Origin of the sequence: Rufibacter glacialis, assembly GCF_008271745.1 — a bacterium.
Classification (GTDB): domain Bacteria; phylum Bacteroidota; class Bacteroidia; order Cytophagales; family Hymenobacteraceae; genus Nibribacter; species Nibribacter glacialis.
The window spans coordinates 1-115,343 of record NZ_VKKZ01000019.1 but is presented as its reverse complement, the minus strand read 5'-3'; the positions used below and the strand labels follow the sequence as shown (position 1 = coordinate 115,343).

The window sequence follows — 115,343 nt, the reverse complement described above, 5'->3', positions numbered from 1 at the left end:
TTGTGGTAGACAATCTGGAGGACTTCAACGTGCTCAAGACCTACATCAACGGCCAGCTGGTGGCAGAGCATGGGCAAAGTAAGATCGCCTTCATCCCCAGTGAAGTTATCAACAACTTCCATGCGGAACCCAAGACCGTGGCGCAGTTTCAACTACCGGCCCAGGACACGGTGAAACTGCGGGTGATTGAACCTTATGACGGGCAGTTGATCACCGGTATGCTGCTGCTGGACCCTAAAATCAAGGACGGCTTTATTGTGAGCGATGTGGCCCAGGATGTGCTGAAGATGACGGTAGTGAACCGCTACCAGAACGCAGAACCGGCCCTGGCCTTCATCAAGAACTTCGGATTGAAATGTGGGGCCATTGCCTCCAGCGTGGGCCATGACTCGCACAACATCATTGCCGTAGGCTGCGACGACGAGAGCCTCTGCCGGGCCGTGAACCTGCTCATCCAGGCCAAAGGCGGGATCTGCGCGGTAGACGGCGACCGGGAAGAGGTCCTGCCCTTGCCCGTGGCCGGCATCATGTCACCGGAAGACGGATACTGGGTAGCCGAGCAGTACGCCAAACTGGACAAAGCCGCCAAAGACCTGGGCAGCCCCCTTACCTCGCCCTTCATGACCCTGTCATTCATGGCCCTTTTAGTGATTCCGGCCCTGAAACTGAGCGACAAGGGCCTGTTTGACGGCCAGCACTTCCAGTTCGTGGACGCCACCATCACCAAGGAATAATCCAAGGATCCGCCTGTTCTCCTACTATTGGGCCTGATTTGGTATTTCGTCTTTACAATCTCTCTTCCAGCTAGTGAAGCCCGGTGAAAATACTGGGTTTCACCTCCGGCAGCAACCATTCCTGAGCCCAGCAGTAAGAAGTAAAGAAGCGGTATTATTTTCTGCCACAGATTCATTTTTTTAAGCCGGAAACGGGCCTTGCGCACAAGGCAGACCAGCCGCAGAGTCATGTGGTTTGACAGTGGCAATCACTTCTATTTCCAGTACCTTGGCACCTAGCACCAGCGCGGCTTGATAACAGAGATACTCCTTTTCTTGGCGGGGATTGTGGTCAGCACTTTCGGAACCCTCATTGGCTTTGGGGGCGGGGTGTTCATGGTACCTATCCTGATCATCTTCTTCCAATTTCCCATCGAATTAGCCATCGGCACGGCCATGTCAGCCTTGCTGCCGGCCTCTCTGGTGGCCTCTATCTTTAACTTCCGGGAGAAAAGCATTGACTACGTGGTGGCCTCTCTGCTCCAGTTCCCCGCCATGATGGGCACCGTGATGGGGGCTTTTCTGGTGGCGTTCATGCCGGTGCTGCAAATGCAGGTGCTGTTCTCTGTTTTTGTGACAGCGGTGGGGGTGTACATGCTGGCGACGTATAAGCAAAAGCAGAGGCAAAAGCGCGGCATGGTGTACCGGCTCAACCGCATGCCCACCTCCTTTATCAGGAAGAACCACCCCCGGCACCTGGCCTACCGGCTCAACGGAGGCCTGATGGCTTTCTTTGGGTTGTTCACCGGCACGGTGGCGGGCCTCTTTGGCATAGGCGGAGGCTTCCTGCAAACGCCCATCATGATCAGGGTCTTCAAGATCCCGTCGCAGATTGCCATCTCTACGTCCCTATTCATTCTCATCATCACCAGCATCACCGGCATATCCTCGCACTACTGGCTGGGCCACATTGACTGGACCAAAAGCCTGCCGCTCATGCTGGCCTTTGCCGTGGGCGCCTTGCTGGGGAAAGCCGTGAAAGGACAGAGTTCGCCTACCCAGCAGTCTTCTGAGCGCCTCATTGGCATTGGCCTTATGCTGGCGGGCGTAAGCGTGATGGTGCACATCTTCCTGAAATACCAGCTCTAAGCCTTCCGTTTCACAAAAAAGGGGAACCAGCATTCTCAGGGCAGATCCTAGAATCTGCCCTGAGAATGCTGGTTCCCCTTTTAATCACTTTTCCTGAATCACCGGAAGGCGCCCTGACCAGATGGGTTAACCCTCGGTTTCCGGCACATGCCGCTCCAGCAGTTCCTGTACTTTCTCGGCGGTGAGCGGTTTGATGAGGTACGGGATACCGCTGGCGGCGGCACGCTCCGTGTCTTGGCCGTGCTCAGAGGTAGTGAGTAGCGCCAGCACCACATCTTCCAGGAATTTTGCGTCTAATTTCTCAAACAGGGCCAGAAACTCAAAGCCGTCCATCACGGGCATGTTGATGTCCAGGAGAATGAGGGAAGGCTTGAAATACTCTGGGTTAGACAGGTCTACGTGCCCTTCACTGATGTTGTAGAGGTAGTCAAAGGCCTGCTTGCCGTTGCGGAATTCCTTGATGCGGTCCGTGATCTGCATCCGGTTCAGCAGGCGGTGGTTCAGGAAGTTGTTGGTGTCGTCGTCGTCAATGAGCAAAATGCCCCTAAGTTTTTTCATACCCGTGCTCCGGTGTCTTGGTCATGGTTCAAAAAATACAGCAGGAACGTGGTGCCTTCGCCCAGCACACTCTGCACCTCCACTTTCCCGCGGTTGTTGTCCATGATGCGTTTAATGATATAAAGCCCTACTCCGCTGCCCTCTACGTGGTCATGGAACCGCCTGAACAAGGAGAACAGGTGGTTCCCGTATTGCTCCAGGTCTATGCCCATGCCGTTGTCCTGCACTTCCAGTACCAGGTAAGGATCCTGCAACCGGGTGGTGAGGGTAATGCGCAAAGGCCGCTCAGAATCGCGGTATTTAATGGAATTTGAAAGCAGGTTGGTGAGCAGGCTGAGCAGGTTGTCTCTGGAGAAGAAGACCTCCGGCGCCGCCGAGAAATCAGCCTTCACCTCTGCGCCTGCTATTTTCAGGGGTTCTGGCATGCGCTCCTGCACCATGGCCAGCGCCGTGGCGAAGGAGACCATCTCCAGTTGGTCCGCTTCCAGGGGTTTCTGGATCCGGCTCACCTCGGTGAGGTTGTTCAGCTTGCGGTGGATGCTGGACACCGAATCATCCAGGCGGGCGAACAACTGGGCCAGCTCCTGGTTATTCGTGGGCAATTCCTCCCGGATGGCCTCTACCAGCCCAGACACGTTCAGCACCGGGGCTTTCAGGTCACGGGAGGCGTAATAGACAAAGTCATCCAGGTCCGCGTTTTTCTTGATTAGCTCGTAGTTTTTGGAAATCAGCTGCTTTTCAGCGCTCTTGCGGTTTTCTATCTCGCGTTCCAGTTCCCGGTTGGCCATAATGGCCTGGGCACTGCGCTTCTGCACGCGGTCCTCCAGTTCTATCTGGGTTTCCCGCAAGGCGGCCTCTGCCCGCTCCCGTTCCTGTATCTGCCCCCTTAGTTCCTGGTTTGTTTTCTGGAGCTGCCGCTGGCTTGGGATGGCCAGGAGCCCCGGAATTGCCCTGAACAGGAGAAAAGCCGCCCCTATGGCCAGCAGGCCAAACACCAGCCGAAGGCCCAGGATGAGTTCATTGCGGGTGGAGAAACCCCAGAAATTGAGCAGGTGTACCGCTCCACCCATGAGCGCCACCACCCCGAACAGCACCAGCACCAGCTTGCGCTCGCGTTCATCGCGCTTCAGGGCCAGGTAGAACAAGATGCCCGCCACCGCCAGATAGGCCGTGACTACCAGCAACTCACTCACCAGAAACAAGCCGCCTGGGCCTGAAGGCGCCGCCGGTATTCCAGCATTTAAAAGGAAAGAGATCTGGTGGAGAAGCAAAGCACTGGTCTTGAGAAGTTAATTAGCATTAAAACGGCCCCTTGGCCTACAATGTTACTACGTTTAGCGCCGTTTCCTTCCTAGTTTCCCACAAAATTATACACAAGGCTAAAACTGAACGGCCACCTGCTCAGAAAGACAGGTGGCCGTTTAGGGTCTGTTTCAGGAAAACCACCTCTAAAACGAAGTGTTTAGTCAAGGTAGCCTTGGGCGCGCATCCAGTCATCATTGTAGATCTTGCCCAGGTAGCGGGTTCCGTGGTCTGGCAACACCACCACCAGCGTATCCTTCTCCGTGAGGTGCTCACGGGCGTATTCCAGGGCGCCGTGTACCGCAGATCCGCAGGACCAGCCCACAAACAAGCCTTCCTCTTTGGCCAGGCGGCGGGTCATGAGGGCCCCGTCTTTATCGGTTACTTTGATGAAAGTGTCTATCAAATCAAAGTTCACGTTCTTAGGCAGGATGTCTTCGCCAATGCCCTCTGTGGCATACGGATAGATCTCTTCCTCGTCAAAGACGCCGGTCTCTTTGTATTTCTTGAACACCGAACCGTAGGTGTCAATGCCCACTACTTTCAGGTCTGCCTTCTGCTCTTTGAGGTATTTGGAGATGCCGCAGATGGTACCGCCGGTGCCTACGCCAGAGGCGAAGCAGGTGATCTTCCCGTCGGTCTGTTTCCAGATCTCAGGGCCGCTGGTGTCATAGTGGGCGGCGGTGTTGGAAAGGTTGTCGTACTGGTTGGGGTAGAACGAGTTGGGGATCTCCTGGTTCAGGCGCTTGGCAACTGAATAGTAGGAATCCGGGTGCTCCGGAGCCACGTTGGTGGGGCAAACCACCACTTCGGCGCCTACCGCCTTCAATATGTTGATCTTCTCCGGGCTCTGCTTGTCAGACATGGTGAAGATGCACTTGTAGCCTTTGGCGATGGCGGCCAGGGCCAGCCCCATGCCGGTATTGCCGGAGGTTCCCTCAATGATGGTACCGCCCGGCTTCAGGATGCCCGCTTTCTCGGCGTCTTCCACCATGCGCAGGGCCATGCGGTCTTTAACCGAGTTGCCGGGGTTGAAATACTCTACCTTGGCTAGTACCGTGGCCTTTACGCCGTCTGTGACGCTGTTCAGCTTCACCAGGGGCGTGTTGCCAATGGCTTCAATGATATTGTTGAAATACATACTTCGTGTCTTGGTTATTGACTCTTAGAATCAGGCGCAAAGGTAACTAAAATTTTAAGACCGAGGGAGAAAGGCCGGCCCCTTACCAGCGCGGATCAAAGAAACTGGTGGTATCTCTGAAGAAACGGTTATAGCGCAGGCGCGCCTGCCGCACAGAGTCTTGCCGGATCATGATCCGCTCCAGTTCTTTCTGGCGCTCACGCTCTTCCATGAGCTTAGACACCCGGGTGCGCTGCCGGCCTTCTTTGGAGAACTGCTCATACAGAAAGGTCAAGGGGCTGGTGATGATGTCTGGCGGCGCGGGCGGCCCCGGCGGAATAAGGATGCGCGGCACGGTCACGTTCATGCGGGGTTTGGGCGGAGCCGGTCGGGGCTTCATGTTGCGCAGCACCCGGTCTACTTTCTCCGGTGACATGGGTGACACCTTCACCTCGCGCAGCTGCACGCTTTCCTCCTGCAGCAGAATATTGATCCGCAACTCGGTGACGCTGCGCAGCGAGGGCACGTACTCTTTCTGCCTGAACCCCAGCGCCCGGAACACGAGCGTGTCTGAGGAAGCCATCTGGATTCTGAAGGCGCCCTGCGCGTTGGTGGCCAGCCCCTGCCCGCTGCTTTTCAGGTACACTGACACCCCGGCAATGGGCGCTTTGGTATCTTCCCGCAGTACCTGGCCGCTGACCCAGATACTGTGCCCAGAAGTCTGGGCGATGGCCCTGGGTACCCCCAGCAGACCTGACAAGAAAAAGATCAAAAAGCAGAAACGCTTACCCATAGATGACAAATGGCCGAACATGCAAAGAAAAAGGCTTGCCTTTCTAACGGGCAAGCCTTTCAAAGATACTGAGAGAACGGTTAGTTCTCCAGTTTTATTTTAGTGTCTCCAGACTTGTATTTAACCTCGCCTTTCTCACGTTTCAACTTGGTGTCATCGGTCTTGATCTTAGACTCACCTGGTTCTTTCTTCACTTTTATGTTATCGGTCTTGAGCTTGGTCTCATCACCGTCCCTTTTCACTTTGGTGTCACCGGATTTCAGCTTGGCCTCATCCCCTTCCACCTTCAGCTTAGAACCGTCCTGGGCTTTGTATTTGGCTTCGCCGCTGTAGTATTTCTGGCGGTTGGCCTCATACATCCTAAACTGCTCCGGCGTTAAAAAACCTTTCACTTCCAGGTCTACGTTAGAGTTGATGGTCTCCAGCTCACTGTAGTATTGAGTAGGATAGTCTTCGGGGTAACCCGTCACTTTCATGGCAGGGCTTTGCACGGCCATGCTGCTGTCCATCATGGTATCGTCTTCTACCAGCAGGTCTTCGCTCATGGTGCTTTGGCTGTCAGCGGCCATCCCGGCGCTCCGGTTGGTGCTGCTGTAGCGGGTTTCCAGCTCGTTCATCATGCGGGCCCGGTTGTACATCACCGTACTGATGCGCGCCTTGGTTGCCTCGTCCAGCTTCAGGTCCTGCGAGATCTGGGAAGACATGCGGTTGGCTCTTTCCCGAGATTCCTGCTCATAGTTATAAACGGTGGAAGAATCATTGGTTTCCCCGGCGGCGTTGTCTGGGGTGCTGCTATCGTTTTCCTGCGTTTCAGTGGAGGTGCCGGCGTCTTCGCGGCAAGCGGTAAAAGCCAAGGCTCCGGCCGCCATGATCATCAACATCTGCTTTTTCATAGTAGTCTTCTTTCTTAGTGGAACAACTGGCGCCAAGGAACTTAGCGTGTTCCTGCCTTTGTACGGCACCCAGGAAACCAGGTTTCCCACTGATTGCACATAACCAAGACCGACTATCTACCCTCCATTTCCATAATTCAGCCCTAAAACCAAAAAATTCCTGATTACAGCCCGTTTTAAGCAAAACAAGCTATAATCAGGAATTGTACTCCACCCAAAAACAGGGCCAAAAATAATTTCGGTCCTGCTAAAAGGTTTTATCCTCTCTTGAACTCAATGACGGTGATCTCTGGCAGGAACCCCACCCGGCCGTGGTAGCCCAAGAACCCCAGGCCTACGTTCACATACAGGTACTGCTTTCCTTTCCGGTAAAGACCCGCCCACTGCTTGTACACATACTGCACGGGGCTCCATTTCCAGCCGGGTATGTTCACGCCAAACTGCATGCCGTGGGTGTGGCCAGACAAGGTAAGGTCGATGTCTGGGTATTGGGTGTTCACCTCGCCGTCCCAGTGCGAAGGGTCATGCGAGAGCAGAATCTTGACCGGGTATTTCTCCGTACCGGCGTAGGCCTTGGACAAGATGCCGTACTTGGGGAAGTTCATGCGGTGCCCCCAGTTCTCTACCCCCAGCAAGGCGATCTGCTGCCCATCGCGCTCCAGCACACGGTGTTCGTTCAGGAGCAGGTCCCAGCCGGCGCGGCGGTGGTGGTCTTTCAGGGTGTCCAGGTTCCGGTTGCGGGCCTCGCGGCTCTCCCAGGCCACGTAATCGCCGTAGTCATGGTTGCCCAAAATGGAGAACACGCCGTGCCGGGCCTTGATCTTGGCCAGTGTAGGAACGTACGGCTCTACCTCAGAGGCCACGTTGTTCACAATGTCACCGGTGAAGACCACCACATCAGCGGCTTGTTTGTTGATGATGGCCACCGCTTTCTCCAGCGGCTCCCCGGAGTGGAAACTGCCTGAGTGCATGTCGGTGATCTGCAACAGCCGGAACCCGTCAAAGGCTGGCGGCAGGTTAGGGAACTTGAGGGTCACTTTCTTCACCTGGTAATCATAGGCCCCTTTCACCATGCCCCAGATAAGGGCCGTGAACGGCAAAGCTCCCATAAATAGCGCCAACTGGCTCATGAACCGGTGCCGTGACGCGTCAAACTTAGGGTTCTGGGGCCCGCGCAGGGTATTGGATGCCCATTGCACCAGGCGTACCAGGTCATCCAGGAACAGGAACAGCACTACTACCAGTTTGGAGACGAACAAGATGAAAAGCACGTTGGCCACCTGCATGCGCGCCGGGTTGGGTGCCGACCCTCTGGTGAGCAAGGCCAGCAGCAGCGTACCCAGCGTGAACAGGCTAATGGCCCAGTAAATAACATAGGTGGCTTTTCTGGCCCCCGGGGCAAAAGAAGCCGCCACGGTACGCACGGCCTGGAAAACATAGATATCTATAAGAAGAACTATTAGTAAGGTGATGAGGAGTCTGGTCATATGTCTTTAAAGAGAATTCAGGGAAGCAAAGCTAATTTTCCATAACGCAGGATGTACGTGTAATTGTAAGCAGCCGGTGAACTATTTCTGAGACATAGCACTTGTACAAGAAATTTTTATCCTAAATCTTATAAAATACTTTATCACGTATGTCTACCGCCTACGCCACCGCTCCGCTTTCCATCAAATCTTGGGCCGAAGAAGACCGCCCGCGGGAGAAACTCCTGCTCAAAGGCCGCGCCGCCCTTTCAGATGCCGAACTGATCGGAATTTTAATTGGGTCCGGAACGCCCAGTCTCAGCGCCGTTGACGTGGCCAAACTTATTTTGAACGCCGTGGACCATGACCTGAACGCCTTGGCGCGGCTCACGGTGAAGGAACTGCAGAAGCACAAAGGCATCGGTGAAGCCAAGGCCATCTCCATTGTGAGTGCTCTGGAACTGGGCCGCCGCCGCAAAGAGGCCGCCCCCGCCGTGAAAACCCGCATCACCTGCTCCACGGATATCTACGACTACATGCGGCCGCACCTCCTAGACCTGCCCCACGAAGAGTTCTGGATCATCCTGCTCAACCGGGCCAATACTATCATGAAGAAGATCCAGATCAGCAGCGGCGGCGTGGCCGGCACCGTGGCAGACCCCAAGCTTATCTTCAAGCACGCCCTGGAGAACCTGGCCAGCGCTATTATATTGGTGCACAACCACCCCTCGGGCCAACTTAAACCCAGTGCCGCCGACATCTCGCTGACGAAGAAACTACAGGAAGCCGGAAAAGTTTTAGACCTGCCCATCCTGGACCACCTCATCTTCACCGACAGCAGTTACTACAGCTTCGCCGACGAGGACTTGCTTTAATTGTTGATTGCCGGTTGTTGATTGTTTTTTCTGTGAGGAGAGCCGCTGCAGCAAAGTGGCTATCCTCCTTGTTTTGGGCTTGTTTTCTGTAAAAGGGCCCGGAAGCCGTAGCGGCGTTACACTGTAACGCCGTGGCTCCACACAGCAACGCACGGCCAAAAATACCATGGAACCAAAATTCGCGGGTTAAAAAACTTACCTGCCTAGAGGAGACGCCTTCGTTTCATAGAACCACGGCGTTACCGTGTAACGCCGCTACGGGGGCATTTTCAAGCTGTTTCTTGAAAAAGAGGTCTAAAACGGTTCCTTTGTCTATCGTATCAAATTCTTTCCGAACTTCGCGGCTTCAAAGCTTTGGTTCATGAAAGGATTCAAATACATTATTGTTGTTGGCGTGCTGCTCATTGTGGGCTATCTGGTAAAAGACCTGTTTTTCAACGATGAGAGTTACAACCAGGCCGTCCTGAAGTTCCGCGAGAGCAAAGACCTCACCTTTAGAAGCGTGACCCGGTCTCCGCTGCCGGATTCTCTGCGGCGCGCCTTCAACAAACTCACCTATTACGCCCCCACCCGTGACTATGAGGTAAGCGCTGATTTCACGCCCATAGAGAGCGCGGAACCCGTAGCCATCCCCATGACCACCGGTACCAAGGAACCCTACTTCGTGAAAGGGAAAGCCTCTTTTGACCTGGATGGCCAGACGCACACGCTCACCCTATTCCAGAAAGCGGGCTCGGTGTCAGACACCCTTTTCATCCCCTTCACCGACCAGACCAATGGTTTTGAGACCTACGGCGGTGGCCGCTACCTAGACGCCATCCCCAACGGAAAGACCATTCTCCTGGACTTCAACAAGGCCTACAACCCCTTCTGCGCCTACAACCCAGAGTTCGCCTGCCCCATGCCCCCCGCCGAGAACCGCCTCAAAGTGAAGATACCGGCTGGAGAGCAAGAATTTGCCAAGAGGGACTAGTTGCTAGTGTTTAGTTGTCAGTATTTAGTTACTAGCGATTCGCATCTGGTTTTTCTACCCTGGCACTGCTGACGTTCCAAGGTTGCAGGAACTATAGTTTTGGCCTGATTTCCCAAAAGCAGCCTCCAAATGCATTACTGGGGTTCCTTCTCCCCCAGGGAGAAGGCTAGGATGAGGGGGAAAAGCCCCTAACGGCGAAGGCCCTTACTATAAAACAAATGTACGGACAGGTCGCGACCTGTCCTATGCGGTTCCGGCCGTAGAGAAGCCTCTACCTAGAAACCACCGCCCCCCTCACCCTAGCCCTCTCCCAGAGGTAGAGGGAAAACCGCTTTATCCACCGCCTATACCGCTCCCTCCAAAGACCTCGTAGCGTCCGGAGGACCTGCGAGCGTCTGCGCCAGTACCGTTTCAGCCCCGTTTTTCCAAACCTGCCTGAAAAACGGGACCGGCAGAAAACTGCCTTTCCTTCCCATTAACATTCCAGAACCGCCACCCCCACCCCACAAAAAATCACTCCTTTACACCCATGTTTACCAGTTTTTGGTAATTTTGAAAATTGTAGCCCTAAAACGGCTTCGGGGGCGGCGTGGCTGCACCTATCCTTTTACAGAGAAAGTAATACCATGCGCATATCACTGGATTGGCTCAAGACTTTAATCAACATAGATAAACCTGCCCCGGAAGTGGGTCAGCTCCTCACAGATGCCGGTCTGGAAGTGGAAGGCATTGACACTGTTGACGTGGTGCCCGGCGGCTTGCAGGGCCTGGTCATTGGCGAGGTGCTTACCTGTGCCAAACACCCAGACGCCGACAAACTGAGCGTGACCACCGTGGACACCGGCGACGGCGAGCCCAAGCACATCGTGTGCGGCGCGGCCAACGTGGCTGCCGGCCAGAAAGTGATTATTGCTACCGTAGGGGCCACCTTGTACCCGGCCGGCGGCGAGCCTTTCCAGATCAAGAAATCCAAGATAAGAGGGGCCGTGTCTGAGGGCATGATCTGCGCCGAGGACGAGATCGGGCTGGGCACGGACCACTCCGGCATCATGGTGTTGGATACCGATCTACCCAACGGCACCCCGGCGGCCCAGTTCTTCGGGATGGCCTCTGACGAAGTGTTTGAGATTGGTCTGACGCCTAACCGCGCCGATGCCGCCTCACACCTGGGCGTGGCCCGTGACTTACAAGCGCTGCTTAAGACCCCTTACCAATTGCCAGACCTGAGCGGTTTTCAGGTAGCCAATACCAGTCTGCCTATCTCCGTGGAGATTGAGAACCTGGAAGCCTGTCCGCGTTACGCCGGCGTGAGCATCTCAGGCGTGACCGTGCAGGAGTCGCCGAAATGGTTGCAGCAGCGGTTAAGAGCCATTGGGTTGTCACCTATCAATAACGTGGTAGACGTGACCAACTACGTGTTGCACGAGTTGGGTCAGCCCATGCACGCCTTTGACGCCGCCAAGATCAAAGGAGGCAAGATCATTGTGAAAAACGCCACAGAAGGAGCCAAGTTCACCACCCTGGACAGCGTGGAACGCACCCTTCGGGCAGAGGACCTGACCATCAGCAACGCCGAGGAACCCATGGTACTGGCCGGCGTGTTCGGGGGCTTGCAAGCCGGTGTGACCGAAGCCACGCAGAACATCTTCCTGGAAAGCGCTTACTTCGCCCCGGCCGGTATAAGAAAAACATCTCAGACGCACGGCCTCAAGACCGATTCCTCGTTCCGCTATGAGCGCGGCACGGATCCCAATATGGTCATCACCGCTCTGAAAAGAGCCGCCCTGTTGATTCAGGAAGTAGCGGGTGGCGAAGTTTCGTCTGAGATCGTGGACGTATACCCTACCCCGGTACAACCTACCCAAATCAGAGTGAGTTACGCGCGGGTAAACCAGCTCATCGGGCAGCCCATCGGCGAAGCCAGAATCAAAGAGATCTTAACAGACCTGGGCATTGGCATTGAGGAAGAAACTGCGGAAGATTTGCTCTTGTCTATTCCGCCGCACAAGGTAGACGTGACCCGTGAGGCCGACGTAGTGGAAGAGGTGCTGCGGATCTACGGCTACAATAACATCCAGCTGAGCGAGAACCTGGCTTCCAGCTTCCTGGCTAAATTCCCGAACCCCGATCCGGAGGTCATCACCAAGCGCATCGCGGATGCCTTGGCTGCTAACGGCTATCTGGAAACCATTACCAACTCGCTCACCAACTCTAACTACTACAAAGACGCTGAGGGCAATACCCCGGCTGAACTGGTGCCTATCCTGAACTACAACTCAGAGGACCTGGACGCCATGCGCCTGACGCTCGTGTACTCGGGGCTAGAGGTGCTGCGCCACAACATCAACCGCCGCCAGCGTGACCTGAAGGTGTTTGAGATGGGGAAGGTTTACCGCAAAGACGGCGAGAAATACAAAGAGAACAACTACCTGGCCTTGTTCATGACCGGCAACCGCGCCGCAGAAAGCTGGCAACAAGCCACCGCCAAGGCCTCTTTCCATGATTTGGCCGCGCAGGTACAACAGGTACTCACGCTGTGCCGCCAACCCAACTATAGCACGCAGCCCACGCAGCACCCGTACCTGGCTGGGGGTGTAACCTACCAGAAAGGCGATGTGACCTTGGGCCATCTTGGTTTGCTGAAGGAAAGTGTGTGCAAGCAGGTAGACGTGAAAGAGCAAGTGTGGTACGCAGAGCTGAATTGGGATTATTTATTGCGCAACTACAAAGACAAGCTAGTGTTCGCGGAGTTGTCTAAATTCCCGGAGGTACGCCGCGACCTGTCATTAGTGGTGGAAAAATCCGTATCTTTTGACCAAATCCGGCAAGTGGCCCAGCGCGTGGAGCGCAAGCTGCTGCAGGAGGTGAACGTGTTTGACGTGTATGAGGGGGACAAGATTGAGGCCGGCAAAAAAGCCATTGCCATCAGCTTCACCCTACAGGACCAGAACCAGACGCTCACTGACAAAGTCATTGATTCTACCATGAACCGCCTGATGCAACAGTTTGAGCACCAGTTAGGAGCCGTAATCCGGAAGTAAGATGCCCAACCAATCCACCCTTCAGCAGATACAGTCCATAGAGGGCAAAGTGCGCCAGTTGGTACAGCAGTACCAGGCGGGCCAGGAGCGGCTACAGGCGGCCCATCAGGAAATAGCGCGCCTGCAGCAAGTGATCCAGGAAAAGGACGCGGAGATAAAAAATTTTCAGAATCAAGATAATATTAGTAAAATTGTACAAACCATAGCAGTAGACACTACCAATTCAACGGAGTTGAAGCTAAAAATAAACGAGTACTTGCGCGAGATTGACAAGTGCATTGCTTATTTAAGAGATTAGGGAAACGGGCTGTCTGGTGGCGATTATTGTTTGTTCTCTCTTTAGGCGTGCGTGCACGCTGATACACCAATTAGAACCTTAGGCTTGACATGCGGAACCTTTACCTTTTTACCACCTCGCAGGGCAACCTTTCAACAAACAAGCGCGCCACGGCAGCACTTAACAGCATCTGGACATGAGTGAGTTATCTATACGCATCAAGATAGCCGACCGCGAATATCCAATGCGGGTAAACGAGGACGAGGAAGAAAGGCTGCGGCAAGCCGGGAAATACCTGAATGAGCGCCTGAGAATGTTCAGGGAGCAGTTCGGGATCCATGACAAGCAGGATCTGCTGGCCATGATCGCGCTGGAAACCGCCGCTGATAAAATCAAGACGGAAGACGCCGCCGTAGAAACCCAACTGACGTTGGAGGAAAAACTCTCTTCTTTAAACCAACTGCTCTCCTCTCTGCAGCTCGGATAACACACCTTCCGCTCCAGTTCCATTGGCTCAGTGTCATTGCTGTACTTTAACCCTTTAAAGTTATAGTCATGACTATTTATATCATTTTAGCAGCCCTGGTGGGCGCGGGCATCGGCTTCTACGCCGGGCGCGTCTTGCTGCTCAAGCTCTTCAAAGAGCAGGAAGAACAGGCCACTGAACGCGCCAAACTCATCATCCGCGAGGCGGAGGTGAAAGCCGAGACCCAGAAGAAAGACAAGATGCTGGAAGCCAAGGAGCATTTCCTGAAACTGAAAGCCGAGCACGAGGAAGAAGCCAACCGCAAGAAGAACATCATCATCCAGAATGAGAACAAGGTAAAGCAGCGTGAGCAGTTCCTTACCAAGCAGCAGGAAGACCTGAAGAAGAAAGAGCAGGAAACCGATGTTCTCAAAGAGAAACTGAACCAGCAGCTGGAAGGCTTCAACAAGCGCAAAGAAGACCTGGAAGCCCAATACCGTGACAAGCAAGCCAAGGTAGAGCAGGACCACCATGAGATCCTGAGCCGCCTGGAGCGCATCGCCAACCTGTCTGCCGACGAAGCCCGTGAGCAACTGGTGGAAAACCTCAAGTCTGAGGCCTCTACCCGCGCTTCTTCCTACATCAAAGACATTGTGGCCGAGGCCAAGCTCACCGCTACCAAAGAAGCCAAAAAGGTAGTGATTGAGACCATCCAGCGTACCGCCGCCGAGCACGCCATTGAGAACTGCGTCTCTATCTTCAACATTGAGTCAGACGACATCAAAGGCAAGATCATCGGTCGGGAAGGTCGTAACATCCGGGCCCTGGAAGCCGCTACCGGCGTGGAGATCATTGTAGATGACACCCCGGAAGCCATCATCATCTCTGGTTTTGATCCGGTAAGACGTGAGATTGCCCGTCTTTCTTTGCACCGCCTCGTAGCCGATGGTCGTATTCACCCGGCCCGTATTGAGGAAGTGGTGTCTAAGACGAAGAAAAGCATTGAAGAGGAGATTGTGGAGATCGGTGAGCGTACTGCAATAGATTTAGGTATCCACGGTCTGCACCCGGAACTGATCAAGATGGTAGGCCGCATGCGCTTCCGTTCCTCTTACGGTCAGAACTTGCTGCAGCACTCAAGAGAAGTAGCCAACCTTTGCGCCACCATGGCCGCTGAATTAGGTTTGAACGTAAAGCACGCCAAACGTGCCGGTCTGCTACACGACATCGGGAAAGTAACGACTGAGGAGCCGGAATTGCCGCACGCGATCATTGGCATGCAGCTGGCCCAGCAGTACAAAGAGCACCCAGACGTGTGCAACGCCATTGGTGCCCACCACGATGAGATTGAGATGACGGCCATGATCTCGCCTATCATCCAGTCCTGTGACGCCATCTCCGGCTCCCGCCCTGGTGCCCGCCGCGAGATCATGGAGTCGTACATCAAACGTCTGAAAGAACTGGAAGAGACCGCCCACTCGTTTGAGGGCGTGAACCAGTGCTACGCCATCCAGGCCGGCCGTGAGCTGCGCGTGATGGTAGACGCTGACAATGTAACCGATGAGCGCGCCGCCCAGCTTTCTTTTGACATCTCGCAGAAGATTGAGAAAGAGATGCAGTACCCCGGCCAGATCAAAATCACCGTGATCCGGGAAATGCGCTCTGTTTCCTACGCGAAGTAGTGATTAGTTTTTAGTTGTTAGCTTCCTATATAAAGGCTGATTTCTGAAAAACCCATAGAAAACGCCCGTTGCTGCCAAGCGACGGGCATTTTCATTTACCCGCAGGGGCAATCCCTTGTGGTTGCCCTTGCCCCAAACCTGAGAAGGGTAACCACAAGGGATTAACCCTACGTGATCGGGTATCGTGGAGATCGGGTATCGTGGAGACAAGGCATGCCTTGTCTCTACAGGATGAATATAGCCCACCTGGTGGAACATTTGTAGAGACAAGGCACTGCCTTGTCTCCACGCATTGCCGATCCACGTATTGTAACGCCAAAACAGGTAACCATAAAAAAAACCGCAATAGAGCTTACCCTACCGCGGTTTCTTGACCCACTGCCCTTTGACGGGCCAGCGGGGTATATTATGTATTAGTTGAAGGAGAAACTATCGGATGACCTTGCTCACGCCTACCACTACGGCGGCAATACGCACGGCATCAAAGATTCGTTGCTCTGAGGCGCCTAATTTGCGCACGCTTTCCTCATGCGAGGTCACGCAGCGCTCACAGCCGTTGATGGCCGAGATGGCCAGGCTCACCAGCTCAAAGAACTCTTTGCCGGTCACGGGGTTCATCATGATGTTCATTTTCACCTTAGGGGCAGCAGCCTCATAAAAATCGGTGTGCATGAAGTGCTTGAAGCGGTACAGGATGTTGTTGGTGCTCAGCAGGGAGGTGACCGCGACGGCCTCGGCCAGTTCAGCATCAGTGGCGCCGTGAGAGGCCGCCAACGTACGGAAAGACTCGGTCAAGGTGTTGTTCTCCTCGTTCACGGCCGCCGACAGGGCCAGCAGGTAGGCTTCTTTGGAAGTTACATTCTCTGACTGCAGCGCGGTTTTGAGGTTGATGCGCAAGTCTCTGAGGTACTTGGAGTCACCGGTGACTAATTGGTCCAGACGTGCGAAAGACTGGTCAGAAAGACCCAGGTCTTTCAGGAAATCTTGTTGGGTTTCTTGTATGACGGAAAGCATGGCTTTTATAGTTAATAGTGATCCGTTGAAAGTGATTAGGGCAATTGCCTAGAGCGTTACTTGACAACTTTTGTCCAACGCTATTTGTAGGAATGGTTGCTCTATCTTGCGTGAGGGATAGCAGCGGAAAGCCCACAGGGCGAGGCACGAAGCCCGAGGACTTGCAGCGCATAGCCCGACCCGCAGGGGCACGCCCAAAAAGAATTCTGAGTTCTGAGTCGTGTTCAGGAATTCAGGACTTGGCTCCTTTCAAGGCTGTTTGGGAGCTGTTTTTTTTGGAAACAGGTGAGAAAGGAAGGCCCCGCGTTGGGCAGGTCAGGCCATTCCTTTCGCCTGAAATTAACAACTAAACAAGCGGTGTTATATAAACCGGCAACAGGTGGGTAGACAGGGACAGACATTTCCTCCTACCCCTACAGGTGCCGGCGGAGTAGGTTTAAACAGCTAACGTGGCTTCGCCTTTTTTCCAGTTACACGGGCAAAGCTCATCGGTCTGGAGGGCGTCTAGCACGCGCAGCACCTCGGCTACGTTACGACCCACGCTCAACCCGTTCACGCTCACCCACTGGATAATGCCCTGCGGATCTACAATGAAGGTAACGCGGTAGGCTACTTTCTCCTCGGCGTCCAGAATGCCTAGCTCCTCGGCCAGGGATTTGGAGGTGTCGGCCAGCATAGGGAACCGGAGACCGCGCAGATCGTCGTGGTCACGGCGCCAGGCGGCGTGCACGAACTCAGAGTCAGTGGAGGCGCCAATCAATTGGCAGTCGCGGTCGCGGAATTCGTCATAGTTCTTGTTGAACTCGGCAATCTCCGTAGGGCACACGAACGTGAAGTCTTTGGGCCACCAGAACATTACCAGCCATTGGCCATTGTCGCGGTGCTCCTGGTGGGTGATGGTTCTAAACTCTTGGTCTCTCTCTAAAGAAACAACAGCTTTTTTGGAAAAGGCAGGGAATTCTGCCCCAACAGATAAAACTCGGTTTTGGTACATGGTATATAAAGGTTAAAAGGAAATAAAGGGTTTAGCGCGAGGTGGGTTAGGAGGCCTGGAAGGCGTTCAGCATCCAGAGCGTTTTCTCCAGGGTGTTCAGGTCATCTGAGATAAGCCCCTGGGTTCCCTCATCGTCCAGTTCTGAGGCCAGGGCCAGCACTTCGCGCTCTAATTGGATGATCTGCCCTATGTTCTCCACGGTGGCGCCCACGGTGTCTACATCTGAGGTAAGGCCTTTTCTTTCCTGCACGGAAGAGGTAGCCAGGAAATCAGAGAAACTGTGCAGAGGCACGTGGCGCAGGGTCAGGATCCGTTCAGCGATCTCGTCAATGGTTTCAAAGGCGGCCGTGTATAACTCCTCAAACTTGGCGTGCAGCGCGAAGAAGTTCCCGCCCTTGATGTTCCAGTGGAAGGCCCGCAGGTTTTGGTAGTACACGTGGTAGTTGGCCAGTAATTCATTCAATTTAACCGCCAAATCTTTGGTGTCTCTGCGTTCCAATCCTAATTCGTTGTGTGATTCCATAGTAATGTGAATGGTTAGAAATTCATGTTGTTCTGACTAACCATACGGCAAAGGTGCCCCAAACGATTTTATAGAACAAATTGATAGTATTTATACTATTATAGAACAAAACTATTACCTTTGCCTATCACCTGTAACCGGCGCTTTTAGCCTGCTTTATAAAAAACCGGCTGGAAACCATTCCACCCCCCTTTTGCCTCATGACCCTTACCCAACTGGAATACCTGCTTTCGGTAGACACTTACCGCCACTTTGCCACCGCCGCCGAGAAATGCTTTGTCACGCAACCTACCCTGAGCATGCAGTTGCAGAAACTGGAGGAAGAACTGGGCGTGCAGGTGTTTGACCGCAGCCGCGTGCCGGTGCGCCCCACCGAGTTAGGCAAAGAGGTCATTGCGCAAGCCCGGGTGGCCGTAGCCGAATTCAAAAAGATAGAGGAATTGGTGAAGGTGCAGCGCGACGGCATCAGTGGGGAACTGCGCATTGGCATCATCCCTACCCTGGCGCCGTACCTGGTGCCGCTGTTCATCACCGCATTCATCCAGAAGTACCCGCAGGTGCACGTGTCTATCCAGGAAATGGTTACCAGCTCTATTGTGGAAAAGCTTCGGCTGGAATTGCTGGACGTGGGCCTGCTGGTCACCCCGCTGCACGACAAGACCATTCTGGAGGTCCCGCTGTTCTACGAGGCCTTTGTGGGCTACCTGCACCCCTCGCACCCGCTGTCAGCGCAGCAAGAGATCACCGCTGAAGAAATTGACCCCGCTGATCTGTGGCTCCTGAACGAAGGCCACTGTTTCCGGAGTCAGGTGCTGCAGCTCTGCAACCGCGCCAAAGACACCCGCAACGTGCAGCTGGACTATGAGAGCGGCTCGCTGGAGACCCTGAAGCGGATTGTGGAAACCCAGAGCGGCATGACCCTGCTACCGGAACTCTCAGTGCAGGAACTGTCAGCGGAAAAACGCGCCATGGTCAGGCCTTTTGTGGAACCGCAGCCGTTGCGGGAGGTAAGCCTGGTGGTGCACCGCAGCTTCCTGAAGAAGAAGATGATTGAATCGCTCAGAGATGAGATCCTGGCGCACGTGCCTACTGGCCTTAAGGAACGGAACCCGGTGCGGGTGGTGAAGATCAAGTAATCCGTTTCAGGCTTGTTTTCAGGAAATAGGCTTGAAACGGTTTCCAGCTTTACCCTCAAGGGCCGGTTCTTTCACGCAACTGGCTTTCACGGGCAACTTGCAATCTATCGGTGCCAGAAGTCTACTGCAAGGCGAAAAGTTCTGGGGTTCCCGTTGTGAATTTCACTAAGCATAAGTCAACGGCGAACAGAACACCATAGCCCCCACCCGGGATTTCCGGCCCGTATTTCACAAAGCATAAGAAAAGTGCAGGATGAGGCTTTTTCTGGGCAAAGGCTCTTTAGGGTCTGTTTCTGTGAAAACAGGGGTAAAACGGGCGCAGGTTACACAATGGTGACTTTCACGCCCATGCCTTGCAGGGTGTTGAGCGTGTGCTCAGAAATACCTTTGTCGGTGATGATATGGTCAATATCCTCAAACCCGCCAATGCGCCCAAAACCACGTTTCCCAAACTTGGAGGAGTCCGCGAGCACAATGGTTTTCTGCGAGATATTGATCATGTGCCGGTTCAGGCGCGCCTCCATCACGTTGGTGGTGGTCAGCCCGAAGTCCAGGTCAATGCCGTCTACGCCCAGAAACAGCTTGCTGCAGGAAAAGTCAGCCAAGATGCTCTCGGCGTAAGGCCCCGTCACGGAAGAGGAACTGCGCCGCAGGATTCCGCCCAATTGCATCACCTCCACCTCAGGGTGCCGCAGCAATTCCAGGGCCACGTTCAGCGCCGAGGTAATGACCATCAGGTTCTTGAGGGTATTGGGCTGAATGCTCTTGGCCAACGCCATGACGGTGGTTCCGGAAGCAATCAGGATAGAGTCATTGGGCTCTATCAGTTTGGCAGCTGCCTGCCCTATGCGGCTTTTCTCATTGATCTGGATGTGCTCTTTCTCATTGACCGGGCGGTCAATGGTATAAGGGTTGTTCTGAGTGGCGCCGCCGTGGGTACGGAACAGCAGGCCTTTGTCCTCTAGCAGTTTCAGATCCTTTCTAATGGTCACCGAAGACACACTCAGCTCCTCACACAATCCTAAAACCGTCACCTGGCCCTCCTGCTGCAGTTTTCCAAGTATATGTTGATGCCTTTCGGTTATATTTACCATTCGTACCAGAATCAAAATGAAAGCAAAAGAAACAATTTTAGGTTTCTGTTCCAAGACTACCAGAACCATTCCTCTTTACCAGCGCAAAGATTTCTCCTCTCTTTTGGTGAAACCAGCCCCTAAACAGAGGCTTGCCTACCGGCAGCCCCCTCCCGCACCTCTTGCCAAGCCAGCCAACCCCCTTTCCAGCCCTGTTCCGCCGGGGCGAGTTGTTATCCCTCTAAGGTAAAACAAAGGGTACTATTTTGGCCATCAGGCTAAAAGGGCAGAAACCACCTTGCGGCACGGACTTGTAAAGCACCCCCGGGGTTTCCAAGCCCTTTTTAGAAAGCCAGCCACTAAACAACTTCTACCCTTACCTAGGGTACATGGCAACTCTTACTCCGGGTGCATTATGAATTCCTCAAAAAGGGAAGAAGTCTACATTATAATTTTATTTAATTTCATTTGCTTTTCATAAATGGGAAACATAATTTTAAAACGAAAGAAAAAGTAAGTGATATTTTAGTAATCAAAAGCCGCGTGAAAGAAAACGAACCTAATAGCCAGTTTTTCAAAAGAGAGCTATTCCTGGAGGAGGTAAAAAACCATGCTGCTGCATGGGATATGATTGTGATTGGGGGCGGCGCTACTGGTTTAGGAGTTGCCCTTGATGCCGCATCACGTGGATTCAAAACGCTTTTGCTGGAACAGGCCGACTTTGCCAAGGGAACCTCCAGCAGAAGCACCAAACTAGTGCACGGTGGGGTACGGTATCTGGCGCAGGGAGATATAAAATTGGTATATGAAGCGCTTTATGAGCGCGGGCTCCTGTTGCAGAATGCCCCTCACCTAGTCAATATCCAATCTTTTGTGATCCCGAACTACACCTGGTGGAACGAGATGCTGTACGGCGTAGGCCTCACGGTATATGACTTGATGGCCGGGCGCTACCGCTTCAACAAAACCTCGCTTTTGTCTGGGAAGAAAGTAGCCAGGCTGTTGCCCAATATCCAGGCTAGGGGTCTGAAAGGCGGCGTCCAGTATTTTGACGGGCAGTTTGATGATGCCCGTCTGGCCTTGAACCTGGCCCAGACCTGCGCTGAGCAGGGCGGCGTGCTGCTGAATTACATGCCGGTGGTCAGCCTACTGAAAGACAGCAACGGCAAGGTAGCGGGCGTGAAAGCCAAAGACCTGGAATCTGGGCAGGAGTACCAGATAAAAGCCAAAACGGTGGTCAACGCCACGGGGGTTTTCGTGAATGAGGTATTGGAGATGAATGCCCCGGCCCAGCCCCCCCTGGTACGCCCCAGCCAAGGCGTACACGTGGTGCTGGACAGTTCCTTCCTGGCCGGCGACAATGCCTTGATGATCCCGAAAACCCCAGACGGACGGGTGCTGTTTGTGGTTCCCTGGCACAAACACCTGCTGGTGGGCACCACTGACACGCCTCTTGACCAGAATAGCCTGGAACCAAGGGCCCTGGAGCAGGAAATAGATTTCATTCTGGAAACGGCCGGCCAATACCTGGTCCGCAAACCTTCCAGAAAAGACGTATTGAGCGTTTTTGCCGGATTACGGCCATTGGCGGCCCCCACCAAGAACACCAACAGCACCAAAGAGATCTCCAGAAGCCACAAGTTACTGGTAGCCCCCTCTAACCTGATCACCATCACGGGTGGTAAATGGACCACCTACCGGAGGATGGCCCAGGACACGGTAGACCAGGCCATAGCCTTGGGCATTCTGCCCCAGAAGCCCTGCGTCACCGCTACCCTCAAAGTCCACGGGTTTGCCGCGCCCCAGACCAAATCTGAGCACCTCTCCATCTATGGGGCAGATAGAACCTTTATCCAGGCGTTGGTCAAGCGGTTCCCTGAACTGGGCCAGCCTTTGCACGAGCGGTTCCCCAACCTTGCCGCTGAGGTAGTCTGGGCCACCCGCAATGAGATGGCCAGAACCGTGGAAGACGTGTTGGCCAGAAGAATGCGCATCCTGTTCCTGGACGCCCGGGCCGCCATGGACATGGCCCCTGAAGTAGCCAGGTTAATGGCCGAAGAGCTAGGGCACGGAGAGGATTGGCAACACCAGCAACTGGAAGATTTCATGGCCCTGGCCGCAAATTACCTGTTGGAGCCCTACACCCCCGCCCGTAAGGCGTCTACCCCTTTGCTCAGCTATAAAAACTAATGAAGATGGCAAAACATATACTGTCTTTTGACCAGGGCACCACCAGTTCCCGGGCCATTGTCTTCAACCAGCAGGGGAAGATCGTTTCCCTGGCTCAGAAAGAGTTTACCCAGATTTTCCCCCAACCCGGTTGGGTAGAGCATGACGCCAGTGAGATCTGGTCTACCCAGGTCGGCGTAGCCGCCGAAGCCATGTCAAAAGCCGGTTTACGGGCAGAGGACATCGCCGCCATTGGCATCACCAACCAGCGGGAAACCACCGTGGTATGGGACCGGCGCACCGGCGCCGCCGTCTGTAACGCCATTGTCTGGCAAGACCGTCGCACCGCCGCCTACTGTGACTACCTCAAGGAACAGGGGCTGGAAGAAATGATCCGCCAGAAAACCGGCTTGGTCATAGATGCCTATTTCTCCGCCACCAAAGTAAGATGGATCCTGGACACCATTCCAGAGGCCCGCGAAGAGGCTGAAGCCGGGCACCTCGCCTTTGGTACCATTGACTCTTGGCTTATCTGGAACCTGACGGGCGGCAAAACCCACGTCACCGATGTCACCAACGCCTCGCGCACGCTGCTTTTCAACATCCATACTTTAGACTGGGACCAGGAACTGCTGGACCTGTTTGAGATCCCGGCCAACATGCTGCCCAAGGTTACCTCTTCCAGCGAGGTAGTGGGTGAAACGTCTGCCTCACTCTTTGCCGCGCGTATTCCCATTGCTGGTATTGCCGGAGATCAGCAGGCGGCCTTGTTCGGGCAAATGTGCCTCAAACCGGGCATGGTGAAAAACACCTACGGCACCGGCTGCTTCATGCTCATGAACATTGGCGAAAAGCCCATTCTGTCCAGTCACAAACTGGTGACTACGGTAGCCTGGAAAATCAAAGACCAGGTGCACTATGCGCTGGAAGGAAGCATTTTCATAGCGGGAGCGGTAGTGCAGTGGCTCCGTGACGGGCTAGGCATCATCTCCAACTCCGCAGAAGTAGAGGCCTTGGCCCAGAAGGTTTCCAGCAGCGAAGGCGTGTACCTGGTACCGGCCTTCGCCGGATTGGGGGCCCCGCACTGGGACCAACACTCCCGCGGCACCATGGTGGGCATGACGCGGGGCACCACCTCAGCGCACATTGCCCGCGCTGCCCTGGAGAGCATCGCCTTCCAGACCATGGAAGTGCTGCGGGCCATGGAAGCCGATGCCGGCATTGAAATCAAGGAACTGCGGGTAGACGGAGGCGCCACTGAAAACAACCTGCTCATGCAATTCCAGGCCGACATCCTGAATGCACGGGTGGTGCAGCCCGCCATCACGGAAGTGACCGCCATTGGGGCAGCCTACCTGGCAGGTCTGGCCACGGGTTTCTGGACCAGCGTGGAGGAAATCCAGGAACAATGGGAAGTTAAGAAGAGCTATGAGGCAACCCCAGACATGCCCACGGAAGCCTTGACTGAAGGTTGGGACCGCGCGGTACGGGCAGCCAAAGCCTGGGCCCAGGATAGCCAGCCAGAACAAATCACTACCTTAACCTAACGCTCCATGTCAGCATTTACAGCAGAATTGATTGGGACCATGTTCCTGATTTTATTGGGCGGGGGCGTGGTGGCCAATGTGGTTCTGAAAGGAACCAAAGGCAACAACAGCGGCTGGATGGTGATCACCACCGGTTGGGCCCTTTCCGTTTTTGCGGGAGTGGTGATTGCCGGGCCTTACAGCGGTGCCCACCTGAACCCGGCGGTGACCCTCGCTCTGGCCATTGTAGGCAAGTTCGCTTGGAGCCAGGTGGGAGTCTATGTGGCGGCCCAACTGTTGGGCGCCATGGCCGGGGCCTTTCTGGTATGGCTTATCTACATGCCCCACTTTAATTCTACTGAAGACCCTTTGGCCCAATTGGCGGTATTCAGCACTGGCCCTGCCATCCGCCACCCTTATGCGAATCTGTTCAGTGAGGCGGTGGGCACGTTCGTGCTCCTTTTTGTGATCCTCTACATCACAGAGCCACAGATGGGCGAACAGAAAACCCCTATCGGCATGGGTTCGCTGGGAGCATTGCCTGTCACGTTCCTGGTATGGGCCATTGGCCTCTCCTTGGGCGGCACCACCGGCTATGCCATCAACCCGGCCCGCGACCTGGGCCCCCGAATTGTGCACAGCCTTCTTCCATTGAAGAACAAGTGCCACAGTGACTGGCGCTACGCCTGGGTTCCGGTGATAGGTCCGCTGGCCGGAGCCAGTTCTGCGGCCCTTCTCTATTTGCTTTTACAATGACCTGTTCCTTTCTAAAAGCTTGCCCAGGAGCAAGGCAGGGCACATTAAGCTTTTGTTAAGTTCAGCCACCTGCCCTGTTATCAGAAAAAACCAGGGTAGCTTTGGATAAGATTTGATAAGAACAAAGAGGACCAACCCTTCTGGGTTGGCCTTCCCTACCAGACAGACAAACTATTACCTTGAAAACAATAGACAACACTTCTACATCCTCGGGTACCTCTCCTAAAAAAGGGCTTTTCGCGCCGGCGGCCCACATTGCCCCGTTGCCACTGGACCGGGTTGACCCTGAATACAAAAAGCTCCGGCTGCAGGTCTTCATGGGCATCTTCCTGGGGTACGCCGGTTATTACCTGGTGCGCAAGAACTTCTCCCTGGTCATGCCCGACCTGATTGCCCAAGGGTATTCCAAGGCGGACCTAGGCTTCGCCCTTTCCGGGGTTTCCATTGCGTATGGCTTGAGTAAGTTCCTGATGGGCAACGTCTCTGACCGCAGCAATGCCCGAACCTTCCTGAGCGTGGGCCTTCTGCTCTCTGCCCTGACCATGATCTTCATGGGGGTTTCCTCCTTTGCCACCAGCTCCATCACCATCATGTTCCTTCTGCTTTTCCTGAACGGATGGTTCCAGGGAATGGGATGGCCAGCTAGTGGCCGGGTGATGGTGCATTGGTTCTCCACCAAGGAGCGCGGCACCAAAATGTCTATTTGGAACGTGGCCCACAACATTGGCGGCGGCCTGGTAGGTCCTATCGCCATAGCGGCCATTGCTATCTTCGGTACCTGGGAGAGTAAGTTCTATTTCCCGGGCATGGTGGCCTTGGTAGTTGCCTTTATCGCTTACCTGCTCATCAGAGACACCCCGCAGTCTTGCGGCCTGCCCACCATTGAGGCCTACAAGAACGATTATCCGGCTAATTATTCAGAATCACTGGAAAAGGAGCTCACGGCCAGGCAAATCTTCTTTGAATATGTCTTCAACAACCGGGTGCTCTGGTACATCGCCTTTGCGAACGCCTTTGTTTATTTGGTGCGCTATGGCATCTTAGACTGGGCTCCTACCTATCTGGAAGAGGCCAAAGGATTTTCTGTGAAAGAGACCGGTTGGGCCTACTTCGCCTATGAGTACGCGGGCATCCCGGGCACCCTGCTTTGCGGCTGGATCAGTGACAAGGTCTTCAAAGGCCGTCGGGCTCCGGCTACCATCATCTACATGGCCTTGGTGCTGGTAGCGGTAGTGGTGTACTGGAAAAACCCGGCCGGTAACCTCTGGGTGGACAACCTAGCGCTTATTTCCATTGGGTTCCTGATTTACGGACCGGTGATGCTGATTGGGGTGCAGGCCCTGGATCTGGTTCCTAAGAAAGCCGCCGGAACAGCGGCGGGCCTAACCGGACTGTTTGGGTACCTGGGAGGCGCCTTGTTCGCCAATATCGCCATGGGCTTCATTGTAGACAAATGGGGCTGGGACGGAGGCTTCATTATGCTGGTGCTAGCCTGTATTCTCTCTATTGTCTTTACGGCCTTTACCTGGCAACGGGAGAAACGCCATCTCAACCTGGTATAAGCCTGCTTTCTGTTATTCTACATCATAAACTAAACCTATTTCTATATGAAGACATTTTTACAACCACCGCCTCCCCGCAGCTTTAGCTGGCGGAAGGGCATTTTCTTCGGGTGCTGTCTGCTGTTGACCGGCACGCAGGCACTTGCCACCCCTCCTGCGTTTATAGGGTCTTTCCAGCAAACCGCCCAGAATACGAAGGTTCCGGTAAAAGGAAAGGTAGTAGACCAGACGGATGGCTCGGCTATGCCAGGGGTAACGGTCTTTGTGAACGACCAAGCGGTGGGTATGACCAATGCAGATGGTACGTTCCAAGTAAGCGTGGAAACGGGTGCTACCCTGTCGTTCACCTTTATTGGGTATCAACAGTACAAAATGGTGATCTCCAAGGCAGAAGAGAACTTATCTATCAGAATGTCCGCAGACGCCACCCAATTAAATGAGGTAGTGGTCACTGCCCTGGGCATTACCCGTGAAGAGAAAGCTCTGGGATTTGCCACCACCACGGTACAGGGTGAAAGCCTGACGGAGGCCATGCCTAACAACTGGACCGATGCCCTCACCGGGCGGGTGGCCGGTTTGAACATGGTGAAGTCGGGTGGTGGTCCCACAGGCTCAAACAAGATTATCCTGCGGGGTGAGAATGACCTGGGGGGCGGCAGCGAAGCCCTCATTGTGGTAGACGGCGTTGTCATCAACAGCGGGAGCGGTAGGGCTACTGGCAATGGAAGCACCGCTTACCTGCAAGGGGAAAGCCCTGTTGACTTTGGTACTAACCTCAATGACATCAACCCAGAAGACATTGAAAGTGTGACGGTTCTGAAGGGCCCGGGCGCCACTGCCTTGTATGGATCAAGGGGAGCAAACGGTGCCATCATTATCACCACCAAAGAAGGGAAACCCAGAGCAAAAGGCTTGGGAGTTTCTTTTAACTCCAACTTCTCCATTGAAACCATCAACCGGTGGCCAGATTACCAGTACGAGTACGGGCAAGGCGATGAGGGCGTAAATTACTACTCCTTTAATACAACCCTTGATGGTACCAGTACCCGAAGCACCAGTTCTGCCTGGGGAGCGAAGTTTGATGGTCAGACGTTCTTCCAATATGATCCTAGCACTAGAACAACCGGTACCGAGCGTACACCGTGGGTACCCTACAAAGACAGCCGTAAAGACTTCTTCGAAGCTGGCAAGACTTTCACCAACTCTGTTACCCTAGACGGTGGTACCTCCAAGACAGCCGTACGCTTCTCCTTGACCAATGTATCTAATAACTGGATTATTCCTAACACAGGATACAACAGAAACACGGTAGCTTTTTCAGCAAACCAGAATATTTCTGACAAGTTGAAGATCTCCACCAAAATCAACTACACCAACAAGTATAGTGACAACCTGCCTTCCACCGGGTATAACAACCAGTCCATCATGTACTGGAATATCCTGCAGGTTCCTAACGGAAACCTGGATTGGTATAGAGACTACTGGCAGCCGGGCAAGGAAGGGATTGCCCAGAACTACCCCTTCAGTAGCTTGATTGACAACCCATTCCTGATTGCCTATGAGATGTTAAACAAGTCAAACAGGCACTCGGTGACCGGGAACATACAGGCAAGCTACAATTTCACCAAAGACCTGAGCCTGATGGTGCGCACGTCTATGGACTTAGCCTATGAGCAGCGTTCGCAACGCAGACCCAAAGACACTGAGAAATTCAAAGAAGGGATGTACCGGGAGCAGAACATCTTCTCGCAAGAACTCAACTATGATTTCCTGTTAAGATACGGCCGTAACCTGGGAGAAAGATTTGAGATCTCCACCTCTCTGGGAGGAAGCAGAACCAAGAACCGGTATGTAAGAGATGAGCTGAGAGCTGAAAGATTGATCTACCCGCAAGTATTCAACTTTGCCAATAGCCGCGATGTACCTTTGAATTACCCATGGCGCCAAGACATTGAACTTAATGGTCTATATGGCTTGATGACTGTTGGGTTTGATGATTGGGTATTCTTGGATTTAACCCTGCGGAAAGACTGGGCAAGCACGTTAGCCGCCTCAACGGGCGTGAAACCCATTGAGCCTTACCCCTCTGTCAGTTTGAGCACCGTCCTTTCTGAGGTCATTCCCATGCCGGCGTCTGTTTCCTTCCTGAAACTTCGCGGCTCCTGGGCAGAAGTTGGAAGCGGCGGCATGAAACCTTACTTGACTAACTTCTCCTACACCATTGCCACAGGTTTCCCATCTGGCTTGTCTAACCCTAGTGCAGTAGCAAACGGAAGTCTTTTACCCTTAAGAACAGAGAGCGTTGAATTCGGCATAGATGCCCGCTTCCTGAAGAGTAGAATTGGGCTTGACATTGCCGTCTACAGAAACAATACAAGAGACCAAATCCTTTCTGTACCCATTGACAGGTCTTCTGGTGCTAACTACCAGATCCTAAATGCCGGTATGGTGAGAAACCAAGGTATTGAAATCCAGGCCAACGGTTCACCACTCAAAAGCAAAAAGGGATTGAACTGGAATATCTTCGCTACTTATTCAGCTAACAGAAACAAAGTAATAGAACTGGCAGACAGCCTTACCACTTACCAATTGCAAAGAGGACCTGGCGGGCGTGGCTCAGTAGAGGCTACCATTGGCGGAACCATGGGAGACATCTACGGCAGAGGTTATTTACGGTCTCCAGAAGGGCAGATTATCTATGAGAACGGATACCCTTTGCTGACCAATGACATCATGTATCTGGCCAAGGCGGTTCCAAAGTGGAAAGGAAGCATTGGCAATGAATTCAGGTACAAGCAATTCCGCATGAATGTCCTTTTTGACGGCTCCTTTGGAGCAAAGGCTTACTCGTTAACTCATGCCACCCTGGCTGAACAAGGGAAGACCAAGAACACGTTACCAGGCCGTTACAACGGAATCATTGGCAACGGAGTGATTGCTAACGGAGACGGCAGCTTTAGGCCTAATGATGTAGTTGCGGAAAACATCTGGACCTATTACACCGCCCATTTCGGCCGCGACAACGTGGAAGGGAACCTGTTCAGCACTGACTACATCAAATTAAGGGAAGTACGCTTTGACTATACCCTTCCCACTAACCTGGTTAAAAAACTGAGACTGGAGAAAGCAACAATCGGCATCTACGGTAGAAACCTATGGGTTATCTCTAACTGGCCTGCCTTTGACCCAGAATTCGGGACCCTGAATGACGGCACCATTGACGCCGGGTATGAGTTGGGCCAGTTCCCATCTACCAGAACAACAGGCATTAACCTGAACCTTAGCTTCTAAAGATTAGACAAGAATGAAAAAGATAAGATTAATTGCTTTGTCCCTCCTTACAGTGGTAGGTATGACTACCCTTAACTCCTGTGATGAGGGGTTTGAGGAGCTGAACACCAACCCCAACACCAGTCCCTTTGCCATGCCAGAGTCCTTGTTGGCTCCTGCCTTGACAGATCTGGTGCAACGTAACCTTGACCGGGCCATGCGCCTCAATAACGAGTTGATGCAGGTGCACGTGGCGCGGTCTGACAACGACGAAATCCACCGCTATGTCATTCGTACGGCAGAAGCAGATTACATGTGGAACAACTGGTACACCCAGATCACAGATTTTAAAGACATCTATGCAAGTGCCAAGGTTTTGTCCACCACCTACCCTACCCAACAATACCACAAAACCTTTATGGGGATTGGGCTTATCTGTGAAGCTTGGGCTTTTTCGCTGCTAACAGATACGTATGGAGATGTACCTTACTTCAATGCCAACAAAGTGCGAGAAGGCATCTTAATGCCTAAGTTTGACAAACAAGAGGCGATCTATGCCGACCTGTTCCAGAAACTGGAAGAAGCCAATACCCTCTTAACGCCAGCGTCGTCCGCCGCGGCCGACGTTGAAGCAAGGGATTTCCCTTCTGGCCTGAAGCAATTGGATCCTTTGTACAACGGTGTGGCGGCCAACTGGCGTAAATTCGGGAACTCTTTGTATCTGCGCCTCTTGCTACGGGTTTCCGGGAAACCAGACAAGATTGTGAACAAAGAGATGAGTGCTGCAGAGAAGATAGGAAACATGGTGAACATCAATGCCGCTACCTATCCTCTCATCTCTACCAATGCTGAGTCCGCTATTCTGCGCTTCACCGGTACCGCCCCCTACCAGTCTCCTTTCCAGAACACCCGTGATGCTGACTGGAACACTGCCCAAAACATGGCAGAGTTCTTTATCAACAACCTGAATCAGTGGGGCGATCCCCGTGTCACGGTGTGGGCCACCCTACGGGAAGGGCGCTATGCCGGCATCCAGAGCGGGTATGAAACCGGAAAAATACCCGCCGCTGAGTCTTCCTACCTCCCAGCCCTCAGAACCAATCCGCTCCTAGGCAACATCCTCAATTACCCTGAGGTGCAGTTCATCTTGGCAGAGGCCGCCTTAAAAGGATACACTTCAGGCAGCCCCAAGACTTATTATGAGACTGGGGCTACCAACGGCATTACTCTGTGGGGTCTAACGGTACCCACCGGCTATTTTGCCAATGAAGAAGTCAAATGGGAGGACACGTATGATTTCGGCAGAAAGATGGACCTGATCCACCAGCAGAAGTATTACGCCTTGTTTTTCACGGACTTTCAGCAATGGTTTGAGTACCGCAGAACCGGCTATCCTATCCTGCCCATTGGCCCAGGGGTGAAGAACAATGGCAGAATGCCTGCCCGCATCAACTATCCACTCTACGTGCAAAGCCTGAACCGTGACAACTATCTGGCGGCCGTGGCAGACCAAGGCCCAGATGATATCAACACGAAAGTTTGGTGGCAAGAATAAAGTGATAGGCAAATCAAGTTGAGGAGTTCGCAGTACAACTCACCCTACAAATAAAAAATACCATGAAATATAAACTGTTACAGCTTTTTGCTTTCGCCTTTGGAGCAATAGCCTTCACATCTTGTATAGAAGAAGATGTGAACGAAGCAATAGGGCAAGATAGCCCATACATGTCACTCGCAGACGTAAGGGCGCTGTATAGGGGAGAAGAAGTGACCCTCACCAGAGAGAAAATGGCAGGGGCGCACCAGGTAGTAGGAGTAGTCATCTCAGACCCTTCTTCCGGAAATTTCCCTAGCAACCAGGTAATCATCCAGAATACCCGGAGAAAACTCACCAGAGGAATCGTTCTCCAGTTTGGAACCCCCAGCAGCACACCGCTAGTGGTAGGTGACTCTGTGGTAGTGGAGACCGAAGGAGCCGCGCTCAAGAGTATCAATGGAGCCTTGCACATTACCGGCTTGCAGCCTTCGGCGGTCACCAAAGTAAAATCTGGAATCACCGTTAACCCCAGAACGGTCTCCCTTGAGGCACTGGTGAATAAACCAGGTGACTATGAGGGTACCTTGGTGAAGATTGTGGCAGGAAACATCACCCCAACGCCTACCCGTACCTCCACCTACAGCGGAGACAAACAGATGACGGACGGGAACGGGAACAACATTATTCTGCACACCCAATCCACAGCCACCTTCGCCCAGGAGAGGCTGTGGCCAAGCGCCACCTATACCGGCGTGCCTTTGGCAGGGGTAAATCCGCAGGCCCAAACACCCACCCTCCTGCTGTCGTTGCGGTCCATCAATGATGTGGAAGACCAAAGCGGGCCGCTTTACCCAGGTTTCCCAGAGACGTTTGACAACCCTAGTTTGGTTAAAGACAGCTACAACATGAACCCTTTACGGGGAGTAGTGGACAATACGATCGACTTCAGCACGGGCTCCTGGAAACTTTTCTACTCCATTGTGGGGCAAACGCCTGGTCGGGACAGGTTCACCGGCACGTGGGGCATTAGAATGCAAGATGGCCGGCCCGCCAATCAGAGCCCGTACGTTCAGATGAACTTTGACCTTCCCAACGGGGCATCTAAGGTTACTTATATCTACGGCGCCTACTACACAGACGCCTCCAGCACCTGGTGGATTGAATATTCCCAGGACAAAGGCAAGACCTGGAAGAAAGTGGGCCCTACTATGACCGAGGCCGGCAATTGGACCAGAACAGCCACCGTTTTGATGGACATCAGCGGCCCGGTACGCTTCAGGCTGTTCAAGCAAGGTCTTGGCGCTAATAATCCTCCGGCGGTGTTCAACGGGCGCTTTGCCTTTGACAACTTCGCAGTTTACGCCGGCGTGGAATAGGTTACCTCCCAAAGAAGTGCGCTTCTGTTCTTAAACCAACAAGCGCACTTCTTTTTACCTCATAAAGACACCAGGAAAGGAAAAGTACCAAAGAATAACTCCTGGTAAACCTTGGCTCGGCTTGTCAACCTCTCATTTCTATCCTAAAGAAACCATAGACGTATCTTCATGAACAAACTAAAGCTTGCCTTTATCTTCCTTCTGCTGGGCCTGTCTGCCTGCAAAGATGAGAGCGAGGAATCCATGGCAAAAGAGGATTCAGCTATTGCGTTAACAGCCAAAGTCCCAGACGTTGTTTTCACCAGGCTAGACCAGGTGGGCAGTGGCCTCTCTTCAACTGCCATCATGGATAGGCTAGTTTCCATGGTCAATGCGGCTCCTGCCAAAAGTTCGGTTCACCTGTGCATCTTTGGATTTAGCCATCCTGAGCTGATCTCTGCTTTACGGAAAGCCTCTGACAGAGGAGTAAACCTGCACCTTATGGTGGACATGAGCAGAGAGGAAACCAAAATAGAGAACCCGCCTGCCGTCAATGAGATACGTGCTTTCCTGAAGCCTAACTCAGAAATGGTAGTAGTCACCAGTGATGCCGGCAATAGCTCTATCAACCACAACAAATTCGTTTTGTTTTCCAAGCTCTCCACCGCCTCTGGTGAAATGGGAAAAGTGGTATTCCAAACCTCGCACAACTTCTCGGTGGCAGATTCAAAGAAAATACAAGACGCTGTCATTCTCTCTAACCAAGGTCTATACAATGCTTACAAAGGGTATTGGGAAGATATGAAGGCCAAAGCCGCCAGCGGCATGAAAAACTTTGAATACCGTGAATTTGAGGATCCGGCGGCTGGAATCTCAGCTCTTTTCTTTCCCAAACGAAAAAGCGGGAAAAACTACGGGGCAGATTCCATCATAGAGATCCTGAACCAGATCACAGACCCTTCCTCTGCCCTTATCAGAATAGGGATGTCAGACTGGACGGCTGCCCGCCTGAATGTCATTACCAAACTTGAAGAGCTCCTGAACAAGGGCGCCACTGTAGAGGTCATTGCCAAAAGCAAGGCGGATGATGAAATCTTGGCTGGTCTGGAAAACCTCAAAAGGAAAGGAGCCTATGTAAAAATATACAACCTAACCGCCTCTAACCAGCTTAAAATTAATATCCATGCCAAGTTCATGCTCATCAAAGGAGTATGGAAAGGGGAGCAGACCAATCTGGTGGTAACCGGCACCCATAATTATACAGGCAACACGGTTTACTATAACAACGAGGTCATTCTCCTGCTCAAAAACAACCCCCAATTCTTTGATGCCTATATGGCTTACTATAACGAGATGAAAAAATTACCGGGCTTAGTCCGCTAATAGCTTTATCACCAGAAGGGCTTCCGCAGGAAGGCAAACCAATTCTCTTTCACCAGCCATACCCAAAAGCTGGCTTTTTAAAGTAACCTATTTCTTACTAATAATCCGATATCATGAACCGCCGGAAATTATTAAAATCATTAGGCTTGAGCATTGGCGCCGCCGTCATCAGCACCGAGGCTTTGGCCAAACTGGGAGACAACACCTACTCCTACACCATTCCCCCCAACCCAGAGCACAAACCGCTCAACAAAGCCATCACCGCCATCACCATTGGCGCCGGTAGCCGCGGAACGGTATACGGCAACTATGCGTCCAAATTCCCTGATCAGATAGACATTGTGGGGGTGGCCGAACCCAACCAGTTCCGGAACGAGAAGTATGCCACCCAACACAAGATAGCCGCTGAGAACCGCTTCAACACCTGGGAAGACGTGTTCAAACGCCCCAAGTTCGCTGATGCGGTCATTATCTCCACGCCAGACAACCTGCACTATGCCCCCTGCATGAAGGCCCTGGCTATGGGTTATGACATCTTGCTGGAGAAACCCATTGCCCCCACCGAGAAGGAATGCCGTGACATCCTCAAGCTGGCCAAGAAAAACAACCGCATCGTGGCGGTGTGCCACGTATTGCGCTACGCCCCATATTTCGTGAAGATGCGTGAGCTGATCCAGCAAGGCGCCATTGGTGACATTGTGAGCGTGCAGCATTTTGAGCCTATCGAGCATTTGCACATGGCCCACTCGTACGTGCGCGGCAACTGGCACAACTCCAAGGAAACCACGCCCATCATCCTGGCCAAGTCCTGCCATGACCTGGACATCATCCGGTGGGTGGTAGGCAAACCCAGCCAACGCATTGCCGCCATGGGTGACCTGAAACTGTTCCGCAAGGAGAACGCCCCCCAAGGCAGCACTCCCCGCTGCACCGACGGCTGCAAGGTAGAGCGCGAGTGCCCGTACTCGGCCATCAAGCATTACTATGAAGACCGCCGTCGCCTGGCCGTGTTAGACCTGCCCGCTGACAAAGCCAAGCACCCCGAGGTGATCATGGAACGGCTAAAGACTACCAACTACGGCCGCTGCGTGTACCGCATGGAGAACGACCAGCCCGACCATTACGTGGCCAGCATCCAGTTCGCTGACAGCGTGACGGCCAGTTTCTCCATGGAGGCCTTCACCTCGTACCATGGCCGCCGCACCCGCATCATGGGCACCATGGGCGACATGGTAGGCGACATGACCGAGCTGGTGGTGAATGACTTCAGAACCCGCAAAGAATTGAAATTAGTCCCCAAAGCTGAGGACGTGGACGGCTACAAAAACAGCGGCCACGGCGGCGGCGACTGGCTACTCGTGAAAGACTTCGTGCAGGCGGTGGCGCACCAGAACCCCAAGCTGCTCACTTCTACCATTGACGAGTCCATTGAGGCGCACCTTATGGGCTTCATGGCCGAGGAGAGCCGCAAGAAAGGCAAGATCATGTCCATCAACATGAATGCCTAATCCGCAGATTAGTATTTCCCAAACCCCTTTCCCTGGCAAAGTTTTCGGCCTTGTTTTTGTAAAACGGAGGTAAAACAGAGCCAGGGGAAGGCGCGGGAGAAACTTACACCGAATAGCTTAGGCGAGGTAGTGGCATTGTCTCTTTCCTCGTTCTGGGCCCAATACGTACCTTAACGCCCCCATGCTGCACCGGAAGGGTTTCAGGCCTCTTTCCTGAAAAGCAGGCCTGAAACCAACCTTTCTATCACAAACCAAAAAACAAAACCACAGCCCCCACTCCTACCCATGAAAAGAAGAACCTTTCTCCAGACCCTGGCCTTTTTCTCGGGCGGCCTGGTTTTAACTGGCCCCAGTGTTTTCGCCAGAAATAAAAAAAAGACCACCCTTAGCGGAACGGTACGCGCCAAAGGGAAGAAACTGGCCAATGTCTCGGTGTCAGACGGGTTCACGGTGGTGCAGACAAACAAGCGCGGGCAATTTGAGCTGCCGGTGAATGAGCGGGCAAGATTTGTGTTCCTGTCCATCCCGGCCGGGTACGCGTTCCCCCAAGAGAAAGGCCTGGCGCGCCATTACCAACCCATCACCGGCGGCAAAAAGGATAAATACGACTTTGAGCTGGAGCCGCTGGGCAAAGACGATGCGCAGCACTCGTTCATTGTGTGGGCAGACCCGCAGGTGAAAAACAAGGAAGACGTGGCCATGATGATGCAGGACTCCGTGCCCGATGCCCGCCAACTGGTGCAGAGCCTGGGCAAAGACGCGCTGGTGCACGGCATAGGCGTGGGTGACCTGGTCTGGGACAACCACAAGCTCTTCGCCGATTACAGCAAGGCAGTAGGCGCCATTGGCGTGCCGTTTTTCCAAGCACTGGGCAACCATGACATGGACTACCGCCTGGGCGGCGATGAAACCTCAGACGCTACCTTCCAGAAGCACTTCGGGCCTACGTACTACTCGTTCAACCGCGGCAAGGCCCACTACATTGTGCTGGACGATGTGCGTTACCTGGGCACGGAACGCGACTACGATGGTTATATCTCTGAGCAACAGCTGGCCTGGCTTAAGCAAGACCTCAGCTTTGTGCCCAAAGACCATCTGGTCATCCTCAACGCGCACATTCCCATCTCCAGCCACGTGAAAAACCGAGAGGATTTGTTTGCCCTGCTGCAAGGCTACCAGGTACACATCATGACCGGCCACACACACACCAACTACAACTTGATACGCGAGGGCATCTATGAGCATGTGCACGGCACCGTGTGCGGCGCCTGGTGGTCTGGGCCCATCTGCACCGACGGTACCCCCAACGGCTACGGCGTGTACGAGGTGAACGGCAACCAACTGAGCTGGTACTACAAATCCACGGGCCAGGACAAGAACTACCAAATCAGCCTGGACATTGAGCACCTGACAGCCCAGAAACGCTTCATTGCCAACGTCTGGAACTGGGACCCTGCCTGGAAGGTGGAATGGTTTTCTGATGGCAAGGCCATGGGAGCACTGTCCAACACCAAAGGCTTTGACCCGGCCACCGTGCGCACCATGAAAGGCGATAAACTGCCCGCCCGCCGCGCCTTCGCGGAGCCCGCTCGCACCGAGCACCTCTTCATGGCACACTTTGGCCCGGAGGTGAAACAGGTGAAAGTGGTGGCCACAGACCGGTTCGGAAACAAGTACGAGGCGGTTTCTGCCACGGCTTAGCCTTTGTCTCTGTTGAGGTATGCACTGCTGATTTGTGACGATCTATCCGCAAAAACAGCCCATCCCTGCCTTTCTTTGGACGGCAGGGATGGGTAAATGGCCATGGGCTTTGGCAAAGCGTAACTTACACCCTTTCTTATTAGGGAACTTTGACTCTAATTAGCCATTAAAAGACAACACCTGCTCTTACAAATATGAAAAAAACCGTTTCCGCCCTTCTTTTCAGCGCTGCCCTGGTAGTTGGCTGCAAAAGCGCCCAGTCCCTGACCCAGCAGCTTCCGCCGTTGCCCGCCTTTGGCACCGAAGGCCACCGCGGGGCCCGCGGCCTCATGCCCGAGAATTCCATCCCGGCCATGCGCAAGGCCATTGACCTGGGCGTGACTACCCTGGAGATGGACTGCCACGTGACCAGAGACGGCCAGGTGGTGGTAACGCATGACCCGCACATCAACCCCTTGTACGCCCGCACTCCAGACGGCAAAGACATCCCCACCGAGGACGCCAAAAAACACATCGTCTACCAGATGGATTATGCCCAGGTGAAGGCTTTTGAGCTGGGCACCAAGCGCTACAGCGCTTATCCGGAGCAGCAACTGGTCAAAACCTACATCCCGCGCCTGGCAGACCTGATTGATTCGGTGCAGACGTATCTCAAGACCACCGGCAAGCCGCAGGTGTTCTACAACATTGAGGTGAAATCTAAGGTAGCCGGCGACAATAAACTGCACCCCGCCTCAGAGGAATTCGTGAAGGCCATGATGCAGGTGATTGAGAAGAAAGGCATTGCCCCGTACGTGGTCATCCAGTCGTTTGACGTGCGCCCGCTGCAGGTGCTGCACAAGAAATACCCGCACGTACGCACCTCGTTTCTGGTAGACAACAAAAAGACCGTAGCCGAGAACCTGACGGAATTGGGCTTCACGCCGGTCATCTACAGCCCCGCCCATAAAATGGTAACTGCTGAACTGGTGAAAGCCTGCCATGACCGCGGCATCAAAGTGATTCCCTGGACGGTGAACACCGCCGAGCTGATGACCAAGCTGAAGGCCCTGGGCGTGGACGGCATCATCTCAGATTACCCCAACCTGTTCGCCCAGCAATAAGCTAAGCGTTTAAGGCCTGATTCTCAGAAAACGGGTTCTAAACAGGCTTGAAAACTATATCCTCACCCCAACCAGAATTCCAACCCCATGAAACTTGTAAGAGGTGCCCTCGTGGCCGCAACGTTCGCTTTCTTTTCCCAGGCCCAGGCGCAGGCTCCCGCTCAGCCGGCCAAATGGGACAGCACCTACCGCCCAGGCAGCTTTGATTTAAAGGTGCAGCAGTTCCAGTCTTACCCTAACTCTTCCAAAGACATCATCTTCCTGGGCAATAGCCTTACCGCCAACACCGACTGGGCCGAGCTCCTGGGCATGCCCCAGGCGAAGAACCGCGGCATCTCCGGTGATATCACTTTTGGGGTGCTGGAGCGGCTCCACGAGGTCATTGAAGGCAAACCGGCCAAAGTGTTCATCCTCATCGGAATCAATGACATCTCCCGCAACGTGCCGGACCAGGTCATTTTGGCCAACTACCAGAAGATGATTTCGCGCATCAAGGCTGGCTCGCCCAAGACAAAGATTTACTTCCAGACCCTGCTGCCCACCAATGAGTCGTTTGGCAAGTTCAAGAACCACTACCACAAAGAAGAGCACATCCTGTGGGTGAACAACGCCCTGAAAGACCTGGCCAAGAAAGAGAAGATTGAGGTGGTTGACCTCTACCCGCATTTCCTGGACCAGAACAAGAAACTGGTCAGCGAATACACCCATGACGGGCTGCACCTCACCGTGGCCGGCTACCAGAAATGGGTGGAGGTGTTGAAAAAAGGCAACTATCTGAAATAACCTATAACCCCCTTCCATCATGCTAACAAACTTACTCCCCAGGCGCCTGCTCCTGCTAACCGGGTTTTTCCTGCTTAGCCTGGCCACCCAGGCCCAAGACGCCGCCCGCTACGCCATCATCCCCAAGCCCGTGAAACTGACGCCTGCCAAAGGCGAGTTCCAACTGGGCCCCAAGACGCAGGTGCTGCTGGGAAGCAACGCCCCTGACCTGAAAACCGCCACTGATTTCCTGGTGGACCTGGTAGAGACCTCCGCCGGGTACAAGCTGGGCTACGGCACCAAAGACAAGAAGAACACCATCTCCTTCCGGTTAGACCCCAGCATTGCCAATGAGGAAGGCTACCAACTGGAGGTGACCCCCAAGAAAGTGACCGTGACGGCGAAGACCGCCAAGGGAGCGTTCCTGGCCATCCAGACCCTGCGCCAGCTCATGCCCGCCGCCATTGAAACCAAGAACTCCGGCCAAAAGAGCTTCAAGATACCAGCCGTCAGCATTGAGGATGCCCCGCGCTTCGCGTACCGCGGCCTGATGCTGGACGTGGCCCGCCATTTCCAGCCCATCAGCTTTGTCAAGAAATACATTGACCTGCTGGCCTTCTACAAAATCAACACCCTGCACTTCCACCTCACGGAAGACCAGGGCTGGCGCATTGAAATCAAGAAATACCCCAAGCTGCAGGAGATTTCCGCGTGGCGCAAGGAAACCAAGGTGGGCCACCGCCGCGACACGGATAAAGGATTTGACGGCAAACCGCACGGCGGCTATTACACCCAGGAAGAACTGAAAGACCTGGTGGCCTATGCCCAGGCCCGTTTCATCACCGTGATTCCGGAGATTGAGATGCCGGGCCATTCGTTGGCGGCGCTGGCGGCCTACCCTGAGCTGGGCTGCAAAGACTCCACCTACCAGGTATCGGGTACCTGGGGCGTTTTCAAAGACATCTATTGCCCCAACGAGGTCACCTTTAAGTTCCTGGAAGACGTGCTCACCGAGGTAATGGCCATCTTCCCCAGCAAGTACATCCACATAGGCGGCGACGAGGCGCCCAAGGATGTCTGGAAGAAATCTGCCAAGGCACAGGAGGTCATCAAGCGCGAAGGCCTCAAAGACGAGCACGAGTTGCAGAGCTATTTCATCCAGCGCATGGAAAAGTTCCTGAACTCCAAAGGCCGCGCCATCATTGGCTGGGATGAGATTCTGGAAGGCGGTCTGGCCCCCAATGCCACCGTGATGAGTTGGCGCGGCGAGAAAGGCGGGATTGCGGCGGCCAAGCAGAAGCACGACGTGATTATGACCCCCAATACGCACCTGTATTTTGACCATTACCAGACCAAAGAGAACCTAAAAGTAGAGCCCCAGGCCATTGGCGGCTTCCTGCCCCTGGAGAAGGTGTACTCCTACAATCCCGTTCCGGCCGTTCTCACCCCTGAGGAGGCCAAGCATGTGCTGGGCGTCCAGGCCAATCTCTGGACGGAGTACATCCCTACCCAGGAGCACGCCGAAAGCATGACCTTCCCGCGCGCCTGCGCCTTAGCTGAAGTTGCCTGGACCCCGCTAACCCAGAAAGACTACGCAGATTTCAGGTTGCGCCTGGAGCAAAACCTCAAGCACCTGGACAACCTGAAAGTGAACTACTCCAGATACCACGAGAAAGCCCCCGCCGCCACGCCGGCCGTGGGTGGCAGGTAACGTTTATTGGCTTGCCTGCTACCAAGGGCCTTCCAGCCATAGGAGCCTGTAAGCAAAACCAACTCTTGATTTGCCCCTGCTGCTTTCGGGCTGGTTTTAGAAAACCAGCCCGAAAGCAGCAGGGGCATTTTCTTTCAGCAAATGGTGCCACAGGCAAACAATTAAGGCTACTAAATAGAATTCCAAACTAGGAGACCGTCTGAAAACCCGGAACCTGCCATACCCTGAAAATAAAAAGGCGGCCCTTTGCGGGGCCGCCTTTTTCATATCAAATAAGAGGAGGAACCTATGCGTTGGTTGTCTCGCCTTGCAGTACTCTTACCATGGTCTCGCCAATTTCAGCGGGAGAGTCTACCACGTGGATGCCGTTCTCGCGCATGATGCGCATTTTTGCGGCGGCAGTATCATCGGCTCCGCCGATGATGGCACCGGCGTGACCCATTCTACGGCCGGCCGGAGCCGTCTGACCGGCAATGAAGCCCACTACTGGCTTCTTGTTGCCCGTGGCCCGGATATACTCCGCGGCTACCGCCTCGTAGTTACCGCCAATCTCACCAATCATCACAATAGCATCAGTTTCTGGGTCTTCCATCAACAGTTCCACGGCGTTTTTGGTAGGCGTGCCAATGATGGGGTCCCCTCCAATACCAATGGCGGTAGAGATACCCAAACCGGCTTTCACAATCTGGTCAGCGGCCTCATAGGTCAAGGTACCAGACTTAGACACAATCCCGATTCTACCTGGCTTGAATACGAAACCAGGCATGATGCCTACTTTCGCCTCGCCTGGGGTGATCACACCCGGGCAGTTTGGCCCAATCAGGGTCACGGCTCTGTTCTTGATGTAGTTCTTAGCGGCAACCATGTCTTTCACCGGAATACCCTCGGTGATGCACACAATCACTTCTATCCCGGCATCGGCGGCTTCCATGATGGCATCGGCGGCAAACGCCGGCGGCACAAAAATGATAGACACGTTGGCACCGGCTTTCTCTACGGCCTCGGCCACGGTGTTGAACACCGGACGATCCAGGTGCGTGGAACCGCCTTTGCCCGGGGTTACACCGCCTACCACGTTGGTGCCATATTCAATCATCTGCTGTGCGTGGAAAGAACCCTCTGAGCCGGTGAAGCCCTGCACAATCACTTTGGAATCTTTATTTACTAAAACACTCATGTGTAGTGGATTATGTGAAAGATGTACGCTCTCGTTAAACTGTACGCAAAATTAGGCTTTTTTGCCACCCATCCAAACGAAGAATCTGCATTAAACCCAATCCCCTCTTGGTTCTATTTACCGGCCATTTTCTGGGAATCTGCCAAGAAACAGCCTCCGGGACGCGAGCCGAACATAGTAAAATACTGCTTTTTCACTATATTAAGACAAAAACAGCCTTCATGCCTCTGCTCCCCTGCCAACGCACGCGTCTCCTCTTTCTGTTCTATATAGGGTATCTGCTGCTCCCCCTCAATGCCTTTGCCCAGCGGGATTTGGCCAACGCCCGCACCACCAGTTACTACACTTACCTCTATAAACTTTCTGATGGCGAGGCCAGACAGTTGTATGAAAAAGGGATGCAGACTGTCCGGCAGAGCTTCTTCCATACTAAGGTAGATTCCTTCCCTACCCATCAGCCTTACGCAAAGCGGTTGCCGCAGGGGCATTACCTGTACACCCACACCTCCGGGCCAGACTTGGAGTACTCGCTCACCAGCGTAGTCCACACCCAGTTGCAGTTGCTCAAGAACCACGTAGACCTGGCAGTGGTGTTGTATGATACGTTAGGCAATAATATACCTGATGCCCAGGTGAAAATAAGGAACCGGAAAATCCCGTTTGATGCCGCCTCCCAAAGCTACCGGTTGGCCGGCCACAAGAGAAGCGGCCTGCTTTCGGTGACGCAGGCAGGGTTCACCTTCTATGTGCCCCTTGACCCTGAAAATAAAAAACTCACCTATGCCCTGCCGCTCTGGGAAAAGGTTTTGTTCCGCAGGCCTGTTTCCTACCTGTGGAGCCCGTTCAGGGATGTGGTGCAAACTCTTAAGTACCATGAACCACAGGGCTGGATAAGGTCTGCTTTTTCTATTTTTGAGGAAGATTACCGCCCTTATGACTGGGAAGACAAGAGGCAGCAGCGCGGTTATCTAGCCCTCAACAAGCCCCTGTACCGGCCCAATGACACCGTGCACTACAAGACGTTTGTGGTGAAGAGAAACGGCCAGCCGTATAAAAAGCCTCTCACCGCTAAAATCTACGTCAATTACAAGCCTAAAAAAATAGGGCAATTGCAGCCCTACCGGCCCGGCGCCTATGAAGGTTTCCTGGTTCTGCACGATTCCCTTAAAATCAGGCTGGATACCCAGGTAAGCCTGGACCTGGTGCGGGAAAAGAAATCTGATGACAAGGAAATCATCTCCACCTCTTTCCGCTACGAAGACTATGAACTGAAGGAAAACACCTATACCCTGCGGCTGGAGCGCGAAGAGCACTTCCTGGGCACTACCAACCAGGTAATATTGCGCGGTGCCGATGCCAACGGTCTCACCTTACCTGATGCCCGGGTGGAACTAACCGTGCTCACCAAGCAGGTAAGCCAGAGCCAGAATGCCGTTCAATTTATACCGGACACCTTGTGGGTGCACCGGCAGGCGTTGGAGAACACCGGCGAGACCATCATCCCACTACCGGCTTCCATCTTCCCCAAGGCGCGGGTTGACTACCAAGTGAAGGCGGTGTTCCTGAACTCCAGCAATGAACGGGCAGAGAAGCAGGTAAGGGGCAGTTATTCTTTTGAGGAGGGCCACTTCCAGCTCACGCTCAAAAACGACAGCGTGCTGGCGCAGTACCTGGAGGGCGAGCAATCCAAGCCGCAGCAGGCTACCTTGGTTCTTTATAATGGCAAAAACGAGAAATTCCAGACGCAGCAGGTACAGCTTCCGGCGCTACTTCCCTTACAGCCATACGCCAGAACCTATGAACTCAGCAACGGGAAACGGAGCGCCTCCTTATCCTTGCCCCAGGAAAGCGCCAACCTGCAGTTCTTCTCAGAACGCACCGCAGACTCTCTTTTCCTCAGCCTGCAGAACCCCCGCCGTCTGCCGTTCTGGTATTTCATCTACAGGAACAACCAGCTGGTGGAGCGGGGGCAAGACACGACCGCTCTATGGAGCTATTCCCGCCGGGTTCCTCCTGGGGAACCGTATTATGCCTCGGTTCAGTACATATGGGGCGGGCAGGTAAAGAGCGAGGAATACAATATACCTTTCCGGAAAAGTGAGCTGGCTATTGCCGTGCAGGCCCCGGCCACGGTGTACCCGGGGCAGCAGACCAACCTCACCTTGGAAGTGAAAGACGCTAAAGGCAAACCCGCCGCCAACGTAGACCTCACCGCGTACGCGCTTACCTCCAAGTTCAAGAACGCCGCTGCGCCCTCAGTGCCCTCCTTTGGGCTGTACCGAAGCCGAAAAAGCAATCGCACCTTTAAAGTAGCGAATGGCCCAGACAAGGGCCGCCAATTGCTGCAGTGGAACAGTTGGCGGCAAGCCATGGGCCTGGACAGCCTGGCTTACTATCAGTTGCTGTACCCCCAGAAAGGCCTGTTCGCCAATTACGCGCCGGCGGCAGATAGCCTTACCCAGATTGCCCCTTTCGTGGTAGACTCGGGGAGGGTGGTGCCGGTGCACCTTATCTACCTCAACGAGGTACCGGTATATTTCTCCGGGACCGATGTGGTGCCGCCTTACTCCTTCCCCACCGACAGCGGATACCATCACCTGAAACTCCGTACGGCCAGGCACCTTATCATTTTAGACAGCGTGTACCTGAAGCAGGGGCAGAAGCTTATCCTGAGCGTTGACCAGAACCAAATGCCGCACCTGCTCAAAGAGGCCGCCAAAGGGCATTTCTCAGAGGCTGAGCAAGGCAACCTGGCGCAGTACCTGGTACCCGTGGAACAGAGCTTCACCCAGGGGCTCTCCTACCTCAGACAAGGCCCGGTGGTGCAGGCCTTACCCAATGCCCGGCAGGCCCGGCCTTCTTTTGACAACACCCGTCATGACGAGGTCTTGGCGGGCCCCTTCCGCCCTAGTCTTATGGAATTTGTTTCACTGGGGAGTTTCCGTATCTCCTTTACCCCAGAGGCCCATTTCACCCACCATTTTTCGCCTGGTTTGCTAAAAATGCGCGAAAAACAGACGTTCAAGGGGAAGTACTCTCTCTTTGACAAAGCTACCCCTTACGTGCTCTCCAACAGCACCCTGGCTGCCACCGCCCTCACGGAGGCCAGCCTGCTTACCCAATGGAAAGACACCCAGTACCAGTATTGGCTCACCCGGGTACTGAACCAGCCGGAACCCCGCACAGAGCCCGGCTTCGGCCGACTCCAGTGGCACCTGGACACCACTATTCAGAAGAGCCCGCAGTTTGTTTTCCTGTATCCGCCCAAGGCGGCTACCCAACAGGTGCTCATGTACCGCGGCAGCCAGACCCTGCTTCACCAGATAGCCCCCGGCCAGTATAAATTAGTCCTTTTGTTTGCTGACCACAGCCATCTTAGCACGTTGGTTACCATGAAACCCAATGGAGTGCTGCGCCTCTATCTTTCCAAAGCCCAACTGCAACAAGCCTCTTCAGAGACCCGGGCGTTAGAGAAGTATCTGCAGAACAGCGTAGAGCGGCTCCTCCGCAATGACCCCAACGCCGTGTCCTTCCTGAATCCAGCACCTTCCAGTGGCAACTCATCCCCCTCTGTTTCTTACGGGGGCTCTGCCAACTTCCATAACCATGTGCGGGGCAGGGTGCTGGACAAAGGAACCGACGAGGCCTTACCCGCAGTAACCGTGCAGGTAAAAGGAACCAACGTAGCTGTCGCCACAGACGTGGAGGGGTATTTCGCCATTGATGCCCCCGCCAACGGCATCCTGGTCTTCTCCTTCATAGGGTATGTGCACCAAGAGGTTCCCGTGAGAGGCAGCAGTCGCCTGGAAGTAAAGTTACCGGCAGATGCCAGGCAATTACAGGAAGTGGTGGTGACCGGATTTGGCACTCAATCCAGAAGTAACCTTACGGGTGCCGTGGCAACAGTACTGCAGGGTAAAGTAGCCGGGGTTAGAATCAGGGGAGCCTCTTCTATTCAGGGCAACACGCAGCCGCTTATCATCGTGGATGGTATGCCGTTCAGCGGGAATCTAGCCGACCTGGAGGCGAATGCCATTGCCTCTTCCACCACCTTGAAAGCAGCAGAGGCAACCGCCCTCTACGGAGCCGCCGCCGCCAACGGAGTGGTTATTATCACCACCAAGAAAGGGCAAGCCGAAGCGGCCCAGCAACCGCTGCTGGCCGGAGCAGAAACAGACGCCGCCGCCTCTATCCGGAGTTACTTTTCTGATTACGCCTTCTGGCAACCCAGATTAGTCACCGATAAGCAGGGCAAAGTGACGTTCCCGGTCACCTTCCCAGGCGATGTGACCAGCTGGAAAGCGCACGTGTTGGCCATGGACGGAAACAGACGCAGTGGCCAGGCCAGCACCGAAATCCGCTCCTTCAAAGCCATGATGGCCACCCTCAGCGGCCCGAGGTTCCTCATTGAAGGCGACCAAACCCAGATTATCGGCAAGGCCGTGAACTACCTGCCCGATACTGCCTCCGTACAGACCCGGTTTGCATTCAACGGCAAAGCGCTCAGGGAGCAGAACCTGAAACTGGGCCGCGTCTACACAGATACGGTCCTGGTGCAGGCCCCGACCGTAGCGCCGGACTCGGTGGAACTGCTCTTCAGCCTGCGGCAGGGCAGCGGCTTCTCCGACGGGGAGCGGCGGCACATTTGCGTCTACAAAAAAGGCGTCCTGGAGCGCAAAGGCCAGTTTCTTTCCCTGCCCGTGGACACCACTTTCACGCTTACGTTTGACCCGGCCAAAGGCCCCGTGCGTTTCTACGCCCAGAGCGATTTACTGCAGGTCATGCTGGACGAAATCAAGGCCTTGCACCGCTACGAGTACTGGTGCAACGAACAGGCCGCCTCCAAACTGAAAGGCCTGCTATGGGAGAAGCGCATCCAGGCCGTGCTGGGCAAGCCTTTTGAGCACGACAGAATGGTGCGGCGCCTGGTAAGGCACCTGGAGAAAACCCAGAAGCAGGACGGTACCTGGAGCTGGTGGGAAAACGGCCCTGCTTACCTCTGGATTACCCACCACGTCACCGAGGCCCTGGTCATGGCCCGGCAGGAAGGCTACAGCACCAGCTTCAAGAAAGAGCCGCTCATTGCGTTCCTCACCTTCCACGTAGAAAAGAAAGACACCCCAGACAAAATCAGGGCGCTGGAGATTCTGCAGAAACTGGAGGCCAACGTGGATTTTCCGGCGTACATGGCCAAGCTAGAGAAACAGCCCAACCCTGCACTGGAAGACCAGCTCCGCCTCACCAGGCTCCGCCAGAAACTGCAGTTGCCTGCTCCCCTGGATACCCTCCAGCACTACCGCCGCACCACTACCCTGGGCGGGTTGCATTGGGGCGAAGACAAATTCAGCCTGTTTGACAACCACATCTCCAACACGTTACTGGCTTATGAAATCCTGAAGGCTTCGGGCGGTCACGAACGCGACCTGGTTAAAATCCAGGCTTTCCTGCTAAACGAGCGCCGCACCGGCTACTGGCGAAACACCTATGAATCGGCGAGAATCCTGGAGACGCTACTCCCGGACTTGGTCAAAGAGAAAGGCCAGACAGCCGAGAACCGGCTTTTCCTAACAGCTGGTGGGGTGAACACTACGCTGAAGAAATTCCCGGTAGACACCACCTTCACGTCCACCCAGCCGCTCACTATCCAAAAGCAGGGGTCTCTGGCACTGTACCTCACGGCCTACCAGAACGAGTGGATTGCCCAACCGGCGCGGGTAGACAAGGACTTTGTGGTGCGCACCTCTTTCGCCCATACCAAACAAGCCAAAGCCACCCTAACCGCAGGCAAGCCGGTAGAAATGGAAGTGGAGATAGAAGTGAAAGCCGATGCCTCTTACGTGATGATAGAAGTACCCATTCCAGCCGGTTGCACCTATGACACCAAAGCCAGCTGGGGCCGCCATGAGGCGCACCGCGAGTACTTCCGCCACAAGGTGTCCATCTTCTCCAACCACCTGAGCAAAGGCAAATACACGTTCACCATCCAACTGCTACCCCGCTACAAAGGCACTTACACCCTTAATCCGGCCAAGGCCGAACTGATGTATTTCCCCACGTTCTTCGGGCGGGAAGGGGTGAAAGAAGTGGATGTGAAGTAGCGGCCTAGCGTTTTCCGGCTGTTCTGGCAAAAGAAGGCTCTAAACGCAATACCGGGGTTCCTTCTCCCCCAGGGAGAAGGCTAGGATGAGGGGGAAAGTTGCCAATTGGAATGGCCTTTGCCCAGGAACCACCGCTGCCCCCTCACCCTAACCCTCTCCCTCAGGGAGAGGGAATACCGGTTGTTGCGTACTCTTCCTAGCCTACCTAACCTTTGCCGCGAATGCGGTTAGGATTCAGTCTGTTTCCCTTAAAACGCCCTCAAAACAGGTACTGGCTTTACAGAAGTCAGAAGCTCAAAGAACCCCATTCCCGCCCTGCCGTTTACTTATCCATAAACTTCTGCGTGGGGCAGCGGTTTACAGTTCCAAACCTTCTGAACCATGAAAATAGGATACCCTTGCGTGAATGAATCGTTGGACTGCAGTTCCTCTACCACTTTCCGGTTGGCTTCTTACTCAGAGGCCCGCCTCCTTGAAAACGTGGAGAAGAACCTGGCCTGCCTGCGCCGCATTCTGGAATACAACCTGGAGCACGGGTTCCTGTTCTTCCGAATGAGCTCGGGGTTGGTGCCCTTTGCCAGCCATGAAATCAACACCTACAACTGGCAGCAGCATTTCCAGCTGACGTTCAAACGCCTGGGCGATTTCATCAAGAAGCACGGCATGCGCATCTCCATGCACCCAGACCAGTTTGTGGTGTTGAACTCCCCGGATGAGCGCATCGTGCGCAACAGCATCGCGGAGCTGGTCTACCAGGGCAGTGTCATGGATTTGATGGGCCTGGACTCCACGGCCAAGCTGCAGATCCACGCCGGTGGCGTGTACGGCGACAAACCGGCCGCCCTCAAACGGTTCATCCACACCTACCACACCATGCTGCCCCAGGAAGTGAAGGCCCGCCTGGTGGTGGAGAACGACGACCGCCTCTACAGCCTGCGCGACTGCCTGGAACTGCACGGCGAGACCGGCATCCCCATCCTCTTCGACAATTTCCACCACGAGTGCCTGAACCACGGCGAGCCCATGCAGGAGGCCCTGCACCTGGCGGCGGGTACCTGGCACCCAGAGCAGGACGGCGTGCTCATGATGGATTACAGTTCCCAGGCGCACGGCGAGCGCAAGGGCAAGCACACCACCAGCCTTGAAACGGACCTGTTCCGGGAGTTCCTCACCCACCTGAACGGGCTGGATGTAGACATCATGCTGGAGATCAAAGACAAGGAAGCCAGCTGCCTGCGGGCCCGGCAGGTGCTGGAAGAACTGGCCTTGGTATAAGGCCGTTTCAGCTTTCCTTGCAGAAAACCGATCAAAAACAGACCCTCCTCGTACACCTGTGAAAGCCTCCAGGTCTTGAAAGTCAGCCGTTGTGGCGAAGACTGGGAAAAGAGAGTAAAAATGAAAACGTTCGTTCGCCTAATCCGCTATTGCCTCTTCATGTCCGTTACCGCTTTTTCCGCCGGCTGCCACTCCTCAGATTCCGCTGCAACCCAGCCCAAGGCCGTCATCAGCCAAAAGGTGCCGTTGCCAGACATCCCTTCGGCCTCGGGCATAGAGTGGGTGGGAGACCATTATTACGTGATCGGGGATGACTCGCCGTACCTGTTTTGCCTCAACGCAGAATTCAAGGTAGTGCAGAAAGTGCCGCTGCTGGAAGCGGATTCCCTGGTGGAAGGAAGAATCCCCAAAACGGTGAAACCGGATTTGGAAGCCATCACCTCGCTTACCCTGGACGGCCAACCCTACGTCTTCATCATAGGATCCGGCTCTACCACCGCCCGCCACAACGGGTATCTGGTACCCCTTTCCAGGCAAGGCGCGGGCAAACCTGTGCTGATCCCGCTGCAACCGCTCTATGACCAATTGCGCCACGACAAGTCCATCATTGGCGAGGCCACCCTCAACATTGAGGGCCTGGCGGCCGATGAAGAATACCTGTACCTGCTGCAGCGCTTCGCCCCGGGCGGCAACAACGTGCTCATCACCTATACCCTGTCCGCGATAGAGCCTTATCTTTCGGGGAAAGGGCCGGCGCCCAAACCCAACTCAGTGCAGACCTGGGCCCTGCCCGAAATGGAGCAGATCAAAACCGGCTTCTCTGGCCTGGCCCAGGCCCTGGGCGGGCGGCTCCTGTTCACGGCCTCAGCCGAGGAAACCCCCAATGCCGTGCTGGACGGGGAGATCTACGGCAGCCTGGTAGGCTGGCTCAAAGCCCATACGGCAGACGAGGCCGGGCACCTGGCCAAACCCCAGGTGGTGGTGCCTATCACCGAGGCCAACGGCACGCCCTACAAAAGCAAGGTGGAATCTATCTGTATCATTGAAGAAGACCGCCACCACCTGCAGGCCGTGGCCGTGTCTGACAATGACAACGGGGCCTCAGAATTAATCAAACTCACGTTCTCCTGGTAGGCTTCTCGATTCTTTTATAGCAGCAAGGCCTGCGGTGACACGTTCACCGCAGGCCTTGCTGCTATATTGAGGGATTGTTGATTACTTCAGCCGAACGCGCATTTTCTTCCAGTACACGGTGGTAGGGGTTTTCACCTCTACCAGATAGGTTCCGGTTCTCAGTTTGCCTATGTTCATAGGAGGAGCCAGGGTATGGTCACCGGCTGGCACAGGTTTGGTGTACAGGACTTTCCCGGCGTAGTTGGTCAGTTCCAGAACCCCGTTCTCGGTCATGTCTTGCTGAAAAGAAAGCAGGAAAACATCGGCTTTGGGGTCTTGCGGGAAAAGGTCAATGCCAGACAAGGTCTCGCGGCGGACCGGGGCTTCTTTGCCGGGGGTGGCCATGGCCAGGACAGAGCCTTTCTGCGGAGTTTGGGGTTTGTTCTGCGCTAGCGAAGGAGCCCCGGCCAGAGCCAAAATACCCGCTACCAACAAGCCACTAAGTGCGTTCAATTTCATTTCCATACGGGATACTGTGAGAGTTAAAGATAGGCCGCCGCGGCGGTAAAATCCCCTATACATATACCGTTCCAAAAAAGAGCGCTATATAAAAATTTAGTAGGGCAGCTTTTTCTTCGCTTCGGGAAGTGCCATCTGCGCCCAGCGCTGGTGCATGAAGCCGCTATAGTGCAACCCATCCGGGGCCAGGTACGAAGGGGTTTCCTTCACCAACAAGGACACTTCGTACACGTCAATGACCGTGATACCGGCGGCGGCCGCTTCAGCTTTGATGACCTCGTTGAACTTCTTGATCTGCGAACTGACATATGCCTGGTCCCTGCTTGAACCAAACGGCGTACCGCCCCAGTCTGGGATAGTCAGCACGAACACATTGGTCGGGTCTTTCAGCGCGATGGCGGTGCTTAACGAGAGCAACTCCCGGAACTGCGTCCTGAACTCTTCCAGACTACGGCCCTGGTACTGGTTGTTCACCCCAATCATAAGCGACACCAGCTCATAGCCCCTGTCAAACTTCTCAGACTTTACGCGCTGGAGAAGATCAGCGGTGGTCCAGCCGGTTTGGGCAATGATGCGGGGCTCTCCCACCTTCACTCCCTCACCAGACAAATAATTAGCCAAATGCACCGGCCACCGCTCTGTGGCGGCAACCCCTTGCCCAATCGTGTAAGAATCTCCCAAGGCGAGGTATGAACCTGAGGTGCCGGGCGAAGGAGGAATGGTGGGGGAAGGAGTAACTTCTTCCTCGGTGTCTAGGGAACTACAGGCAGACAGGAAGAAGAGGCTGGTAACGAAAATCAGTATTCTGGGGATTGGACGCATTTCTTTGAAATCAAGCTGAAAGCAGAACATCCTGCCCTTGTTCCTATGTACGACACAGGTCCTCCAGACGGATTGTTCCTTCACCCGCCGGCCAGGATTCAAAGAAAATTATTTGCGCAGGCAAACAGGGCAAGGCGGTGCCGGGGCGCTACCTGATTCAGAACATGACGGGAGGGGAACCTTCCTCTTCCGTTTTCTCACAAGGGGATCACACTACACCTGCTTCGTTTCGGGGCTGTTTTCTGGGGAAGCGGCCAGAAACTCGGCGCGGGCCTGCTCCAGGGTAGCCATCAGGCGCGTGCGTTGCTCCAGCAGGTTGTGCAGCACGGTAGAACGCTTGGAGAAAAGAGAGAAGAAAATCCAGTTGCGGCGCGCCACCTGCACGCGGTGCCAGTAGTGCAGCACGAAGAACCCAGTTACAGGCAAAGCCACTAGGTATCCTACCAAAGCCCAGCCGCTCAACCCAAACCAGGCGTGCACCGCCCACCCAACAAGCGCATAAAAGATAGGGAAGGTGAACATGCCAATGGTCATCATGATGGGGGCGTAGAATTCAATGTCTTTGGTGAGGCTGCGGGCCACCTTGGCCGGCAGCAGGTACGGCAGGTAATTATGGATAACCCCGAAGAGGTACACCGGAAACCCCAGCACCAGGTATAAAATGGTCTGTACCGTACCCCAGGCTACTTCGCTGCGCCTGGGAATCCGCTTGAAGGCGTCTGGCACCAGGCCTACCCGCTCCAGGTGCTCCAGGTAGTCCTGGAGTTCGGCCCGCAGAAAATGGATACGCTCCGGCTCACGGGCCTCAAAATACTTGATGCTCTGCAGAATGCCTTTGGTGATCAGGAAACGTTCTTCGGGCTCAGAGGGGGCCAGGTCCAGTTCCTTCACCAGCTTGTCCTGGTAGACGGCCTCCACCTGGCGGGCCAGGGCGTCTACCTCGTCAGACTCGGTGTGGATGACCAGGTCCTCCAGGCGCTCCTTGAGGTGGTCAGTGAGGGCGTGGGCGGCTTTGAAGGGATCTTCGGCGTACGCCGCCGCAAAGTCTTTGACAAGGATAGGCTCCCCCACGTTCACGAACACCTCGCTGCGGAACCGGGAGGGGTCTGAGTAGTTCAGCCCCACCGGAATGATGCGCAAGCCCAGGTTAAACCCATGCTGGGCCTCGGCCCCCAGGCTGATGCGGGCGGTACCGGTTTTGAGGGGCCTGATGCGGCGCTGCATGAAACTGTTGCCCTCTGGAAACACCATGAGCGTACCGCCTTTGCCCAGGAACTCGTAGCATTTGGAGAAAGTGGCATCATTCTGGGCGGTGCCGCCGTCGCCCACGTCTTCGCGGCGGTACACGGGAATCATGAACAGGCGGTGGAAAAGCCAGCCTTGGAGGCCGGGCTTGAAGAAACTGCTCTTGGCCAGGAAATAGATGTTCTGCTTCATGAGCGAGGCCGTGACCAAGGGATCCATGAGTGTGTTGGGGTGGTTAGACACCACGATGAGCGGTCCCTCAGAAAACAGCAGGTGCCGGTTGTTCACCGTGAACCGCCGGAAGAACACGCGCAACGCAATCTGAAAGATGGTCTTAAGCAGGAAATACAACATAGAGGCTCAGCATTAGGGGAGGAAGCTACGCATTTTCAGGGTGATTTCAGAAAAACGGCCGTTAAAGGTGGTTATGCCTCCCACGGTAGGAAAGGTACAGATTCTTTTGGGCCTGTTTTATAGAAAACGCCTCCTAAACCGCGGCAACTTCACTTAGAAGATTAGCCGGGCAGCAGGTCACAGAACCAGAATCCGGTGTCATATGGGGCAGGAATCTCCGCAAAGCAATCGTCCTCTTTGTCGGCCGCGGCCGGGGCGTAGCTTTTGAACACCACCTCCCCTACCCGCACCGGCACCGGCCGCCTGAAGTTGGGGCCGTCATAGACGAAGGAATGGTACTCGCCGTTCTCGCCACAGGGGTCAACGTGAGCGGGCAGGTCGTTGATAAAGGCTTCGTCCAGCTCGCGGCCCGCAAAGGAGGCCTCTAAATGCTTTCCGCTCACGCACACCACCTTGGCCTTGAACCCGGCGCTCCAGAACTCCGCCAGCAGGCGGGAAGGGTCTTCGCCCCACAACGGGAAATGCGCCTGTACCTGCACCGTGGCCAGCTGTTCCTCGCGGTACCGGCGCAGGTCTTCCAGATAGATATCCCCAAAGATGCCTTGTGTTACCCCAGCGGCTTTGAATTCTTCCCAGGCCTGGGCCATCAAGGCATTATAGACCGGTAAGCTGGCATTTTCTGGCAGGAAGAGCGGGTGCCAGGACAATCCTAGCGCCTGGGCCTGCGCCCGCATGAGGTCTTCGCGCACCCCGTGCATGGTGACCCGCTGGTACGTTTGGCTAAGGGTGGTGCACAAGGCGTGCACCTCTACCTGCTGTTGCTGCTGCACGCGGAGCAAAGCCAGCGCGGAGTCTTTGCCGCCGCTCCAATGAAAGATAGCCAAAGGGTTCATGCCGGAAAGGTAGGGGTTCTTACGGGTAGTGGAAGGAGTTTTTTAAGGCATGGGTTCCAAAAACAGACGGTAAGCAAGCAATCCCGTGGAATTCTCTTCCATTCAAGTGCCTCCCGCGGAAGTACAGCTCTTCCTTCGCCTTTGCTTTTACCTCCTCATAATCAACCACTTCTCCCAACCCTAAGAATTAACAATAGATTGATAAGTAAATGATTGGTTTTAAATTTTCCTCTAAATTTTAATAACATTTTTAACATTTTAATTTTATTTAATAATTAAGTTATTTATATTTACCATTATTACAAAGGTTCTTAGTTCCCTGACAAGCTTCCGCTCTTCCGTTGCGATTGTCAAAACTAATTTTGTTGCCAGTAGGCGTTTCTGTTCGTTTCCCTGCTATTGGCTAAGCCGCTTCCAGCGTTCGCGCTTTTACATATAAGTACCCGTTGTACCTTTTCTTTCGCTTTCTGCAGACGCAACCGCTACAGGAAGCCTGGTTTAGAATAGTGATTGTACCCTGTAACCTTTTCTATTTGACAGAACATTTCTTTCATTGCTTATGAAAAAAACTCTACACTCTTTTAGGTTAACATTATTGCTTTGTTCTGTAGGATATTCTGAGGCCTGGGGCTCGACGACGACGGAAGCATATTCCGTGGGCACTCATCCCCTAGCCATCATGGCTCCACAGACACCCCGCCCTATCCAGGCGGCCAAAGAACTGACCGGTAGGGTTACCTCTGCCTCTGGCGAGGTGCTGCCCGGGGTAACAGTGATGCTAAAAGGAACCCCTATCGCCACCACCACCAATGAAGAAGGCATCTTTTCCTTGTCTGTTCCTGAAGCAAAAGGAACCTTGGTATTCAGCTACATCGGGTACATCACCCAGGAACTTCCCATCACCAAGGCTACGGTCTATAATATCAAGATGGCAGAAGACGCTCAACTTATCAAGGAAGTAGAGGTAGTGAACATTGGGTACGGGGAGGCAAGACGTGCAGACGTAACCGGCGCAATTGGTTCTGTCAATATGCAGGACCTCTATAAGGCACCCGTTAAATCTTTTGATGAAGCCCTGGCCGGCAGAGTAGCAGGAGTGCAGGTCACCTCCTCTGAAGGGCAGCCCGGCTCGCCTATCAATATTATCATTAGAGGAGCGAACTCTCTCACCCAGGAAAACTCTCCTTTGTATGTGATAGATGGATTCCCTAGCGAAGACGCCTTTGCAAATGCCCTCAACCCTGATGACATAGAGACCATTGACGTCTTAAAAGATGCCTCTGCCACTGCTATATATGGTGCCAGGGGAGCAAACGGGGTCGTGTTGATCACTACTAAACGCGGCCGCATAGGAGAGCCAGTCATCACCTATAACGGGTACTACGGTATTCAGGAAAGCCGCAAAAGAATGGAGGTACTTAGCCCTTATGAATTTGTAAAGCTACAGTACGAGTTGTCCCCCTCCCGAACCACCAGCCTTTTCTTACAGGGCCGGGGAGCAAAGGGCGAAGATTTGACCCTTGAAGATTACCGAAACCGGACTGGGCTGAACTGGGAAGACCAGGTCATGCAAACGGCGCCAATCCAGAACCATTCCCTGGCGTTACGGGGCGGTACCAAAAAAACCTTATACAGTGTCTCGCTCTCCTATATGGACCAGGAAGGGATTATGATCAAGTCTGGGTTTAACCGGTTCCAGTCCAGGTTAACCCTTGACCAGGAGATTTCTGACAAACTTAAGGCAGGGGTGAATGCCTCCTACTCCACACATAATATCTATGGCACTCCTTCTTCTGCCAACGCAGGATCTGCCCAGTCTAATCTCCTCTATAACGTCTGGTCTTTTAGACCGGTAGCCGGGGACCCTACCATCAACTTACTTGATCTTCTGGAAAACGCAGAAACGGAGGCCGAACTCAGCGACAACCATACTTTTAACCCTGTCTTATCTGTCAAGAATGAAATAAGGGATAATACTACTGAAACGCTTATTGGAAATGCCTACTTAGAGTACAAGGTGCTAAAGGACCTAAAACTGAAAATAACCGGTGGGGTAACCCGCAGCACCAGGCAATCAGATTATTTTAATGGTCCTAACACTAGAAGCGCCCAGTTCAATAATAAAGTCAATGGCGGGACCACCATCTTCAATACCAACACGTGGGTAAATGAGAATACGCTTACGTACACAAAGCGGGTTGCTAAAAATCATTTACTCAACCTAGTAGGTGGCTATACCATGCAAGGCAGCGAAAGCGTTGGTTTTGGGGCCTCTGCCATTCAATTGCCTAATGACAATCTAGAACTTAGCGGCCTTGATGAAGGAGTACCAAATTCTATCACTGCAACCTCATCAGAATGGACACTGGCTTCATTTCTGGGCCGTTTCAATTACAACTACAAGTCTAAATACTTCTTCACAGCTTCTTTTAGAGCAGATGGATCTTCTAAGTTCAGCCAAACCAACAAATGGAGCCACTTTCCATCAATGGCCGTTTCCTGGAGACTGGAAAATGAAAAGTTTGTAAAAGACCTTAAATTCATTTCTACCGCAAAACTGAGGGCAAGTTGGGGAATTACCGGTAACAACAGAATAGGTGACTTTGCCTACTTACCTAAAATTACTTTACCTCAAAATGCTGCCTACTACTTTAATAACTCCCCTAATACTGGAAGCTTTGTAAGTGACTTGGGTAACTCAGACCTTAAATGGGAAAGCACTGAAGCCTCAGACCTTGGACTGGATCTTGCCTTCTTCAACCACCGCGTTTCGGTTTCAGCTGACCTTTACCAGAAAACCACCCATGACCTGCTTCTCTTTGCCAACCTCCCTACTTCTATGGGATATAACAGAGGGCTGAAAAATGTAGGCAAAACCAGAAACCAGGGGCTTGAAATTACCATAGGGCTTGAACCCATAAGAGGCAAAGAATTTACCTGGACCACAGACTTCAATATCTCTTTCAACAGAAGCAAGGTACTTGCCCTTGCCCAAAATGAAGAAAGGATTTTCTCCATGGTGAACTTTGACTATGCCTGGCCAGACATTCCGGCTTATGTGGCTAAGATCAATGAACCAGTAGCCCAGATCTATGGCCTTATATGGGATGGAGTCTATAACTATGAAGACTTTGATGTTAGCCCATCAGGAATTTATACCTTGAAAGAGACTGTACCTACCAATGGGGCACCCCGGGAGAGTATCAAACCCGGTGATATCAAATACAAAGACATAAATGGTGATGGCATTATCAGCATCACTGACAAGACTGTCATTGGTGACCCTAATCCAGTTCATTATGGGGGATTATCCAATAATTTCTCCTACAAGGGCTTTGATCTACATGTGTTCTTTCAATGGTCTTACGGCAATGACATCATCAATGCCAACAGAGTATATCTGGAGTCAGGCAGGCGTTTTGGCATGAACCAATTTGCCTCCTTTGCAAACAGATGGACCCCAGAGAACCCTACCTCCAACATACCAAGAGCCAGTGGCCAAATAGGTAGTATTACCAGCTATTCTTCCCTCATTGTAGAAGATGGATCATTCATAAGGTTTAAGACGGTGCAGTTATCTTATACCATTCCTAAGCATATAGTTGACCGCGTCAAGATCAAAAACATGAAAGTTTATGCCGCTGCCCAGAACCTGTTTACCTGGACTAACTATAGTGGATATGACCCAGAAGTTTCTGTAAGACCTGGAGCGCTTACTCCTGGCTTTGATTACTCTGCCTACCCAAGAGCCAGAACAACTACCTTAGGTGTAAACGTTACGTTTTAAATTATTCCAGAAAATCATGAAGAAGTTTGTTTATAGAACCTTGTTCTTTCTCTCGGCAGGCATGTTTTCCTGCCAAGACTTCCTTGACACCACCCCAAAAGACTTTATATCTCCGGTTAATTACTTCAGAAATGAACAGGACATCAATACTATCCTGAATGGGGTATATGACCCCCTGGGCAGGCTGTACTCCAGACTCCTTTGGTTTGAAGCAGATGTAGCAGACCAAATGTTTGATAACCGTTCATGGGTGCAGGTAGATTTATCTTTCAACAGCTTTGATGCCTCAGACACAAAAGTCACCAGTTTATGGGACAACCTGTATGATGGCATAAACAGAGCCAATGTACTACTTGCCAATCTAGACAAGGCAGACATGAGCGCCGAGAAAAAGAAGGTGGTGCGTGGCGAGGCAAAGTTCTTGCGGGCCTACTACTATTTTCTCTTGGTAACCCACTGGGGTGACGTTCCATTCAAGACAGAACCCAGTGCGTCAGTGGTTGAGGTGAATATACCTCGCACACCTTCTAAAGTTATCTATGACTTCATTGCCAAAGAAATGGAAGAGGCAGAAGGTATGGTTAACCCCATTACCGCATACACCTACAACAGCCGGGTAACAAAATCTGTAGTACAGGGCATTTTGGCACGGGTATATTTAAAAATGGCGGGGGCACCACTTAAAGATGTCTCTAAGTATGCAGATGCCTTGAAATGGGCTTTGAAAGTGAGAGACAACGGGGCCGGCCACAGCTTAAACCCCAGCTATGCTAACGTTTTTGTTAATCATGCCAGAGACATCTATGATTTAAGAGAAGGGATATGGGAAGTAGAGTTCAACAAAGGTTCTTCTGGCCGGGTAGATGAAGAAGGGAACCTTGGCAACACCAACGGTCTTGGTACTACAAACGAAGCCATAGGGTACAGCTATTCAAGTATCAATGTATTGAAGAGCCACTTTGACCTTTACCAGCCTGCTTTGCAAGTTGACAGCATAAATGCCAATGGCACCATCAACGCGTTTAAGATCTTATACTCCCCAGATACACGCCGTGACTGGAATATTGCACCATATACGTATGTAAACAATTCCGGCACCGCCAAGAGACGCTATACAACTGCCCAGATCTACAATAGAAAGAATGCAAAGTGGAGAAGGGAGTATGAAACAGCCTTGCCAAAATCAGTAAACACTACTTCCATCAATTTTCCCATCCTGCGGTATGCAGATGTATTATTGATGATTGCCGAGGCAGAAAATGAAGTGAATGGCCCCACCAGCCTGGCCCATGAGGCCATAAACCTGGTAAGGCGCAGAGCTTACGGAAAACTAGCCCCCAATGCCTCAAAACCGGAAGAATATGATCTTAAAGGCCTTGATAAAACAGATATGAAATTAGCCATTAAAGATGAGCGCTCTAAAGAGCTCTTCTCTGAGGGGCTTAGAAAATTTGATCTTGTTCGCTGGGGCGACTATTTAGTACGTATGCGAAGCTTAGCATCTGAGGTAGCGGCTGATAATACAGATGCCACAACCAAGGCATCTGCAATTAAAACTGCCAACAATACTTCTGAAAGGAATCTACTGCTACCTATTCCGCTACGGGAAATGAGCTTGAACAGCAGTATCACCCAGAATAACCCAGGCTGGTAATCTTCTAAGTTAGTGTTATCTCATTTCTTTATGAAAGCTACAAAGATGAAAATAAAACACCTTTATCTCCTGCTTCTATTAAGTGCGCTAAGTTCTTGTATAGATAATGAAGTTACTCCTCCCAAATTTGATGTAAAGGTCAATAATGAAAAAGCCAAAGCAGGGGACTCTATCCGCTTTACCTTTTCTGGAGACCCAGATATCATCACTTTTTATTCTGGTGAAGACGGCAATGAATACAAGAACCGTGAAAGGACAGAATTGACTGGCGGAAAATTAGAACTTGAGTTTGTGACGCAGGTACTTTACGGTACCCAGAATAACAACCTGCGGCTATTTGCCTCAACTGACTTCTCAGGAATTTATACTTCTGAAGAAGTATCCAAAGCCAGTTGGGTAGATCTAACCGACCGGTTTACCTGGAGTACAGGCGCTGGCGTTGGTCCTAGTGTTCCGTCTGGCAAAAAAGACATAACAGACCTGTTGGCGAGTGGAAAACCTATCTTTTTAGCCTTCAAATATGTTGGCCAAAAACCTACAGGCACCACACCTACCCAACGCACCTGGAGGGTACATGGATTTGATGTGACCAATACCTTTCAAAATGGCACAACTTCTAACGTTGCCACTTTAGCTACAGCCGGATGGACAAGTGTTGAATTCACCAATCCTGCCAGTAAGTGGGTTTTCACATCTACCCTAGTGTACTTCACCACAGGATCAACTCTGGAAGCTTCTGAGGAATGGGCAATTTCAAAACCCTTGAACCCCAATAAAGTTAGCCCAGACAGAGGCACTCCTATCAAAGAATATACGCTGAGCAAACTGTTCCACAACCATGTCTATAAAGAACCAGGCACCTACAAAGCTACTTTTGTGGCCTCAAATGTGACCATTGATGGTCAACAGAGTGTGGTGAAAGAGGTAGATGTAACTGTTTTACCCTAACTAAGCATTGCTGTAAGTACAAAGCAGGAGTATATCATTGAAAGCAGAAGGGCAGGTTGAGATTCTCAACCTGCCCTTCTGCTTTTTTGGGTGCTGTGCCAAAGGCTGTTTTTGACCCTTCTTTGCAATACAGGCCCAAAAACAAGAAGGTTAAAGCTTGCCTTTTACCTCTTCCCTACAATGTCAATCTTCTCGCCGCCCACTTTCGCGTTGGCCGTGGTAGTGACCACAATGTGCTGGGCGTTGTCGCAGCGCATATCCGTGAAGCGGCCGGGGTGCATAGGCACCTGCAGGTCGCCGCGGTGCAGGGTGGTGTAAAGCCACTCTGAGCCTTTCACGTGCGCGGTGGTGGGCTGCACCGGCTTGCCTTCATTGCGCACCTGGTCAATGGCGTTCACGCGCTTGAACTGGCGCGGGGCCTCTTGAGTGAACCCTTCGGCCGCAAAATCTACCTCGAAGCGTTTCTTGGGGTGTTTCCCGGCATCGGCAATGACCATGCGCAGTTTCTGAGGCGCCACCATCACCACCGACATCTGGATGGTATCTCCCGGGTGCCAGGTGTACTGCTCCACGTTGGGGGGGTTGTTCCAGACGGTGGTACGCCAGAAGGGGCGCCAGGCAATGCGCTGGGCGCTGGTCTTGCCGGTGGCTTTGTCTACGGAGAAGGTCCAGGTCATGCCCGCGTCTACCTCATAATGCTCACCGGCGTTGCCGCCCATGTAGATGGAGAAGTTGTCCAGCGGCAGGTTGTTTCTGCGGTCATCCAAGCGGTTGGGGTCGGTGGTGGGGTGGCCCAAGACCACTACGCCGGTGATGCCGGTCCAGGTGTCAAAGCTGCTTACCACCTTACGGTAATAAGCCCCTGGAAAACAAGGAATAGACGCGGCAGGCGGCACTTCGCCGACAATCTTCTGGTCCGTTACACCGCCGTTGGAAGCCGTGGAGGAAGCCGTGCTTTTACAGCCCCAAGCAGAAAGGAAGGCTAGGCCTAAGGCCATCTCCCTAAGAGATAAAAAACGCATACTCATGGAATTATAAGGTTAGGTAATGGATAATACAGACAATGCCCCCCAAGTCCCGGGCAGATGCAGTAGACGCAGAGACGGCAATCAGTTTCGGGTCAATTTTTGTAAAACCAGGCCTTAAACAGAAAGCCATCTCTATTTCCGGACCCGCTTCTCCACCTCGGTAAGAGGAAGGTTGATTTCGCGGCCCACGGGTTTGCCATGCCGGTAACTGATGGCCCTGATGTGGTGCGCCCCTTTGGGCACGTCCAGCGGTTTTCCCTGGTATTTGGGGTAGAACTTGTCTGGGTTAGAGTCATCAAAGGTGTAATACATATCTACCCCCTTTATTTCAGAAGACAATACCACTTTCATGACGCCGGCGCTGTCTTTCACCGCTGAGATAATGGGCTCGTAGAAATGGGTGGCGTAGTTCACGTGGGCGGCCTCTAGCCGGGGCAGGTGCGCCTCCAGGCGCGGCACGAAGGCGTCCCACTGGCGCTTGGCCTGGGGAGTCCAGAAGACCTCGGCCAGGGAAAGACCGCGGGGCCAGGTCATGAACTGAAGCTTGCGCTCATGAGCCACCTGCTCCGTCCACAGGCTCCCCTGCCCGCCCAGCACATTGCTTGGGTTGGCTTCCTGGGGCAAAGGGTCAAAATTGTACGTGGACGAAAGGCGGGTCACTGTGAAAGGACCATTCTCCAGGAAAGGGTCGCCCTGGTAGAAGTCCAGGTAGGTGTGGAAGGCGGGGGTCATGACCACCTTGTGGCCCAGGTTAGAGGCGGCAATGCCACCTTTCATGTCTTTCCAGCTCATCACCGCCATGTTAGGGGCCAGGCCGCCCTCAAGTTTCTCGTACCAGCCCATCACTTTCTTGCCCTTGCTTTCAATAATGCGGGCCATCCGCTTCAGGAAATAGGTCTGCAGTTCCTCTGAATTCTTGAGGCCTTCGGCTTTGATACGCTTCTGGCATTTGGCGCATTTGTCCCAGTAGGTGCGGGTCACCTCATCGCCGCCCATGTGCAGGTACTCGCCGGGGAACAGCTGGGCCAGCTCCGTGAACACCTTTTCCAGCTCAGTGAAGGTAGAGTCGTTCCCGATGCAGAGTACGTTGGTGCGCTTGGGGTTCCAGGGGTCGCCGGCCAGCACCTGCTGAGGCGTCTGGGTACAGGACAGGTTGGGGTACGAGGCGATAAGCGCGAGGCTGTGGCCCGGCACGTCCACCTCCGGCACAATGGTCACGAACCGCTCGGCGGCGTAGGCAATGATTTCCTTGATGTCTTCCTGCGAGTAAAAGCCGCCGTCGGTGGCGGCTTCGCCGGGCTCCGGGGCGGTGAAGCCTTTCCAGTAGCCGGTGCGGGGCACCCGCCAGGCGCCTACCTCGGTGAGTTTGGGCAGGCTTTTGATTTCCACGCGCCAGCCCTGGTTATCGGTGAGGTGCCAATGGAAGGTGTTGAGCTTGTACCGGGCCATCTGGTCCAGGTAGGACTTGATGACCTCTTTGGGGAAGAAATGGCGGCTTACGTCCACCATCAGGCCCCGCCAGGCAAACCGCGGGTAATCCTCCACGCTTATCGCCGGCACGGCCCAGGCGGTGCCCGTCACTTTCTTCACGCTCTCCGCGGCGGGGGGCAGCAGCTGCATGAACGTCTGGATGGCGTAGAACCACCCGGCGGGGGCATTAGCGGTGATGAGTACCTGCTGCGGACTTACTTCCAGGGTGTATCCTTCCTGGCCCAGCCGGGCCACGGGGGTAGCGTTCAAAGCCAACCGGATGGCGCCGACGTTGCCTTTCGTTTTCACCACTGGCACGGGGTAACCGGTAGGCACCCGCAGGCGCTGGGCCAGCAGCCGGGCCACGCCCAGGTGGGCGGCATCACGGGCGGCCACTTCAATCACGGTCTTGGAAGTTATCCTGAAGCTGCCCGGTTTGGCCTGCCAGGACACAGGCTCCGGGATAAGCGCGATAGGGGGCCTGGCATTCTCCTGGGCCGCCAACGGCAGCCAGAGCACCAACCAAAAACAGACTACAAACAAGGACCTTTTCATACGCAGGGGAATGGAGCAGGCCTTCAAATGAGACCCGACAGGGAAGAATGGACGGCGGAAAATATAAGATAGGCAGCCGCTCCGTTTCAGGGCCGTTTCCGGAAAAACAGGCCCGGAACGGGAAACAGCGACCCAAATTTTCTTATTTGACCAGTTGCGCCACGGGGGTCCGTTTGCCTTTGGCCACCCTCACCAGCGTAAAGACCAGCAGCGCCAGCGCCACCGAGAAACCTATCGCATAGGCCACTTCAATGGGCAACTGGAAACCCTCCGGGGCCACCAGAATATAGGAAGTAGCCACGGCTGTCATGAACACGGCCGGCACCAGGGTTACCCAGTACTGCTTTTTCTCCTGGATGAGGTAGGCCGTCACCACCCACAGCACCACCGTGGCCAAAGACTGGTTCGTCCAGGCGAAATAGCGCCACACCACCCCAAAATCTACCAGGGTAAGGGCGTAACCGGCCGCAAAAAGCGGGATACTGATGAGGATGCGGTTCTTAAAGGGTCCCTGGTCAGACTTCAGGAAATCCGCCACAATGAGGCGGGCGCTCCTAAAAGCGGTGTCGCCAGAGGTAATGGGCGCCGCCACCACGCCCAGCAATGCCAGCACGCCACCTACTTCGCCCAGGAGGGAATTAGAAATCTTACTCACCACCCAGGCCGCGTTGCCGTTCTGCAGCGCCATGGTCTCGTTCAGCTCGCGTACGCCGCCAAAGAAACTCATACTGATGGCGGCCCAGATTAAGGCCACCACACCCTCGGTAATCATGGCCCCGAAGAAGATGCTCCGCCCCTGCCGTTCATTGGTCATGCAGCGCGCCATCAACGGCGACTGCGAGGCATGGAAGCCCGAGATGGCCCCGCAGGCTACCGTCACGAACAGCATAGGGAACAGCGGGAATTTCTCTGGGCTACTGTGCTGGTTGTAGAGGCTGTCAAAGGTGACCTCCGGTACGTGCAGGCCTTCGGTGAACATCACCGCCGAAATACCCACTGCCATGAACAGCATGGCCACGCCAAACAAGGGGTAGAGGCGGCCAATCAACTGGTCAATGGGCAGGATGGTAGACAGGAAATAGTAGAGGAAGATAATCCAGACCCACATTGTCACCCCACCACCGGCCCCGCCTGAGATATCGTCTAGGATTTTGGCGGGCCCCATGATGAACACCGCGCCCAGCATGACCATGAGGATGATGGTGAACACTCGCATGAACTGCTTCATGTTGTTGCCCAAATACCGGCCCGTGGTCTCGGTGATGCTCTCGCCGCCGTGCCGCAAAGACAGCATGCCGGAGAAATAGTCATGCACGCCTCCGGCGAAGATGGAGCCCAGCACAATCCAGACGAATGCGGCGGGGCCCCACATGGCCCCGGCTACCGCCCCGAAGATGGGCCCCAGGCCGGCGATGTTGAGGAACTGGATGAGGAAGATTTTCCATTGCGGCAGGGCCACGTAGTCTACCCCGTCTTCCATGGTGATGGCGGGCGTAGGCCGGCCTGGGTCCATGCCGAAGATACGCTCCACTACTTTGGAGTACAGCCAGTACCCTACAATCAGGGCCAGCACAGAGACGAAAAACGATATCATAGGTTTGTTGGTTAGGTTTGGAGGGAAGGGGCGCGGGTGGTGGCTGCTTTAGGCCTGTTTTGGCCAAAACGGCCTAAAAACAGAAAGCGGGCAAAAGAAATGCTGGCGCCCGCCCCACTGGAAGGGGAACTGGCGCCGGGTTATTCCCTATCGGGAAGAGAGGGTAATTTCCGGGGTTACTGCCGGTACGTTCTCCAGCGTTTTGTAGACCTGGTAGAGGCCGCGCGGAATATGGAAACAGCCTTTCCACTTGCCGCCTTTAAGAGACAGCAGGACTTCGTTACGGCGGTTCAGGTACCCGAACCACTCGCCGTACTGCTCATCTCTAAAGCTGTTCCAGGTGTAGTCATGCAGTTTGTCAAACCACTTCTGGCAACGCTCATCGCCGGTGGCGGCGTAAGCCTTGGCCATGCACACCAACGCCTCTACGTGCGGCCACCACAGTTTCTGGTCCCACTCCAGCTGCTGCAGCGGGTGCCCTTTGATGTCTTTGAAATAGAACAGACCGCCAAACTCCTTGTCCCAGCCGTAGTCCAGGGCGTTGAGAGCAATCTCAATGGTCTTGTCCACCAGCGCCTTATCGCCCAGGCGCAAGGCCAGGTCCATGATGAACCACATGGCCTCAATGATGTGGCCCGGGTTAATGACACGCCCCTCGTAGCAATCAGCGAAGGAGCCGTCCTGGTAGACGTTCTCCAGGATAAGGCCGCTCTCCTCATGGTAGAACACGTTCATCACCTCATGCATGATTTCCTGCATGAGGGTATCTACCTGGCTTTTGTCCAACAGGTGCTCCATCTCCAGAGAGAGGTTGCTCAGAATCATGGGCAGGGAGAAGTTGCGCAGGCTGCGAGTACCGGGGTACGCCTTGCTGTACTTGCCTTTGGGGTTTTCCCGCCGGGCCAGAATGTTCTGGAAGGTCTTGCGGGCAATGTCGGCGTACTCGTCCTCGGGCTTTACCTTGTAGAGGGCCCCAAAGCCCATGGCGGCAAAGCAGTCTGAGAAGATATTGTACGGCTGCACCAGCGGCTGGCCACTCTGGGTCAGGGAGAAATAGAAGTTTCCCTCGGCGTCACGGCCGTGTTTCTTGAGGAAATCAGCGCCGTGCACGGCCATGTCCAGCCACTCCTGCTTCTGCTCTACCTTGTCATACAACATGGAGAACATCCAGGTCTCGCGGCCCTGTAGCCAAATGAATTTATCTGTGTCGTATACTTTCCCGAATTGGTCTAAACACGTAAAGAAACCCCCATGTTTCTCGTCCTTAGAATGTTTTATCCAGAAAGGAACAACGTTCTCCAACAACTCCTGTTTGTACAGCGCAGAATAATGATGCATATAATATTTGATTAGCGTAGACTCTGTAGGTACTCTTTGTATCTATTGTATAAGTGGCCCGCCTGCAGGTAGGCGCTCTGCGGGCTCATGAAATGGGAGAACTCAAAGGTGATGGCCTTGTCATAGCCGGCCTTGCGGGCGGCCTCTAATTTCAGGCGCAGTTTCTCAAACTTGATGGGCAGGAACTTGATGGGCATGTCGCGGTCAAAGCTCTCGGCGTTGGTCCAGCACTGCAGGCCAAACGTGTCAGCCATTTTCTTGTTGATGGCGAAGAAGTCCTCCAGTTCATGGTAATCAATGTGCCCGTCCTGAAAGGCCACGGCGTCTACTGAACCCTGCAAGCCAGAAAAGATTTCGCTCCACTCCTCCTCGTGCTGGCGCAGGGAAACCGCGTCTTCTTTTGACAATTGCGCCGTGGCCGCCATCACCGCTTTCTTGCCGTCTATCCAAGGCGAGATGAAGGTGGGCAGGCCGCCGCTCACGTCTTTGCACTGCTGCCCCAGCGTCCGGAAGGCCTCGGTGGCGCCTTTGGTCTTGCGGCTGATTTCCATGCTCAGGTACCAGCCGCCAAAGCTCTTGAAGTGGCCGTACTGTTTCCAGACCTCGTCAATGACGTAGCGGTTGGCATCAATTTCTGACTGCAGGTTGCCGGTGTCCCAGTAATGCCCGCTGTCATACAACCCGAAGTAGAACTTGAGGCTGTGTTTCTCGGCCAGTTCCAGGAACATCTGCACCAGATCCACGGGCGGCTCATAGCAGCCGTAGTGCTGCTGCAGGTAGGGGGATGGGTAGGTGATGAATCGGCGGTAGCCGCTTCTGATCATGATGACCGTGTCAATGCCCACGGCTTTCATGTACCCGAAATCGCAGTCCCACTCCTCGCGGCCCCAGTTCTGGTGCGGGATGTCGTGGGAGATTTCGTCTATAAAGGTTCCGGTAATCTTCATGCGTGTGTATTCAAAATGAGGTAACTGACCAGCGAAGCTTTCTGAGTTTCCGTCTCCGAGCAAGCTTGGAAGCGGCCTTCTGCCGACACTGTCGATTACCATATGTAACAGTTAATTTATTACAGGTATAGTAGCTCAATCGTAATGAGAAACTCCTCTGTTGTACATCGTTATCACCTTATCTGGAGTGCTGATGATCTGGACTTCAAATTGCCCTTTTCTGTCTCTCCAATAGTTATTCCCAATCCTGTCATATTGTTTATCTGCAGACTTTACAGCTGAATCAAGGGTTTCTTTTAAGGAATAGTACTGGGCCATGTAGCACTTTCCAGCAAAGAAGGTACAGATGAGTTCTACCTCATTCTTGTTGTTTCTAAAAATGAGAAACGGTACAAACTCATGTTCAGAAGAGTCTCTAGTGACAGAATGGTAAGCTTTTACTTTCTGCCTTACCTGTTTTTCTGTTAGGTTCAGAAGCTCATGGTGTTGTCCTGTGGCACCAAAACTGACACAGAATAGAAATGCCATTATTGTTATAACTCTCTTCCTGGTGATAGCATCAAAATTGTATTTCTGTATCTGAAACATCATTTAATTTTAAATTTTTGATGACTATATGTCTTAACATTGGATAGCTACAGGTATTTCTTTTCTTTCAGGTACTGCACCCACACCGGGTAGGCCCCGTCTGTGACGTGGATACCGTCTAGTGAGTATTCCTTTTTGAGTTGGCCATTGGCATCGGCAAAAACCGGGTGCAGGTTGATGTAGGTGAGCTTGTGCTTTTTTGTGAAAGTTTGTAGCTGTGTATTGAGGCTGGTCACTGCTGGGTTTAGGCCTTTGAGGTAGTCTGGCTTTAGCATTTCATCGCGTAGCGGCAACACGCTCTGCACGTACAGCCTAGTTTTGGGCGACTGCTGTTTCACGCGCCGTACCAGCCGCTCATAGTTCTGCAGGATAACCGCCTCCGGAAACCGGCGCGACAAGTCATTGATGCCGATGAGCAGGAAAATCTTGCTGGGCTTGGCGGCCAGAATACTGTCTAGTCGGGCCAACACGCCGTGGGTGATGTCACCGCCAATTCCGCGGTTAGCCACAGGCACGCCCGGCAGCAACTGCGCCCAGTTTCCCCGCGCCGTGATGCTGTTGCCCAGGAACACGACGGCATTCCTGGAAATGGCCTGGGTCCGGAACTCCTTTTGGCGCAGCTCATAATGCGGGTTCACGTAGTTGCTGTCCAACTGGGCCGTTTGGGCAAAAGCGTTCCATGATGAGAGAAAGCAAAACATCGCTGCCCCTACCCTCCGCAAAACTTGAAATAACAAGGTGTCTGTTCCCATCTTTTTTCCGTTTCCCTTTTGCATTTGTTTTCCCCAAAACAGGCCTTAAACACTTTTTTGATTCGAAGCCCGGCTACTGGAAGATTTTCCTCCTTTGCTACTCTTTCAAAGCCTACCCCTCAAATTCTGTTATGGTGCCGTTTTCTGAAAAACGGCACCATAACAGCTACAGAGCTTTTGCCTTCTTCAGTTGCTCCACCCATTTGGTGTAGGCCACCAGTTTCAGGTGCAGTCCATCGGTGCTCAAATCCCTATCTAGTTGGCCGGTGGCGTCTACCAGGGCCGGGTGGATATTGACGTAGGTGTAGCGGAATTCTTTGGCCAGGGCCTGCAGCTGCGTGTTCAGATCATGGATGCGGGCGTTGGTGATGTTCTTGTAGATGGCGGCCAGCATGCCCTCGTTGACCGGAAGCACGCTTTGCACGTACACTTCGGTCTTGGGGCTCTCCTTCCTGATGCGCTGCAGAATGCGGCGGTAAGCCCCGGCAATGGCCGCCGTAGGCACGCCCCGCTTGATGTCGTTCACGCCAATGGCGAGGAAGATTTTAGCCGGCTTGGAAGCCACTACCTCATCCAGGCGGGCCAGCACGCCCCAGACCACATCGCCGCTGATGCCCCGGTTCACCACCGGCCGGCCCGGAAGCAGCTCCTGCCACTCCCCCACCTCGGTGATGCTGTTGCCCAGGAACACGATCTCATTCTTCTGGTTGGGCATGCTGCGGTAAAAATCCAGGCGCATGTTGTAATGGCCGCCGCCGTAGCTGCTATCAATCTTGGCTGGCTCCTGCTGGGCCAAGGCCGGGGTAGAGAAAAGCCCAGCCGCTAAAAGCAGGCCCATTGCTGTTATCTTCCGCATCTGCCTAGCCAACCTTTACCAGTTCCTTCTCTTCCATGGGCTTGTTCACGAAATCCTCATCGGCTTCCTTGAGTTTGTCCCACCAGTTCTTCTTCAGGAACACAGAGGTGATAATGAGCACTACCACCCAGGCGGCCATGTAGTAGTTCTCCTTAATCATGAAGTAGATAGGAATGAGCACCTGCGACATCTGCCAGACAATACCTACCAGAATGTTCATGGCATCGCGGCTGCCTTCTTTGTTGGGCACAAAAGAAGGATCTTCAGCCATCACCTCGCGCTTGATTGGTCCCCAGAAACCCCATGGGCGCGTCTCGCGGTAGTAGTTCTTCACGGCCTCGCGGTTAGGCAGCGGCGACATGTAGGTACCCACCAGACAGCCAATCAAAGAGAACAGTAAAATGATAGGGAACACGTAGATGTCCACAATCTCAGGGAACACGAACAGCTTGATGGTGGAGGCAATAAGGCCGAACAGCATGCCGTAGAAGTAGCCGTAGCCGGTGAAGCGCCACCATACCCACTTGAGCACGTTGGCTGCCACGTAGCCCCCGTACAGCGCTGAGGTAATCCAGAGCGTGAGTTTATTCAGAGAGCCGGCGTTGAAGCCGAACACGATGCCCACCATCACCAGCACAATAGAGGAGATGATGCTCAGGCGCACGTACTTCTTGTCGCTGGCGTTGGGGTTGATGTATTTGCGGTAGATGTCGTTGACAATATAGGCCGGGGCCGAGTTCACGAACGCCGAGAACGTACCCATGAAGGCCGCCAGCAAACCGGCCAGCAACAGGCCCCTGAATCCGTCGGGCACAAACTTGTTGATGGCGAAGGGCAGGATCTTCTCAAAGTCCATGTTGGCGCCCATGCTGTTGAGTTCAGGCCCCAGGTATACCAGCGCCAGCACCGCAAAACCGGCCACCATCAGATAGCGTGGAATGTACATGACCCAGATGGTGGTGAAGCTCATCTTGGCCGCCTCTGAAGGCGTGCGCGCCGAAAGCACCCGCTGCATGTCATACGAAGGCACCGGACCGGCAATGGAAGCGAAGATTCCTTTGAACAGCATCATCATGAACAGCAGCCCGAAGAGGTCAAAGCCATCGGTTTCCAGTTTCTGGTTCACGGCCGGGAACGGCGTGTTGCTCCAGTCCAGGTCCAGGTTCCAGCCAAAGGTGAGGTCTTTCCAACCCTCCGGAATGACGGCGTTGATTTGCTCCGCACTCACAGAAGTATAGGCCACGTAGCCAATCACGAAGCAGGAAATAGTCATGATGATGAACTGCAGAATCTCGGTGGCCACCACGCTGTACATACCGCCTTTCACGGTGTAGAGGGTTGTAATGGCGCAGATGATCAGGGCATACGACCGCTCAGAAGACACCAGCCAATCGCCTAGCATAAAACTCATGTCCCAGGGCAGGATGATGACACACAGTTTACCTATCCCTTCAAAAAAGTAGGCGATAAACCCGAGCACGCTGATCACGGCAAAGGCCACGATGATGATGTGCGACAGCTTGGCTCCTCTCCCATCCCCGAAGCGGAAGGTGATCCACTGCGCCCCGGTCATGACCTTGGAGCGGCGCATCCAGATGGCCAAGAACACGAACACGAATACCTGGTTCCACACGGGCCAGAGCCACGGAATCCAGGCGCTCTTGAGGCCGTACACAAACAGGATCATCACCGTCCACATGGTCCCTGACACGTCAAACATGCCAGAGGCGTTACTGAGGCCCAGGTAATACCACTTCATGGTGTTGCCTCCCAGAAAGTAACTCTGCATGTCAGTAGAGGCTTTCTTGGAGATGTAAAACCCGATGCCCAAAATGCCCACGATGTAAGCAAAGATGATGGCAATATCTAAGGTGCTTAAGTTCATTCTCTTTAAATTATGGGGCGGTTTTTATTGTGTTTGTTGTTTAGTACTCAAATAATTCTAGGTGCGCCAGAACCAGCCTTTGCGGGTGGTGAAAGCCGTGACAGCCACCACGGCCCCGGTAATGACAAAGGTCTTCACCACGCCCAGGTACACGTTGGCCTCGCGCAGCGCCTCCAGCCCCTCAGCCAGGTGGGTGAGCGCCAGCAGCGGAGACACCAGAAACGCCGTGGCCACGTACGCCACCATGGGGTTCTGGCCCGACTGGATGATGGATTTCCAGAATAGGTTCTGGGAGAGTCTCTGCGAGAGCAACTCGCAGAGGATGTAAGCGAAAAAGGCCAGTCCGCTGGTCAGGAACCAGAAGCTGTAAGAAGATGGGTCTTTCTTGATGCCCCCTTCATAGGGTTCAAACGTGAGCCCCAGGAACAAAAAGAACACGCCCCAGCCAAAGAGCTTCTGGAACAGCTGCTCCTGCGTGGCAACGGGTTTTCTCAGGAGCCACAGGCCCGCCCCGCTCAGCACCGCATCCAGGGCCAGCGTGAGCCCAATCTGGCGGGTGTAAAGGCCGTACAGGTTCCCCACCACCAACGCAAAGCAAAGGAGCGACAGCAAACCCTTGGAGACACCCGCCCCCTGGCCGGCAGCAGGGCTACGGAATTTCACCAGCAAATCACCCAGCACCGAGCCAGGTAGCACAATGCACAGGTATTTCAGGAACATGAACTGGTACATCCACTTCACGGAAGGGTGGAAATCCCAAATGGCGCTGGTCCAGCTGCCTTCTATATCATGCGTAAGCCTAATTGCGGCAAAGAATGCCAGCGTGCCCATGCGCAGCAGCAGGTTGTGGCGGGTGAGTATATAGATAAGGGAACCGAACACAGCCATGTTGGCCAGCACCATAATAATGATGTCGTTGCGGTTGTGGTCAAACGTGAACTCCGTAAAGGTGACGTGCGCCCACAGCAGTGCCGCAATGATGCCAAAGCCCGCCAGCTTCAACCCGGTCGCCTTGCCGCTGCTCACCTGCGGAAACCGCATGAACACCAGGAAAAAGCACCCAAACGTGAGCAAGGAGGTAAGTTGGTTGACCCATCCGGGCCCCTGCAGGCCAAACCAGTTCAGGTGCCGGAGAATGATGGCGAAAAACAGCAGCAGCGCGCCCCGCTTGAACACGTTCAAGAGCACCTCAGAGAACTGCCCCTGCTCTAGTTTTCTACCCATGGCCAGCGGGAACGCTGCGCCCATGGCAAACAAGAAGAACGGGAACACCAGGTCTACCCACGTAATACCCGGCACCTGGGGCGTATAAGTAAAATCAGGCGGACCTACCTGGGCATGGAACATCCAGCCCGACCACGGCGCCTCGTGCGGAAATACCCCGGAGAACACCATGCCTATGATGGCCAGGCCGCGCAGGGCATCAATCCCCAACGCGCGCGCACTAGCGGGCACAGCGGGTTTGGTGGCTTCAGCCGCTGGGGCATTCTCTACAACTGGTTTGGCAAGAACTGACATAGCCTGTTATCGTTAGCTGATGGTTGGGTGTAGTACTCCTCCTCTCTTGCCGCTTTCTCTTTCGGCGGCAGCCGCTCTCCTGTTCTTTCTAGTTGATTAATGAGGTTTGTTTTAGGCCTGTTTTTGGGAAAATAGGCCTAAAACGGTAGGGGTAATCGTATTATCGGGGGTTATTCGGTTAGACCTCGCTTCAGTTCAGCCCACCAGCCTTCGTTGATCACGTGCACAATGTCAAACACCATGGCGCCGTCAGATTTGGCACGGCACATTTTCAGAGCCTTCACAAACTGCTCCGGGTGGCCTTTGTACTGTTCCACATACAGCCCCGCGTACACGGGCACTTTGCCTTTGGTGATTTTCATGGCCATCTCGGCAGAACCCTCCACGGTGTACCAGTCTTCAGTACCCCGTGTCTGGCCTGCCTCTGAGCGGTTCACGGTGTTCACGTCAATGTTGGCGGCTTCTTTCTTATCTACCTCAAAGTAGTAACTGCCGGTGGTGTACAGGTCCAGCGCCTCGGCGTAGCCGAAATTCTTGTAGTTTGGCGTTGCCCAGCTATAGGTCTGCGACGGGTCATACTCCTTGCTGGCCCAGTTCACGCCTACCTCGTAGTAAGTGGGGTACCAGGCGCCAGTGTAATCCCCGAAGATAAGCTTGGGATTGATTTTCTTGAGTTCAGCGCGGGCTTCGTAGATAAAATCATGGATCACCTTGGCACGCCACTCAATCCATAGCTTGAAAAGGGGGCCCGGCACCCGCACCGGCTTGCCATCTTCGGACTTTCTGTCTTTGGAGTAGGTGTAGATATCTGCCGGGAAGTTGGCTACTTGCTTTCCTATGTACTGCTCAAACATCTTTCTGGAAGCGTCAGAAAAATCAGCCTCAATGCCGTCGTAGCGCACGCGGTCCAGCACCACCCCATCCAGTTTAGGGTACTTGCTCACCAATTCTCTCAAGACAGAAAGCTCGTATTTCTGCACCTCGGGCAAAGCTGGGTTTACCATGGCCGAGTATTTGTGCTTGAGGGTGGTAATCGGCTTCATGCCTTCAGCCGTGTAGTTCAAAGACTGCCAGTCTTTCTTGGCGGGATCATTGTACACAGGTCCGCGGTCAAAGTAGTTGTGCCCGGCCACAAAGATGTTGGTGGAGGCGTGCACGGTCATGCCCAGTTTATGCGCCTCTTCAATAAAGGCGGAGAGCAGGTCGAACTTCTCGGTTTTGGTAAACCCACCCCACTCCTTCATGACCGGCGCAATTTTACTGGGATACAGCACCTCACCGGAAATCGGCTTCACGTCCACGATCACGTCGGTCACGCCGGCGTCTTTTGACTTGGCCAGGTAGTACTTGATTGAGTCCTGGAACGAAAACCGCTTGAAGTTGGCGGTGGCGTCAAAGTACAGCAGGTTGCGGCCTTTGGTATTTCCCATAGGGTTGGTATTGGCTTGCGCCGAGGGGGCAACGAAAGAGGTAGCCTGTGGTTTGGAGCACATGCTCAGCACCAACACTGTAAGAAGTGCGGTTACAGAAGTGGTAAACTTATTCATGAAATTTCTAAAGTGAAGATTTTGCCTATAGAGGCTATTCTATTTTTTACCGATACCGGCTTTTATCTCTTCCCACAATGGCTCCTTGAACTGATTCCACTGTGGAGCATATACATGGCATACATCAAAGAGCATGACCCCATCTGAATTCTTAATAATATGCTGGATGGCGCGGGTGATGTCTTCTTTCTTATCCCATTGTACATTGCCCATGTCTATACTGCCCAAAAGAGGTACTTTCCCCTTGGTCACGTATTTGCCGGCATTGAGTGACCCTTCCACGCTCCACCAGTGGTATTGATTGGTGGCACCGGGCACATCTGTCAGGTTCACGTACTTGAAGTAGTTACCCGTCATGAGCAGGTCCATCTCCTCTGCGTAGCCATATTCATTGTAACCAGGATATGCCCAGTCAAAACGGATGGTTGGATCGTTGAAGGGATCATAGGTTTTGCTGGCCCAGTTCACCCCAACCTGATAATAGCTCGTGTACCAGGATCCCACATAGGCACCAAACTTTATGTTGGGCTTGATCTTCTTGACCTCCTGTCTGGTACTCTTCACAAAGTCATAGATGGTCTTGGCCCTGAACATGAGCCAGCGCTTATAGTACTTGCCTGTGGTAGCTGGGAGCACCTGCCCGTTGCTGGTGCGCCAGCTGGTCACAATATCGGCCGGAAAATTCATGGCTTTGGCGCTGTTGTCTTGGTATTTCTCTTCCAGGTACTTAATGAATTTCTGCTTGCTATAATCTGAGAAATCGCCGTTGATGTCATTATACCGGCAGTAGTCCAGCATAATGCCATCTATGTTGTACTTGGTCACCACTTCTTTGATAATGCTCTGCTCGTACGCCTGCACTTCCGGATGTGCAGGGTTCACAAAACCGTTGGCACCCGTTGAGGTGATCGGAACACGCTGTCCGCTTTCCGTCATGACTATATTCTGGTATTCATCTCTGAACTTCGGATCATCGAACACTTTCCCAATCTTCCGGAAGCTATCTCCTTCTACAAACACTCCCACTGAAGCGTAAACCTTTAATTGACGCTTATGTCCTTCCTCTATCAAGAAATTCACATAGTCCACGCCTTGCGGCAGGGAGCGTCCCTCCAAAGTAGTAAGCTGACGCGCGATGGAACTGGGATAAACGGTAAACCCGTTGATTCCTTTTACATCCACCACAAAACCCGTTACGCCTACACTCTTGAGAGAGTCAAGCACTACTTTTATCTGTTCCGTGTCATTGAACTTACCATGGGTGCCAAAAATATTGGCTCTTGCCTCAACCCATACCAGTACCTCCTTATCCTTTGGATTTACAGGCGCGGTGGGTTCTGGCGTGGGGGTAGGTTCGTCCTCGTTTGAGGAGTCTTTGCAGGCTGCCAACAACAGGCAGCCCGCAAAGATGATATACTTCAGTTTATTTAAAAACATGCTAAAGAACCTTAGAGTGTGGCTTAGTTAGGATCATAATTGGTCAACTCATAACCAATGATTCCACCATTGGTGAGCAGCAGGTAGGCCCAAGCTTTTTCACCGTCTGGCGATACCACCACCTCAATATCAGCGGTTCCATTCGGGTTTGCGGCTCCAGAAATCTGATCTGATGTAAAGATTTTTGTCGCCATTGACGCACCATTGATCTTGGAAGGATCTGTTACATCGAAAATTGCTATTCTTGCTTTGTCAAGTGAGATAGCCAGATATTCTACTATTCCAACGTACTTTGCATTATTAAACTCAAAGTAGTCTATTGGCGTGTGGAAGGCTCCAACCAGTGCAGGGGTATTTGGCATAGCCGAAATACGTTTACCCGTGGTTCCGCTTACTAAAGCGATTTCGCTGACGTAGTTCAAGAAGAAATCTGTATTTGGAGATGAAGAAATGGGCTGCGCATCTGAAATAAATGTCCACGCACCAATCGGATCACCATAAGTGATCTTTTCAGGCGTTTGACTTACCAGTTTCCCACCTGAAACCACCCATTTTAGAATAACCTGATTTCTTGACTCTGTTGCCATTATCACGGCATTGGTGTTCAGGTTTCCGTACACGCTCAACCTTCTGCCTAATGCCCCGTCTGTTGTTGAGCTTGACTCATTTTTGTAAGTAATAAGCAACTCAGGGGTTTGATCCATGGCATTATCCCATTTGTAGATAAGGAAATTTGAGCCCTTAGGAGTGAAAGAAGAGCCTATGATATGGCCAGCCTCGTCACTCACCATAGAGAAAGAACGGAAAGAGGCACTTGGCATAGTCATATTCCCTACAAGGGCCCCGGTTATTCTGTTAAGAATCCGGTATCTTGAAGGAGTTGTGTTAGTTCCAACTATTACATAGTCTCCGCTAACAGACAAGCTTGTTTCTGTATGGGCACCAAAGCCACCTACTTCAGAACCTGCTTTTACAAATAGCTTTCTTGTGATACCAATTCCGTAGTTCAGCTTTTGAGGAGGAACCGCCACAAGAGTATAGGTCTTGTTTGTGCCGTCTACCCCTGTGATTTTTACCGGCACTGGATTTGTCAGGTTGATTTGGGAACCGGAAGGGATAGAAGAGGTTGAATGCCGGCTGATACCTATATTCAGAGTAGCATTAGAGACATCTACGCCGGGCACCACATAGAATACCAGTTCACCGTTGCGCTCAAATCCCGTTATTTCCTGCCCATCCACCATGATGCTTACTGTTCTTACAGAAAGGTCGGCTACTTTCTTAACTTCAATCCAGTAAGACTTTACCGCTCCAGTACCTGAGGCGACGTCAATTTTTACAGGTTGTGTTAAATCCATTGGGTTGCCCAGAGCAGGGGTTATTCTGGCATCAACAGGGATATTGGCTCTAAGAACCAAATTCTTCAAATCCACCCCGTTATCAGATTCAGCAGGGAAAAAGTGAGGTATCTCAAAAGTGATGGTCTCCCCAGTGGCACTATATTTACCATTAAAGCGGGCGTCTTTCTGCCCGGGTATGGTGAGCCAGATATCAGACAGTTGATTGTTTTCACTGTTCTCGAAGGGCTCTGGTGTCTCACAGCCGGTCAAGAACAGCAGGCTTAGCAGAAACACGGTACAGCTATAGAAATATCTTTTCATTTCAAGTGATTTAAATGTTACCAACCTTGTATTTGTCTCAATGCCTTGTTATTCGCAATTTCTTGCTGCGGCAGAGGGATATAATACATCTGAGATAAGAATCTCCGGTCCTGCTTGTCAGCATCTACACGCTCAAACTGTAGGTTTCCTGCCGCATTCTTAGTGATTTTATCACCATGTACTCGCTTGTTATTAAGCACTATATGGGCTTTTCTCCAGCGGCGTAAATCCCAGTAGCGGTGTCCTTCAAAGGCCAGCTCAACAATACGCTCATGCTCTATGGCTTTCATCATTTCTGCTGCCGTCTGGGCCTGAGTATTCGGAAGATTTGCTCTTCCTCTCACCTCATTAAGTGCATTCTTTGCCGCAGGCAGGTTACCTAACTTCGTTTGAGCCTCTGCATAAATAAGCAGTACCTCCGCGTAGCGAATCAACATCCAGGACTGAGCCGATTTATTTTGAACAAAATTGGTGTTGGTAGGGTCTAGGTATTTACGGACATAATAGCCGGTAACAGTATTGCTAGGGTTAGCATCAGTACCATATTCTATAAAACCTACATTCCCCCCCACAAAGGTTTCCAGGGTTCTACCTTGCCAAACTGCGCCGTTGTAAAGAACAGTACCATAAAACCTTGGGTCACGGTTGGCGTAGGGGGCAGCGGCATGAGCAGGATTTGACCAAGAGAACTTTTCGCCATTGGCCATCTCAAACTCTTCTACCAATTCAGCGGTTGGGACGCCTTCAGCACGGTTGCTGGCCGCAGCTACCGGTGGTGAGAATCTACTATCATACGTATGGGTCACACCAGGCCGCTGGTAGTCCACCGTGAAAATAGCCTCAGCATTATTAGAGGTGGTAAAAAGGGCGGTAAAGTCTTTAGGCAGGCTGTAGCCTAATTTCATCACCTCTGCGGCTGCATTGGCTGCCCTTTGGTAAAACTCACCTTGCTTGGCAGAAGGGATTCCAGTTAATGGATCACTATTGAATTGCTTATTATCATACTCTGCAATTGAACCTGCATAAAGCGCGGCCCTTGCTAGCAGTGAGTATGCGGCATCCTTTGTGGCGCGTCCTCTCCAAGTAGCTCCCGCTTCAGCCTTGGTAGGCAGGTGCTCAGCTGCAAAAGCGAAATCTGCCAAGACAAAATTCCAACTCTCCTCTTCACTAGACCTAGGATTGTTAGACTCTGAGGTGAGTTGGGGTAATAGCACAACGCTGCCGTGCAGTTTAACCAACCAAAAGTATACGTACCCTCTAATGAACCTTGCTTCTGCTTCATATAATGTTTTCTGCTCTGCGGAGAGCCCTTCAGCATACGTATTGACACCATGCATCAATTCATTTATTCTACGTATGCGGTTAAAGCCTGCACTCCAATAGTTAAAATTTGGACTTGTAGCGCTCACCCGCTGAGGCTCAAAAGCCAAACGATTCACAGTTCCGTTCCCCTCTGCCGAGGAGGTGTATTTCATGATATCTGTTAAACCATCTGTGGCATTATCATACCCTATGGGGAATTGCCCAAACTTGAAAGTATGGAATTCATTGTACATGCCTGCCATGTACAAATCAATGCTCTCCGGATTTTTATAAACAGTTAAATCCGTATATCTGTCATCTAGCTCCAAATCTATCTCACAACCTTGAGATGCTAACAGAAGCCCTCCTACAAGCAGACATTTTAAAGATGAATATATTCTTTTCATGATGTTTGTCTAGAAAGTTAAGTTGGTACCTACGGTGATCACCCTTTGCTGCGGATAGAAGCCATTGCTCACGTTTGGCATCTCCGGATCAAGGTACTTTAAGCGGTCATCTGAGAGAGTAAAAATATTAGAGCCGGATACATAGAAGCGCCACCGCTCCACTTTTACCCGCTTCAGGAACTCTGGGCTAATGCTATAGCCCAGTTGGATCGACTTGAGGCGCAAGTAAGAACCGTCCACTACAAAGTGGGAGTTAGGGTGACCATTATGATTAGGTGCACCACTTCTGTTGGCCTGCAGCCTTGGGTAATAGGCATTCGGGTTCTCTGGTGTCCAGGAATCTTCCACCAGGTAATAAGGAGAGTTACCAAGATTATAGAAAGACCGGGTAAATGGCGTGTTGTCTGCTACACCGGATACCCCAGCTGCCCCTTCGTATGTTCCTCCCAAAGCAACATCTCTTCTGGCAGCACCTTGGAACAGGGCCGAGAAGTCAAATGGGCCATATTGAGCATCCAAGTTTAGGCCATACATGATTTCCGGCACATTGCTTAATCCAATATAGGTCTGATCACTGGCATTAATCTGCCCGTCTCCGTTTATATCTCTGTATTTGATAAATCCTGGAGCCGCCTGTCCACTTGGTGAGCTTGCCCAGTTGTTAACTTCCTCCCACGATTGGAACAGCCCCTCAGAGATGAAGCCATACTTCCCGCCCATGCTTCTTCCAATTTGATTTTGCCACTCAGCAATACTAGCTGCCTGGTCATATTTAAGAATTCTGTTCTTGGCATAGTTGAAGTTACCGGTAATCCCATAGCTGAATTTATTGATAGAGTTGCGGTGTCTGATCTGTAGATCTACCCCTCTGTTATCAACTACAGCTGAATTGTTTGTACTCGGGAAAAAGCCTCCTATGGATGGGGGGTAGATACCAGATACCCCTTGTAAGATATCACGGGTTACTTTATAGAAGAAGTCTGCTTCCACATCTAACAATCCATCCCAGAAAGAAGTCTCCATCCCAATATTAGTGATGGAAGTAGTCTCCCATGTAAGATTTAAGTTTGCAGGACTACCAGTATATAGGGCCGCAATGGGCCTACCCCCAATAACTACTACCGGGGCATCAGTAAGTGAAAAAGTATTCAGGTAGGCGAAAGTATTTGAAGCTCTATCATTCCCCACTTCTCCATAAGAACCTCTTAGCTTAAGGAAACTGATTGGTGATGAGAAGTTCTTAAAGAAAGGCTCATTGCTCACGACCCAGCCAGCTGATACAGCCGGGAAGAAACCGGCTCTGTTATGTTTGGGGAAATTGCTGGATTCATCATACCGGGCAGAGAATTCAATCAAATATTTCTCTTTAAACCCATAATTCAACCTAGTTACATAACCCCCTCTAGACGTTAGTGAAGAAACACCTCCTGGCCGTATGAAGTCTTCTGTTGCCGTTCCACCAAAATTCAACTCCGGTATATCTCTCAGCGGGAAGTTTCTTGCCCCTGCCGTCAGATTCTTGTTTTCAAACTTGCTGAATTCGTACAATAGCAAAGCTGAGACAGAGTGATCATCTCCAATAGAAGTATTGTAATTAATACTTGGCTGGAACATGGTATGACTTCTCTGGGTATATCCTTGGGAAAGTACAGTAGTGGTGGCAGTGGGGGCCAAACTCCTGTTCCACACGAAGCCTGTATTTGTTTGTTGTCTAGTAGATAAGTAATAGGGAGTGAGCCAATTTTTGGACTCCGTCAGAACTTTATCATAGGCCCCCTGCAACTTCATTTCTAACCCCTTTACCCCTGGCACTTTGAACAAAAAGGAGAGGTTGGTTTGAAAGACATCTGTCACAGATCTCTGGAAACCTGAATTGTCAACCGCAGCAATAGGGTTTACCCCTCCACCACTTCTCCAGGCAGCAGCTGGAAGGCCATTATGGGTTGCTGGAATATTAGGCAATGCCCTGACAGCTTGGTAAAAAGGGCTCATCCAAACGGAATTATCCGCCACTACCCCTGGGTTCTTTCTATCCTCCCGACGCGCTCCTATGGTCATGCTGGAAGAGAGATAGTCATTAAAGATAACATCCAGATTAGTTCTAAGATTATAGCGAGTGAAGTTGGTGTTCTTCACCACCCCATTCTGGTCAAAATACCCTAGACTGGTAAAATATTTCATTTTATCAGTCCCTCCACCAATAGACACGTTATGATATTGAGAAGTGGACGTATTATCTACCAAGTCACCCACCCAGTCAGTATTCCCAAAATCGGCGGTGTGGGTGCCATTTCTCAGAGCCTGAATCTGATCTTCTGTGTACGTCAGGGGGAGAGGATCGCCACCGGTATTCATCAGGTAGTCATTATCCATTTCCTCCCCTCTTTTGATCCAATGCATGTAGTCAGGACCATTTAGGAATTTAGGAAATCTAGTGTTTGAATTCAGGCCAAACATAGTATTGTAAGTGACAGAAGGTTTGCCCGTCTTTCCTCGCTTGGTAGTGATCAGGATCACCCCGTTAGAGGCTTGCACCCCATATACCGCAGCCGAAGCATCTTTCAGAATAGAGATTGTCTCAATTTCACTTGGGTCCAGGTTCTGGAAGTTTTCCCTTGGAACCCCATCCACAATAACCAAAGGCCCCTGCGCAGCGCCATTAGTGGTACTCAAACCCCTGATCAACAAGGCTGAGTTATCAGCCCCCGGTCTACCTGAGTTCTGCACTGCTACCAAACCAGGCAAACGTCCAGCCAAAACATTAGAAATGTTCATTGGGGGTGCTTGGGTAAGCTCTTTGTTCCCTATTTGAGCAACAGATCCCGTCAAGGTAGATCTCTTTTGAGTACCGTACCCTACCACTACTACTTCGTCCAAAGCGCTGGCAGACTCTTGCAAGACTACTTTGATATCCGACCCGGCCTGAGCGCTTACTTCTTTGCTCTCATATCCTATATAACTGAAAACCAAAGTAGTGCTACCGCTTGCCTGTACCGCAATCTGGAAGCCACCCTCCACGTCTGTTGATGCACCCACAGTTGTTCCTTTTACCACCACTGAAACGCCTGGCAAAGCCTCACCTGCCTTGTCTGTGACCTTTCCTGTGATGGTTTGCGTTTGGGCCATTACCTCGTTTTGCCAGCACAATAGCATGACCAAAATCATAACCAGTGTAGGCAGCCGTAGTTTTTGTCTAGCTGCAAGTATAAGTTCTGTCATTGTTTATTTAGTTGGGTTTGGTATATGTGAAGATTCAATAAATTTCAGCTTTTCTGCCGTTGCACCTGGCCATTAAAATCTACCGGGATGGCAAATGGATTCAGAAAATGGTCTATGATCACAGCAGCCTCTCTACGGTTCAGCTCTTTATCCGGGCTTGGCGCCTGGCCAAGGTTCAGCTTATTCCAGTCTGCGGCAATCTTGTCGTAGGAAAGTGCAGGGTTCACCGCAGTCAGCACCTCGGCCAGGTATTTGAGGGTCAACCTGGCGCCGGAAGCCTGCGTAGCCTTCAGTTCTTCGTAATAGGTTTTCAGGCCAGACACCACCTCGTGTTCGCTGGTTGGGTATTCAGGATAGAACCAGGTTTGGTTAGCCCATTTGTAGGCCACGCCTGTACCTTTCAGAATGCCGGTGGCACCCACCCGCTGAAGCGCAGCGAAATGCGGATCCTGGGGCTTCACGTCAATGAAAGGCATGATGTACGCTTTTGAATCAAGGAGGGCTTTCTGCACTTCCCGGATGCTTACCTGCCGGGGCTGTAGGTTGTTGCGGAGACTCACGGCCGCCAAAGCACCGGCTGCTTGCCCTAACCCAAGCACCACAGGCTGTAAGCGGGTGGCCCCATTCACGATGTTGGTGACGCTGATGCTCTTCTCGGCCACAACAAGGCCGTCTACCTGCCGGGGAATCAATGACCCGAGCGGCACGTTGTAAGAAGGCACCTTGATCTTCACAAAATCAATGGCCGGCGCATTAGGGTTCTTCAGGTGGTGATGGTCAATGGTGTAGTCGCCCACGGCAATACCCGTCCGGTAATATGCCTCCTTCTGATCATAGGGCTTAGCCACATGCTGCAGCGCGAATCTAGCCAATCCGTCCAGCCTCCTGGATTCGCGGTGATAGGCAATCATTGGCAGCTTGTCAGCGGTTGGGAACTCATTGTCGGCAATGCCCAGATTCTTGAACCCTAACTCAGTTTGTAGGTAATACAGGAACCGCAGCGTGTGCAGTTTGGCTTCTCTCAAGGCCATCTCGCGTTCTGCCGGGCTTTTCTCAATAATGTTCAGGTAGATATCATTGCCGCACTTGGGCCAGTTGATCATATACTTGTTGTTGGGCAACTTGCCGTAACCCATCATCTGCAGGCAATCGTTGTTCGGGCCACCGTCAGCGGCTGGGTCAGATACGTCGCAGGCGCAGTCAAACTCCTTGGAATTATAGCCCTCAGGTTTCTTGATGGTTTTATCGGCCCCTTTGCCATAGTCTTTCAGCACCACCACATAGGTCAGGTCCTGGATGATGTCATTGGCTTGCTCAGGGGCATACTCTTCCCCGGTTACGTGCTTGCTGTCCATGCCAATGTCATACTTGGCCCCAACTTTGGCCATGACATCACCTAGTTCAGTGGCATCTAACAGAAGCTTGGCTTCAATCACCCGGGTTTTCTTCCCGGTCTTCACAGTCACCCGCCAGGTAGAGCCCTGCTTCTTGATATCTTGCCACTGGGTTTTATACCAGATGGTCAGGTTCTTTTCTTTTGCCAGTTCCTTCAACAGTTTGTTCCCAACTGAGGGCTCAAACAACGTATTGCTCACCCAACCTGTCTCTACGGCCGCCGGCCCGCCATAATAGTTGTAGAGTTTCTGCCGAAACTCCCCCCAAAGCCCTGACGGCATGTTGTGGTTGCCATCAATGGCCGAAACACCGGCGGAGGTAAGCATCCCCCCCAGCCATTCTGTTTCTTCTATAATCAGGGTTTTGGTTCCCATTCGGGCCGCTTGCACACCAGCCGTAGTTCCGCTAGCCCCTCCTCCAATAATCAAAAGGTCTGTTTTTTCCTGCGCATGCCCGCCGTACCCTGAAAAGAGAAAGCTAAGGACTAATAACAAGGAATGTAGTTTGTATTGGTGCATAAAAGTAAAGGTTTACCACTAAGGTAAGATTATTTTTTACAAACTACCTATTCATTAATAAAATAATTTAATAAGTTATTTACCTGTAAAATATACACTTTCTAATTCTATTTCGGATAAAATAAGTAGATTGGATGCTATTACTTGTCAGGAATTGGATAATTTTGGCGTACCCAATTTGACCACAAGTGATTTTCATACGTAGACTTTAACAGCGAAATTACTGAGAAATGACAAAGACTTTCTTTGAGGAAATTAATAGTGAGAACCCTACAGGGGTGGCATTTAAGAATGTGAACCTAAAAAAGAAAGTTTTATCCTATTTTGCAAATACAGGTAACGCCACCATTGCGGAGTTAGGAAAAGAATTAAACCTGAGCGTTCCCAAGATTACCAGCCTTATCAATGATTTGATTAATGACGGATTGGTACAGGACCATGGCAAGGTAGATTCTACTGGAGGAAGAAAACCGAATGTATATGGCTTGGCTCCTGATTCCGGTTTCTTTCTGGGAATAGACGTAAAGACGCATCACATCAACATTGGCCTCACTGATTTCCAGAAGAAACTAATCAGCAGTGTTGAAAAGTATCCTTACAAGCTCACCAACAACCAAGAGTCGCTGGAAGAGCTTTGCCAGATCATTAACAATTTCATTAGTGAATGCCCTATTCCTAAAGAGAAGATCCTGGGTATTGGCATCAACCTCTCTGGCCGCATCAACTACGCCAAAGGCTACAGCTACAGCTTCTTCCATTTCCATGAAGACCCTTTGAGTAAGATCATTGAGTCACACGTAGGCATCAAGGTATTTCTGGAAAATGACTCCCGCGCCATGGCCTACGGCGAGTTCTGCTCCGGCGTGGTGAATCAGGAGAAAGACGTTCTGTTCCTGAACCTGGACTACGGTATTGGTATGGGTATCATGATCAACAGCCAGCTGTACTATGGTAAGTCTGGGTATTCCGGTGAGTTTGGCCATATCCCGGTGTTCCGAAACGAGATTATCTGCAAGTGCGGCAAAAAAGGCTGCCTGGAGACGGAAGCAGCCGGCTGGGCATTGGTGGAAATGTTCAAGGAACGCCTGAATGAAGGTGCTTCTACCCTGATAACGCGGGAAAACATTGCCCCTGAAAACCTGCTTCTGGAGGACATCATCAATGCTGCCCATAATGATGACGTGCTGGCAATTGAGTTGATTGCCAAGATAGGAGAGAAGATTGGGAAGGGAATCGCTCTGCTGATCAACATCTTTAACCCTGAACTAGTGATACTAGGAGGCAGCCTTTCCTCAACCGAAGAGTATATTCTCCTGCCTATCAAGAGCGCGATCAACAAATACTCCCTGAGCCTAGTTAACAATGACACCCAACTGAAAGTCTCAAAATTAGGGGAGCAGGCGGGTGTCATTGGGGCTTGCTTACTTGTTCGAAACAAGCTTTTGGCTTTGGAACATATTTAATCAACCTCTGACAGCCACACTCAAGGAAGTCTATTTAAAGCTTAGTTTAATGAAAGCAGGCTTTAAACAGACTTCGTGTTGCTTTCCTTAGGGTACTATTAAGCTCCCTTTTACCTCTTCCTCTGAAGTACTTCCTTCCTCTGAGGCTATTGAAGGAAAAGTTACTATGCACCTGTTTTAAGACTTTGGCAATGGCAAGCAGACTGCGAGATTAACTCCAGTAGTAATAGGATTTAATCCAGAGCCCTAAAAACGGAAGAGATAGAAGGCAAATAGGGGATTTCTATTTAAACGAATTTACTACTTCATAGATAGATAATAAATTAGTTTAATAACTGCCAATATAGAATTAACTTGCCTAATGAAACCCTCTTATAGCCGTAGTAGAGATCTCCCCTCTCATAAGCTTTCTTATTGAACCACTAGTTTAGCGGTACTGAGGCCATCACTTTGTTCTACTACCACCTGGTATACCCCAAATGGAAAGCCGGTGACATCTATTTGTACTATCTGGCCAGCTCTGAACAGCGGTCTGTTTATCTGATACACGGTTACCCCCTGCAAGCTCACCACTTTAATACTATAAACCAGACCTGTGGACCCAGGCAGTTGAAGGCTGAGGATTTTACTGGCAGGGTTAGGGTAAATCCGCAACAAACGCTTCCCGCCGTCCTCCTCCTTTACCCCCAACGGAGCCGGTACGGGGCTATCATCCAGGCGTCGGTTACGGACAATCATCACGGCGTCCGCGCTGAGAAATTTACCCGCTTCCAGGTTATCATCCACCAACTTAATTACCCGCTTCCGACCTTGGGTCAGGTAATAATCCCCCAGCTTCACCCAGCCGCTGTTCTGCACCAAGGTCTGGTTGACGGGTACCGATGTCTTCATCTCCCGAAAATCATACACCTCGTATTCAGCCTGGGCGCTTCGGTTAGAGGCCGGAATGGTATACACATACACCTCATAGAAAGCATCAGCGGGCACGTTCAGGTGATAGTCCAGCGAGACGCGACCTCCGGAGCCGCCGTAAATACTTTTGCCCTTGTAGCCGTCAAATCCGCTGGCTGCCCAGGTTCCGGTTCTCACCGCATCAGAAAGGTTATCAACGGTAGTGATGGCTCTGTGCTCGCGCCAGTCAGCGGTGGCGTAGGGCGGATGCACGGGGGAGGCAAAGCGGGTCTTGCGCAGGTAGTGGAAGTTGCCCACCAGGTCATCATAAAACCAAAGTGCCGCCCCCTTGAACCCCAAAGAGGTATTCACGTCCAGGTATTCCACTATCTGCGGTCCGGTCAACGTGGTGGTATTGGGCTTTACCGCAAAAGACGGGTAAATCCGCTCAAAGTTGCTGACCGAGTTCTTGGTGTAGGTGTTCCAGTTGCGGTAGGTGGTAAGGCTGGAAGAGTAGCTCTGCATCTGGAGGTTGTCCACCTTGTTGTTGGTGATCCACCATTTCCAGTCCTGCAGCAGGTTTTCATAGGCGGTATAGGTAGTGGTTCCCATCTGGCTGGGCGCGCTGGACACATTCACCTTCGGATTGACTGACTTCACGCTGTCATAGAGCAGCGCCACGAACTGGTTGATTTTATCGGCTCGCCAGCGCATCCAGCCTGCATCATTGGGATCCTGCGGAGGCTCTGCCCCGTTATGCTCGCTCTTATAGAGTTGGGTGGTATAGGCATCGTAGCCGTACTCCTTGCTGGAGTAGCGGATGCGGTCCATCTCAATGCCGTCCACATCGTATTTCCGGATGATTTCCGTGGCCAGGCTGATCAGGAACTGCTGCGCCTCGGGGTGGCTCTGCACCATCCAATAAAAGTTGCTGCCGTCTTTTTCTATCCCCGCTCGGGTGCGGGCCACCCAATCCGGGTGCGCCTCAAAAATGGGCCCTTTGGAAGTGACACCCGACGGCGCGTACCCTGCCACGAACCCGTACTCAAACCAGGCCTCTACGTGCAGTCCTACCCGGTGCCCCTCCGCAATGGCTTCGGCCAGAATATCCCGGCCCGCATAAGTGGGGTCAATGGCGACGCCAGTGTGCTTCTTGAACACCTCACTCTGCCATAGCGGATAGCCCCGGCTCCAGACGTTGACGTACACCACGTTGAAATTCGCGGCGGCCAGGCTGTCCATCTGCGAGGCCAGCTTGGCCTTGCTGGTAAAAGAGGTTCGGGCCAACCATGTACCGCGCAGCTCCTGCGCCTTGAGCTCCGTGAGCAGCGGCAACAGGAGCAGTAAGAAGACAAGCGTAAACGTCTTTTTCATAGGCAAAACGGATATAAAACCTGGAAAATCTAACTCCTTGGACTAACCTTGCACTGAAAGCAACTACCGGCACCATGGGCAAAGGGTTCCTGGCTAGGCTGTGTCTGAAAAATACTTCCGAGGCATTCCCCCCGGTTGTCCTGGGCAATTCTCCGGCTCCAGCGCCTGCGTTTTAGGGCTACTCTCCCGAAAGTAACCCTAAAACGTGCACCCTAGGGCGGTGCCTAGCTATTTTTCAGACACAGCCTAGGCTGTATCTGAAAAATGCTCCCGGAGCTTTCTTATCTTGTTACCTTGGCTATTCTCTGCCGCCAGCGGATATATTAGGCCCGCGTTTTAGGGCTGTTTCCCCAAAAGTAGCTCCAAAACGACTGTGCCCGCCATTTTTCATACACAGCCTAGCATACTATTTCCATAACATCGCACCGCCTTATTATAATAACCCTACGGGGATCAGCGCACAATCAACTCATCGGCCATCAGGAAAGCAGCGCCCCCGGCTCCCGGGTGCCAGGGCGGACACACGCCCACGTTCCTGGCGCGCACCCGCAGGTAGCGAGTCTTGGTAGGGGGCAGTTGTTGGGTAAACTCTTTCCGCACCGGCCCTTCCTCTTTGAGCGGAATAGCGTGCTTCAGCACCGCCAGCGTTTTGAAGCTGTTTTTGTCATTTGAGGAAGAAAACGTCACCTGGGTGGGCAGGAAAATCCAGGAGTTGGTATCCTGCAGAAAGCTGATGCTCACCTCCCGCACCTCTTTTTCCGCACCCAGATCAATGATGGCCTCCAGGTCTTCTTTCTCGAAGCCCTGCCAAAAGCCCTTGCGGTAGTCATTATCGGCCAATATGCCATCGGTTAAGGCGGCACCCCCCCCGGCGGCATAGGCCGTGTGGAACGGATGCGCCAACGCCGGAACCCGGTTCAAGGCGAGGTGTTTCACGAAAGAAGCCTGGGCCGTAGCCCCGTACGGCTCTTCTCCCTTGAAAGGCCTTACCCGCAGCTGGGTGGACTGAGCAAACTGAACCGGAACCCCGGTATAAAGGGCCGAGGCGCGGGTAGGCTCTGTGCCATCCAGCGTGTACCGTAGTTCCACCTGGCGCAGGCCAGCCTCCAGCGTAACGGCAAAGGCGTCTTGCTCCACCACATATTTTGGCACGAACGTGATCGGCCTGGCCCCAAACCCATACCGCACGCCCAATCGCTCCAGCACGGGGTAATGCGCCTGCACCCGCTCCCGGAAATCAGGATAGCCGCTGCCCGCCTGGTGCCCCCAGGCGTTCTCCGCGAAGGCCAGCAAGCGGGGGAAGATCATTTCGTCTACCCGCTCTTGCGGCACGTCTTCGGTCCAGAGCGCAGCCTCGGCCCCCAGCACCAGTTGCTGCTGGCCGGCAGGAAGCTGAGCGGGCACCATCGGGTGGTGGTAGACTTTCTCCAGGGGGGTGATGCCGCTGTTGAGGTCAAAGTAGAAGGCGGACCGGGGGGAGTTGATGACCGGAGCCCCGACTGCAACGGCCTCTTTCGCGGCCGCCGGTCCGTGCCAGGCCTGCACCAACGTTCCCGCACTGATGCCGCCCTTCAGGGCCTCGTCCCAGACAATGGGTTTCTTTTGGTAGCGCTGCAACACCGCCGAGGCCCGCTTGGTGAAATACCCCTGCAGGGCCTCCTCGTCAGGGAGGTTTTCTTTTTTCATGCGGGCCTGGCACTTGGCGCAGGCTTTCCAGCGGTTTTTGGGGGCCTCATCACCGCCGATGTGCACGTACTGGCCAGGAAACAGCCGGGCTACTTCGGCCAAGACGTTCTCCACAAAGGCGTAGGTCTGTTCATTGCCGGCGCAGAGGATATCCGGGTGCACCCCGGCGCGGTTGGACACCCGGAAAGGCCCACCCGTACAGGAAAGCTCCGGATAGGCTGCCAGGGCCGCCTGCACATGGCCCGGCATGTCTACCTCCGGCACCACGGTGATGTAGCGGCTCTGGGCATAGGCCACAATCTCCCGGATGTCGGCCTGGGTATAGAAGCCGCCGTGCGTTGAGCCGTCCGGTTCCTGTCGCCAGGCACCGGTACTGGTCAGTTTAGGATAGTTGGGAATCTGCAGCCGCCAGCCCTGGTCATCGGTGAGGTGCAGGTGCAGGGTGTTCAGCTTGTAGAGCGCCAGCAGGTCAATATAGCGCTTGAGGAAGTCTTTGGACATGAAATGCCGGCTCATGTCCAGCAGAAGCCCACGCCAGGCAAAGGTTGGTTCGTCGTGGATTTCCTGCACCGGCAGCCGCAGTTCCTGCCCGGGGGCACTCCCCGCCTGCTGCTGGTAAATCATTTGCCGCAGGGTCTGCACCGCCCAGAACAACCCGATGGGCGCTTTGGCCTCACAGACAATCCTGCCCTCCTGAATGGAAAGGGCATACCCCTCCGCGCCTACCGCCAGAGTTGGATTAACCCGAAGCAGAATCTGCGGCCGCGTTTTTGCCATTGATTCCAAAAAGGAGGCGGAAACCGGCAGGGAACGGCCGCTGGTTTCGTGGAGCAGGGCGGCCAAGTACTCCCCCAACTCCCGCAGCTCCGCCGATTCGGAGCTCAGCACGATGGACGTACCCTCCTGGAGACGAAACGCCCCGGGCCCGGGCTGATGTTTCTGGGGCAAGGGAATGAGGGCTACCGGCTGTCCGGCGTCCGCCTGCGGGGGCACTTTCATGGAACAGCCGACCAGGGAGAGGAGCATTGCTCCCCCCAACAGCCAGTTCGCCACAGCCTGTATGGTCCAGTGCCCCATGGTGCGCTTAATCAGCTAGATACGGTTCTACAATTTTCTTCCAGAGCTCATAGCCGGTGGGGGTCATGTGGATCCCGTCTGCCACGTACAGTTCCGGTTTGGGTTTCCCATCGGGGCCCAACATTGGGTTGCTCACGTCTACGTACTTCACTTTGCGGTGCCAGAAAGCATACCGCTTGATCTTCTTGTTCGCTTCCTCCATCTCGGGGTACATTTTCCAGCGTGCCGGGCTTGGTTTGATGGAAAGGTACACGAACTCTGCCTTGGGAAGCTCCTCTTTCATCTTTTTCGCGAAGAGTTTGAATTCCTCAAAGGTCATTTCAGCGTTCTTACCGCTGGCAATGTCATTATCTCCGGAATACAGCAGCACCTGTTTAGGCTGGTACTTCTTCACGATGCGGTCAAAGTGGTAGGTGGCATCGTTAATGCGGGAGCCGCCAAAACCCCGGTTCAGGACTGGTTTGTCCGGAAAATCCTGTTTCAGCGTTCGCCAGCCTCGCACAGAGGAACTACCGGTGAACACAATGCCGCCCGGTGCGGGCATGTTGGCACTGTCAGCTTTCTCAAAAGCCCGCATCTCTTTTTCCCAGACCAGCGGATTGCTTGGTTTTTGCGCCAGTACCGGCTGAAACAGAAACACCATGGCCAGTAGCAGCACAGAGAGGAGGAATGATTTTTTCATAGAGTAAAATAAAATAGAGTACAATAAATGAACAGAGATAATAAGAGGCCCAGGCCTGTTTACAGGTTCTAGCCTCAGTACATAATTTTGATAATCAGATAAAGACAGGGACAGTCATGGCATTAAGGCTTCGTTTTGGGGAAAAGTCGCCCAAAACGTCATCTATGCTGATTGGAGGTCAGCAGCCCTGCCTAGCTTTCTTTTCCACTTTCCTGATCTCTTTGGTTAGCTCTGTGGCCAGATGGGCAAATCCCAGATCTGTCAGGTGGATACCGTCTACGGTACCCTCGCCGTTGGCCAGGGCCAAGTTCTGGTTGTTCAGGTAAAAGAGGTTGGTAACGCCCGCCGCCTTCAATTGCTCATAGGCTTTGCGCAGGTTCTTGTTCTTTTCTGCCACAAGGCCCGCCACCCGCGTATCTACCCAGCCGTGGGCATATTCCAAGTTTTCCACCAGCAGAATGGGCGTGTGGGGCTGGGCGGCCCGCAGGTGCTTCACAAAGGCCACGGCTTTGGGCTCCACGTCCTCGGCCTGCATGTTGGGCATGTTGTCCAGCACATACAGGCTGGCGTCAATTTCGGTTAGCAGGTGGGCCAATTCTATGTGCATCTTCCCGTTCCCCGAAAAGCCCAGGTTAATGGTTTCGCGGTTCAATTGCCGCCCAATGATAGACGGATAAGCCATGCCCGCCCGGGTGGCACAGGCACCCTGGGTGATGGACGTGCCGTAAAAAACAATGGGTTTCTCCGGCTTACCGGCCAGGGGCTTGATGGAAGCGCCTTTTTCTACGCCAATAGACACCGAATCTACCCCATCATAGAGGGGCAGGTAAAGCATGAATTCCCGCTCACCGGCCACCATGCTGGAGACCAGCTCCACCTCGTTCTTCTTGCCTGACGGCTTGCCCACCCCGGCCCATTGCCAGCCGGCCTTTGTGCGGACATATAAATCCACGCCCTTCACAGCCGTGGGTGCCATGTGGTTCAGGCTGTTATTGCCCCTTACACTCCACCGCACTTTGATCTTCTGGGAATTGGACAAGAACTGCACATGCCCTCCCGCTGAGTGCTGGCTCAGTTTCCAGACCTCAGGGGTTACCGCTGCCTGGGCCTTGGCCGGCAGGCGGGTGTAGGTACGTTGCAGTTCTTTCCAGCCCAAACCTTTGATGGTGAGGCTTTGGGCATCATGCCACTCAAATTCTTTGGCCCGCGCAGCCTCAGCAGAAACGGCTTGGCTCTGCGCCTGGGGTGGCCGCCCGTTCAGCTCCGGGTGGGCCGCCAAGGCTCCTTTCCAGGGGAGCCCACCCAGCGCACCGGCCAGTAGGGCTCCCAGCAGAAATGGGCGATAAGACGTCAGCAATGCTTTAAACTCCATGGAATGCAGCATGAGGATCAAAGACGGCTGGTCTCTTTCATATCAATTGGGATAAAGATCAGGGGGGTTGGCAGGCAGGAGGCACCCGGCGGAGAGTAGGTGAACTTGATGGTCTGCTCCTCGCCATTGGCGGCCGGCGGAAACACCTGGACCAAAATTGCCTCTGGGGCTTTCTTAGTAATCAACTGGTCACTTGGCAACTGAATGATGCCGGCATCAAACTTGCCCTTGCCCATTACCATAGTAGCGGCCATTCCACCACACCATTGGTTATCATCTGAGCGGGAGTTCCAGGTGACAAGTGCCAGGCCTTTGCCATCGGTGCTTTTCCACTTCATTTCCACTTCATAGATCACACCGTAGTTACCGGCTAGCTTGGCTATCTTACCAGTACTGCTTTCAAAGCCTACCACCCAAGGATCTTTCTCTCCATCTGCCACGGTAAGTTCGGCTGGGCCGTTCTTGGTGTCCAGGACGCCCTCTGTCACAATATGGTAGTTGCTCACCCCAAAGACGCCACGCCCTGCCCCGCTTTGTGACTTAGGCGGCAACACGTTCGTGATTCTTTTCAAGGCCGCCGGGCCAGATGTTTTCAAGTCTGTCTGCACCACACTCACCTCACCAGGCTGGTCAATCACAAATTCGTAGAAACCGTGCACCAGCTCATCATACTTCACCACGTGCTTTTCCAGCTTCTCATCAATAGGGATAGCCTCTCCTGGTTTGATGGTTCTTACCACATTACTCCCGGTGGAGGCAAAATAGTCGGCAAGCCCTTGTTTCCCTATCTGGAAATAATTGGTACTGGGCTTTTGTGACGAATATTTCACCATGCGCAGGTGCATGACTCCTTTGCCCGTATTCTTGATCACCGCCGTGATCTTACGGTCTATCTTTGTCGGCTCCTTTACGCCGTTTACGTTGTATACATAAAGCCGGACCGCCCCAGGTTGAACCGGCTCCCGAAATGCAATTGCCTCTGGCACCCGGATGTACTCCGGGTCATCAGAAATAAGGTACTGCGGCCCTGGCAGCACAATCTTCTGATATTCAATAGGGGAATATTTTTTACCTAGAAAGCCCGGCAACTCAACAATTGCCCCTTGCTTACTTTTCAAGAGGGCTTGGTTAAGAGCAGGATCAAGAGACTGAGCCTTTGACAGCAAGGAGGCTCCGCAAAACAGTGCGAGCAATAGGAAGGAGCGTTTTTTCATGTTTGTATAGTTGGATTAAAACAGGTGGCAGTTTGACCTGAAGCAGGCAAAACAAACGGGAAGCTTTTCCACACCTATCTAAAACCAACGCCTACCTACAACTTATACCTCTAGCAGATAACCCCTGTGTTTTACTTCATGTTTGTTCCGATAAATATAGAAAAGATTTTTATTTATTAAAAAAAATTAAAATGTTTTAAGGCTTATTTAATTTTATTAGCAGTCGAACGATTAAAGTGAAGGTTATATCTGAAGATTGGTCTCCAGGAAAGGAACGATGGAGCAGTATGAATGGCTGATCACAAAGAATCACGACCCCCAGACCTGGAGGCTCTCTTTTAAAAAAGACCTTATGAAAAGGCAAGGCACCACCACGCTTGGCTAGGGTGCCTCCGATTTTCCCATTCCCAAAGAGTTGGGAGAGGAGCACGCTCTACAGATTAACCCAGTAGGTAGGCAAAGGCATTTGCTGGTTAGGCAAAAAAACAGAAGAGTGGCAGAACGTATACTCCCGTTCCGCCACTCTTCTGTTTTTCCTCTATTTATAGTTATAACCGGTAAGAGAAAATCCTTACCACGCCGAAGAAGCCCACAGCCACAGGTACTCGGCTACTTTCCAGAGAACGTACATCAGCAACCCAAACAGGACCAGGAACCCGGCCAGCACGCCTATGATGAAGCCAGTGCCTTTGCCTTGGTACTTGCCTTCCTGGTAGTGCTTCCGGAGTAATTCCACGTTGCGCAGGTTGGCCTTGTAGCCGAAGTCAAAGATCCAGCCCACAATGGGAATACTTCCTATGACCGCATCCAGGAAAATATTGAAGAGCATACGCACCACCAGCGCGCGGCTGGCTCCGTGTTTGGCCATGGTCATGACCAGCACCCCAGACATGGCAAAGGAAGAAAGGTCACCTACCACGGGCAGCAACCCCATGATGGGGTCCAGCCCGAACCGGAAGTTGGTGCCCGGCATCTTGAATTGGTTATCCAGCAAGCGGGAGAAAGACTCTACCCACTTCAGGCGCTCATCTATGGGGGTTACGGGTGGGGTAGTCTGGTTCATGTCAATAGGAATTTTCTCCTACATACGCAGAAAAGTCCCCCGAGATAATCTTCACCGGCGAAGGTGCCTTCTGAAAGGAAAGTTTTCGGCCGGCCGATGATAGGAAAATGGATAGCTTGGCCCTCTTTCTATTGCCTAAGCACTATGCTTATAGTTTGGCTACTCCCCTCCTTTCAAAGCGGGCATTTCCTTATAGAGTGGGCATTCTTTCTCCTGGCTAGCTGTGCTCCCCTCTATTGTCATCTTGGAAAGAACTTGGTAGCAAACGGTAATGGCGCTTCTCTTCGGCTTTTCTAGTTCGCCCACAAGATCCTTTCAGGATGACAAAAAGGGAGGAATGAATGAGAAAGGAACTCAGATGAACCAGATCCAGAACCGTTTAAAGCAAAACAGCCCTGAAACGGGAATCCGTTGCAGGGCTGTTTTCAGGAAAAGAAGCTTGAAACGCCTGTGGCGTGCAGCCCTTTGATTAGTCTTGCTGCAGGAACGGGTAACGGTAATCTACCGGCGGCACAAACGTTTCTTTGATGGTGCGGGCGCTGGTCCAACGCAGCAGGTTCAGCATGGAACCGGCTTTGTCATTGGTCCCGGAAGCACGCGAACCGCCGAACGGCTGCTGCCCTACCACCGCACCGGTGGGCTTGTCATTGATGTAGAAGTTACCGGCCGCGTGGCTCAATTTCTTCGTGGCCAACTCCACGGCGTAACGGTCATTGGCGAAGATGGCCCCGGTTAGAGCGTAGGGCGAAGTCTGGTCTACTATCTCCAGCGTCTCCTCAAACTTCTCAGGGTCATACACGTGCAGGGTAAGCACCGGCCCGAAGAGCTCATCGCACATGGTCACGTACTGCGGGTCTTGCGCCACAATGATGGTGGGCTCAATGAAATAGCCTTTGCTCTTGTCATGGTTACCACCGGCAATGATCTCCACGGAGTCGTCTTTCTTGGCGGCGTCAATGTAGCGGGCCAGCTTGTCAAAGGACTTTTCGTCAATCACGGCGTTGATGAAGTTGCTGAAGTCGCCGGGGTCTCCCATCTTGAACGATTTCAGGTCTTCCACCACGTAGCCTTTCACCTCTTCCCAGAGGTTGCTGGGAATGTAGGCGCGGGAAGCCGCCGAGCACTTCTGCCCCTGGTACTCAAACGCCCCGCGGGTAATGGACACGGCCACTTCTTTGGCGTTCGCCGATTTGTGGGCCACGATGAAGTCTTTACCACCGGTCTCGCCCACAATGCGCGGATAGCCGCGGTAGGTGTTGATGTGCTCGCCAATGGTCTTCCAGATGTTGTTGAACACGCCGGTGCTGCCGGTGAAGTGGATACCCGCGAACTGACGGTGTCTGAAGATCACATCGCCCGCCTCAGGGCCGTCTACATACACCAGGTTGATCACGCCGTCTGGCAGACCTGCCGCCTGGAACAGTTCCATGATCACCTGCGCGGAGTAGATCTGGGTGTTGGCTGGTTTCCATACCACTACGTTGCCCATCATGGCCGGGGCGGCCGGCAGGTTGGCGGCAATGGAGGTGAAGTTGAAGGGCGTGAGCGCGAACACGAAGCCTTCCAGCGGACGGTGCTCCAACCGGTTCCACATGCCGGGTAACGACTCGGGCTGCAGCTTGTAGATATCGGTCATGTACTGCACGTTGAACCGGAAGAAGTCGATCATCTCACAGGCGGCGTCAATCTCAGCCTGGTAGGCGTTCTTGGACTGGCCAATCATGGTGGCGGCGTTCATGCGGGCCCTGAAAGGACCAGCCAACAAATCAGCGGCTTTCAGGAAGATGGCGGCGCGGCTCTCCCAGGGCATCTGTGACCATTGCTCACGGGCGGCCAGGGCGGCGTCAATGGCCTGCTCTACGTGGCTGGCGTTGCCGTAGTGGTAGTGGGCCACCACGCGTTGGTGGTCATGGGGTGGGGTGAAAGGCACCTTGTTTTCGGTGCGTACTTCTTTGCCCCCAATGTACATAGGTATGTCTAATTGCTGCTCGCGCAGCTCATTATACGCTTTTTGCAGTTCTTCTCTTTCTTTGCTGCCGGGAGCGTAGCCCTTCACGGGCTCGTTCACCGGAATAGGGACATTGAAAAATCCGTTGGCCATATAGGTATTGTTTTAAATTCAAATGATGAGATAAACAAAGGTAGGGGTTTCGAGTAAAAAAGGCTAACGCTGGGTAGCCTGTAGAGGCAAGGGAAGTACCCTTCCCTTACGGTTACCAACAGAAAAGCTCATGATATACCGCTATGGCACCTAAAGACAATTTCTCTATCCAGGCCAGCCTCTATAAGAAGTTCAGGCCCACCTACCCTGCTGCCCTGTACCAGCATTTGCGCGCCCTGGTCCACCACCATGACCTGGCCTGGGACTGCGGCACGGGCAACGGCCAGGTGGCCGTGGAACTGGCCAACTTCTTTACCCACGTGCATGCCACAGACATCAGCGAGAAACAGCTGCAGCAGGCTCCGTCCTCAGACCGCATCACTTATCACCTGCTGCCCGCCGAGCGCACCACCTTCCCAGACGCTACCTTTGATTTGATCACGGTGGGCCAGGCGGTGCATTGGTTTGACTTCGATGCGTTTTATGCCGAGGTTACCAGGGTAGCCAAGCCCAACGCATTGTTGGCGCTCTGGGGCTATGGCCTGCTCTCCATTTCCCCGGAGATTGACGCACTCCTCCAGCATTTCTACACGCAAACCGTAGGCCCGTTCTGGGATTTCGAGCGTTCTTACATTGATGAGAGGTATGCCACCCTTCCGTTTCCTTTTAAAGAAGAACCCGCTTTTACCGGCGCCATCACCACCCATTGGTCTATTTCTGATCTGGAAGGCTACCTGAACTCCTGGTCCAGCGTGCAGGCGTATATCCGGGAGAAAGGAGAGAATCCGGTGGTATCTCTCATACAACAGGTGAAAGGGGTTTGGCCCGAGGAGGAAGGCAAAGAGGTACAGTTTCCTATCTTCAGCCGGATGGGCCGGATTAAAAAGTAAAGCCTGTTTAAAGCCTGATTCTTAGAAACCAGGCCTTAAACAGGCTAATTAAATTTTGCTTGGGTTAACGCTGCCTTACAGACTTTTCTTCTGGGCCTTGATTATTCCCGTTTTGATGGGATGGCTCCTGCCATTAGACTGTGCTGGTCCACTAAAAGGGCAACTACAGGGTTTGCCCCTACGACTCAGGACTCAAGACTCTGAACTCAGGACTCCTTTCAGACATCGAACAGGAAAAACGGCATGGCAAAGCCGGCTTTCTGCAAGATGGGCTTGGCTACGTTGTACACTTTCACGCCTTTGGGGGTCTCCCCTTCCAGGGTGCCAATGTGGGCGTGCCCATGGAAGCAGGCCAGCACGTTCTGCCGGTCTAAGGGTTCTGCCAGGCGGGAGCAGCCCAGGAACGGATGAATGGCGTCTGGTTCGCCTTCTACCGTGGCCCTGATGGGTGAATAGTGCAAGAGGGCAATCTTTTTCACCTCTGGGTGTTCAGTGTCCAGGCGGGAAAGGGCAGCCTCCAGCTTCAGGGCTTCCTCTACGGCTTCCTGCACGAAGGCTTTGTTGCTCACCTCGCCAAACATAGACAGCATGTATTTGTCAAAACCACCGCCAAAACCTTTCACGCCCGCGAACCCCACGTTCTTGATCACCACGGCATCGCCGTCCAGAAAATGCACGTTGTCGCGCAGCAGGCAGGCCCGGATGGCTTCATGCTCGTCTTTGTCATGGTCATGGTTGCCCAGTACGCAGACTACCGGAATGGTGCAGGCCCGCATCTCCTCAGCCAATACCTCCGCCTCTTTGGCATAGCCATGGTCAGTGAGGTCACCGCAGAGGAGCAGTATATCAGCTTGTTCTGAGGCTGCTTTGAAGAAATCAACCCATTTTCCTTTGTCCGTCTCGCGCACGTGAATGTCGCCCACGGCCGCAATCCTTACCGGCTTCTCCGCCACGCCGGTCGGCACAGGCAAATCAGAGGGTTGCGGGTTGACGGGCTGCAGGGGCTGAACAGGTTGCGGCGTAACGAAGGGTTGCGGTTGTTGTTCCATGGGTTAAATATTGCTGGTTGTTAATGGTTGATTGTTTAGTAACGTGTTCTGGTAAAACGAACAATTACTAACAATTAACTAAAAACTAGATGGTCATGATGGTCATGGCTTTGAACCCCCACTCGGTTACGGCCGGGGCGTATTGGGTTTGGTCTATGAGCAGACCGCGGCATACTTTCTCGGTAGGCGGCGGCATGTCAAACTGCTCTTTGGCTCTTAGCAGCAACTCATCAAACAGCCAGCGTGGAATGATGTCGCGCTCAGAGGGGTAGACAAACTGGAAGGAAAGCAGTTGCATGAGCACCAGTTGCCAGTGCTGCTCCAGGGTCTGCAAGATGCGTTCCCAATCCATTTTATCGCCGTGCCGAAGGATGAGGTGGTTCAGGTCTGAGCCGTCATAACGCTCGCGGTTCTGCACGTAGATCTTGCAGCGGAACAGGTCCTCGGCGGCGATGTATTTCACGGGTACGCCAAACTCGGTACCTTCAGGGGCCCGCCGGAACCAGCCGTCGTTCACGGGCATGTTGTTGCCGGGGTTGTTGAAGATAAAGTCTACGTACTTGCCGTCTTTGAAGGCTTTGGCCAGCCAGCGGGCATCCACCAGTTCGGTCTTGAAGCCCTCGTCTGAGAATATCTTGAGCAGACGCGGGCAATCCCCAGCCTTGCAGAACACATCCATGTCTTTCATGTCGCGTTGCATGCCGGTGTACTGCCGCAGGGCGAAGCCACCACCCATTAAGAAGGGCAGACCACTCTCGTGCAGCATTTGCAGGGCCTGCGGGTAAAATTCTTTGGCCACCTCGGGGGCCATATCATCTAATTCCATAATATTCTTCAGTGCTGAAAGGTAGAAAGTTGTAGGCCTGCCACGGCTCAGGGCCATTGGCTTTCTTCCAGAACGCCGCTTGGCAGACCAAAGGGGAACCGGTAGGTTTAGCATTTACTGAATCCTTTGAAAAATGTTATCCGGAAGTGGCGTGATAGGCCCAAAAACCACCCGAGCATTAGTTTCCAAGTCCTTTTCTAGAATCGAGCCCAAAACCGGAAACCTGTTTCTGCTTGTGTTCTGCGCCTTGGTGCGTAAGTTTGGGCTTTACTACTAAAGGGAATGCGATGTCTGGAAAGAACGTAAAATACATCTTGATCGCCGTTTTCGCGGTTCTGATCATCTGGTTTATCAAAGATGCCTTCACCCAACCCGGCGTGCAGGATTTAAAGGGCGAATTCACGGAAGTGGCCTTCTACCGCAACGAGAACAACACGGGGCCTATTCAGCGCATTTACGCCGTCACGGTCTCTGATAGCCTCTGGGACCAGATGCAGCAATACGGTGATTTCATGCCCCACACCAAATATGGCACCACCAAAGTGTACTTTTTCCTGCAAGGCCAGCCCGCCCCCACCGCCGTTGCGCCGGGTGAGCAGAACTTTGACGCCCAGTTTCAGCCGCATTGCCTGGCCCGCTACGAGAAAGACGCCATGGGCCAGGTGAGTCTGGTGAAGTGGCCGTTCAGGTAGTTCTGCCACCTAAACAGTTATAAAGAGATGAATTCTATATTTTACAACCCTAATTAATTTATGAAAAATTTTATTTGCTCCCTCGTTGTGGGTCTAGCCTTAGCTATTCCTTCTTTTGCCCAACAAACCCCAGGCTCTTTGCAGGTAGGTTTAGTGGCCGGTCCCAGTCTTTCATACTTTAGAGGCAACCAGTATGTGCATGGAACCTATATGGGATGGGAAAACGATATCCGTTCCACTTTTGGCCTCTCCGCCCGTTATCAGCGGCAAGGCTTCTATCTTAAAACTAACTTATTCTATGAAGATAAAGGTGTAAAAACTGATATTTACTATACAGATTCAAATGGCAACATATTTGATGATTACACCGCAAAAACTCATTTTCGGTTTATCACACTTCCAGTTCTGGTGGGAGTACATATCAAAGAAAGTGGCTTTTTTGTGAACGCTGGTCCTTACGCTGGTTTTCTGCTGAAGCAAAATTACTCAGACAACACACCTGATAGTCCCATTCGGGACAACTCGGATAACTCTAGAGACTATAAAAGATTGGATTTAGGTATTTCAGGCGGTATTGGCTACTCAAAACCAATTTCCTCTGCACTTACCTTAAGTGCCGAAGCAAGACACAACCTGGGTTTACGCAACATAAGTACAGGCCCCAACAGCCGCCGAACAGGCTCCACCTCTCTCCTTCTGGGCCTGCACTACAGCCTCACCGGCAATTAACTTTCTTTCCATTTAGCGGCTGTTTTCCCTGAAACAGCCGCTAAATGGAAAGACTTTTCACAAGACAAACAGCCTACAGATCCTCTTGTTATTTAGGCAACACAGTGTCTATCCTAACCCTTGGATTTTCCGGGGGTTCCCTCCTATTGCCACTTTGCAGAACGTCTGCTATACCACCATCAAAGGCGTAACCCGGCTGTGAAATAAATAAGACGATTAAATAGAACCCAGCTGTTATAAAGTAAAACAATACAGATTATTACAAAACACCATAATCACATTATAAACTATGAAAAAGAGCATTTTATCAGCATTGTTCTTACTAACAATTGCTTCTCTAAGTTTTGCTCAGCAAGCACTCAATAAACTATCCATTGGTATAGTAGCAGGCCCAACCCATACTTACTTTAGGGGGGAAGAACAACGAAACGACAATGAAAGCGACTATAGAAAAGCGGCAGGAATATCAATCAAATACCAGCCCAGCCGGCTCTTTCTAAAAGTTGATTTCCTGTATGAAGACAAAGGCTTCGTCACTGATTATATGCTTATGGACAATTCAGGACGTCTAAGAGGAGTCATCCCCTTCAAGTATCACTTTCATTATATAACGGTTCCTATATTAGCCGGAGTAACCTTTAAAAAGCTAGGCCTATTTCTCAATGCAGGGCCTTATCTTAGCTTTTTGCAGAAACAAAATGCGGTGTACGAGTATGATGAATATGACTACACAGACAACTGGGAGAAGACGGACTATGGCCTTACGAGTGGCATTGGCTATTCGCGCACGCTGTTCTCCCATTTCCAGATAAGTGCAGAAATAAGGTATAACATAGGAATGAAGGACGTTGATTTACGAGAATTGGACTACAAGACCAACTCAACCGCTTTACTCCTGGGCCTCCACTACACATTGGGCGGCAATTAATTTTCCTTCCCGGTTTAGGGGCTGCTTTCCCTGGAACAGCCCCTAAACGCACCCGGCGTTGCACTAAACAAAGAACCTGTTACCACCGCCGTCTTTCCGTTGCGCAAACAAATCAGAATCGATTAACTTTGTAGAGCGATGGAGAATTTTGTTGTTTCGGCCCGTAAATACCGCCCAGCCACCTTTGACAGTGTGGTGGGGCAGCACCATATTACCACTACCTTAAAGAACGCGATCAGCAGCAACCACCTGGCGCAGGCGTTCCTGTTCTGCGGCCCTAGGGGCGTGGGCAAGACCACGTGCGCGCGGATCTTGGCCAAGACCATCAACTGCCAGAACATCACGCCGCAGGTAGAGGCCTGCAACGAGTGCGATTCCTGCCGGAGCTTCAACAACAACAGCTCGTTCAACGTGCATGAGCTGGATGCCGCGTCCAACAACTCGGTAGAAGACATCCGGAACCTGGTGGAGCAGGTGCGCTATGCGCCACAGACGGGCAAGTACAAAATCTACATCATAGATGAGGTGCACATGCTTTCCAACTCGGCCTTCAACGCGTTTCTGAAGACCCTGGAAGAGCCGCCGGCCTACGCCATTTTCATTCTGGCTACCACGGAGCGCCACAAGATCATCCCTACCATTCTCTCGCGCTGCCAGATCTTTGACTTCAACCGCATCCGGATTGAGGACATGGTGCAGCACCTGGGCCGCATTGCCCAGAAAGAGGAGATCAAGGCCGATGACGACGCCCTGCACCTGATCTCGCAGAAAGCCGACGGTGCCCTGCGTGATGCCTTGTCTATCTTCGACCAGATGGTGACCTTCTCGGGCCATCACCTCACCTACAAGGCCACGGTGCAGAACCTGCACATCCTGGACTATGACTATTACTTCCGCCTCACGGAATATTTACTTACCCAGAACCTGAGTGGCGCCTTGCTGCTTTATGACGAAATCCTGAAAAACGGCTTTGATTCGCACAACTTCGTGTTGGGCATTGGCGAGCATTTCAGGAGTTTGCTGGTGTGTAAAGACCAGGTGACCGTGCAGCTGTTGCAGGTGTCTGAGAACATCAAGGTCCGTTATGCCCAGCAGGCGCAGGAAGCCTCGCTGAGCTTTCTTCTGTCTGGACTGAACCTGGTAGGCAGCTGCGACCAGAACTTCAAAGCTGCCAAAAACCAACGGCTGCACGTAGAGCTGCTGCTCATGAAACTGGCGCACCTGCCCCATGCGCTGCAGTTGGCCTCAGACGTCTCTCTCATGGGAGACGTCAAAAAAAAAACTAACGGAAGTTCCAGCGTAGCCGCCGCAAATAGTACAGCTCCGGCCATGGCGCCACCAGCAGCGGCCCCGGCTCCTGCTCCGGCAATTGCCCCTTCGGCAGCGCACGTTTCTGCCTCTTTTGCCAAAAATGAGCCTGAAACGCACCACAACACCGCTCCGGCAGACATGGACGCGGGCCAGGACCCCGTATTTGACACATACCCCGAAGAAGCTCCTTCACCGGTGCCTTCCATGGCTCCGCCCCTACCCGCTCCGGCTCCAGCAGCCCCGGCGGCCCCTTTGCGCACCGTATCCTCGCCCTTGGCCAGCCGCAAGCTCTCCAAGCTCCCCAGCCTGAAGAACATTGAGGAACAGGTAGCGGCTTCGGCGGCGCCGATGGTGGAAGTGCTGGAGGAGGAAACCGAGAACTACGTGCCCGGCTCTTTGCCGCCCATCAATGAGCACAAGCTGCAGCAGCTCTGGAAGCTTTACGTAGACCGCATCAAGCACACGGATCGCACCCTGGAATACACCATCCTGAATCGTGAATGGTACTTTGACGCTGAGAAGGCCGAGGTGCATTTACAGGTGGAGAATGAGGTGCAGGTAGCGGAGTTCAACAGCTTCAAGCCTGAGTTCCTGATGTACCTGCGCCAGGGAATGGGCCACAACCGCCTGCAGGTGCACATAGACGTGGTACAGCAGGAAAACAGCCGTAAGCTCTATACCTCGCAAGACAAGTACAATTACCTGGCAGATATGTACCCCGTCCTCAAGGACCTGAAAAACCGTTTGGGCCTGGACACCGACTTTTAAAGCGCTTCCCCGTACACGGGAAGGCGTATGCCTTGTCACACCCGTGCCGCTTTCCTTTCTTTCCCATGCCCCACCACCTCTTCGACCGTAAAACCGATTCTTTCTTTGGACCCCTCCGTTACCTGGGCTATGTGCTGCTCCTGGTGGGCGCCGGGGTGGCGGGCAGCCCGTGGTGGAGAGGCTCTGAGGCAGACAAAGGGCAAGCCTGGGCCGTAGGCGGTTTGCTCATGTTGCTGGGCATTCTTTTCAGGTTCACCTTCCACGGTTTCCAGCTTGATTTCCAGAAAAGGCGCGTACGGGAGTACCTGAGCATGTTCGGGCTGAAGACGGGCAAATGGGCACCCCTGCCCGCGTTCAACCGGGTGGTGCTCACCTCGCACCTGCGGGCCGCCGACGACCACGGCCATGATCATGGCCACTCCCATGAGGAGAAACCAGCGCCCCCGGTGCTCTGGTACACGCTTGGCCTCTATTCCCAGTCAGAGGAAGCCGATTATGAATTCCGTACGGACAATGCCGAGGACGCCCACAAGACCCTGCACCTTTTAGCCACCCGCTTAGGTATTGTAGCGGAGAACCATACCACTTCCCCTGCTTCCCACCAGTAAGAGGCAACTCATTTCAGGCGGCTTTCTTGAAACTCAGGCGGAAAGCGCTATCCTTCATCGCTCCTTTTAAGGCGGTCGCCTCACGGAAGTTGCTAACTTCAGATAAGGGTAGGTCTCAGTTGAAAACTTGAACCATGGGATTTATTGGTTGATAAATCTCTTTCATACTATGGCGCAGATTTACTTCCGTGATTAACATACAGGCAGGAGAAGACGAACAATACAGATAATATAAAACCCCCTTCTGCAAACCAGGCCCGAAACGGAACCGCGCCGTTCCTTCTCCCCCAAGGAGAAGGCTAGGATGAGGGAAATGTTGCCAACCGGAGAAGGCTTGCCTCTTGAACCACCGCTGCCGCTGCCCCTCACCCTAGCCTTCTCCTTGGGGGATAGCCCCCCTTTTCGCGCCTTTTCTCTGAGCTCCTTCTTTGCCTTGAGCCCTTTCTTTCGCTTTATCAGGTAGTTACTGACCAGAGAACCTAGGTTGAAGCCTTCCGCCATAAAAGGTAAATTACACCCTGGGAGCCAAGACCTCACAGATTTTCAAAACTTTTGAGGTTTTGGTTTTTGTAGCGGCATTGTAAAAAATAGCAATTGCGTAAAGAGACAAGGCTGTGCCGTTGTCTCTACAGGGTTCTCCTTACCGCCTTTACTAACTTTCCCCTGTTCCAGTCTTTCCCGTGCGCGCCTCGCTTTTGGCCCTAGATAAGCAGCAGCTAAGAGAGAAGAACTCTTCAGGCCGAAAGGGCAGTGCGAGAGGGGAAGACGGGGCCTCGCGGCCGTGAGCGCTTAGTGGTAACTATGCAAAGAGCCGTACTTGGATCATCGCTAGAAGCAGTTAAGCCAAGGGAACGGCGAAAGGCATACCCAAAGACACTAAAAAATAAAAGAAGTAAAAACCAGCTTTTCACCCAATCCCACAAGAAGCCTTGCTTAACCTAAAGCCTCCTACACTACCCACCCTTGAAAACCGTTCTGGAAGGTGAAAGACTCTATCAGATTCCTTATATTTGATGATCACCCATTCTTAATGCCTCCGTACCGTGAAGAAAAGATTTTTATCCTTTTATATACTAGGTGCGTTGCTGTTTGCCCAGTGCAAAACCAGCACGCCTACTGAAACTTCTGCCAGTCAGGCCCCGGCCAGTACCGCAGAAGCCAAAGAAGAATTCAAGTACACCAGCGTTCCCAACGACCCGCTCAAAGCCCGCATCTACACGCTGGACAACGGCCTGACGGTGTACCTCTCCAAGTATGAAAATGCGCCGCGCATCCAGACTTACATTGCGGTGCGGGCCGGCAGCAAGAACGATCCCGCGGATGCCACCGGCCTGGCGCATTACCTGGAACACATGGCCTTTAAAGGCTCTTCCCGCCTGGGCACCATAGACTGGGAGAAGGAACAGGCGGAGCTGGCCAAGATAGAAGCGCTGTATGAGCAGTATCGGGGCCAGAAAGACCCGGCGGTGCGCAAGAAAACCTACCACCAGATAGATTCCATCTCAGGAGTGGCCGCCAAGTATGCGGTGCCCAATGAGTATGACAAGCTGGTGGCGGCCATGGGCATGAAGAATTCCAACGCCAGCACCTGGGTAGAACAGACCATCTACTACGGCGACATCCCCAGCAACCAACTAGACAAATGGGCCATGCTGGAGGCCGAACGTCTGGGCGTCATGGTCCCCCGCCTGTTCCACACCGAGCTGGAGGCCGTGTACGAAGAGAAGAACCGCTCCCTGGACTCTGACCAGAACAAGGCGTTTGAGGCGGCCTTCGCGGCCCTCTTCCCTACCCACCAATACGGCGCGCAGACCACCATTGGTACCGTGGAGCACCTGAAAAACCCGTCTATCACAGAGATCAAAAAGTATTTTGACCAATACTACGTGCCCAACAATATGGTCATTGCCATGAGCGGCGACCTGGACTATGACCAAACCATTAAGACGCTCAACGCCCATTTTGGCAAATGGGAGAAAAAACCCGCGCCGGTGTACAACGCGCCGCAGGAAAAGCCCATCACAGCCCCGGTGGTGAAAGAGATCCTGGGGCCTGAGTCGGAGATGCTGTTGATGGCCTACCGTTTCCCGGGCATCAAATCAAAAGACGCGCTGGTGCTGCGCATGATCAACCAGATCCTGACGAACGGACAGGCGGGCTTGATTGACCTGAACATCAACCAGAAGCAGGCCGCCCTGGGGGCAGGTTCCTTCGCCGAGATCTACAATGATTACTCGGCCCACTTCCTCACCGGCAATCCGCGCCAGGGCCAGACGCTGGACCAGGTGAAAAACCTGTTGCTGCAGCAGATTGAATTGGTCAAGAAAGGACAGTTTGAGGATTGGCTCATTCCGGCCATCGTGAACAAGAACAAGATCAGCAAGATGCAGGCCTATGAGAGCAATGCCGCGAGGGCCACGGCCTTCGTAGACGCCTTCATTGCCAGGCAAGACTGGTCTGAGTACCTGCAGCAGGAAGAGGCCTTTGACAAGATCACGAAGCAAGACGTCATGGACGTGGCCAACCGTTACTACGGAGACAACTACGCTGTGATTTACAAGCGCACCGGCCAGGACCCTACCGCCCAAAAGGTAGAGAAACCCACGATTACACCGGTTCCCGCCAACCGTGAGGCCCAATCGGAGTTTTACAAGCAAGTGGCCAGCCTTCCGGTTTCAGACCTGAAGCCCCAGTTCGTGGATTACCAGAAAGATATCCAGCAGGGCACCTTGAAATCAGGCATTCCTATCTACTACACCAGGAACCAGGAAAACGGGCTCTTCAACCTGTACTACATCCTGGACATGGGCACCAACACCGACCTGAAGCTGGGCCTGGCCGTGGATTACCTGCAATACCTGGGCACCGACCAATACACCGCCGAGGAACTGCAGAAGGAATTCTTCAAGATTGGCTGCTCGTTCGGGGTTTCCTCAGGCCAGGACCAGGTGTATGTCTCGTTGACGGGCTTGGACACCAACCTGGAGCAAGGGCTTCAGTTATTTGAGAGCTTGCTGCAGAACCCCAAGGCCGACCAAAAAGCCCTGACCGATATGGTGGCCGGCATCTTGAAAGACCGTAAAGACGCCAAACTGAACAAGAACATCATTCACGGGGCGGCCATGGTCAACTATGCCAAGTACGGCCCTAAGAACCCGTTCACGCATATTCTTACGGAGCAGGAACTCAAAAAGGTGACCCCGGCGGAACTGGTGGCGCGCATCAAGAGCATTCCTACGTACCAGCACCGCGTGCTTTATTACGGTCCACGTGAGTTGCAGGCCATCTCTGCCACCCTCAACACCGGCCATATAGTACCTGGCACGCTGAAACCGGTTCCGGCGGAGAAGGAGTTTAAGGAGCTGGACATCAAAGACCGCACCGTGTACTGGACCAACTATGACATGGTACAGGCCGAGCTACTGTTTCTGACCAAATCTTTGAATTATGACCCTAAACTGGTGCCCACCATCCGGCTCTACAACGAGTATTTTGACGGCGGCATGGGGGCCATTGTGTTCCAGGAACTGCGCGAATCCCGCGCGTTGGCGTACTCCGCCAGCTCCCGCATTGCCAACGCCAGCCGGAAAGGGCGCGCCAACTACATCATGTCGTACATTGGCACGCAGAGCGACAAACTCCCCGAGGCCATGGCCGGCATGCAGCAACTGTTGAATGACCTGCCGGTGGCCGAGACCAACTTCGCCAACGCGAAAGCCTCGGTGCGCAACAGCATTGCCACGGAGCGCATCAACAAAGTGGGCATTCTCATGAACTATGAGCAGGCCCGCAAACTAGGGATTGACCACGACATTAGACGTGACATCTACGAAAGCCTGGATGCCCTGACCCTTGACCAGATCAAAGCCTTCCAGCAGCAGTTCGTGAAGGGACAGAACCAGACCATCCTGGTCATCGGCTCTAAAGACCGCCTCAATTTCAAGGAACTGGCCAAGTACGGTAAAGTGAAACAGTTGAGCTTGAAGGAGTTGTTTGGGTATTAGTGATTAGTTGTTAGAATTGGAAGGAGCAGCCGGTGGCTGCTCCTTCTGCGTTTGGGGACTATTTTCCACAAATCAGCGCCAAAACGGAATAGCCCCGTTCCTTCTCCCTGAGGGAGAAGGTTAGGATGAGGGGGGTAGCCTCCAGATGGAAAGGCCGGCATAACAGACCTCACCACAGCATCCGCAACTCCTGCGCGGTCCATGCCGTTGGCTTCTCTTCCCTCTATGGCGTGAAAATTACTTCCATGCCTTTAGATCTGTAGCCGGTTCAGCCCTGCCACGCGTACCCACCTGCGTCCCCCTCGGGGAGCCTAACCGTAGTAGCGGTTACTGCGTTTTTGAGGCTATTTTCCAGAAAACGGTCATAAAACGGAAGTGTAGCGGCGTTACACTGTAACGCCGTGCGCCCATGAAACAACACCATTTCGCCCAAAACAGGCGGTTCTCCTGGAGACAACAAAAGCTATACAGGCAAAAGCGGTCCTCTTAGAAGGCATTGGTTTCGCTGCGTAGGCTCCGGCGTTACAGTGTAACGCCGCTACGTATTGGTTCTAAACCAGCTAAGTCTGTTTTTAGGAGAGCATCTGCCCAGCAATTACAGCAGGGATGACCTTAAAGCCTTCAGCACTACGCTTGCCATCCTGAACGAGGAATGAGCAACAGGAAAATACCCGTTCCCAGACAAACAGCTGGTTTAAAGGAAGATGCGAAGCAAGAAACAACTTAAACCTTTCTCCCCTAAAAATTAATTTTCCGGCGTGTGTGATTTTCTTTCCCCTTACTGCACTAATGGGGTGAAGTTTGATTTTAGATGGATCTACAAGACCAGTTTACCAGCGTCATCAAAGAAAATAAGGGCTTGATCTTTAAGGTAGCGGCCATGTACACCAACTCTCCAGACGACAGGAATGACTTGCAACAGGAGATTGTGTACCAGTTATGGAAATCGTTTGGGTCATTCAAGCAGGACTCCAAGCTGAGCACCTGGATGTACCGCGTGGCGCTGAACACGGCTATCTCGTACCTTAGGCAAACCAAAAGAAGGGTCAGCACCATTCCGTTGGAACTGGACGCGGACCGGTTGGCAGAGGACTATGACAAAACCGAGGAAGAGCAGATCCAACAGATGTACGCTCAGATTCAAATGCTCCATCTGCTGGACCGCGGAATCATCCTGCTGTTTTTGGAGGGGAAGAAGTATGAGGAGATTGCCTCTATTATTGGTATTACCCCCAGCAACGTGGGGACCAGGATCTCAAGGATCAAAGAAAAGCTAAGAACCCAACTAGTGAAACAACCATAACGATGGAATTAGAAGAAATGCAACAGGCCTGGGAGAAACTAAGCCAAAGAGTAGAGAAACAAGATGTGTTGACAGCCCAATTGGTAGAGAAATCAACCCGTCAAAGCTACCACTCCACCTTGAACAGAATCAAGTCCGCTGAGTTGATGGGTACCCTGGTCTGCTATGCCGGGGCCGGGTACATCAGTGTGCACCTCCCCAAGATAGAAGGCCTGGGAATGCAGGTCCTGGCGGCCCTGACCTTGGGCTTGCTCCTGGTGTTGCCCATCCTTTCGCTGGCCTCGGTGCGCGCTATCAAAGGTGTGAATATCTCAGTGGCTACGTATGTGGAAACCATCCAGACCTTCGCCCGGCAGAAAATCAGGTTCCAGAGACTTCAGAAAATTAACGTGTTCTTAGCGTTGTTGCTCCTGTTTGTCTCCCTGCCGGTAGTTGCGGCCATACAAGGCAAAGACCTTGGCCAGATACCGCATCTCTGGACTCTTATTGTTCCGGTGGTGGCAGTCGTGTTCATGGGGTTTGCCTACTGGGTCCTGAAGGCGTACAACAAGACCCTGGCGGAGATGGAAAGCCTGCTCTCAGACATTGACAAGTAAGGCGGTGAAGGCTTGGTGACAGCCATCATGGGTAGCGGTTCACCGCCCCTCATCAGCTATGTTTATTTGCCTTTAGACATTGGATAGATCATCTTGATGGAGGAGTGGCCGGTGGTCCCTTCTCTTTCGTTTTTGGCCGTTTTCCCATAAAATAAGCTAAAAACGGGTAGACTTCTTCTTACCAACTTCTCCTGACACGGCAGAAGGTAATATGACAATTGCCCTGAAACGCTTTATCTAATCTTGGCTTCTTAGGATAGCGTTCGCATTAAGCCAAGGATTTGGTCACCTCCATGGTCAACAGAGGAACGAGCAGGAGTTAAATGATTTTCTACGGAAGCCAGTAGCTCTTAGCGGCGCTAGACCTTCCCATATACAGAGCGTTTACCTCAATTGGTTGGTACACTATGCTGCCAGCCAAGACACTGCATATCTTGACCAAACAGAGGCGTCACTTTAGGGCCTTGTTCCCCGAAGGCCTATTGCCGCACCAACCCTCCACCAGCAAACCACACACTTTTTAGTATAAGCAGAGACAGGATTTTTTATGGTTTATGCAGACAATCCTTTCCATATAGATTCATTCGCCGTAATACCATTTCTCTTGGAAGTCTTATAGGCGAAGCAAAATCAGTTGTCCAAAAAAAGACGTCCTCCTTATCCTCTAAAGCCATACAGGCAAAGGATAAGGAGGACGTACAACTAGTGACCACCTTCTATGTGCGAAGGAGGGCTATTTCTTCTTGGCTTTCACGGGTTTGCATTCTTTGCAAAACTCTGCCATCTCAGCTATTTCTTTTCTAATCTTTTGGTGATATTCCAAAGCCTTGGCGTTAGATTCTAAAACCGCGTCCTGCATCTCTACGCCTGCGCTCACATATTCGGTATTAATCTCATCGTTGGCTTTCTGGTAGAAGTTATAGTTTGACATCGCGTTCTTAGATTCATATAAACGCTTTCTGTACTTACGGGCGTGCAACTCCAGTAAATCAAATTGCATTTGGGCATATTGCAGAAGGCGTTCTGTAGATTCCCCTTGTTGTAGCCAGGAACTGGCAGGAACAAAGTACGCTGATACCCGATTGTTGAAGTTCTTGGTCAGCATGAACTCATAGTTGCTCATGGCATATCCAAAATCCAGACTCGCCGCCAATAAAAAAGAATTTGATCCGGTTTGTTGGCTTTTAGGTGCCTGGGCTTGAAAATCGTTTACAGTAAGGGTGTAATTTTCTTTCCACTCTACTCTTCCCTGGCTAAAAGTATGAAAGGCAATTAATGATAAAATGAGGGTAAAAATTTTTCTATGCATTTTATAAAGGATAAAGATTATTCCGCAAAGCTACTTAAAAGCAAGCTGAATTTCCTCTTAACCTCTCTCGTAAAGACATGTTCGTTTTACAAAAAACTAACTGGCAATAATACCTTGCCACAAAATGGTTTTGGTCCTTTATCACCTGGTAGCCAACCCTTCCTGTACGCTGGTCCAGCGCATCTGGCGGTAGCGGTCATTGTCAAGGGGCGCCACGTTTACTTCTCCGCTAAGCATGTAGCGCAGGCATTGCCTGCCTTGCCACGGCGGAAACACTTTCTGGTCTTTGCCAATAAGGGCTTTGGTCCCATTGTATAGTCTTTGTTGGTGATAACACCAGCAACGGCGCCTGCTATTGCTGTTTTTTTCCGCTTTATGGATCAAGGAATAATAAAACACCAGACCACCTTTTCAAGCATACAGTTCCCAAAAAATATTGCAAGAATTATATATACGCTTTGTTTAAGATGGAACCGGGGAATCCGCTTACTTTTGGTTTAGTATTGATTCCATCTTTCGCGCCACCTCTCATGAGACTTTTCCTTTCTATTTTACTCCTGCTTCCCTTGCTTTGCCTTGGGCAGCCTGCCAAACAGACCTCTACCCCCATTACCATAGGCACCAAGCAGACCATTCACTCGGCTATTCTAAAGGAAGACCGGAACCTGTGGATATATGTGCCTAAATCTGCCGCTGATACCAAAACGCGTTTCCCGGTGCTGTACCTTTTAGACGGAGAAGGTTTTTTCACTTCTATGGTAGGGACGGTGGATTATCTGAGCGCCCTGGGCAAGATGCCCGAGATGATCATTGTCGGCATTGAAAACACCGACCGGGTACGGGACCTGACGCCTACCCATTTCCCTTTCTGGGCCAGTGGTAAGCCGGCCAATGAGTTGAAGGCCTCCGGCGGAGGGCCCAATTTTATGGCATTTCTGGAAAAGGAAGTAATGCCCTACATAGAGAAACGCTACCAAACCCAGCCGTACCGCATGCTGGTGGGGCACTCTTTGGGTGGCTTGACGGTCTTGCAGGCCCTAGTAAACCAACCAACGTTATTTACTTCTTATGTGGCCATTGACCCTAGTATTTGGTGGGACAACAAACTCATCATGAAACAGGCGGAGAAAGCCCTCACGCAGAAAGACTACGCCGGCGAAAACCTCTTCTTTGCTACTGCCAACACCATGGACAAGGGAATGGATACGGTGCGGGTGGTGCAGGATGAAGCGCAAGGCAATCATAATGTAAGAAATCACCTCCTTTTCAGGGAGACGCTCAGAAAGAGCAAGAACCTGGCCTGGGCCTGGAAATACTACCCAGAAGACAACCATGGCTCTGTTCCGTTCCCAGCGCAATATGATGCACTGCGGTTCTTCTTCAAAAAGTATGAGTTAGACAAGGACTTAAAAGATTCTACCATCACGCTGGAGTACGTTAAAAACCACTACCGTACGGTGTCTGCCATTCTACAGTACCCCGTATTGCCTGCAGTGGGTACGGTGAATGCCCTGGGATATATTTCTATGGGCGAAAAAAGGTATGATAAGGCTTACCAGTTCTTTAAGATGAATCTGGAGAACTATCCCACCAATGCCGGTCTCCATGATTCCATGGGCGACTATTATGTAGAAGTGGGTGATAAGAAGAAGGCCATGGAAGCATTCCGGAAAGCCTTGTCTCTGGAAGAAATAGCAGAAACCCGAAGGAAGTTAAAAAGTCTGGAGGCGAGAAAGTAGTTGCATAGCCAAACAAGTTGATGGTTGCAGGAGAAGGAGAGACCGTTGGTTTCTCCTTCTTCGTTTTGAGCTTGTTCTAGCTAGATCAAGCCAAAAATGCCTGGTTTATTTCTTTGTCGCTAACACCTCCTGCACGCTGGCCCAGCGCATTTCTGGGTAGCGGTGGTTGTCTAGCGGTTGGGTTAATTTGGCTTGGCCGCTAAGCATGTCGCGCAGGTACTGCATGCCTTGCCACGGCGGAAACACTTCTTTACTGTTGCGCATGAGCGTCTTGGTCACTTTGAGCATGGCGTTCAAGACACCCAGTCCGCCGGCTCTTAGCAACTTAAACTCCTGATCCGTGGCTTGGCTGGCCGCGTGTTGCAGGCCTCTGGGGGTTTGCACATCACCGGCAATGCGCAGGTAGCGGGGTGTATTGGGGTCCAGGGCTACCAGGGCGGTGTATGCTGCGGTGTTGGCGATGGTGGTGAAATCCAGAGGCTGGTCTGCGTTGCCCCAGAACAGGATGCGCTTTAACGGGAACAGTACTACCGGTGCCTGCCCGGTGAGCAAGTCTGTGAACATGCCGTTCAAGACCGAAGTCACAGCAATAGTCGCTTTGTCCAGCACCTTGGTAAATTCTTTCCGGAAGTCCAGGTTGCGGTTATGGCCGTAGACCAGCCTGGTGAAATCAATGGAGAAGTCTGAGGGAATAAACCGGGGCACGCCTGCCGCCACGGCCGCGTTCAGGAGCTGGGTCTGGGTGTCTACCATCACGTCCCGCAGGCCCGACAAGGCACTCACCACGCAGGTCCCACCCTGGCAGGCCTGGGCCAAGGCCGGTGCGTTTTGAAAGTCCACCTCCACCACCTCGGCGCCCAGGGCTTGCAAGGCAGCACGTTTGCCCGCCTCGGTTCCCACCCGAGCCAAGGCCCGCACGTGCGCACCTCTTTGGCGCAACTCTTCGGCAATGAGGCCTCCTAAGTGACCAGTGGCTCCTGCGAGGACGATGATTGGGCTATTGGGTGAGGTGAAAGTGGGGTTGGTCATGGAGGTTCTGCTGTTTCACCACAAGAACTATGAACAAGCCAAAAAGTTCTGAGTGTATAATGGCAGAGAGCATTAATTTATTAATCAATAACTATATAGTATATTCGGCAGCCCAGTTACGGTTATCTGTCAAAAACGACGATAAACCGTAGGTTTACCTCTGGCCATAGGGCAGATAAGCGTAGGTTCACGCTTATCCAGTAGTGCCTGTATTGGCCGGGCCAATGTTTCCGACATAACAACTTGTGCATAGTTTTTAGGCTGAGAATTTGGGAAGACAGTAGAATTAGTTACAGGAGCTTTTGCAGCGAGACCTTTCCTAACATTGAGTGGATGAACTCTACCA

The 115,343-nt window shown here is 52.8% G+C and carries 82 protein-coding genes and 1 pseudogene (1 of these 83 running past the window's edge); 39 read left to right on the top strand and 44 right to left on the bottom strand.

Features of this window, described 5'->3' with window-relative positions; all coding sequences use genetic code 11:
* Both ade and FOE74_RS05315 read left to right on the top strand, forming a co-directional pair.
* Nucleotides 1-734 carry the 3' portion of an adenine deaminase gene (gene ade / locus FOE74_RS05320; protein WP_149097567.1) on the top strand. Its footprint begins 916 nt before the window's first position, so 734 of the gene's 1,650 nt are visible here — the last part of the coding sequence; the start codon falls outside the window, past its left edge; its stop codon occupies nucleotides 732-734.
* A 291-nt stretch (nucleotides 735-1,025) separates the two neighbouring features.
* Nucleotides 1,026-1,862: a sulfite exporter TauE/SafE family protein gene (locus FOE74_RS05315; RefSeq protein ID WP_225840675.1), complete on the top strand. Its 837-nt coding sequence runs from the start codon at nucleotides 1,026-1,028 to the stop codon at nucleotides 1,860-1,862.
* Between the two features lie 126 nt (nucleotides 1,863-1,988).
* Here the strand turns inward: FOE74_RS05315 and FOE74_RS05310 are convergent, their stop codons facing one another.
* The 6 genes and pseudogenes from FOE74_RS05310 to FOE74_RS05285 form a co-directional block, all read right to left on the bottom strand.
* Nucleotides 1,989-2,420: a response regulator gene (locus FOE74_RS05310; protein ID WP_149097566.1), complete on the bottom strand. Its 432-nt coding sequence runs from the start codon at nucleotides 2,418-2,420 to the stop codon at nucleotides 1,989-1,991.
* Nucleotides 2,417-3,691 (bottom strand): sensor histidine kinase, encoded by a 1,275-nt coding sequence (locus FOE74_RS05305; RefSeq protein ID WP_149097565.1) that lies wholly within the window; start codon nucleotides 3,689-3,691, stop codon nucleotides 2,417-2,419. The genes FOE74_RS05310 and FOE74_RS05305 overlap by 4 nt, the downstream gene beginning before the upstream one ends.
* 194 nt (nucleotides 3,692-3,885) lie before the next feature.
* Nucleotides 3,886-4,863 (bottom strand): annotated as a pseudogene (locus FOE74_RS05300) (PLP-dependent cysteine synthase family protein); the annotation flags it as partial.
* Between the two features lie 82 nt (nucleotides 4,864-4,945).
* On the bottom strand, nucleotides 4,946-5,614 hold the full coding sequence (locus FOE74_RS05295; protein ID WP_188686427.1) for a carboxypeptidase-like regulatory domain-containing protein: 669 nt from the start codon (nucleotides 5,612-5,614) through the stop codon (nucleotides 4,946-4,948).
* A 101-nt stretch (nucleotides 5,615-5,715) separates the two neighbouring features.
* Nucleotides 5,716-6,528, bottom strand: a complete 813-nt coding sequence (locus FOE74_RS05290) for a hypothetical protein (protein ID WP_149097562.1) — start codon at nucleotides 6,526-6,528, stop codon at nucleotides 5,716-5,718.
* 257 nt (nucleotides 6,529-6,785) lie between these two features.
* Nucleotides 6,786-8,015 (bottom strand): metallophosphoesterase, encoded by a 1,230-nt coding sequence (locus tag FOE74_RS05285; protein WP_149097561.1) that lies wholly within the window; start codon nucleotides 8,013-8,015, stop codon nucleotides 6,786-6,788.
* Between the two features lie 149 nt (nucleotides 8,016-8,164).
* Here FOE74_RS05285 and radC point away from each other — a divergent pair, with 149 nt between their 5' ends.
* The 6 genes from radC to rny all read left to right on the top strand — a co-directional run bounded on the left by radC (nucleotide 8,165) and on the right by rny (nucleotide 15,308).
* The gene (gene radC, locus FOE74_RS05280; protein ID WP_149097560.1) at nucleotides 8,165-8,869 is read left to right on the top strand and encodes a RadC family protein; all 705 of its coding nucleotides are present in this window, start codon (nucleotides 8,165-8,167) and stop codon (nucleotides 8,867-8,869) included.
* Between the two features lie 361 nt (nucleotides 8,870-9,230).
* A complete protein-coding gene (locus FOE74_RS05275; protein WP_149097559.1) occupies nucleotides 9,231-9,842 on the top strand; it encodes a DUF1684 domain-containing protein in 612 nt (203 codons plus the stop codon).
* A 626-nt stretch (nucleotides 9,843-10,468) separates the two neighbouring features.
* The gene (gene pheT / locus FOE74_RS05270) at nucleotides 10,469-12,883 is read left to right on the top strand and encodes a phenylalanine--tRNA ligase subunit beta (protein ID WP_149097558.1); all 2,415 of its coding nucleotides are present in this window, start codon (nucleotides 10,469-10,471) and stop codon (nucleotides 12,881-12,883) included.
* A gap of 1 nt (nucleotide 12,884) precedes the next feature.
* Nucleotides 12,885-13,181 carry a hypothetical protein gene (locus FOE74_RS05265; protein WP_149097557.1) on the top strand — a complete coding sequence of 99 codons (297 nt, stop codon included), beginning with the start codon at nucleotides 12,885-12,887 and terminating at the stop codon, nucleotides 13,179-13,181.
* 175 nt (nucleotides 13,182-13,356) lie between these two features.
* Nucleotides 13,357-13,647, top strand: coding sequence for a cell division protein ZapA (locus FOE74_RS05260; RefSeq protein ID WP_149097556.1), 291 nt, complete (start codon nucleotides 13,357-13,359; stop codon nucleotides 13,645-13,647).
* 68 nt (nucleotides 13,648-13,715) lie between these two features.
* Nucleotides 13,716-15,308, top strand: coding sequence for a ribonuclease Y (gene rny, locus FOE74_RS05255; protein WP_372427066.1), 1,593 nt, complete (start codon nucleotides 13,716-13,718; stop codon nucleotides 15,306-15,308).
* A gap of 429 nt (nucleotides 15,309-15,737) precedes the next feature.
* On the opposite strand, the gene FOE74_RS05250 is transcribed toward rny, so the two are convergent.
* From FOE74_RS05250 to FOE74_RS05240, 3 genes are all read right to left on the bottom strand, one after another.
* Nucleotides 15,738-16,322 carry a carboxymuconolactone decarboxylase family protein gene (locus FOE74_RS05250; protein WP_149097554.1) on the bottom strand — a complete coding sequence of 195 codons (585 nt, stop codon included), beginning with the start codon at nucleotides 16,320-16,322 and terminating at the stop codon, nucleotides 15,738-15,740.
* A gap of 436 nt (nucleotides 16,323-16,758) precedes the next feature.
* Nucleotides 16,759-17,316 carry a peroxiredoxin gene (locus FOE74_RS05245; protein ID WP_149097553.1) on the bottom strand — a complete coding sequence of 186 codons (558 nt, stop codon included), beginning with the start codon at nucleotides 17,314-17,316 and terminating at the stop codon, nucleotides 16,759-16,761.
* 46 nt (nucleotides 17,317-17,362) lie between these two features.
* Entirely contained in the window at nucleotides 17,363-17,839 is a 477-nt protein-coding gene (locus tag FOE74_RS05240; RefSeq protein ID WP_149097552.1) for a Dps family protein, read from the bottom strand.
* Nucleotides 17,840-18,039: 200 nt separating this feature from the next.
* On the opposite strand from FOE74_RS05240, the gene FOE74_RS05235 reads away from it, so the two are divergent.
* A complete protein-coding gene (locus FOE74_RS05235) occupies nucleotides 18,040-18,975 on the top strand; it encodes a hydrogen peroxide-inducible genes activator (protein WP_149097551.1) in 936 nt (311 codons plus the stop codon).
* 323 nt (nucleotides 18,976-19,298) lie between these two features.
* On the opposite strand, the gene FOE74_RS05230 is transcribed toward FOE74_RS05235, so the two are convergent.
* On the bottom strand, nucleotides 19,299-20,069 hold the full coding sequence (locus tag FOE74_RS05230; protein ID WP_149097550.1) for a DeoR/GlpR family DNA-binding transcription regulator: 771 nt from the start codon (nucleotides 20,067-20,069) through the stop codon (nucleotides 19,299-19,301).
* 522 nt (nucleotides 20,070-20,591) lie between these two features.
* Between FOE74_RS05230 and FOE74_RS05225 the strand changes: the two genes are divergently transcribed.
* From FOE74_RS05225 to FOE74_RS05165, 13 genes are all read left to right on the top strand, one after another.
* The gene (locus tag FOE74_RS05225) at nucleotides 20,592-22,238 is read left to right on the top strand and encodes a glycerol-3-phosphate dehydrogenase/oxidase (protein ID WP_308422677.1); all 1,647 of its coding nucleotides are present in this window, start codon (nucleotides 20,592-20,594) and stop codon (nucleotides 22,236-22,238) included.
* 5 nt (nucleotides 22,239-22,243) lie between these two features.
* A complete protein-coding gene (gene glpK / locus FOE74_RS05220; protein ID WP_149097549.1) occupies nucleotides 22,244-23,764 on the top strand; it encodes a glycerol kinase GlpK in 1,521 nt (506 codons plus the stop codon).
* Between the two features lie 6 nt (nucleotides 23,765-23,770).
* A complete protein-coding gene (locus FOE74_RS05215) occupies nucleotides 23,771-24,499 on the top strand; it encodes an MIP/aquaporin family protein (RefSeq protein WP_149097548.1) in 729 nt (242 codons plus the stop codon).
* A gap of 179 nt (nucleotides 24,500-24,678) precedes the next feature.
* On the top strand, nucleotides 24,679-26,061 hold the full coding sequence (gene glpT, locus FOE74_RS05210; protein ID WP_225840673.1) for a glycerol-3-phosphate transporter: 1,383 nt from the start codon (nucleotides 24,679-24,681) through the stop codon (nucleotides 26,059-26,061).
* Nucleotides 26,062-26,106: 45 nt separating this feature from the next.
* Nucleotides 26,107-29,352, top strand: a complete 3,246-nt coding sequence (locus FOE74_RS05205; RefSeq protein ID WP_149097547.1) for a SusC/RagA family TonB-linked outer membrane protein — start codon at nucleotides 26,107-26,109, stop codon at nucleotides 29,350-29,352.
* 61 nt (nucleotides 29,353-29,413) lie between these two features.
* Nucleotides 29,414-30,886: a SusD/RagB family nutrient-binding outer membrane lipoprotein gene (locus FOE74_RS05200; RefSeq protein ID WP_225840672.1), complete on the top strand. Its 1,473-nt coding sequence runs from the start codon at nucleotides 29,414-29,416 to the stop codon at nucleotides 30,884-30,886.
* 170 nt (nucleotides 30,887-31,056) lie between these two features.
* Nucleotides 31,057-32,244 carry a DUF5689 domain-containing protein gene (locus tag FOE74_RS05195; protein ID WP_149097545.1) on the top strand — a complete coding sequence of 396 codons (1,188 nt, stop codon included), beginning with the start codon at nucleotides 31,057-31,059 and terminating at the stop codon, nucleotides 32,242-32,244.
* Between the two features lie 168 nt (nucleotides 32,245-32,412).
* Nucleotides 32,413-33,606 carry a phospholipase D-like domain-containing protein gene (locus tag FOE74_RS05190; protein ID WP_149097544.1) on the top strand — a complete coding sequence of 398 codons (1,194 nt, stop codon included), beginning with the start codon at nucleotides 32,413-32,415 and terminating at the stop codon, nucleotides 33,604-33,606.
* A 113-nt stretch (nucleotides 33,607-33,719) separates the two neighbouring features.
* Nucleotides 33,720-35,114 carry a Gfo/Idh/MocA family protein gene (locus tag FOE74_RS05185; protein WP_149097543.1) on the top strand — a complete coding sequence of 465 codons (1,395 nt, stop codon included), beginning with the start codon at nucleotides 33,720-33,722 and terminating at the stop codon, nucleotides 35,112-35,114.
* A gap of 285 nt (nucleotides 35,115-35,399) precedes the next feature.
* A complete protein-coding gene (locus FOE74_RS05180) occupies nucleotides 35,400-36,815 on the top strand; it encodes a calcineurin-like phosphoesterase C-terminal domain-containing protein (protein ID WP_149097542.1) in 1,416 nt (471 codons plus the stop codon).
* 194 nt (nucleotides 36,816-37,009) lie between these two features.
* Nucleotides 37,010-37,918 (top strand): glycerophosphodiester phosphodiesterase family protein, encoded by a 909-nt coding sequence (locus tag FOE74_RS05175; protein WP_149097541.1) that lies wholly within the window; start codon nucleotides 37,010-37,012, stop codon nucleotides 37,916-37,918.
* 87 nt (nucleotides 37,919-38,005) lie between these two features.
* A complete protein-coding gene (locus FOE74_RS05170; RefSeq protein WP_149097540.1) occupies nucleotides 38,006-38,701 on the top strand; it encodes a GDSL-type esterase/lipase family protein in 696 nt (231 codons plus the stop codon).
* A 19-nt stretch (nucleotides 38,702-38,720) separates the two neighbouring features.
* Nucleotides 38,721-40,391, top strand: a complete 1,671-nt coding sequence (locus FOE74_RS05165) for a beta-N-acetylhexosaminidase (RefSeq protein WP_149097539.1) — start codon at nucleotides 38,721-38,723, stop codon at nucleotides 40,389-40,391.
* A gap of 286 nt (nucleotides 40,392-40,677) precedes the next feature.
* On the opposite strand, the gene sucD is transcribed toward FOE74_RS05165, so the two are convergent.
* Nucleotides 40,678-41,568 (bottom strand): succinate--CoA ligase subunit alpha, encoded by an 891-nt coding sequence (sucD, locus tag FOE74_RS05160; RefSeq protein WP_149097538.1) that lies wholly within the window; start codon nucleotides 41,566-41,568, stop codon nucleotides 40,678-40,680.
* Between the two features lie 221 nt (nucleotides 41,569-41,789).
* On the opposite strand from sucD, the gene FOE74_RS05155 reads away from it, so the two are divergent.
* From FOE74_RS05155 to FOE74_RS05145, 3 genes are all read left to right on the top strand, one after another.
* Nucleotides 41,790-47,666, top strand: a complete 5,877-nt coding sequence (locus tag FOE74_RS05155) for a carboxypeptidase-like regulatory domain-containing protein (protein WP_149097537.1) — start codon at nucleotides 41,790-41,792, stop codon at nucleotides 47,664-47,666.
* A gap of 381 nt (nucleotides 47,667-48,047) precedes the next feature.
* Entirely contained in the window at nucleotides 48,048-48,941 is an 894-nt protein-coding gene (uvsE, locus tag FOE74_RS05150; RefSeq protein WP_149097536.1) for a UV DNA damage repair endonuclease UvsE, read from the top strand.
* 120 nt (nucleotides 48,942-49,061) lie between these two features.
* Nucleotides 49,062-50,075: a DUF6929 family protein gene (locus FOE74_RS05145; protein ID WP_149097535.1), complete on the top strand. Its 1,014-nt coding sequence runs from the start codon at nucleotides 49,062-49,064 to the stop codon at nucleotides 50,073-50,075.
* Between the two features lie 81 nt (nucleotides 50,076-50,156).
* Here the strand turns inward: FOE74_RS05145 and FOE74_RS05140 are convergent, their stop codons facing one another.
* The 4 genes from FOE74_RS05140 to FOE74_RS05125 all read right to left on the bottom strand — a co-directional run bounded on the left by FOE74_RS05140 (nucleotide 50,157) and on the right by FOE74_RS05125 (nucleotide 53,887).
* Complete coding sequence (locus tag FOE74_RS05140) at nucleotides 50,157-50,573, bottom strand: T9SS type A sorting domain-containing protein (RefSeq protein WP_192576594.1); 417 nt, start codon at nucleotides 50,571-50,573, stop codon at nucleotides 50,157-50,159.
* Nucleotides 50,574-50,669: 96 nt separating this feature from the next.
* Nucleotides 50,670-51,395: an SGNH/GDSL hydrolase family protein gene (locus FOE74_RS05135; RefSeq protein ID WP_149097533.1), complete on the bottom strand. Its 726-nt coding sequence runs from the start codon at nucleotides 51,393-51,395 to the stop codon at nucleotides 50,670-50,672.
* A 213-nt stretch (nucleotides 51,396-51,608) separates the two neighbouring features.
* On the bottom strand, nucleotides 51,609-52,994 hold the full coding sequence (locus FOE74_RS05130; RefSeq protein WP_149097532.1) for a lysophospholipid acyltransferase family protein: 1,386 nt from the start codon (nucleotides 52,992-52,994) through the stop codon (nucleotides 51,609-51,611).
* Between the two features lie 161 nt (nucleotides 52,995-53,155).
* Nucleotides 53,156-53,887 carry a Dph6-related ATP pyrophosphatase gene (locus FOE74_RS05125; protein WP_149097531.1) on the bottom strand — a complete coding sequence of 244 codons (732 nt, stop codon included), beginning with the start codon at nucleotides 53,885-53,887 and terminating at the stop codon, nucleotides 53,156-53,158.
* A 679-nt stretch (nucleotides 53,888-54,566) separates the two neighbouring features.
* Between FOE74_RS05125 and FOE74_RS05120 the strand changes: the two genes are divergently transcribed.
* Genes FOE74_RS05120 through FOE74_RS05110 form a run of 3 tightly spaced genes read left to right on the top strand, consistent with a single transcriptional unit; the run spans nucleotide 54,567 to nucleotide 60,276 of the window.
* Nucleotides 54,567-57,674, top strand: coding sequence for a SusC/RagA family TonB-linked outer membrane protein (locus FOE74_RS05120; protein ID WP_149097530.1), 3,108 nt, complete (start codon nucleotides 54,567-54,569; stop codon nucleotides 57,672-57,674).
* A 16-nt stretch (nucleotides 57,675-57,690) separates the two neighbouring features.
* Complete coding sequence (locus tag FOE74_RS05115) at nucleotides 57,691-59,328, top strand: RagB/SusD family nutrient uptake outer membrane protein (protein WP_149097529.1); 1,638 nt, start codon at nucleotides 57,691-57,693, stop codon at nucleotides 59,326-59,328.
* A gap of 45 nt (nucleotides 59,329-59,373) precedes the next feature.
* A complete protein-coding gene (locus tag FOE74_RS05110) occupies nucleotides 59,374-60,276 on the top strand; it encodes a DUF5017 domain-containing protein (RefSeq protein WP_188686424.1) in 903 nt (300 codons plus the stop codon).
* A gap of 164 nt (nucleotides 60,277-60,440) precedes the next feature.
* On the opposite strand, the gene FOE74_RS05105 is transcribed toward FOE74_RS05110, so the two are convergent.
* The 16 genes from FOE74_RS05105 to FOE74_RS05030 all read right to left on the bottom strand — a co-directional run bounded on the left by FOE74_RS05105 (nucleotide 60,441) and on the right by FOE74_RS05030 (nucleotide 84,293).
* Nucleotides 60,441-61,274 (bottom strand): hypothetical protein, encoded by an 834-nt coding sequence (locus FOE74_RS05105; protein ID WP_192576593.1) that lies wholly within the window; start codon nucleotides 61,272-61,274, stop codon nucleotides 60,441-60,443.
* A gap of 162 nt (nucleotides 61,275-61,436) precedes the next feature.
* A complete protein-coding gene (locus tag FOE74_RS05100) occupies nucleotides 61,437-63,329 on the bottom strand; it encodes a beta-N-acetylhexosaminidase (RefSeq protein WP_149097526.1) in 1,893 nt (630 codons plus the stop codon).
* Between the two features lie 142 nt (nucleotides 63,330-63,471).
* On the bottom strand, nucleotides 63,472-64,923 hold the full coding sequence (locus tag FOE74_RS05095) for a carbon starvation CstA family protein (protein WP_149097525.1): 1,452 nt from the start codon (nucleotides 64,921-64,923) through the stop codon (nucleotides 63,472-63,474).
* A 147-nt stretch (nucleotides 64,924-65,070) separates the two neighbouring features.
* On the bottom strand, nucleotides 65,071-66,261 hold the full coding sequence (locus FOE74_RS05090) for an AGE family epimerase/isomerase (RefSeq protein ID WP_149097524.1): 1,191 nt from the start codon (nucleotides 66,259-66,261) through the stop codon (nucleotides 65,071-65,073).
* A gap of 11 nt (nucleotides 66,262-66,272) precedes the next feature.
* Complete coding sequence (locus tag FOE74_RS05085; protein ID WP_188686421.1) at nucleotides 66,273-67,208, bottom strand: DUF4434 domain-containing protein; 936 nt, start codon at nucleotides 67,206-67,208, stop codon at nucleotides 66,273-66,275.
* A gap of 135 nt (nucleotides 67,209-67,343) precedes the next feature.
* Nucleotides 67,344-67,799 (bottom strand): hypothetical protein, encoded by a 456-nt coding sequence (locus tag FOE74_RS05080; RefSeq protein ID WP_149097522.1) that lies wholly within the window; start codon nucleotides 67,797-67,799, stop codon nucleotides 67,344-67,346.
* A 44-nt stretch (nucleotides 67,800-67,843) separates the two neighbouring features.
* Nucleotides 67,844-68,497, bottom strand: a complete 654-nt coding sequence (locus FOE74_RS05075; RefSeq protein ID WP_188686419.1) for a GDSL-type esterase/lipase family protein — start codon at nucleotides 68,495-68,497, stop codon at nucleotides 67,844-67,846.
* Nucleotides 68,498-68,714: 217 nt separating this feature from the next.
* Nucleotides 68,715-69,404 (bottom strand): GDSL-type esterase/lipase family protein, encoded by a 690-nt coding sequence (locus FOE74_RS05070; RefSeq protein ID WP_149097520.1) that lies wholly within the window; start codon nucleotides 69,402-69,404, stop codon nucleotides 68,715-68,717.
* Between the two features lie 4 nt (nucleotides 69,405-69,408).
* On the bottom strand, nucleotides 69,409-71,289 hold the full coding sequence (locus FOE74_RS05065) for a sodium:solute symporter family protein (protein WP_149097519.1): 1,881 nt from the start codon (nucleotides 71,287-71,289) through the stop codon (nucleotides 69,409-69,411).
* 57 nt (nucleotides 71,290-71,346) lie between these two features.
* Entirely contained in the window at nucleotides 71,347-72,807 is a 1,461-nt protein-coding gene (locus FOE74_RS05060; RefSeq protein ID WP_149097518.1) for a DUF5009 domain-containing protein, read from the bottom strand.
* Nucleotides 72,808-72,977: 170 nt separating this feature from the next.
* On the bottom strand, nucleotides 72,978-74,354 hold the full coding sequence (locus FOE74_RS05055) for an alpha amylase family protein (RefSeq protein ID WP_225840667.1): 1,377 nt from the start codon (nucleotides 74,352-74,354) through the stop codon (nucleotides 72,978-72,980).
* Nucleotides 74,355-74,393: 39 nt separating this feature from the next.
* A complete protein-coding gene (locus FOE74_RS05050; protein WP_149097517.1) occupies nucleotides 74,394-75,791 on the bottom strand; it encodes an alpha amylase family protein in 1,398 nt (465 codons plus the stop codon).
* A 23-nt stretch (nucleotides 75,792-75,814) separates the two neighbouring features.
* A complete protein-coding gene (locus FOE74_RS05045) occupies nucleotides 75,815-77,452 on the bottom strand; it encodes a DUF5018 domain-containing protein (protein WP_149097516.1) in 1,638 nt (545 codons plus the stop codon).
* A gap of 17 nt (nucleotides 77,453-77,469) precedes the next feature.
* Complete coding sequence (locus FOE74_RS05040; protein WP_149097515.1) at nucleotides 77,470-79,161, bottom strand: RagB/SusD family nutrient uptake outer membrane protein; 1,692 nt, start codon at nucleotides 79,159-79,161, stop codon at nucleotides 77,470-77,472.
* A 9-nt stretch (nucleotides 79,162-79,170) separates the two neighbouring features.
* Nucleotides 79,171-82,380, bottom strand: a complete 3,210-nt coding sequence (locus tag FOE74_RS05035; RefSeq protein ID WP_149097514.1) for a SusC/RagA family TonB-linked outer membrane protein — start codon at nucleotides 82,378-82,380, stop codon at nucleotides 79,171-79,173.
* A gap of 44 nt (nucleotides 82,381-82,424) precedes the next feature.
* Complete coding sequence (locus tag FOE74_RS05030) at nucleotides 82,425-84,293, bottom strand: FAD-dependent oxidoreductase (RefSeq protein WP_149097513.1); 1,869 nt, start codon at nucleotides 84,291-84,293, stop codon at nucleotides 82,425-82,427.
* A 230-nt stretch (nucleotides 84,294-84,523) separates the two neighbouring features.
* Between FOE74_RS05030 and FOE74_RS05025 the strand changes: the two genes are divergently transcribed.
* Entirely contained in the window at nucleotides 84,524-85,756 is a 1,233-nt protein-coding gene (locus FOE74_RS05025) for an ROK family transcriptional regulator (RefSeq protein ID WP_149097512.1), read from the top strand.
* Between the two features lie 411 nt (nucleotides 85,757-86,167).
* Here the strand turns inward: FOE74_RS05025 and FOE74_RS05020 are convergent, their stop codons facing one another.
* The 7 genes from FOE74_RS05020 to pruA form a co-directional block, all read right to left on the bottom strand.
* Entirely contained in the window at nucleotides 86,168-88,021 is a 1,854-nt protein-coding gene (locus FOE74_RS05020; RefSeq protein ID WP_149097511.1) for a family 10 glycosylhydrolase, read from the bottom strand.
* Between the two features lie 453 nt (nucleotides 88,022-88,474).
* Nucleotides 88,475-90,784 carry a glycoside hydrolase family 20 protein gene (locus FOE74_RS05015; protein WP_149097510.1) on the bottom strand — a complete coding sequence of 770 codons (2,310 nt, stop codon included), beginning with the start codon at nucleotides 90,782-90,784 and terminating at the stop codon, nucleotides 88,475-88,477.
* Between the two features lie 7 nt (nucleotides 90,785-90,791).
* On the bottom strand, nucleotides 90,792-91,466 hold the full coding sequence (locus tag FOE74_RS05010) for an SGNH/GDSL hydrolase family protein (protein WP_149097509.1): 675 nt from the start codon (nucleotides 91,464-91,466) through the stop codon (nucleotides 90,792-90,794).
* A 178-nt stretch (nucleotides 91,467-91,644) separates the two neighbouring features.
* Nucleotides 91,645-92,838 (bottom strand): SGNH/GDSL hydrolase family protein, encoded by a 1,194-nt coding sequence (locus FOE74_RS05005; RefSeq protein WP_188686418.1) that lies wholly within the window; start codon nucleotides 92,836-92,838, stop codon nucleotides 91,645-91,647.
* A 17-nt stretch (nucleotides 92,839-92,855) separates the two neighbouring features.
* On the bottom strand, nucleotides 92,856-93,956 hold the full coding sequence (locus tag FOE74_RS05000) for a copper amine oxidase (RefSeq protein ID WP_188686416.1): 1,101 nt from the start codon (nucleotides 93,954-93,956) through the stop codon (nucleotides 92,856-92,858).
* A gap of 667 nt (nucleotides 93,957-94,623) precedes the next feature.
* Nucleotides 94,624-95,115 carry a DUF4112 domain-containing protein gene (locus tag FOE74_RS04995; protein ID WP_149097507.1) on the bottom strand — a complete coding sequence of 164 codons (492 nt, stop codon included), beginning with the start codon at nucleotides 95,113-95,115 and terminating at the stop codon, nucleotides 94,624-94,626.
* Between the two features lie 469 nt (nucleotides 95,116-95,584).
* Nucleotides 95,585-97,216 (bottom strand): L-glutamate gamma-semialdehyde dehydrogenase, encoded by a 1,632-nt coding sequence (gene pruA / locus FOE74_RS04990; RefSeq protein ID WP_149097506.1) that lies wholly within the window; start codon nucleotides 97,214-97,216, stop codon nucleotides 95,585-95,587.
* Nucleotides 97,217-97,359: 143 nt separating this feature from the next.
* Between pruA and FOE74_RS04985 the strand changes: the two genes are divergently transcribed.
* Nucleotides 97,360-98,106 carry a class I SAM-dependent methyltransferase gene (locus FOE74_RS04985; RefSeq protein ID WP_149097505.1) on the top strand — a complete coding sequence of 249 codons (747 nt, stop codon included), beginning with the start codon at nucleotides 97,360-97,362 and terminating at the stop codon, nucleotides 98,104-98,106.
* Between the two features lie 218 nt (nucleotides 98,107-98,324).
* Here the strand turns inward: FOE74_RS04985 and FOE74_RS04980 are convergent, their stop codons facing one another.
* Both FOE74_RS04980 and FOE74_RS04975 read right to left on the bottom strand, forming a co-directional pair.
* On the bottom strand, nucleotides 98,325-99,155 hold the full coding sequence (locus FOE74_RS04980) for a metallophosphoesterase family protein (protein WP_149097504.1): 831 nt from the start codon (nucleotides 99,153-99,155) through the stop codon (nucleotides 98,325-98,327).
* Nucleotides 99,156-99,240: 85 nt separating this feature from the next.
* Nucleotides 99,241-99,981 (bottom strand): nucleotidyltransferase, encoded by a 741-nt coding sequence (locus FOE74_RS04975; RefSeq protein ID WP_149097503.1) that lies wholly within the window; start codon nucleotides 99,979-99,981, stop codon nucleotides 99,241-99,243.
* Nucleotides 99,982-100,268: 287 nt separating this feature from the next.
* Between FOE74_RS04975 and FOE74_RS04970 the strand changes: the two genes are divergently transcribed.
* From FOE74_RS04970 to FOE74_RS04950, 5 genes are all read left to right on the top strand, one after another.
* Nucleotides 100,269-100,673, top strand: a complete 405-nt coding sequence (locus FOE74_RS04970; RefSeq protein WP_149097502.1) for a hypothetical protein — start codon at nucleotides 100,269-100,271, stop codon at nucleotides 100,671-100,673.
* A gap of 60 nt (nucleotides 100,674-100,733) precedes the next feature.
* A complete protein-coding gene (locus FOE74_RS04965; RefSeq protein ID WP_149097501.1) occupies nucleotides 100,734-101,402 on the top strand; it encodes a porin family protein in 669 nt (222 codons plus the stop codon).
* A 289-nt stretch (nucleotides 101,403-101,691) separates the two neighbouring features.
* Nucleotides 101,692-102,330: a porin family protein gene (locus tag FOE74_RS04960; protein WP_149097500.1), complete on the top strand. Its 639-nt coding sequence runs from the start codon at nucleotides 101,692-101,694 to the stop codon at nucleotides 102,328-102,330.
* A 138-nt stretch (nucleotides 102,331-102,468) separates the two neighbouring features.
* On the top strand, nucleotides 102,469-104,409 hold the full coding sequence (locus tag FOE74_RS04955) for a DNA polymerase III subunit gamma/tau (RefSeq protein WP_149097499.1): 1,941 nt from the start codon (nucleotides 102,469-102,471) through the stop codon (nucleotides 104,407-104,409).
* Nucleotides 104,410-104,474: 65 nt separating this feature from the next.
* The gene (locus FOE74_RS04950; RefSeq protein WP_149097498.1) at nucleotides 104,475-105,017 is read left to right on the top strand and encodes a hypothetical protein; all 543 of its coding nucleotides are present in this window, start codon (nucleotides 104,475-104,477) and stop codon (nucleotides 105,015-105,017) included.
* 192 nt (nucleotides 105,018-105,209) lie between these two features.
* On the opposite strand, the gene FOE74_RS04945 is transcribed toward FOE74_RS04950, so the two are convergent.
* Complete coding sequence (locus tag FOE74_RS04945) at nucleotides 105,210-105,518, bottom strand: hypothetical protein (protein ID WP_149097497.1); 309 nt, start codon at nucleotides 105,516-105,518, stop codon at nucleotides 105,210-105,212.
* A 542-nt stretch (nucleotides 105,519-106,060) separates the two neighbouring features.
* Between FOE74_RS04945 and FOE74_RS04940 the strand changes: the two genes are divergently transcribed.
* From FOE74_RS04940 to FOE74_RS04930, 3 genes are all read left to right on the top strand, one after another.
* Nucleotides 106,061-109,021: a M16 family metallopeptidase gene (locus FOE74_RS04940; RefSeq protein WP_225840664.1), complete on the top strand. Its 2,961-nt coding sequence runs from the start codon at nucleotides 106,061-106,063 to the stop codon at nucleotides 109,019-109,021.
* Nucleotides 109,022-109,832: 811 nt separating this feature from the next.
* On the top strand, nucleotides 109,833-110,324 hold the full coding sequence (locus FOE74_RS04935) for an RNA polymerase sigma factor (RefSeq protein ID WP_149097496.1): 492 nt from the start codon (nucleotides 109,833-109,835) through the stop codon (nucleotides 110,322-110,324).
* A 2-nt stretch (nucleotides 110,325-110,326) separates the two neighbouring features.
* Nucleotides 110,327-110,920: a hypothetical protein gene (locus FOE74_RS04930; protein ID WP_149097495.1), complete on the top strand. Its 594-nt coding sequence runs from the start codon at nucleotides 110,327-110,329 to the stop codon at nucleotides 110,918-110,920.
* A 733-nt stretch (nucleotides 110,921-111,653) separates the two neighbouring features.
* Here FOE74_RS04930 and FOE74_RS04925 read toward each other — a convergent pair.
* Nucleotides 111,654-112,229: a hypothetical protein gene (locus FOE74_RS04925; RefSeq protein WP_149097494.1), complete on the bottom strand. Its 576-nt coding sequence runs from the start codon at nucleotides 112,227-112,229 to the stop codon at nucleotides 111,654-111,656.
* Between the two features lie 530 nt (nucleotides 112,230-112,759).
* Here FOE74_RS04925 and FOE74_RS04915 point away from each other — a divergent pair.
* Nucleotides 112,760-113,968 (top strand): alpha/beta hydrolase-fold protein, encoded by a 1,209-nt coding sequence (locus FOE74_RS04915; protein WP_188686413.1) that lies wholly within the window; start codon nucleotides 112,760-112,762, stop codon nucleotides 113,966-113,968.
* A gap of 105 nt (nucleotides 113,969-114,073) precedes the next feature.
* Here the strand turns inward: FOE74_RS04915 and FOE74_RS04910 are convergent, their stop codons facing one another.
* The gene (locus tag FOE74_RS04910; RefSeq protein WP_149097491.1) at nucleotides 114,074-114,997 is read right to left on the bottom strand and encodes an NmrA family NAD(P)-binding protein; all 924 of its coding nucleotides are present in this window, start codon (nucleotides 114,995-114,997) and stop codon (nucleotides 114,074-114,076) included.
* Nucleotides 114,998-115,126: 129 nt separating this feature from the next.
* A partial coding sequence (locus FOE74_RS21415; RefSeq protein ID WP_225840663.1) for a hypothetical protein occupies nucleotides 115,127-115,343 on the bottom strand: 217 nt, incomplete at its 5' end.

What these genes read in the sequence shown, in the direction of transcription:
- FOE74_RS05310 (WP_149097566.1), bottom strand. Translation starts at nt 2,420, where the DNA reads ATGAAAAAACTTAGGGGCATTTTGCTCATTGACGACGACGACACCAAC.
- FOE74_RS05290 (WP_149097562.1), bottom strand. Translation starts at nt 6,528, where the DNA reads ATGAAAAAGCAGATGTTGATGATCATGGCGGCCGGAGCCTTGGCTTTT.
- FOE74_RS05285 (WP_149097561.1), bottom strand. Translation starts at nt 8,015, where the DNA reads ATGACCAGACTCCTCATCACCTTACTAATAGTTCTTCTTATAGATATC.
- radC (WP_149097560.1), top strand. Translation starts at nt 8,165, where the DNA reads ATGTCTACCGCCTACGCCACCGCTCCGCTTTCCATCAAATCTTGGGCC.
- FOE74_RS05275 (WP_149097559.1), top strand. Translation starts at nt 9,231, where the DNA reads ATGAAAGGATTCAAATACATTATTGTTGTTGGCGTGCTGCTCATTGTG.
- pheT (WP_149097558.1), top strand. Translation starts at nt 10,469, where the DNA reads ATGCGCATATCACTGGATTGGCTCAAGACTTTAATCAACATAGATAAA.
- FOE74_RS05265 (WP_149097557.1), top strand. Translation starts at nt 12,885, where the DNA reads ATGCCCAACCAATCCACCCTTCAGCAGATACAGTCCATAGAGGGCAAA.
- FOE74_RS05260 (WP_149097556.1), top strand. Translation starts at nt 13,357, where the DNA reads ATGAGTGAGTTATCTATACGCATCAAGATAGCCGACCGCGAATATCCA.
- rny (WP_372427066.1), top strand. Translation starts at nt 13,716, where the DNA reads ATGACTATTTATATCATTTTAGCAGCCCTGGTGGGCGCGGGCATCGGC.
- FOE74_RS05250 (WP_149097554.1), bottom strand. Translation starts at nt 16,322, where the DNA reads ATGCTTTCCGTCATACAAGAAACCCAACAAGATTTCCTGAAAGACCTG.
- FOE74_RS05245 (WP_149097553.1), bottom strand. Translation starts at nt 17,316, where the DNA reads ATGTACCAAAACCGAGTTTTATCTGTTGGGGCAGAATTCCCTGCCTTT.
- FOE74_RS05240 (WP_149097552.1), bottom strand. Translation starts at nt 17,839, where the DNA reads ATGGAATCACACAACGAATTAGGATTGGAACGCAGAGACACCAAAGAT.
- FOE74_RS05235 (WP_149097551.1), top strand. Translation starts at nt 18,040, where the DNA reads ATGACCCTTACCCAACTGGAATACCTGCTTTCGGTAGACACTTACCGC.
- FOE74_RS05230 (WP_149097550.1), bottom strand. Translation starts at nt 20,069, where the DNA reads ATGGTAAATATAACCGAAAGGCATCAACATATACTTGGAAAACTGCAG.
- glpK (WP_149097549.1), top strand. Translation starts at nt 22,244, where the DNA reads ATGGCAAAACATATACTGTCTTTTGACCAGGGCACCACCAGTTCCCGG.
- FOE74_RS05215 (WP_149097548.1), top strand. Translation starts at nt 23,771, where the DNA reads ATGTCAGCATTTACAGCAGAATTGATTGGGACCATGTTCCTGATTTTA.
- FOE74_RS05205 (WP_149097547.1), top strand. Translation starts at nt 26,107, where the DNA reads ATGAAGACATTTTTACAACCACCGCCTCCCCGCAGCTTTAGCTGGCGG.
- FOE74_RS05200 (WP_225840672.1), top strand. Translation starts at nt 29,414, where the DNA reads ATGACTACCCTTAACTCCTGTGATGAGGGGTTTGAGGAGCTGAACACC.
- FOE74_RS05195 (WP_149097545.1), top strand. Translation starts at nt 31,057, where the DNA reads ATGTCACTCGCAGACGTAAGGGCGCTGTATAGGGGAGAAGAAGTGACC.
- FOE74_RS05190 (WP_149097544.1), top strand. Translation starts at nt 32,413, where the DNA reads ATGAACAAACTAAAGCTTGCCTTTATCTTCCTTCTGCTGGGCCTGTCT.
- FOE74_RS05185 (WP_149097543.1), top strand. Translation starts at nt 33,720, where the DNA reads ATGAACCGCCGGAAATTATTAAAATCATTAGGCTTGAGCATTGGCGCC.
- FOE74_RS05180 (WP_149097542.1), top strand. Translation starts at nt 35,400, where the DNA reads ATGAAAAGAAGAACCTTTCTCCAGACCCTGGCCTTTTTCTCGGGCGGC.
- FOE74_RS05175 (WP_149097541.1), top strand. Translation starts at nt 37,010, where the DNA reads ATGAAAAAAACCGTTTCCGCCCTTCTTTTCAGCGCTGCCCTGGTAGTT.
- FOE74_RS05170 (WP_149097540.1), top strand. Translation starts at nt 38,006, where the DNA reads ATGAAACTTGTAAGAGGTGCCCTCGTGGCCGCAACGTTCGCTTTCTTT.
- FOE74_RS05165 (WP_149097539.1), top strand. Translation starts at nt 38,721, where the DNA reads ATGCTAACAAACTTACTCCCCAGGCGCCTGCTCCTGCTAACCGGGTTT.
- sucD (WP_149097538.1), bottom strand. Translation starts at nt 41,568, where the DNA reads ATGAGTGTTTTAGTAAATAAAGATTCCAAAGTGATTGTGCAGGGCTTC.
- FOE74_RS05155 (WP_149097537.1), top strand. Translation starts at nt 41,790, where the DNA reads ATGCCTCTGCTCCCCTGCCAACGCACGCGTCTCCTCTTTCTGTTCTAT.
- uvsE (WP_149097536.1), top strand. Translation starts at nt 48,048, where the DNA reads ATGAAAATAGGATACCCTTGCGTGAATGAATCGTTGGACTGCAGTTCC.
- FOE74_RS05145 (WP_149097535.1), top strand. Translation starts at nt 49,062, where the DNA reads ATGAAAACGTTCGTTCGCCTAATCCGCTATTGCCTCTTCATGTCCGTT.
- FOE74_RS05140 (WP_192576594.1), bottom strand. Translation starts at nt 50,573, where the DNA reads ATGAAATTGAACGCACTTAGTGGCTTGTTGGTAGCGGGTATTTTGGCT.
- FOE74_RS05135 (WP_149097533.1), bottom strand. Translation starts at nt 51,395, where the DNA reads ATGCGTCCAATCCCCAGAATACTGATTTTCGTTACCAGCCTCTTCTTC.
- FOE74_RS05130 (WP_149097532.1), bottom strand. Translation starts at nt 52,994, where the DNA reads ATGTTGTATTTCCTGCTTAAGACCATCTTTCAGATTGCGTTGCGCGTG.
- FOE74_RS05125 (WP_149097531.1), bottom strand. Translation starts at nt 53,887, where the DNA reads ATGAACCCTTTGGCTATCTTTCATTGGAGCGGCGGCAAAGACTCCGCG.
- FOE74_RS05120 (WP_149097530.1), top strand. Translation starts at nt 54,567, where the DNA reads ATGGCTCCACAGACACCCCGCCCTATCCAGGCGGCCAAAGAACTGACC.
- FOE74_RS05115 (WP_149097529.1), top strand. Translation starts at nt 57,691, where the DNA reads ATGAAGAAGTTTGTTTATAGAACCTTGTTCTTTCTCTCGGCAGGCATG.
- FOE74_RS05110 (WP_188686424.1), top strand. Translation starts at nt 59,374, where the DNA reads ATGAAAATAAAACACCTTTATCTCCTGCTTCTATTAAGTGCGCTAAGT.
- FOE74_RS05105 (WP_192576593.1), bottom strand. Translation starts at nt 61,274, where the DNA reads ATGGCCTTAGGCCTAGCCTTCCTTTCTGCTTGGGGCTGTAAAAGCACG.
- FOE74_RS05100 (WP_149097526.1), bottom strand. Translation starts at nt 63,329, where the DNA reads ATGAAAAGGTCCTTGTTTGTAGTCTGTTTTTGGTTGGTGCTCTGGCTG.
- FOE74_RS05095 (WP_149097525.1), bottom strand. Translation starts at nt 64,923, where the DNA reads ATGATATCGTTTTTCGTCTCTGTGCTGGCCCTGATTGTAGGGTACTGG.
- FOE74_RS05090 (WP_149097524.1), bottom strand. Translation starts at nt 66,261, where the DNA reads ATGCATCATTATTCTGCGCTGTACAAACAGGAGTTGTTGGAGAACGTT.
- FOE74_RS05085 (WP_188686421.1), bottom strand. Translation starts at nt 67,208, where the DNA reads ATGAAGATTACCGGAACCTTTATAGACGAAATCTCCCACGACATCCCG.
- FOE74_RS05080 (WP_149097522.1), bottom strand. Translation starts at nt 67,799, where the DNA reads ATGATGTTTCAGATACAGAAATACAATTTTGATGCTATCACCAGGAAG.
- FOE74_RS05075 (WP_188686419.1), bottom strand. Translation starts at nt 68,497, where the DNA reads ATGTTTTGCTTTCTCTCATCATGGAACGCTTTTGCCCAAACGGCCCAG.
- FOE74_RS05070 (WP_149097520.1), bottom strand. Translation starts at nt 69,404, where the DNA reads ATGCGGAAGATAACAGCAATGGGCCTGCTTTTAGCGGCTGGGCTTTTC.
- FOE74_RS05065 (WP_149097519.1), bottom strand. Translation starts at nt 71,289, where the DNA reads ATGAACTTAAGCACCTTAGATATTGCCATCATCTTTGCTTACATCGTG.
- FOE74_RS05060 (WP_149097518.1), bottom strand. Translation starts at nt 72,807, where the DNA reads ATGTCAGTTCTTGCCAAACCAGTTGTAGAGAATGCCCCAGCGGCTGAA.
- FOE74_RS05055 (WP_225840667.1), bottom strand. Translation starts at nt 74,354, where the DNA reads ATGAATAAGTTTACCACTTCTGTAACCGCACTTCTTACAGTGTTGGTG.
- FOE74_RS05050 (WP_149097517.1), bottom strand. Translation starts at nt 75,791, where the DNA reads ATGTTTTTAAATAAACTGAAGTATATCATCTTTGCGGGCTGCCTGTTG.
- FOE74_RS05045 (WP_149097516.1), bottom strand. Translation starts at nt 77,452, where the DNA reads ATGAAAAGATATTTCTATAGCTGTACCGTGTTTCTGCTAAGCCTGCTG.
- FOE74_RS05040 (WP_149097515.1), bottom strand. Translation starts at nt 79,161, where the DNA reads ATGAAAAGAATATATTCATCTTTAAAATGTCTGCTTGTAGGAGGGCTT.
- FOE74_RS05035 (WP_149097514.1), bottom strand. Translation starts at nt 82,380, where the DNA reads ATGACAGAACTTATACTTGCAGCTAGACAAAAACTACGGCTGCCTACA.
- FOE74_RS05030 (WP_149097513.1), bottom strand. Translation starts at nt 84,293, where the DNA reads ATGCACCAATACAAACTACATTCCTTGTTATTAGTCCTTAGCTTTCTC.
- FOE74_RS05025 (WP_149097512.1), top strand. Translation starts at nt 84,524, where the DNA reads ATGACAAAGACTTTCTTTGAGGAAATTAATAGTGAGAACCCTACAGGG.
- FOE74_RS05020 (WP_149097511.1), bottom strand. Translation starts at nt 88,021, where the DNA reads ATGAAAAAGACGTTTACGCTTGTCTTCTTACTGCTCCTGTTGCCGCTG.
- FOE74_RS05015 (WP_149097510.1), bottom strand. Translation starts at nt 90,784, where the DNA reads ATGGGGCACTGGACCATACAGGCTGTGGCGAACTGGCTGTTGGGGGGA.
- FOE74_RS05010 (WP_149097509.1), bottom strand. Translation starts at nt 91,466, where the DNA reads ATGAAAAAATCATTCCTCCTCTCTGTGCTGCTACTGGCCATGGTGTTT.
- FOE74_RS05005 (WP_188686418.1), bottom strand. Translation starts at nt 92,838, where the DNA reads ATGGAGTTTAAAGCATTGCTGACGTCTTATCGCCCATTTCTGCTGGGA.
- FOE74_RS04995 (WP_149097507.1), bottom strand. Translation starts at nt 95,115, where the DNA reads ATGAACCAGACTACCCCACCCGTAACCCCCATAGATGAGCGCCTGAAG.
- pruA (WP_149097506.1), bottom strand. Translation starts at nt 97,216, where the DNA reads ATGGCCAACGGATTTTTCAATGTCCCTATTCCGGTGAACGAGCCCGTG.
- FOE74_RS04985 (WP_149097505.1), top strand. Translation starts at nt 97,360, where the DNA reads ATGGCACCTAAAGACAATTTCTCTATCCAGGCCAGCCTCTATAAGAAG.
- FOE74_RS04980 (WP_149097504.1), bottom strand. Translation starts at nt 99,155, where the DNA reads ATGGAACAACAACCGCAACCCTTCGTTACGCCGCAACCTGTTCAGCCC.
- FOE74_RS04975 (WP_149097503.1), bottom strand. Translation starts at nt 99,981, where the DNA reads ATGGAATTAGATGATATGGCCCCCGAGGTGGCCAAAGAATTTTACCCG.
- FOE74_RS04970 (WP_149097502.1), top strand. Translation starts at nt 100,269, where the DNA reads ATGTCTGGAAAGAACGTAAAATACATCTTGATCGCCGTTTTCGCGGTT.
- FOE74_RS04965 (WP_149097501.1), top strand. Translation starts at nt 100,734, where the DNA reads ATGAAAAATTTTATTTGCTCCCTCGTTGTGGGTCTAGCCTTAGCTATT.
- FOE74_RS04960 (WP_149097500.1), top strand. Translation starts at nt 101,692, where the DNA reads ATGAAAAAGAGCATTTTATCAGCATTGTTCTTACTAACAATTGCTTCT.
- FOE74_RS04955 (WP_149097499.1), top strand. Translation starts at nt 102,469, where the DNA reads ATGGAGAATTTTGTTGTTTCGGCCCGTAAATACCGCCCAGCCACCTTT.
- FOE74_RS04950 (WP_149097498.1), top strand. Translation starts at nt 104,475, where the DNA reads ATGCCCCACCACCTCTTCGACCGTAAAACCGATTCTTTCTTTGGACCC.
- FOE74_RS04945 (WP_149097497.1), bottom strand. Translation starts at nt 105,518, where the DNA reads ATGGCGGAAGGCTTCAACCTAGGTTCTCTGGTCAGTAACTACCTGATA.
- FOE74_RS04935 (WP_149097496.1), top strand. Translation starts at nt 109,833, where the DNA reads ATGGATCTACAAGACCAGTTTACCAGCGTCATCAAAGAAAATAAGGGC.
- FOE74_RS04930 (WP_149097495.1), top strand. Translation starts at nt 110,327, where the DNA reads ATGGAATTAGAAGAAATGCAACAGGCCTGGGAGAAACTAAGCCAAAGA.
- FOE74_RS04925 (WP_149097494.1), bottom strand. Translation starts at nt 112,229, where the DNA reads ATGCATAGAAAAATTTTTACCCTCATTTTATCATTAATTGCCTTTCAT.
- FOE74_RS04915 (WP_188686413.1), top strand. Translation starts at nt 112,760, where the DNA reads ATGAGACTTTTCCTTTCTATTTTACTCCTGCTTCCCTTGCTTTGCCTT.
- FOE74_RS04910 (WP_149097491.1), bottom strand. Translation starts at nt 114,997, where the DNA reads ATGACCAACCCCACTTTCACCTCACCCAATAGCCCAATCATCGTCCTC.